The sequence below is a fragment of the Agromyces ramosus genome, assembly GCF_004216665.1.
Taxonomy (GTDB): domain Bacteria; phylum Actinomycetota; class Actinomycetes; order Actinomycetales; family Microbacteriaceae; genus Agromyces; species Agromyces ramosus.
Genome location: NZ_SGWY01000004.1, coordinates 1 through 111820, shown reverse-complemented (window position 1 = coordinate 111820; position 111820 = coordinate 1). Strand labels below are relative to the sequence as shown.

Here is a 111820-nt window from a genome sequence, read left to right as displayed (position 1 = left end):
CAGGGAGTGCTGCTCGACGCGTTCGCCGAGGCGTGCGCCGACGTGGATGCATGCCTCGAGTTCGCAGGAGCCGCGCCGTTCGGTCACGAGGACTTCCTCGCCGAGCTGAAGGGGAGGGCGGTCGAGCTCGGTGTGGCAGATCGGGTCATCTTCCACGGTCACGTCGCCGACGTCGATACCCTCATCGAGGAGTGGGATATCGCGGTCCAGGCGTCTACGCGTCCCGAGCCGCTCGGCCAGAACGTGCTCCAGTACCTTGCGGCCGGTCGCGCCGTGGTCGTCGCAGATGAGGGCGGTCCCACGGAGTGGGTGCATGACGAAGTGAACGGGCTCCTGTTCCCGGCTCGAGATGCGCGAGGACTCGCCGAGGTACTTCGACGCCTGGCCGCGAGCCCGGAACTCCGCGAGCGCTTGGGCTCGGCCGCCGCGGCGACGCCGGGGCTGCTCGACGATGCCGAGGTGGCCGAGGCCCACGCGACCTTCTACCACGAGGTGATCGAGGCCGTCCGCCGCCGAGTGACGAGGGGACGACGGACACGTGAGACCGTGTACGACGAGGTCGCGCGGCGCATCGCGACGGTGACCAACGCCCCGGGACGCGCGTGACGGCGGAGACGCCCGGTGGGACACGTTCGAGGTCGGGGGCCGGAGGGGAAGACGTGACGACCGCCGACCGCTTCAACGTGCTCGTCGTTTGCACTGGCAACGTCAATCGCTCGGCACTCGGCGCCGTACTGCTCGACACCTGGTCGGGCTGGTACCTGCCTGATGAGACGGCGGCACAGGTCGACGTGACGAGCGCAGGACTCCGAGCTCCCGAGGGCTCGTCGATGGGTTCGCGGGCGCGCGTGATCGCGGAGGCGCTGGGCGCGGATGGGTCGGCGCACCGAGCTCGGCAGATCTCCGAAGAGGCGATCCGGGCCGCAGATCTGGTGCTCGTGTCATCCGCTCGCCAACGAGACAGCGTGCTCGGGCTCGTGCCCGCGGCCCTTCGGTCGACCTTCACCATTCGCGAAGCGGGTCGGATCGCCGAGCAGCTCGGCCTGCAGACGATGCCCGGGTCGGCCGAGGAGATGCGCGCGCGCGTTGCGATGCTGGCGCAGCACCGCTTCACCCCGGGCACCGCTGTCGACGATGACATCCTCGATCCGCAAGGCAAGGACGACGACGCCTACCGCCTCATGGTCCGCATGGAGATCCCGCCGTTGGCCGCGCTCGCGGGCCTCCTCTTCGGAATGCCGGAGGCGGAGATCCTCGCCTACGGCGAAGCGGCGGAGACGGCGGCCTTCCCCTTCGGCGCGGACGACGCGACGAACGAGGTCCCCACCCGAGCCAAGGGGCGACGTGAGGCCTGACGCGGCGCCCGGCGTCCCGATCGCCGACCCCGAGGTGGCCGCGGAGCACACGAGGTTCGCTGCGGAAGTGCCGGACGCCGCCCCCGGATGAGACGGCGCCAGCCATGACTCAGGCGCCGTCGTCCAGCAGCTGGCCGGGATCCCAGCTGGGCCACCGCATCGGATCGGGGACCACCACGCGCTCGGCAGGCCCGGATGTCCCGCTCAGGTCACTGGCCTCACCGCTGACATAGGTCGACCATCGTGCGGCACGCTCGCCGTCGGTGAGCATCGCCCACTCCCGCCAGTGGGTTGCGATCGATTCATCCATACCCGCCTCGTGAAGCGCCGCGACGCCATCGAGCGCCTTGCGGGAATACTGATCGAGCGAGCGGCATGAGAAGTGCAGCAGGTCCAGTGCCCGTTGCGGTCGAGAGCCTCGGCTCCGAAGGTCGTGGTTGCCTTCACCCACCCAGACCCAGCGTCTCGCGCGGAACGCGATCTTCATCCAGGCCGTCGGCCGGCGGTCGACCTGGACTGGCCGCCCTGATGCCAGGTCGAGCATCCCGTCCTCGGCGAGCGGATAGGCGTTCCAGAGATGTGCCCACACCCGGTCGGTATCGGGCAGACGTGCAAGCAGGGCTGCGACCGTCGTGCCGGGTGCGTACCAGAACTCATCGGCGTCGAACGGCACCACCCAGTCGGCGCCCGCGCGCCAGGCGAGGTGCGCGAGGTACGAGGTCTTCATGCCTTGGAAGAAGCCCGGCTCCGCGTCGACGCCGGCGTGCACACGTGCGTCTTCGAGGGCCAAGCCCGCGAGCAGGGAGCCTGTGCGGTCGGTCGACCCGTTGTCGACCACGATGACGCCGTCGACGCCCTGATCGAGCATGTGCCGTGTCGAGTGGACGATGATGTCCTCCTCGTTCTTCGCGAGGCAGACGGCCCACACCGATCCGACGCGACGTCGTCGCCGCGGCAGCCCGTCGACCACGATGCGGCGGTTGATGCGACGCTGCAGGCGACCGTGCCGTTCTACCTGGAGGAGCACACCGCGCTTCACCTCGCGAAGGGGTCGAACGACGGGGTCGGGCAACGCGCTGACGACCGCCCGCTTCAGCCACCCGCTCACCAGCTGACGATCCGATCATCGGTGGACGACGCGTCATCCCGCATGCGGTCGCGCGCCTCGGGCGGGACGACGATCACGGCCTCCGGCTCCGCCTCCTCGATCAGCTGGATCGCTGCTTCCTGATTCCGTGGCCGCTCGGAGCGGGCCGGGTCGTCGCCCCACAGGCCGATGATGATGCGGTCGGACGACACGGACCATTGGCCGGTGAGGGCGAGGAGCCATTGGTTCGACAACCGCGGTGCCGTGGAGCCGTCGAGCCGAGCGGGCACCCAGAAATGGGGGGCGTCTCCGGTCACCGCCCGGGCTGCCAGGAGAATCTCGTCGGCGCTGGCGTCGGTCCGGACATCGGCCTCGGTGCGCCGGTCCGGTGATCCGAGGATGCGGAGCCAGGCCGCTCTCGCCTCCAACCCCGGCGGCCGTCGAATGGCGAGCGCCTCGGATGTCACATTGACCACGCCCGATGACGTGGCGAGCAGTGCGGCGACGGCGACGCCTGCAGCGGCGAGGACCGCCCGGCGTCGAGAACCCGTGCGCGCCAGGGGGACGAGCACGCCGATCAGGGCAGCCACCAGCACCACGGACGTCAACTGGACGCCGGCGGCGAGCTTGTAGAAGTAGTACCCCAGGCCGTCGGTCTGGGTGAGGTGGAGCACCGCCACCCAGACGAGCAGCATCAATCCCGTGATGGGTACGAGCCCCTGGGCCGAAGCTCTCACGACGAACCCTCGCCGGTGCTCGGCGCGTCGGACGGCCACCCAGGCCAGGGTCACGCTTCCGACGATCGCGATGATCGGTGGGAGCAGGATCTCGCTGAGCGAGCCGCCGACGAACCCACCGTCGACCAGGAGCCTCCCACCGAGTGCCTCATCGACGCCGCTTCCAGTCAGCATCGACCATGCCGCGACGCCACCGACCAGCGTCGCGCCGACGACGCCGCCGAGGCGGATCCAGCCGGCGGTCGACGCGGGCCACCGATGCCGGCGCAGCGGAAGGAGGATCGGTACGATGCCCGCGAACGCGATGGCGAGCAGCAGCGCCCAGTTGTGGGCGACGCCGACGAGGATTCCGGAGAGCGCGAGCAGCGGCGCCACCGGCCCTATCCGGCTCATCGGAATGACGACGAGGGGAACGCACGCCAGCTGCGCCGTCGCGAGCAGGAAGTTCGGGAATCCGAAGTGGAGGAGGTCTCCCCCTCCTGGCCCGCAGGTCAGTGCCAGGGTCACGAGGGCGACGAGCAACCCCGCGAGGAGTGGGCGCCGGCGGAGCTGCGGAAGCGACACGAGGCCGGCGGTCACCACCGTCACGGCGGCGATGGCGACCAGTGCCGTGGCATGGACGAACCCGACCAGCTCGGCGCCATGCGTGGAGATCGCCGGACCCACTAGCGCATCCATGACGGATGCCGCGACCGCATGGAATCCCTTGGGGTAATCGGAGAACGCCCAGGTGCCGAAGGGTCCGGGCGACGCCAGTTCCACCAACGAGCCCGTGCGCCGGATCATCTCGGTCATGTTGAAGTGCGCGGCATAGTCCCACCCCAGTCGGAGCACACGCAACCCCGCCTCACCGTTCACGACGGCGAACAGCGGCGCGACCATCCAAGCGGTGAATGCTCCGGCCGCGATGACGAGCGCGTCGGCAAGCCGGAACCGTGGAACCAGGGTGCGGAGATCGATGCGTCGCGCGACCGTCATCGTGACGAGCACCGCAAGGGTCGCGGCCACCACGACGCCGAGCCGCGACACTCCGGGTACCGGGAGCGGCAGCCACCACACGAGCGTTGCCCACCCGAGCGCGATGCAGCCGACGTAGAAGACGCGGCGGCTCACCTCTCGCGACGAAGGGACGGCGAGTGCGGCGAGCACGCCCAGCGTGATCAGCGGCCACCCCGACAGCACCCCCGCGAGTTGCGCGCCGATGACCAGCGAGAATACGACGATGCCGAGCGCGATGCCGAGTGCCAGCGCCCCTCGGCGACGGCGGGGATCGACAGATGGTGACTCCCCGTCGCTGGTCATGTCCATAGACTACGGGCGATGCGTAGACGGTGTGGTTCGAGGCGCGTCGCCTTGACAGCAGCGCTGCCTCCGCTCCTCACGCACGTTCCTCACGCCCGCTCCGCCTCGCCCTGCGGCGGCAGCGCCGCCACGACCGGGTGATCGAAGCTGAGCGCCCCGACCTTGGCCGCGCCGCCGGGCGAGCCGACCTCGTCGAAGAACTCGACGTTGGCCGTGTAGTAGTCGGCCCACTCCTCGGGGAGGTCGTCCTCGTAGTAGATCGCCTCGACCGGGCAGACGGGCTCGCACGCGCCGCAGTCGACGCACTCGTCGGGGTGGATGTAGAGCGAGCGTTCACCCTCGTAGATGCAGTCGACGGGGCATTCGTCGATGCAGGCGCGGTCCTTGACGTCGACGCACGGCAGCGCGATGACGTACGTCACGACCCGACCAGGGCGCCGGCGCGGGAGATCTCCACCTGCTCGTCGCGGGGCACGACCTTCACACGCTCGCGCACGATGTCGGCGTGCGCCGCATCCACCGGCTCCCACGCCTCGCCGAGGCCGCGCTCGTGCGCATCGAGCTCGAGCCATCCGGCCCAGGTCGTGAAGCGGATGCCGCGGGCCTCGAGCAGCTCGAGCACCTCGTCGCCGTCGGGCCCCGCCGAGACGACCGGTGCGGGCAGCGCGCCGGCGGAGGCATCCGCGAGCAGGTTCGTGATGGTCTCGAGCGCGTCGCCCTTGGTGTGGCCGATGAGGCCGACGGGGCCGCGCTTGATCCAGCCGGTGGCGTACACGCCGGGAAGCGGGGCGCCCGTGGCATCCGTGACCCGGCCGCCGCCGTTCGGGATCACGGCCGCGCGCTCGTCGAACGGCACGCCGGGCAGGGGCGAGCTCGCGTACCCGACCGCGCGGTAGACCGCCTGTACGGGCACGTCGACGAACTCGCCCGTGCCCACGACGGAGCCGTCGCCCACCGGACGCGTGCGCTCGAACCGCACGCCCTCGACGCGCCCGTCGCCGAGCACCTCGACCGGTGCGTGCAGGAAGTGCAGGTGCAGGCGGCGCGACGCCGTCGGCTCCCAGTCGGCGGGCTTGCGCCAGCCGTTCAGCGTGCGGGTCATGACCTTCACCTGGTTGTTCGACGCGAGCAGCTGGTCGGCGTGCGGGTCGCCGGCCGCGCGCTCGAAGTCGTCGTCGTACACGATCACGTCGACGTCGGGCACCTCGCCGAGCTCGCGCAGCTCGATGGGGGTGAACTTCACGTGGGTGGGGCCGCGGCGGCCGAACACGTGCACGTCGGTCACGGGCGACGCCTCGAGGCCGGCCACGACGTTCGCCGGGATGTCGGTGGAGAGCAGGTCCTTCGGGTGCTTGGCGAGCACGCGGGCGACGTCGAGCGCGACGTTGCCGTTGCCGATGACGGCGATCTGCTCCGCCTCGAGCGGCCACTCGCGGGGGACGTCGGGGTGCCCGTCGTACCAGGCCACGAGGTCGGCGGCGCCGTAGGACCCCGCGAGGTCGATGCCGGGGATGTCGAGGGGGGCGTCGCGCAGGGCGCCGGTGGCGAAGACCACGGCGTCGTAGCGCTCGCGCAGCTCGTCGACCGTCACGTCGCGGCCGACCTCGACGTTGCCGATCAGCCGGATGGTGCCCGCGTCGAGCATCTCGTGCAGCGAGTTGACGATGCCCTTGATGCGCGGGTGGTCGGGTGCCACGCCGTACCTGATCAGGCCGTAGGGCGCCGGGAGCGACTCGAACAGGTCGATCGCGACCTCGCCGCCGGCCTCGGTCAGCTGGCGGTTGAGGATGTTGCCGGCGTAGATGCCGGCGGGGCCGGCGCCGACGATCGCGACGCGGAGGGGACGGGTCATTGCTGCGGGGCCTTTCGGTGGGTGGACCGGGGGACTCGGGTTCAGAGGGCGTGCCGGGGCGCTTCGGCGTGCCCGCCGATCGCCTCGGGGGCATAGGGGCTGAGGGCCACCACGTCGCCGACGACGACGACCGCGGGCGAGCGGATGCCGCGTCGCGCCGCCTGCAGTGCGATCGTGTCGAGCGTGCCGACGGTGACGCGCTGGCGTGGCCCGTAGCCGTCCTCGATGATCGCCACGGGGCATTCGCCGCCGCGCTCGCCGCGGGCGAGGGTGATCGCGGAGTTCGCGAGCGTGCCGATGCCCATCAGCAGCACGACGGTGTGGTCGCGCCCGCCGCCGAGGGACTGGATCTGGTCGTGGCCGGTGACGACGGTGAACGTGGTGGCGAGCCCGCGGTGCGTGAGCGGGATCCCCGCGATCGCCGGCACCGAGATGGCGCTCGTGATCCCCGGGACGACCTCGACCTCGACGCCGGCATCGCGGCAGAACGCGACCTCCTCACCGCCGCGGCCGAAGATGAACGGATCGCCGCCCTTGAGGCGCACGACGCGCCGGCCGTCACGGGCGAGGGAGACGAGCAGCTCGTTGATCGCATCCTGCGGCACGACGTGGTGGCCGGGCAGTTTGCCGACGTCGACGACCTCGGCGCGCAGCACCACGCCCTCGGCGGCGAGCCCGTCGAGCACGCCGCGCGCCCCGAGCCGGTCGGCGACGATCACGTCGGCCGCCTCCAGTGCGCGGAGCCCGCGAAGCGTGAGGAGGCCGGGGTCGCCGGGTCCGGCGCCGACGAGGGTGACGTGTCCGGCGCCTCGGCTGTTCGTCGGCGCGGTCATCGCGTGCCTCCCTGGAGCAGGCCGCGGCGGCGCAGCATCCGGCGCTCAAGGGGGGCGAAGAAGGCGAGCTCGATCAGGATGCCGATGACGAGGATCACCAGCACGGTCGCGAGCACGCCGCCGATGTCGGCGAGCTCCCGGCTCTGCTGCAGCATCGACCCGAGTCCGAAGCCGATCGTGCCGCCCATGGCGATGATCTCCGCCGCCATCAGCGACCGCCACGAGAACGCCCAGCCCTGCTTGAGGCCGGCGACGTAGCCGGGCAGCGCGGCGGGGAGCACGATGAGGGTTGCGAGCCGCGTGCGGTTGGCTCCGAGCACGGTGCCCACCCGGCGCAGTTGCGGCGGCACCTGCTCGACGCCGGAGATGAGGCCGTTCACGATCGAGGGCACCGCGCCCATGAGCACGACGAAGTACACCGTGGCATCCGTCAGCCCGAACCAGAGGATCGCAGCGGGAACCCACGCCACCGACGGCAGCACCTGCAGGCCCGAGATGATCGGACCGACGGCGCGGCGCAGCGGCTTCACCTCGGCGAGCAGCAGCCCGAGGGGCGTGCCCACGATCACCGCGATGAGGAAGCCGACGACGCCCCGCTCGAGGCTGGTGATGACGGCCAACTGCAACCGGCCCGACTCCCAGCCGAGCACGATCGCGTTGAACACGTCGACGGGGCCGGGCACGATGTCGGGACGCGGCTGTGCGATGACCACGTAGAGCTGCCACGCGGCGATGAGCGCGACCACGAAGAGGATCGGCGGCAGGACGCTCGTGGTGAAGCGGCGCCACGCGCTCGGTGCGCGGTCGGGCGAGGTCTGCAGGCGGTCGAGGCCGGCCTCGAGGCTGCGCAGGTCGTCGTGGCCGTGGTCGGCGGTGCGCGCGGATGCCTCGGGCGTGCGTGCGAGGTCGGCGGCCGCCGCGCGGGCGGCCGCGTCGCGCTCGTCGAGGAGGGTGGCGTCATGCGGCATTTCGGCGGATCTCCTTCCGAAGCTGCTCGGTGATCTCGATCGAGAGCGCCGCGACCTCGGGCGACTCGATGCGGCGCCGCTCGGTCGTGTCGATGCGCCACTCCCCGGCGACCCGTCCGGGCCGGCTCGACAGCAGCACGACGCGCTGGCCGAGGCGGGCGGCCTCGCGCACGTTGTGGGTGACGAAGACGATCGTGCGGCCGGTGCGGCGCCAGACGCGCTCGAGCTCCTCGTGCAGCAGGTCGCGCGTGATGGCGTCCAGCGCGGCGAACGGCTCGTCCATCAGCAGCACGGGACGGTCCTGCGCGAGGGCGCGTGCGAGGGCGACGCGCTGGCGCATGCCGCCCGAGAGCTCGTGCGGGCGCTTCTCCGCGGCATCCGCGAGGTTGACGACGTCGAGGAGCTCGAGCGCCTCGGTGCGACGGGCCGTTCGGGCGACGCCCCGGAGGCGCAGCGCGAGCTCGACGTTCTGCCGAGCGGTGAGCCATGGCATGAGCGCCGATTCCTGGAACATCACGGCCGCGCCCTCGGCGGGCACGTCGATCGAGCCGGTCGTCGGCCGGTCGAGACCGGCGATGAGGTTGAGGAGGGTCGACTTGCCGCAGCCGGAGGCGCCGAGCAGGCAGACGAACTCACCCGTCTCGATCGACAGGTTCACGTCGTCGAGCACCAGCGGACCCGCGCCGAAGCGCTTGCCGAGCCGGTCGATGCGGATGGCCGTCTGCCCGCTCATGGTGGCTCCTACTCCTCGCCGAGGCCGCCGGCCGAGACCGGCTCGCCGTCGTCGGCCTCGAGCAGCGTGTTCAGCAGTCGCAGGTCGAACAGCCCGTCGATCGAGCCGTCCTTCTGCGTGCCCGCCTCGAGGCCGTTCTCGACGAGGGTCTCGAACGTCTCGGCGTGCGGGTCGACCGAGAAGGTGACGTGCTCGAGGGCGCGCGTGATGACCTCGTCGGCGAGCGGCTTGCCCGTGTCCTTCTCGATGACCGAGTTGATGACCGTCGAGGCCTCGTCGGCGTGCTCGTCGAGCCAGGCGACGGATGCCACGTGGCCCTCGAGCAGCGCCTCGACCGTCTCGGGGTGCTCGGCGAGGAACTCGGCGCGCACGAGCAGCACCGTCGTCGGGAACGCGCCGTCCTCCCAGAGGTCGGCCTCGTCGACGAGCACGTGCGCACCGCGACCGCCGTCGGCGAGGAGTCGGGACACCCACGGCTCGGGCAGCCAGGCGCCGTCGAGGCCGCCCTGCTGGAAGAGCGTGAGGGTCTGGGCGTTCTCGGTGGGCGTGATGTGCACGTCGCCGCCGCCGGTGGTGTCGGTCTCGTAGCCCTCGTCGGCGAGCCACGATCGCAGGGCGACGTCCTGCGTGTTGCCGAGCTGCGGCGTCGCGAGGGTGGTGCCCGCGAGGTCCTTCGCCGAGTCGATGCCCTCGCGCACGACGAGCGCCGCGCCGCCGGTGGCCGCCCCCGCGACGATGTGCGCCGACTGCCCGCCCGACTGGATGAACGTGTTGATCGACGGGTTCGGCCCGATGTAGGTGGCGTCGATCGCTCCGGCCGTGAGTGCCTCGATGGCCGCCGGCCCGGCGTTGAAGACCTGCGTCGTCAGCTCGGTGTCGCCGAGCGCGTCGGCGAAGAGGCCCTCCTCCAGGCCCACGAGGGCCGGCGCGTGGGTGACGTTCGCGAAGTAGCCGAGGCGCAATTCGGCCGCGGGCTCGGTCGTGGCCGCGGCATCCGCTGCTGCCGTCTGGCCCGCCGCCGACTGCGGCGCGCAGCCGCTGAGCGCGAGCACCGCGGTGGTGACGATGGCCGCCGCGAGCATCATGCCCGCGACCAGGCCGAGGCGGGAACGGACGCGTGATGTTGCGGTCATGCTGCTACTCCTTCGGTGTCGGTGGTCGTGCGGGTGGTGCTGATGCTGCCGGCGTCGCCGGTGGCGGGCGTCACCGGTGCGGTGACGATCCCGGCAGCGAGCGTGGCGCCCGACTGCGGGTCGATGACGAGGAAGGCGCCGGCGCGGCGGTGCGCGGCGTACTCCTCGACGGGAAGGTCGGCCGCGAGGCGCACGCGCACCTGGCCGATGTCGTTGATCTCGAGGCCGTCGGCGGGCCCGAGGGCGAGCGAGTCGAGATCGCGGCGGCCGACGACCTCGGCAACGAGCGCCTGCACCGTCGTGGTGCCCGACTTCACGAGCACGCGGGCGCCGGGACGCAGCGGCTGGTTGCCGAGCCAGAAGAGCGCGGCATCCAGTTCGCGGCGGGGCTCGGGCAGCGCGCCCGCCGCGACGACGACCGCGCCACGGGCCGCATCGAGCTGGTCGGCCAGGCGCAGCGACACCGACTGCGGCGCGGAGGCCGCGTCGAGCTCGCGCGGCCCGGCGTCGATGCCGGCGACCGTCGTGGTCGCTCCGCCGGGGAAGACCTGCACGCGGTCGCCGACGCGGACCGTGCCCGAGGCGATGCGACCCGCGAAGGCGCGGTAGTCGCGGAACCGCTCCGCGTCGTCGACGTCGTGCGCGAGCGAGCCCTGCGGCCGGATGACGAGCTGCACCGGCATCCGGAGCGCCTCGAGCTCGGTCTCGAGCTCATCGAGCGACGGCAGCGTCTCGAGGAGCTCGAGGAGGCTCGGGCCGGCGTACCAGGGCGTGTTCGCCGAGCGCTCGACCACGTTGTCGCCCGCGAGGGCGGAGACCGGGATGACGTGCGCGTCGTGCAGCCCGAGCTCGCCTGCGAGTGTCGTGACCTCGTCGGCCACCGACGTGAACGCCGCCTCGGAGTACCCGAGCAGGTCGATCTTGTTCACCGCGACGATGACGTGCGGCACGCGCAGCAGCTGCACCACGGCGAGGTGGCGGCGGGTCTGCTCGAGCACGCCGTTGCGCGCGTCGACGAGCACGACGACCGCGTCGGCCGTGGTCGCGCCGGTGACCATGTTGCGCGTGTACTGCACGTGGCCGGGGCAGTCGGCGAGGATGAACGACCGGCGCCCGGTCGAGAAGTAGCGGTAGGCGACGTCGATGGTGATGCCCTGCTCGCGCTCGGCACGCAGTCCGTCGGTGAGCAGTGCGAAGTCGATCGCACCCGGCTCGCCGCCGAAGCCGCGCTCGGCTGACGTGCGGGCGACCGACTCGAGCTGGTCGGCGAGGATCGCCTTCGAGTCGTGCAGCAGGCGGCCCACGAGGGTCGACTTGCCGTCGTCGACGGAGCCGGCGGTCGCGAAGCGGAAGAGTGCGTCGCTCATCAGAAGTACCCGTCCTTCTTGCGGTCCTCCATGGCGGCCTCGGAGATGCGGTCGTCGGCTCGGGTCGCGCCGCGCTCGGTGAGCGTCGAGGTCGCGACCTCGCGCACCACGTCGGCCACGGATGCCGCGTCCGACTCGACGGCCCCGGTGCAGCTCATGTCGCCGACGGTGCGGTACCGCACGGTGCGGCGCTCGACGGCCTCGCCGGCGCGGGCGGGCGACACCTCGGAGACCGCGCGCCACATGCCGTCGCGGCGGAACACCTCGCGCTCGTGCGCGTAGTACAGCGGCGGGAGCTCGATGCCCTCGCGCTCGATGTAGCGCCACACGTCGAGCTCGGTCCAGTTCGAGATCGGGAACGCGCGCACGTGCTGGCCGACGGTGTGGCGCCCGTTGTAGAGGTCCCAGAGCTCGGGGCGCTGGTTGCGCGGGTCCCACTGCCCGAACTCGTCGCGGAGCGACAGGATGCGCTCCTTCGCGCGGGCCTTGTCCTCGTCGCGACGGGCGCCGCCGAAGACCGCGTCATGGCGGCCGGCGGCGATCGCGTCGAGCAGGGGCTGCGTCTGCAGCGGGTTGCGCGTGCCGTCGGCGCGCTCCTGCAGGCGGCCGTCGTCGAGGTAGTCCTGCACGGCGGCGACCTCGAGGCGCAGGCCCAGGCGCTCGACCGTGCGATCGCGGAAGTCGATCACCTCGGGGAAGTTGTGCCCCGTGTCGACGTGCAGCACCGGGAACGGCACCTTCGCGGGCCAGAACGCCTTCGCGGCCAGGTGGAGCACGACCACCGAGTCCTTGCCGCCCGAGAACAGCAGCACGGGCCGCTCGAACTCGGCGACGACCTCGCGGATGACGTGGATCGACTCCGACTCGAGCGTGTCGAGGGTCGAGAGGCTCGCCCGGGACTCGACGGGCGTCGTGATCGTGGTCTCGCTCACAGGTGCAGCCCGCATTCCGTCTTGGCGAGGCCGGCCCAGCGGCCCGACCTCGGATCCTCCCCCGCCGCGACGGGCTTCGTGCACGGCTCGCAGCCGATCGAGGGGTAGCCGTGCGACATCAGGAGGTTCACGGGCACCTGGTGGGCCCCCGCGTGGTCGAGGAGGTCGTCGAAGGTCCAGGCCGCGAGGGGGTTCACCTTCACGAGCCCGTTGCGCTCGTCCCACTGCACGAGCGGCGTGTTGGTGCGAGTCGGCGCCTCCTCGCGGCGCACGCCCGTGAACCACACCTCGTAGCCGCCGAGCGCGCCCTGGAGGGGCGCCACCTTGCGTCGTGCGCAGCAGAGGCCGGGGTCGCGGGCGAAGAGCTGTACGCCGAACTCCGCGTCCTGCTGGGCCACGGTCTGCTCGGGCAGCACGTCGACGATGCGCACGTCGAGGGCGCGGGCGACCTCGTCGCGCGTCACGTAGGTCTCGGTGAAGTGGTACCCCGTGTCGAGGAACAGCACGTCGACGCCCGGGAGCTCGGCCGCGACGACGTGCGGCAGCACGGCATCGGCCATCGAGCAGGCGACCGCCGCGGCATCCGTCGAGAAGTTGCGGGCGACCCACGCGACGACCTCGGCGGCGGATGCCTCATGGTCGCTGAAGCTTCCGAGCTCGGCGTCGCCCGCCTCGGCGAGGGCGTGCAACTCTTCGTGCGACCGCAGGGTCGTCGCGCGGGGCGCGAGGGACACGCTCATCGGAGGGCCTCCTCGTCGGCACGGTGCGCCCACTGGGCGAACGTCTCGTCGGCGGCGACGTCGCGCTCGTCGAGGAATCGGGTGACGACCCGCTCGACGTAGTCGGCGATGCCGTCGGCGCTCACCTTGAGTCCGCGCACGGTGCGGCCGAGGCCGGCCTCGTCTCGGTCGAGCGAGGCCAGTCCGCCGCCGAGGTGCACCTGGTAGCCGGGCACCTGCTCGCCGTCGATGGTGACGAGTTGGCCCTTGAGCCCGATGTCGGCGGTCTGGATGCGCGCGCACGAGTTCGGGCAGCCGTTGACGTGCAGGCTGATCGGGTGCGGCAGGTCGAAGGCGGCGAGCCGCTCCTCGAGGTCGAGCACCGCGGCCGTCGCGTACGCCTTCGTCTCGACGATGGCGAGCTTGCAGAACTCGATGCCCGTGCACGCGATCGTGCCGCGGCGGATGAGGCTCGGCCGGGCCGACAGCCCGAGCTCGTCGAGGCCGGCGATGAGCGACTCGACGCGGTCCTCGGGGATGTCGAGGATGACGACCTTCTGGTGCGGCGTGGTGCGCAGTCGCGTCGATCCGTGGGACTCGACGAGGTCGGCGAGGCGCGTCAGGATCGGGCCGGAGACCCGCCCGACGATGGGCGTCGCGCCGACGTAGAACCGGCCGTCCTTCTGCCGGTGCACGCCGACGTGATCACCGGGCGTCGCCGGGGTCGGCGCCGCCGGCCCGTCGGGCAGCGCCTCGCCGAGGTACTCGGTCTCGAGCACCTCGCGGAACTTCGCCGTGCCCCAGTCGGCGAGCAGGAACTTCAGGCGGGCCTTGTTGCGCAGGCGCCGGTAGCCGTAGTCGCGGAAGATCTGCGCCACGCCGTGCCAGGCCTCGGCGACGCGCTCGGGCGCGACGAACACGCCGAGCCGCTCCGCGAGGCGCGGCGCCGTGGAGAGGCCGCCGCCGACCCAGAGGTCGTAGCCGATGCCCAGCTCGGGGTGCTCGACGGCGACGAACGCGACGTCGTTGATCTCGTGCACGACGTCCTGGCTGGGGTGGCCGGTGAGCGCCGACTTGAACTTGCGCGGCAGGTTCGCGAGCGACTCGTCGCCGATGAACCGGCTCGTGATCTCGTCGATCTGCGGCGTGGGGTCGATGAGCTCATCGGCGGCGATGCCCGCGACCGGCGAGCCGAGCACGACCCGGGGCACGTCGCCGCACGCCTCGGTCGTGCCGAGCCCGACCGCCTCGAGGCGACGCCAGATCTCGGGCACGTCCTCGACGCGGATCCAGTGCAGCTGGATGTTCTGCCGGTCGGTGAGGTCGGCGGTGTCGCGCCCGAACTCGGTGGAGATGCCGCCGATGACGCGGAGCTGCTCGGTGCTGAGCTGACCGCCGTCGATGCGGACGCGGAGCATGAAGTACTCGTCCTCGAGCTCGTGCGGTTCGAGCGTCGCGGTGCGCCCGCCGTCGATGCCGGGCTTGCGCTGGGTGTAGAGGCCCCACCAGCGGAAGCGGCCGTGCAGGTCGGTCGGGTCGATCGACGCGAAGCCGCCGTCGGCGTAGATGCGCTCGATGCGCTCGCGAACGGCGAGGCCGCCGTCCTCCTGCTTCCACTGCTCGTTGGCGTTCAGCGGCTCGGTGCCGTCCACCTTCCACTGCCCGTGCGGACGGGAGGCGGGACGGGCGGGGCGCTCCGCTGCGGCCGGGCGCTCCGCTGCGGCCGGGCGCTCGGGCCGGGCCCGGTGCTCGGCACCGGCGGGCCGCCCGGCGGGGGTCGATCGTGCGGGCGCGTCATCCGTCGTCGTCGGGGTGGTCACGGGCGTCCTCCTTCCTGGGCCGGCGCTGGTGCGCGATGCTCGTGTGCGGTCGAAGCTAGGCGAGGCTCGCGGCGGCGGCACGTTCGTGACGCCGCCGCCCGTCACGTGACGTCACGTCTCGTCGCAGTTCGCCGCATTGCGTCACAGCCTTGACAAACGCGGCGCCGCGCGACGGGGGCGCTCGCGACGCGAATCCTCCTCACGTTCGCTTGACCCTGTGGAAAGTAGTTGCCAAAATGGAAAGTGAAAGGAGGCCGCCATGAGCGAACCCACCGGATCGGACGCGGCGCGGTCCCTCGCCGACGCCGAGCGCATCGCGACCCTCGTCCGCGCACGCACGTCGCAGAACGTCGTCTCCTGGCTCGCCGGGACCGCGGTGGCCAGCGCCTTCTACCTCACGGGCGTCGGCGCGGCGGGGAGGGAATGGGACTGGATCGCCATGCTCTCCGGACTGCTCGGCACCGCGGTCGTGAGCGTGACCGCGCTGTTCTTCTCGACGGACGTCACAGGCGCCCGGGCGCAGCTGCGCCGGTGGTGGCGCGCGGTGCTCGTCTGGCTGCTCGTCCTCGGAGTCGCACTGGGCGTCGGACTCCCGCTCTTCCCCGGGCAGCTGTGGTTCTGGCTCCCGATCGCCGTCGTGAGCGCCGTGCCGCTCATGGTCGGCATCGCGCTCGAGGTCAGGGAGTGAGCACGGCGCCCGGCCCGGGTGCACGCGGCGACGGCGGCGAGCACCCGCGACATCGTCTCGAGCAGCCGCTGCTGCATGCCGTGCGGTTCTCGATCGTCGCGACGCTCTCGGCGAGCGAGATGGCCGAGTTCGCATTCGTGCGCGACACCGTCGAGGTGAGCGACTCGGTGCTGAGCAAGCAGGTCGCCGTGCTCGAGAACGCCGGGTACGTCTCGGTGCTGAAGGGGTACGCGGGCAAGCGTCCGCGCACCTGGCTGCGGCTGACGCCGGACGGCCGGGATGCGTTCGCCCGACACCTCGAGGCGTTGCGGGACATCGCGCGCCAGGGCGGGTGACGGCGGCGCCGGCGGCGGTTCAGCCGAAGCGGCCGGATGCCGCGTCGTATCGGTCGAGCACGACCTCGACGAGTTCCCGTGGCGCCGGCTCGTCGGGCACGAGCAGCGGGCGCGCCGTGACGTCGGCGCCCGCCGCGCGGGCGAGGTCGTCGAAGAAGCCGGGCGCGAGCAGGTAGTTCGCCACCACCACACGGCCGCCGTCGGCGGCGGCATCCGATCGGGCCGCATCGATCGCGGCGGGAAGGCGCGGCTCGGCCGCGGAGAGGAAGCCCAGCGACACGTCGCGATCAGCGGCCGCGGCGAGCCGGGCGGCCATGTGCCGGCAGTCTTCGACGGCACGGCGATCGCTCGATCCCGCTACCGCGAGCACGATGCGGTCGTCGTCGCGCAGGCCCGCCTCGCCGAGCCGTCGCAGCAGCACCGCCGCGAGCCGGTCGTCGGGTCCGAGGGCTCCGGCGAGCACCGTCGGGCGGGCCGCCTCGGCCTCGACGGCCTCCGTGAGGTCGACGTGCACGTGGTATCCGGCCGAGAGCAGCAGCGGCACCACGACCGCGGGCTCGCCCGGTGCGAGCGAGGCGAGCGTGGCGGGCACGTCGGGCTGCTCGACGTCGACGTGTCCGAGCCGCACCGACGGCGGGGCATGCGGATGCCGCTGCGACATCGCCGCGGCCACGGCGTCGTGCAGACCACGCACGGAACGACGGCCCTCCTCGGACGACGTGCCGTGCGAGATGCCCACGAGCGCCGGTGGATGCTGCGTCATCCCCCCATGCTCGCACCTGCCGGGCCGGCGTCGGCGAGCGCGGCGACATGACGCCCGCTCGCGCCGCCGCCCTCCGTCGACGTCGAGCGCCCCATCCGGCCCGCCGCGGCTGACTGGGCGTTTGCATAATGGTGGCAAGGGGTGATCGACATGTCGGAGACCACACGGGTGCTGCGGGTCTTCATCTCGTCGCCGGGCGACGTGGCAGAGGAGCGCCTCCTCGCGCGCAGCGCGATCGACCAACTGATGTACGACCCGTTCCTGCGTGGTCGCGTCTCGTTCGAGGTGATCGCGTGGGATGTCGGGCGGATCGCGGTCCCGATGCTCGCGACGCAGACGCCGCAGCTCTCCGTCAACGACGCCATCCCCCGCCCGAGCGAGTGCGACATCGTCATCGTGATCCTCTGGGGTCGCATGGGCACGCCGATACCCGCCAGCGCATTCGTCCGGGCCGATGGTTCGCCGTACGCGTCCGGGACGGAGTGGGAGTTCGAGGATGCCGTCGGAGCTTCGCGAGAGACAGGACGGCCCGCGGTGCTGGTCTATCGACGGCGGTCTCCCGTCGTCTACGACCTGGCGGCGCCGGATGCCACGGAACGAGCCGACCAGCTCGCGTCGGTCGAGGCGTTCTTCGGGCGGATGGTCGACGATTCGACCGGCTCGATCCTCTCCGGCGTCAACGAGTACTCCTCCCCGGACGCGTTTCGGAAGCTCCTCGAGGCCCACCTCCGCGAGCTCGTGTTCCGCCTGGTCGGTCCCGGCGGCGACGGCGCCGGCGACCACGTCGAGCCGCAGCTGTGGTCGGGATCTCCGTTTCCCGGTTTGAGGTCGTTCACATCGGTCGACGAACCGATCTTCTTCGGCCGCGGACAGCAGACCGATGAACTCGTGGACCGTATCGCCGGGGAGAGCTTCGTCGCCGTGGTGGGCGCGAGCGGCTCGGGCAAGTCCTCCCTCGTCGGGGCGGGACTGATCCCACGACTGGCCGCCGGTGCAGTCGAGGGAAGCGACCGGTGGTGGCTTCCGGCGTTCGAGCCGCGCCTGAACCAATGGACCGGCCTGTTCCTCACGCCCGCGGAAATGGGGCCGGATCCCTTCCTGGTGCTCGCCCAGCGACTCGCTCCCGGGACGAGCACCTCGGTGCGGAGGCTCGCAGAGCGTCTCAGGGCGGAACCAGATGCCGTCTCCCCACTCGTCGGGGCCCGGGCGACGGCGCTCGGTCGAGCTGCGTCGGCCCTGATGGTCGTGGATCAGTTCGAGGAACTGTTCACGTTGGTCGACGAGCGGTATCGGCAGCCGTTCATCGAAGCCCTTGCGGAGCTCAGCAGGACGGGCACCGCTCGCGTCGTGATCACGGTGCGCTCCGACTTCTACGCCGCCTGCCTGGACCTCCCCGGGCTCGCCCGGCTCTTGACGCAGGGTCACCTCCCACTCGCCGCTCCAACCGACGAACTCCTGGACATGATCGTCAGACCGGCCGCCCGTGCGGGTCTGGAATTCGACCCGGGGCTTCCCGCACGGATCCTCGCCGATGCCGGCCGCACCTCCGGGTCCCTGCCGCTGCTCGCCTACACCCTCGATGAGCTCTACCGGCTCCGCGATGACTCCGGTCGCCTGACGGCTCGGGCATACGAGGGTCTCGGCGGGGTGTCCGGTGCCATCGGCGCCCGCGCTCACGAAGCATTCTCGGCCCTGACGGCGGACGTGCGCGACACCTTCCGAGACGTCTTCGGCCGACTCGTCGACGTGGCTGAAGGGGGCAACTTCACGAGGCGAAGATGCGAGCTCGACCGCGCCGTCCAGTCCCCCGCCGAGCGTGCCCTGGTGGACGCTCTGACGGAGGCGCGGCTGCTCGAGGTGAGCGGGGGCGAGGACGGCCGCCCGGTCGTCTCGGTGGCGCACGAGGCGCTCTTCTCGCGCTGGCCCCTGCTGGCGGACTGGCTGGAGGGCATCCGCGCCGACCTCCAGCTGATCCGTCGTGTCAACATCGCCGCGGCGGAATGGCAGGCCAGCGGACGCGACGAGAGCTATCTGTGGCAGCAGGAGCGACTCGATGCCGTGGTCCGGGCGAGGGCAGTGCTCCACCCCGTCTTCGACGCCGTCGTCGAGGAATTCCTCCAGCCGGAGCACCTCCGGCTCCTCGCCCGGCTCGAGGATGAGTCGACGATGGCCCATGCCCGGCAGACCGTCGCGGATCGCCTGGTCGAACTGAGCCCGGCGTCCATCCCCGGCCTGGTCCGTTGCCTGAGCAGTCCGAGCCCCGAGGTGCGGGGTGTCGCTTCGTCCGCGCTCGCGCGCATCGGCACACCCGCCGCGAGCTCGGTCAAGCCGCTGCTGCGTCATGCGGACGCCGAGGTGCGCCTCGCAGCGGTCGGCGCCATCGGACGTTCGAAGCCCGTCGACTCATCGGCCCTCCTTCCCCTGCTCGCTGACACCGACAGCCGCGTTCGTTCGGTCGCGGCGGGCATCCTGGAGGGGACGGAAGGCCGGGACCGAGTCGAGGTCCTGCTCCAGCTGGCGGCGGGGGACGCCGATGAGCGTTGGCGCGCGGCCGGCAAGCTCGGAACGCTGGGGGTCGAGGGCGTCGGCCCGCTGATCGGACTGGCGGTGGACCCGAGCCGCCTCGTCCAGCGCTCGGCGAGGCTCGCCGTCCAGGCGCTCGGCCGTGTGGCGGTGCCACCCCTCATCGCAGAGTTCCGCGACGGCGAAGCGACCCGGCGAGGCGCCGCAGCCGACCTGCTCGCCGCGATCGGTCCGGACGCCATACCCGACCTGCTGGACGCAGCGGCGGATTCCTCGATACGCCAGGACATTCGATCCGCACTTTCGACCATGGGACCCGAGGCCGTGCCGGCGTTGCTGGAGGTGCTGTCGGGCCCGGCGCCTGCGCGGGACGTGGCCGTGGCCGCACTGCTCGACATCGGATCGATGGCTGCGGTCTTCGGCCTGGTCGAGCGGGGACTGCTCACGAGTGACGCGATCACGGTGTGAAGGGTAGGTCGACGAGCGGCGCAGCTAGGCGGTGACCCACAGGACGCGGAACGACGCGACGCCCGTTCCCGGGATCCGGGCCCAGGCCTCGAGCGTGATCCTCCCGGGCTGATCCCACAGCCCGTTGATCTCCTCGTCGCATTGCACGGCGAAGGCGTCCTCCGCTCGCTCACCGTCCAATGAACCGGCATGCCACATCAATCGCAGCAACCCATCGACGTCGTGCGCCAGCTCAGCCCATACGGCTCGATCGTCCGGCCGCTCGGCGAGCGCCCACCTGGTGCGCCGGGTCAGATTGCGGCCGAGGAATGCCATCACGCGCCGAGACGCCAGCTGACGCCACGGCGCGTCACTGCTCAAGGTCCTCGCGCTGTGGAGGACGACCCCGCTGTCGGGCGTGCCGACGAGGGCGTTCACCCCGATCGGGGTCAGTACCTCGAGTTCGATGGTTGTCGACTCGAACGCCACGCCTGCGACGCCCCGGATGGTTCGCTCGACCGGGGATTGCTCCGGCCCGACTCGGTGATCGAACCCCGCCATCAGGCCGGCCACGTGTCCGCTCGGCGGGATCGGTTCCGATCGTTGCGGCGCAGACGTATGCAGCCACGGCCACAGCATCGCCGCGTACGTCGAGTCGTATGCCGCGATATCCCTCCGCCAGGCCCGTACGACCTGCGGACCGAGACCGGGCGGACTGTCGAGAAGGGCCACCCGATCCCTCATCAGCTCGCAGTGAGCGATGGCTGCGGTCTGGCCGGCTCGAACCTCCGCCAGGTCGTCGCTTCCGTCATGGGATGCGGCGACGAGGTCGGGCAGCACCACCAGCGAGACGTCGTCGAGGGGCTCGAGCGAGCAGAGTCCGGTCCGGTCCCGGGGATCGCCGACCAGCGAGGACAACTGTCCGGGCCCAGGACGCCCGGGGAGCCGGACGACGAAGGCGGAACGCCCGCCGTTCTCGAAGAACCCCTTGACGGACTGGGCCATGAAGCCCCCTTCCACCTCTGGTCCGAAGACCTCCCCGAACTCCTTCCAGCCGGTGATGCGGGTGGGTTGCTGCTCGGGACCCCGACTCGCCCATCCGAGGAACGCGCTCGTTCCATGCTCCGCCTCCCACACCGAGCGCGCGTCGAACTGCGGTTCCGGCGGCGTCCGCCGGAACGTCGCTCGCGGCGGACCGACCGCGAACTCCTCGAGGTACACCCCTGGAGTCAGGTACGACGGCATGCCACCTCCTCACTCGGTGGCGCAACAGGATCCCACGCGACGCAGGAGTGCGTCGGAGCGAACCCCCGTCGTGCACGAATGGAACGCGGTCGCGATGTGCACCCACGCTATCGGGTAGGGCAGCGGGCCCGGTAGGAGGCTCAGGCGGAGGCCGCGGGCACCGGCTCGGCGAGTCCGGCGCGGTCGAGCGACGTGAGGCCACCGGTCGCGAACGCCGTCACCGCGTCGAGCGTCGCATCCGCGCCGAGCACGCGGGCGTGCCCCGCCCCGTCGGTGAGGAGCAGGCGCGAGCGCTCGCCGTGGGCGGCGTGCAGTCGCAGCGACTCGGATGCCGCGACCTCGCGGTCGGCGCGGTCGTGCACGACGAGCAGCGGCACGTCGGCGGGCAGCGGTCGGGCGACGGCGTCGACGCGCGCATACGGGTCGTCCACGTCGGGCAGGACGCGACGGGCGAACTCGTGCGCGAGCACATCGGCGGTCGCCGCGCCCACGCGGATGCGGTCGGCGAACGAGTCGACGAGGTAGCGGGCGTCGGCCATACCGGCGATCGCCGCCACCCCGCCCGTCGCGGTGCCCTCACGCACGGCGGTGAGCGCGGCCAGTGCGCCGAACGAGTGCCCGACCACCAGCCGGAACATGCCGTGGCGCTGCTGCATCGCCTCGATGGCGGCCAGGTAGTCGCGGATGTCGGTGCGGCGACCCGCGGAGTCGCCGTTCGCGGGCGCGTCGAAGCCGACGATGCGGAGTCCCTCGGCGCGGAGCTCCCGCACGATCGGGGCGAACTGCGAGGCGCGTCCACGCCAGCCGTGCACCACGAGCACGGTCTCGGGCCCATGACCCCAGGCGTAGGTGACGAGGTCGCGGCCGCGCACGGAGATCGTGCCGCGCTCGGCGTGCTCGTGCACCGCGCGGTCGGCGGGACGCACGGGCAGCGCCGGACGCACCTGCCGGAACAGCGGCAGGGCGAGCCGGCCCGCGAGGCCGGGCGAGACGCGATCGGCGGCGCGCACGGTGGCGACGAGGGCGGTGGTGGCGGGGTGCATGGCGGCCTCCGATGGTGATGTCCCGGCGCATCCGTTCTATGAATACGAACGGTCGTACGTACACTATACGAACGATCGTGCGTAAAATAAAGACCATGAACGAGATCGACGGCCGACGCGTGCGGGGCGACGCCTCGCGACGCATCGTGCTCACGAGCGCTGCCGACCTCGCCTCGGTCGAGGGGCTCGACGGCCTCTCGATCGGCCGCCTCGCGACGGCGGCCAACGTGAGCAAGAGCGGCGTCGCCACGCTGTTCGGCACCAAGGAGCGCCTGCAGCTCGCGACCGTCGAGGCCGCGGCGCAGCGGTTCCGCGAGGCCGTGATGCTGCCGGCACGCGTCGAGCCCCGCGGCATCCGTCGCATCGCCCTGCTCCTCGACCTGTGGATCGCGTACTCGCGCGACCGGGTGTTCCCGGGCGGCTGCTTCTTCGCTGCGGCGGCGGCCGACCTCGATGCCAAGCCGGGCCCCGTGCACGACGCCGTCGCCCGTGCGTTCGAGAGCTGGGGCGAGTACGTCAGCGTCTCGCTCGGGTACGCGATCGAGAACGGCGAGCTCGCCGCCGGCACCGACCCCGCCCAGCTGTCGTTCGAGGTCACGGCGCTGCTCGACGGCGCCAACACGCGTTCGGTCCTCGCCGGTTCGCGCGAGCCCTACGTGCGTGCGCGACGGGCGCTGGTCGCGCGACTCCTCGCGGCGGGCGCCGACCCCGAGGCCGTCCGCCAGCTCTCCGAGGGCGACGACCTGGCCTGACCGACGACCTCGCCGGCCCGGCCGCGAGAGTCGGGGTTCAGGCCTCGAGCACCAGCGCGAGCGAGGTGTCGCCGCACGGCACGACCGCCTCGCCGCCGGGCAGGCTCGTGGCATCCGTCACCGTGACGGCATCGCGCAGCGGGGTGAGCGCCTCGGCCAGTCCGTCGAGGCGCAGCAGCGCGCCCGTCGCCCGCCGGGCGTCGGTGGACGCGACGATGCGGCCCGACGCGTTCACGAGGGTGCACGGATGCCCCGACTCGCGGATCACCGGCAGCAGCACCTGCTCGAGGCGCGCCACGTACAGGTCGGTGCCCACGAGACCGGCCATCTCGCCGCCGACCCGCACCGGCGTGGTGATCGTCACGGTGTAGTCGTCGGTGCAGAGGTAATCGACATAGGGGCCGGTGAGGTGCCGGGTGCCCGTGCGTGCCGGGACCCGCCACCACTCGAGGGTCGTGTAGTCGCGGAACTGCTCGGAATCGGGATCGCTCACGGCCTCGAGGCGCCGCAGCCTGGGGTCGGGCCCGGCGCCGAACGTGTTCGAGCCGCTCAGCCACCACGCGAGATGCCACGGCGCGTCGACGAGGAACCCCGGCGCGGCGACGAAGCCGGCGCCCGTGATGAGCGTGCCGTCGCGCTCGAGCTCGGCGCTCACGAGCGCGGCCACGACGGGATCGAGGGTCGCGGCGGTCGGCTCGGTGCTGCCGGTCAGCGCGCCGGCGAGGGGGCCCGAGAGCTCGCGCTCGAGGACGTCGCGCCACCCGTCGATCATGGCGAAGACGGGGTCGATCGTGGAGGCGATGCGCCGGGCGATGTGCTCGGCGGTGACGTCGACGGTGACGCTCATGGCCTCCCTCCTTCCGGTGTTGCGGCCGCGGACGCCTCGTCGGACTCGATCGGCGACGCCTGCTCGAGGCGCACCTTCTCGTCGATGAGCCACTCAACGGCCGCGGCGATGTGCTCGGTGGTCGCGCGTCGTGCACGTTCGGGTTGCACGGTGCGGATCGCCTGGATGACCTCGAGGCGAGCCGTGCGGCTGCGGTCACGAGAATCCTGCTCCCTCAGGCACAGCCAGAGCAAGGGCCCCGCCTCAGCCTGGAGCCGCAGCTCTTCGTGCACGAGGCGCGGCGACTGGCTCACCGCGGCGATCTCGAGCTGGAACCGGCCGACCGCGCGCCGCGCGCCCCCCGGGGTGGCGAGGTCGGCGCGGGCGTCGAGCTCGACGAGGCCGGCGAGGTCGTCCTCGCTGGCACGATCGGCGGCGACCTCGGCCGCCATGCCCGCGATCGCGGCGTAGTGCAGCGAGAGGTCGCGGAGCTCGATGCGGCTGAGCGCTCGCACGCGCTCGTCGATCATGCGCATCGACGCGTCGCGGTCGTGCGTGACGAAGCTGCCGCCGTCGCGCCCGCGCTTCGTGTGCACGAGGCCCTTGTCGCGGAGCGCGACGAGCGCCTCGCGAGCCGTGACCACGGCGACGCCGAGGCTGCGGGCGAGCTCGGATTCGCTCGGCAGGCGCTCGCCGTCGCGCAGCACGCCGGCCACGATCGCGTCGGTGAGGCGCTGCTCGACGAGCTCGGCACGTCCCGCGCCCTCGAGCGGCGAGAAGACGACCGCGCGCGTCGCATCGGCGCGGCCGGTGGCCTGCGGCATCCGACCTCCCGGCATTCGATCTCGTCCGTCATCGGAACTGTGACAAGACCGTAACACGGGAGGCTGCATTAAGACATCTGGATCCATATGATTTAGACACGCACATCGAAGGAGACGTCATGACCGACCAGCAGCCGGCCATTCGGCTGACCGGACTCACGAAGGAGTTCGGCGCCGTCACCGCCGTCGACCACGTCGACCTCGAGATCGCGGCGGGCGAGTTCTTCTCGATGCTGGGGCCCTCGGGCTCGGGCAAGACGACCGTGCTGCGGCTCATCGCCGGCTTCGAGCAGCCCACCGACGGCACCATCGAGCTCTTCGGCCAGGACGTCACGAAGCGCGCCCCGTTCGACCGCGACGTCAACACGGTCTTCCAGGACTACGCCCTCTTCCCGCACATGAACGTGATCGACAACGTCGCCTACGGACTGCGGGTGCGGGGCATCGGCCGGAAGGAGCGCAACGAACGTGCGGCACGGGCGCTCGCCTCGGTGCGCCTCGAGCAGCTGGCCGGCCGCAAGCCGTCGCAGCTCTCGGGCGGCCAGCGCCAACGCGTCGCGCTCGCCCGCGCCACGGTGGTGGAGCCGAAGGTGCTCCTCCTCGACGAGCCGCTCGGCGCGCTCGACCTCAAGCTCCGCGAGCAGATGCAGGTCGAGCTCAAGGAGATCCAGCGCGACCTGGGCATCACCTTCATCTTCGTCACGCACGACCAGGAGGAGGCGCTCACGCTCTCCGATCGCATCGCGGTGTTCAACAACGGGCGCATCGAGCAGCTCGGCACGCCCGACGAGCTGTACGAGCGCCCGACCTCGCGCTTCGTGGCCGACTTCGTCGGCACGTCGAACCTCTTCGACCACGAGCGGTCGGTCGCCCTCCTCGGCCGCGCCGGCCATCACTCGGTGCGCCCCGAGAAGATGACCGTCACGCACGACGGCCTCGATGGGGACGGCGTCGTCAACGTGCACGGCACGGTGGTCGAGGCGATCTACCTCGGCAGCGGCGTGCGGCTCGTCGTCGACCTCGACGACGGCACCCGCGTGACGGTGCTCGAGCAGAACGTGCGCGGCCGTGCCCACGACGACGAGCGGGGCGACCGGGTCGTCGTCTCATGGCACGACGACGACGTCGTGCCCCTCGGCACCGAGGTCCTCCCGGGCATCTCGGGCTGAGGCATCCGATCGCGGCTTCGGCGGCGACACCGACCTGCACCACACTGCACCACACAGAGAAACAGGAGAGAACCATGAAGCGGAACCCGCGCACGGTACGCCGTGGCGCCACCGTCGGGCTCGCGATCGCCTCGGTCGCGCTGCTCACGGCGTGCGGCACGGCCCAGGGCGGCGGCTCGGACAGCGGCGAGGCCGCCACCGAGCTCGGTGAGATGGAGGGCCAGGTCTCGCTGCTCGCGTGGCCCGGCTACGTCGAGGACGGGTCGAACGACCCCGCGGTCGACTGGGTCACGCCCTTCGAGGAGGAGACCGGCTGCGAGGTCAGCACCAAGACCTTCGGCACGTCCGACGAGGCGCTCAACCTCATGAAGACCGGCGAGTACGACGTGGTCTCCGCGTCGGGTGACGCCTCGCTCCGACTCGTCGCCGCCGGCGACGTGGCTCCCGTGAACACCGACCTCATCCCGAACTACGAGAACATCTACCCCTTCCTCAAGGACCAGGCGTGGAACTCCGTCGACGGGGTGCCGTACGGCGTGCCCCACGGCTACGGTGCGAACCTCCTCATGTACAACACGGAGGTCTTCCCGACGGCGCCCACCTCGTGGGACGTCGTGTTCGACAAGTCGGGCGACTACGCCGGCAAGGTGACGGCGTACGACTCGCCGATCTACATCGCGGATGCCGCGGTCTACCTCATGGCCCACAGCCCCGAGCTCGGCATCGAGAACCCCTACGCCCTCGATGAGGAGCAGCTCGCCGCCGCCGTCGACCTGCTGAAGCAGCAGCGCGCGAACATCGGCGAGTACTGGTCGGACTACCTCAAGGAGATCCAGGCGTTCACGACCGGCGACACGGTCGTCGGCACGAGCTGGCAGGTCATCCAGAACGTGCTCGAGAGCGAGGGGGCGACCACCCAGGTCGTGCTCCCCGACGAGGGCACCACCGGATGGTCGGACACCTGGATGATCTCGTCCGAGTCGAAGAACCCGAACTGCGCCTACGCGTGGCTCGACTACATCGCGAGCCCCGAGGCGAACGCGGCGGCCACGTCGTACTTCGGCGAGGCGCCGTCGAGCGACGAGGCCTGCGACTACCGCGAGGACTGCGAGGCGTACCACGCCGGAGACGCCGACTACGCGTCGCAGATCTGGTACTGGTCGACGCCCATCGAGGAGTGCCTCGACGGACGCACCGACGTGCAGTGCACCGACTACGCCGCCTGGACCGAGGCGTGGCAGGAGATCAAGGGCTGACCCGGCCCTGACCCGGAGCGGCCCGGCCCGACGAGGCCGCCCCACCCCTGCGGGTCGAGGAGCCCGCGCACCCGACGCGGCTCCTCGGCCCGCAGAACCCCGTTCGACACGACAGGACCACGCATGACGACGCACGCCCCCGCACCGCCCGGAGCACCCGTGCCGGCGCCCGACCGCACGCACTCGCCCGTGCCGCGGCCCCGCCGCACGGCGGCGCGCGCGGCATCCGTCTTCCTCAGCACCCACCCGCGCACGCGGCTCGCGCTGCTGCTCGGCGCGCCGCTCTTCTGGCTGGGCGTCGTCTACATCGTCGCGCTCGTGCTGCTGCTCGTCACCGCGTTCTGGACCGTCGACAGCTTCACCGGCGAGATCAGCCAGGAGTGGACGCTCGACAACATCATCACCGTGCTCACCGGCTCGCTGTACCAGACGGTGACGCTGCGCACGCTGGGCGTCGCCCTGCTCGTGACCCTCATCGACGTGGTCCTCGCGCTGCCGATCGCCTTCTTCATGGCGAAGGTGGCGACGCCGCGGATGCAGCGCATCCTCGTGATCGCGGTGCTCACCCCGCTCTGGGCGAGCTACCTCGTGAAGGCCTACGCCTGGCGGTCGGTGCTCTCGCAGGACGGCATCCTCGAGTGGCTCGTCGCGCCGTTCGGCGGCAGCACGCCCGGCTACGGACTGCCGGCCACGATCATCACCCTGTCGTACCTCTGGCTGCCCTACGTGATCCTCCCGATCTACGCGGGACTCGAGCGCGTTCCCGACTCGCTGCTGGAGGCCTCGGCCGACCTCGGCGGTCGCACCTGGCCGACCATTCGCCTGGTCGTGTTCCCGCTCGTGCTGCCCGCGATCATCGCCGGCACGATCTTCAGCTTCTCGCTCTCGCTCGGCGACTACATCACCGTGAACATCGTCGGCGGCGCGAACCAGATGCTCGGAAACCTCGTCTACACGAACGTCGGCGCCGCGAACAACCTGCCCCTCGCCTCGGCGATCGCGCTCATCCCGATCGTGATCATCTTCGGCTACCTCTTCCTCGTGCGCCGCACCGGCGCCCTCGACAACCTCTAGGGGCGACGGATGCGACTCTCTCGACTCTCCCGCACGACGCTCGGCATCGTCACGGGCCTCATCCTCGTGATCGTCTACGTGCCGCTGTTCGTCGTGCTCGTGAACTCGTTCTCCACGTCGACGTCGCTCACGTGGCCGCCGCCCGGCTTCACGCTCGAGTGGTGGGGCCGCGCGTTCCAGAGCGCCGGTGCCATGGAGGCCGTGTGGACCAGCGTGCAGATCGCGGTGATCGCCACGATCATCTCGCTCGTGCTCGGCACGCTCATCTCGCTCGCGTTGCAGCGGTTCTCGTTCTTCGGCCGCGACGCGATCAGCCTGCTGATCATCCTGCCGATCGCACTGCCGGGCATCATCACCGGTATCGCGCTCAACAACTTCTTCCGCACGATCATGGGAGTCCCGCTCTCGATCTGGACGGTGGTGATCGCGCACGCCACGTTCTGCATCGTGACGGTCTTCAACAACGTGATCGCGCGCCTGCGGCGCCAGGGAACGAACCTCGAGGAGGCGTCGGCCGACCTCGGCGCCGGCGTGTGGACGACCTTCCGCCTCATCACCTTCCCGCAGCTGCGATCGGCGCTCCTCGCCGGCGGCCTGCTCGCGTTCGCCCTCTCGTTCGACGAGATCATCGTCACGACCTTCACCGCCGGCTCGGGGGTGACGACGCTGCCGATCTTCATCCTGAACAACATGTTCCGGCCCAACCAGGCGCCGATCGTCTCGGTGATCGCCGTGGTGCTGGTCGTGGTGTCGATCATCCCCATCTACATCGCCCAGCGTCTGTCGGGGTCCGAGCAGCAGCGGCGGTAGGGCGGATGCACCGGGCGTCGCTCGCGGCTCGACGACGGATGCCGCGCGGCCCGCGCCCGTGCTCACATGTGGGATCCCGGCTACCGCTCGTGCACATTCGAGCGCGTTCACCGGAACTTCGCCGGGGTGCCCTTCCGCCGCATCCGATGGCTCGCATAGTCTGACCGCGATCCGGGGATCCGAACGGCACCCGGGCGCGAAGCAGGGAGCCGCCATGCACCGGTCCGTCCGCCGCCTCACCGTCACCGTCGTCACGGCGGCGCTCGCCACCGCCGGCTTGGCGACGGCCCCCTCTGCCGCGGTGGCGGCCGCGCCCACCGAGCTGCTCATCTCCGAGTACATCGAGGGCAGCTCGTTCAACAAGGCGCTGGAGATCGCGAATCCGACATCCGGGTCGGTCGATCTCACGGCGGGCGCGTATTCGGTGCGCATGTCGTTCAACGGCGGCACGAGCGTCGCGAACATCCCCCTCACCGGCACGGTCGCCGCGGGGGGCGTGCACGTGCTCGCCCAGTCGACGGCGGGCCCCAACGTCCTCGCTGCGGCCGACCAGACGAGCACGACGAGCTTCTTCAACGGCGATGACGCGATCATGCTCCTGCGCGGCGACACCGTCGTCGATTCGATCGGTCAGCTCGGTGTGGACCCGGGCACCGAGTGGGGCACCGGGCTCACCTCGACCGCTGACAACACCCTGCGTCGTGTGGCGACGGTATGCGCGGGTGACTCGAATCCCTCCGACTCGTTCGACCCGGCTGCGGAATGGATCGGATTCGCCCAGGACGCCTTCGACGGGCTCGGTGCCCACACCTCGGACTGCGACGGTACCGTCCCCGATCCCCCGACCCCGATCATCAACGAGTTCTCGGCGGACACGGTCGACCCCGACGTCGAGTACCTCGAACTGCTCGAGGACGCCGGCGCCGACCTGTCGGGCTCCGTGGTGCTCGAGGTGGAGGGCGATGCCGGTTCGGCCATCGGCACCGTCGACGAGGTGATCGCGCTCGGAACCGCCGACGCCGACGGACGGTACCTCGTGGAGCTGGCAGCCGGCACCCTCGAGGACGGGAGCATCTCGTTGCTCGTCGTGAACGGCTTCACCGGAGCCGTCGGCGACGACCTCGACGTTGAGGACGACGGTGTGCTCGACCCGGGCCACGCGTTCGACGTCGTCGACGCCGTCGCGGTCTGGGACGGCGCTCCGAGCGATGTGACCTACGGCGGCACCGTGCTCGACGCGGGCGACGGCACGTTCGGCGACCACGCTCCCGGTGGCGCGTCTCGCATCCCCGATGGCACCGACACCGGCTCGCCGGCCGACTGGGTGCGCAACGACTTCGACCTCGCCGGACTCCCCGACCTCACCGGCACGCCGGTGCTCGGCGAGGCTCTCAACACCCCGGGTGCGGCGAACGCGCTCGTCGAGGTCGTCGAGGACCTGTGCGAGGCGGAGGTCGTGACGATCGGGTCGGTGCAGGGATCCGGCCCGGCCTCGACGGTCGCCGGGTCGACCGTCGACGTCGAGGGTGTGGTGACCGGCGACTTCCAGGGTGGGGGTGCCCTGAACGGCTATTACGTGCAGGACGGCGGGGATGGCGACTCCGCCACGTCCGACGGCATCTTCGTCTACTCGCCCGACGGCCTCGACGTGTCCGCCGGCGATGTGGTGCACGTCCGCGGGGCGGTGAGCGAGTTCAACGGGCTGACCGAGATCACCGTCGGCGACGCCGACGTGTGCGCCTCCGGCGCCGCGCTGCCGCAGCCGGTCGCCCTGCAGATGCCCGCCACCGACGAGCTCCGCGAGTCGCTCGAGGGCACGCGCGTGGTCCTCCCGCAGTCGCTCGCGGTCCTCGACCTGTTCACGTACCCCCGGTTCGGCGAGCTGTCGCTCGGCCTCGGCCGCCAGTTCCAGCCGACCGCGGTCGTCGAGCCCGGCTCGCCCGAGCGCACGGCGCTCATCGCGAAGCAGCTCGAGGAGCGGATCTGGCTCGACGACGGACGGGGCGTCCAGAATCCGGATCCCCTCCGCCACCCGAACGGCGGGGCGTTCACCCGGGACAACAGCGTGCGCAGCGGCGACCTCGTGACGAACGCGACCGGCATCCTCGACTGGAGGTTCGACGTCTGGCGCATCCAGCCCACGCAGGGCGCCGACGTCTCCGCCAACCCGCGTCCCGCGGTGCCCGAGGTCGGCGGCACGACGACGGTCGCGAGCTTCAACGTGCTGAACTACTTCACGACGCTCGACCAGCCGAACGTCCCCGGCGACCAGCGCGGCGCGAACGACCAGGAGGAGTTCGACCGCCAGGAGGCGAAGATCGTCGCGGCCCTCGCCGCGATCGACGCCGACGTCTTCGGGCTCATCGAGATCGAGAACAACGCCGGCGTCGCCCTCGACGCACTCGTCGGGGCCCTCAACGCGGCGACCACGCCCGGGAGGTATGCGGCGCTCCACACGCCGAAGCTCGGCACGGATGCCATCACGACGGCACTGATCTACCAGCCGGCCGAGGTGGCCCCCGTCGGGCCCTTCGCGGTGCTCGACTCGACCGTCGACCCCGACTTCGCGGCGAACAACCGGCCGGCCCTCGCGCAGACGTTCACCGACCTCGAGGTCGGCGGCGAGGTGACCGTCGTCGTCAACCACCTGAAGTCGAAGGGCTCGGACTGCGACGCGCTCGGAGACCCCGATACCGGCGACGGCCAGGGCAACTGCAACCTGACCCGCGTCGCCGCCGCCGAGGCACTGGCCGAGTGGCTCCAGGGCGACCCGACCCGCCAGGGCACCGTCGGCCGCGAGCTGATCATCGGCGACCTGAACTCGTACGACCACGAGGACCCGATCGATGCGCTGCGGACCGCAGGCTACACCGACCTCGAGCTCCGTGAGCACGGCGAGCACGCCTACTCGTACAACTTCGACGGCGAACTCGGGTACCTCGACTACGCGATGGCGGGCACCGACCTGGCCGACGACGTGACCGGGGCCGGGGCGTGGACGATCAACTCCGACGAGTCGGCGCTGTACGACTACAACCGCGAGTTCAAGTCGGCGTCGCAGTTCGCCCTCTGGGCGCCCGACCCCTACCGCTCGAGCGACCACGACCCGGTGGTCGTGGGACTCGACCTCACGCCGCCCGACACGACGGCTCCCGAGCTCGCGCTCTCCGCGTCGCCCGACGCGATCTTCCCGCCCAACAAGAAGCTGCGCGCCGTGTCGGTGGAGGTCGTCGCCACCGATGACTCCGGCGGCCCGGTGTCGGTCGACCTGGTCTCGGCGACGGCGGCCGCCGGCCTCGGCGAGGTCCAGATCGTCTCCGACACCGAGTTCCGGATGCGGGCCATCCTCGGCGCCGTGTACACGCTCGTGTACTCGGCGACCGACGAGGCCGGCAACGTCACCACCGCGTCGGTCGTGGTCAGGGTGATCCGCTAGGAATCCGAGCACGGATGCCGCGCAGCGAGGGCCGCGCGGCATCCGTGGTCTCACGCGGCATCCGTCTCACGCGATGCACGTCGCTCGCGAGGGGCGACCGGGGCGACGGGATCTCAGAAGCTCGTGACGAGGTCCCCGAGCACGTCGCCGACCTTGGTCGGGTCGGTCGCGTCGTAGTAGTGGGCGCCGGTCGCGCTCGAGATCGACTGGAGCGTCGCCACGTCGGCGTCGGCACCGTAGGCGAGCGTGAAGACGAGCACCGGGTTGTGGTCGTGGTGGCCCTTGAGGTTCCCGATCATCTGATCGGCGGTGATCGTGGGCGTCAGCGTCTCGTTCTTGCCGTCGCTCAGCAGCACGATCGCATTGATGCGGTCGGCCTGCCAGTCGTTGGAGCGTTCCTGCACGAAGGTGTCGACGGCCGAGTAGAGCGGCGTGAACTCGATGGGCTTCAGGGCTCCGAGCGCCTTCAGGAAGCCGGCGCGCTCGGTGCCGATGTCGGCCACGGGACTCACGAGGCCCGGGGTGATCGGGCCGTCGTCGACGGCCGAGAATGCGGCGAGTCCGACGTTGTCGCCCGGCGTGAAGTGACCCAGTGCCTGCGTGATCGCGTCCTTCGCGGCGGCGAGCTTGGTCTTGCCGCCTGTGATCGGCTCCTCCATCGAACCCGAGACGTCGACGAGGAACAGTACCTCGGCGCGCTTGCGCACCTCGGGGAACGCCTCGTGGGACGCGCGGATGACCCGGGCGCTCGGGAAGGGCAGCGCGCCCGTCTGGTCCGTCGAGAGCGCCCCGACCTCCGCCACGAGCGGGTCGAGCTCGCCGTTGAGGTCGCGGTACCCCGATTCACGGACGATCTGCTGGCCCTGCTTGGTGGCCGTGTAGCGCAGGAAGTCCTGGCCGGCCGCGGCCTCGTCGTCGTCGACCCAGGTGCCGGTCATGACCACCGCGGGATTGTCGGCCTCGTAGTAGCCGTCGCTCGGGTAGATCGGCACGAGCTGCTCCTCGGGAGGATCGCTCTGCACCCGCGTGACGCCGTCGCGGCTCGTGATGCCGCGGTTGTAGTCCCACACCGACTTCTCGTCGACGATGACGGCGGAGAGGAAGTCCGACACCGACCCGGCGTCCTCCGACTGGCGGGCGTGCCAGAGGAAGTGCTCGGGGGTCGCCATGTAGTGGCTCGTCGAGAGCTCGTGCTGCCGGACCTCGTCGGTGACCTCGGCGTCCTCGATCTGGTCGGCCGTGAGGTCGGCCAGCGAGCCCGCGGCGGAACCGTACGAGGCGAGCAGCGCCGCCTCACCGGAGCTGGCGATGAGCGGGCTGGTCTTGCCCAGCTTGAACGTGCCCCACTCGGGGTGACCGAGGTCGGTCCAGGCGTTCTCGTCCTCGGATGCCGCGAAGACCTCGTCCCACGTGGGGGACTCCTGGTCCCAGCCGATCGCCGTCGCGAGCCCCTTGGGCATGGCGAGCACGATGTCGGACGACCCCACGCTCGCGCTCTCGGCGGGCACGCTGGCCCCGCCGCCGGTGTTGCGGGCGATCCCGATCCACGAGCTCGCGTCGGGGATCCACACGGTCGGACGCTGGTCCTCGGGGAGCGCCTGGAAGTTGGCGGCCGCGTCCTCGGCGGCGAGTCCGGACTTGTCCTTCGTCGCGACGACGCTCACGCACTTGCCGTCGACGTCGCGCGGCTGGCCGTTGTAGCCGTCGACGAGCCGGGAGACCATCTCGGAGTTCTCGAGCGATGAGAGCACGGTCACGGTCGTGCAGGGGGCGGCGCCGGCCGCTGCGGCCGGCTCGTCCTCGGCGAACACCACCGGCTCGGCGGCCACGGGCGTCTCGGTGGCGCCGCCGGCGTCATCGGACGAGTCCTGGCTGGTGAGCATCAGTGCCGTCGCCGTGCCGCCCGCGAGGAGCACGAGCACGAGTGCGCCCGCGATCACGATCCATCGTGTGCGCGAACGACGGCGGCGCTGCTCGCGCTCCCGACGCTGTGCGCGCCGCGGTGCGGGACCCCCGGCGCTCACGCGCTCGCTCCCGTGCGGAGGCCGCGGACCGAGGGGTCACCGAGCACCGCATGCGGCGAGCCGGTCGCGCGACAAACGGATGCGATGGGCAACGTTCGGTCCTCGGATGGGGGGTAGGGACGAAGGCGAGCATATATCGAGGACCTGAGCAGACCCAAGGGTCCACCTTGGCGAATGCCGTGAGGATGCCGTGCGCGACCTGACCGTACGCACCCTCGTCGCCGTCGCGCCGCGATCACGATGTCGCGTTCACCATGCCGATGATCACGGCGGTCCACCATGCGATCTGGGAGATGATCGCGCTCCCGATGAATCGTGCGCGGGCGCGTTTCGGCAGGGCCTTGAACCGCATCTTGCGCGGGAACCCGGCGAAGTACATCGTCCAGCGGGTGAGTGCGACGCCGTTGAGCGAGAGCACGAGCACGGCGCCCAGCTTGACGAGTGTCGCCGGCGACGACAGGTCGGGGTGGAGCAGGGCGCCGCTGGCGAGCAGGCCGATCAGTCCGGCCCAGATCGGCAGCTTCAGTGTGAGGTCGACCTGGCGCAGGTCGCGCACCGAGCGCCACTCCGTCATCCAGAGGATGCCGTACCACTCGACCATCAGCACCGCGCCGAACCCGATGATGAGCGAGGCGAGGTGCACGAAGAGCGCGAGCGCGTGCAGCCACGGCGGCGCGACCAGGAGGGTGCTGAGCCAGATGGATGCCGCCCAGCCGGCGGCGATCGCGACGTAGGCCACTGCTCGCCGGCGTCGCCGGTGCCGCTGCTTGGCCTTGAGGGTCATCGTCACGGATTTAGCGCCGGCCTCTCGCTCGGTTGTCGCGTGCTCGCACGCCGTTTGTGGTCCGCCGTCAGATTACCGAACGCAGGGGAGGTCCAGGCGCGGCAGAATGGGTCGCATGGACGCAGCGCTCGCCTCCACGTTCACCGCTTCGCTGCCGCCGTGGCTGATCGAGGAGCTGCCGGCGCTCGCCGAGGGGCCACCGCCCGGGACCGCCGAGGAACGGATCCGGCTCGTGAACCGCCTGGCCGACCGCAACTGGCGGGCGGGCAACGGGGGTCCGTTCGCGGCGATCGTGGTCGACGCGGCATCCGGTGCCCTCGTCTCGGTGGGGGTCAACGTCGTGCTCGCGACCCGGCTGAGCTCGGTGCACGCCGAGGTGATGGCGCTCAGCCTCGCGCAGCGGGCGCTCGGTCGATGGGACCTGGGTGCCGACGACACCGAACTCGAGCTGGTGGTCAATTGGCGCCCGTGCGTGATGTGCTACGGCGCGACGATGTGGTCGGGGGTGCGGGCGTTGACCATCGCGGGCGAGGGCGCCGAGGTCGAGGAGCTCACCGGGTTCGACGAGGGGCCGATGCCCGAGGACTGGATCGGGGAGTTCGAGCGGCGCGGCATCCGCGTCTCGGTCGGCATCGGGCACGACGAGGCGATCGACGTGTTCCGCGCGTTCGGCGCATCCGACGCCGTCGTCTACAACGCCCGCGGCGCGAGCGAGGTGTAGGCCGGGCGGGCGCGGGGACGCATGCCGATCGACAACGACGTCTACGACCGGCTCGGAGCGAGCTGGTGGAACGAGGACAACCCGCTGAACATGCTCCACGGCAGCTGCACGCCGGGGCGCATGGCGTTCTTCCGCGAGGTCCTCGAGCGACGGGGCGTGGCCGGGGGCCGGGCGCTCGACATCGGATGCGGCGCCGGCTTCATCGCCGAGGAGCTCGCGGCACTGGGCTTCGGCGTGACCGGGATCGATCCCTCGCGGGTCGCGATCGAGGCGGCCCGTGCCCACGCGGCGCAGCGCGGCCTCGGCATCGCGTACCTGGTGGGCCCGGGCGAGGAGCTCCCGTTCGCGGATGCCGCCTTCGACCTCGCGACCTGCTGCGACGTGCTGGAGCACGTGCGCGACCTCGACCGCGTCGTCGCCGAGACGGCGCGGGTGCTCAGGCCCGGCGGGCTCTACCTCTTCGACACGATCAATCGCACGTGGCGGAGCCGGGTGATCGCCATCAAGGCCATGCAGGAGTGGCGCCTGACGCGCATCATGGACACCGCGATCCACGAGTGGTCGATGTTCATCCCGCCAGAGGAGCTCCGGACGACCCTCGCCCGGCACGGGCTGGACGTCGTGGAGCTGGCGGGGCTCGCGCCGCGCGCGAGCGTGCCCGCCATCCTCACCGCCTTGCGCCACGCCCGGCGCGGCCGGATCAGTTACGGGGAGCTGAGCCGCAGGCTCGATTTCGGCCGGGTCAGGTCGCTGGGCCTGTCGTACCTGGGATTCGCCGTCCGTCGTCCCTGAGCGGGGCGGGATCGCGGGTGAGACCGTCGGTCGACGGGCCGTGGTGCCGAGGGCCCGACGGCGTCGCCGAGCCGCCCGCGCGCGGCGGAGCCGGGAGCGACCGGGTCGAGCGCTCCCGGCTCCGGATCCGAGGCGTCAGGCCTCGGGGTGCGGCCGGCCGCGGTGACGACGGCCGCGGCCGTCGTGCCGGTCGTCATCGTGCAGGTGCACGTGGACGTGGACGTCCTGCCGGCCATGCTGCGGGCCGAAGCCCGGACGAGGCCCGAACCCGGCGTGCGGGTGGAAGCCGTGCGAGCCGAACGGCTGCGCGGCCTCGGCGCCCTCGAATCCGTGGCCGCGCCCGAATCCGTGGCGCATCCCGGCGCCGCGCCACTGGCCGAAGCCGTGGCGACGACCGCCGCGGCGGCCACGGGGCATCGGGTGCGACTCGTCCCAGCCGAGCTCGCGGGCGATCGCCTCGAGGCTTCGCAGCATCGTCGCGAAGTCCTCCGCTGGGACGGCGCCGGCGACGCGCTCGCGGAGCGCGCTCACCTGGCCTTCGAGGCGGTCGCGGGCCTCACGGCCGGCGTCGGTGAGCACGGGCGGCGCGCCCGTGATCCAGCCGCGCTCGGCGAGGCGGTGCAGGGAGTGGGGCTTCGCGCGGAGCCCTTCCGCGAGCCGCTCGTCGCGAGCTTCGCCCGCGAGGAGGTTGAGCATCCGCCAGTCGCGGCGGGTGATCCCGTCGGCGGCGAAGAGCGTCTCCATCTCCTCGGAGAGGCGACGGTCGACGAGCTTGAGCCAGAAGCCGAAGGGCCGGTCGGTGCCGGCGTATGCTCCGGGCCGTTCCTCGTCGGAGCGGTCGGGCTGGTCTGGGTCGGTCTGATCGGTGGTCATGGTGTGCCTTTCTCGGTGCGCCCCTCCGGGCGCCCGGCGCGCGTTGCGCGGTGTTCGAGTTGCATGTCAACTGACATGTATATGTACAATGACATGTATGACCCCGCCTCGTCAAGACGGTCCCGGCGAATCCTCAGGTTCCGACGACTCCGACGAGTCCGATCGCGACGACGAGCGGGCCGGCGATCCCATCGCCGCCGTCGAGGCGGCCCTCGGAGCGTTCCGCGGGCGCGGGCCGGGCGGGCCGTTCGGGCCGGGGCCGTTCGGCGCCGGGCCGGGTGCGTTCGGCCGCGGACCGGGTGGCTGGGGCGGACCGCCCGGGGGGCACGGCCTGCACGGCGGCCCGTTCGGCGACCAGGCCCACCGGGCCCACCACGAGCACGGCGGGCGCGGTCATCACGGCGGACACGGTGGCCCGGGCGGGCGGGGAGGCCACGCCGCGATGCGGCTGCTCGTCGTGCTCGCCAACCACGGGCCGAGCTCGGTGAGCGACCTTGCCGGCGCGATCGGCGTCGACCAGCCGCGCGCCAGCCGCCTCGTGCAGGCGGCCGTCGACGCGGGCCACGTGCGACGCGAGGTCGACCCCGCAGATGCCCGGCGCAGCATCCTCGCGATCACCGACGCGGGGCGGGCCGCGCTCTCGGCCGTGATCGACCACCGGCGCACCGCGGTCGAGCGTGCGCTCGCCGACTTCACCCCCGCCGAGCGCGCGGAGTTCGCGCGGCTGCTCACGCGGTTCGCGGAGGCCTGGGGCCGCGGCTGAGCCGTCTCAGCGCGCAGAGAGCTCGGGCGGAACGGGCAGGGGCTGCTCGCCGACGGCGCGCACGGCGGCGGGGTCGTGGCGCAGGCAGGCCACCGAGCGGCGGGGGTCGTCGCCGGGCACGTCAGGGAACACGAGCTCGGGGTTCACCTTCGAGCAGGCGTCGAACGCGAACGCGCACCGATCGCGGAAGGGACATCCGCCCCCGAGCTTCGACAGGTCGGGCGGCGAGCCCGGGATGCCGGTCAGCTCACGACGCGGCCCGCGCAGCGGCGGGAACGAGTGCAGCAGCGCCGACGAGTACGGATGCCGCGGGCGCTGGTAGACGTCGCGCGCGGCCGCATCCTCGACGATCTCGCCCGCGTACATGATCGCGATGCGATCGGCGATCTCGATGAGCAGCGACACGTCGTGCGTGATGAAGATCACCGAGAAGCCGAGCCGATCACGGAGGTCGGCGATCTGCTCGACGATCTGCCGCTGCATGACCACGTCGAGCGCGGTCGTGGGCTCGTCCATGATGAGCACCTGCGGGTCGAGCGCGAGCGCCATGGCGATCATCACGCGCTGCCGCATGCCCCCCGAGAGCTGGTGCGGGTAGGACCGCAGCCGATCGGGCGAGATGCCCACGAGCTCGAGCAGCTCGGCCGAACGTTCGAGTGCCTCCTTCTGCGACACCTCGGGCCGGTGCGCGCGGATGCCGTCGGCGATCTGCCGCCCGACGCGGAACACCGGGTTCAGCGAGTTCATCGCGCCCTGGAACACGATCGCGAGGTCCTGCCACCGCGAGGCGCGCAGCTGCGCGTCGTTCAGCCGCAGGATGTCGGTCGTCGTGCCGTCGCGGTCGGTGAAGAGCACCTCGCCGCCGGTGATGAGCCCGGGCGGCGGCAGCAGCCGGGTCGCCGCGTAGGCGAGGGTGGACTTGCCGCAGCCGGATTCGCCGGCGAGGCCGAGCACCTCGCCGCGCTCCAGGGTGAGCGACACCTGGCGCAGCACGTGCACCGGGTCGCCGTCGTAGCCGTAGTCGACCGAGAGGTTCCTGATCTCGAGCACCGGGTCGCTCACGGGCGTGAGCGCGGGCGTGCGCACGTCGGGCTGACCGAGCGGAAGCCCGAGCGGGTCTCCGAACGGCTGCCCGAACGGACTCGTGATGGTCATGCGCGGTCCTCCTTCGCCTCGTACACGACCGGCGTGAAGCCGATGCGGGGTCGGATGCCTCGCTTGCGCAGCGACTTCGCGTTGAGGCCGGTCGAGCGCAGGCGCGGGTTGACGAACTCGTCGATGCCGAAGTTGATGAGCGTCAGCGACATCCCGAGCAGGGCGATGCAGAGGCCGGCCGGCACGAACCACCACCAGGCGCCGCGCTGGAGCGCGAGCTGCGACTGCGCCTGGTAGAGCACGGTGCCCCAGTTCCACTCTCCCGTGTTGCCGATGCCGATGAACGACAGCGTGATGAGCGAGAGCACCGCGAACGCGACCGTGCCGACGAAGCCGGCGGCGATGATGGCCGTGAGGTTCGGCAGGATCTCGGCCGTGATGATGCGCCAGGTGCGCTCGCCGCTCGCACGAGCCGCCTCGACGAAGTCGCGTCGTCGCAGCGACAGCGTCTGGGCTCGCAGCACCCTGGCACCCCACGCCCAGCCGGTGATCGCGATCACGAGGGCGACGGTGACGCCGCCGACGGTGGGCAGCTGCCCGGCGATGAGGATGATCAGCGGCAGCTGGGGGATCACGAGGAACACGTTCGCGATCACGGAGAGGGTCTCATCGCCGAGCCCGCCGACGTAACCGGCCGTGACGCCGATGATCACGCCGATGGTGGTCGCGACGATGCCGGCGACGAAGCCGACGACGATGACGCCGCGCGTGCCGACGAGGATCTGCGAGAACACGTCCTGCCCGAGGTGCGTGGTGCCGAACCAGTGCTCCCACGACGGCGGCTGCAGGATGTCGTCGCTGCGGGCACTCGGGTCGTAGGGCGCGATCCACGGGCCGATGATGGCGATGAGGAAGAAGAATGCCAGGATCACCATGCCGGCGATCGCCTTCGAGTTGCGCAGGAAGAGGAACTTCCGCGGCTCGCGCGACGATCGGCGGGGCGCCGACGAGACGACGCCCGTTTCGGGCGCCTGCGACGGGCGGGCGAGCTCCTCGCCCTCCTCGACGATGCTGGTGTCGATCGTCATCTCAACCCTCCTGTCGGGTGCGCGGGTCGAGCACCCCGTAGACGAAGTCCGCCACGATGTTCGCGAACAGCACCGCGAGCGTGATGACGAGGAAGATGCCCTGCATCAGCGGGTAGTCCTTCGCGGCCACCGCCGTGAACAGGAAGTACCCGATGCCCTGGTACGAGAACACGATCTCCATGACGAGGGTGCCGCCCACGATGAACCCGAGCGACAGCGCGAAGCTCGACACCTGCGGCAGCACCGCGTTGCGGGCGGCGTAGCCGAACATGACGGCGCGCTCCGAGAGGCCCTTGGCCTGGGCGACGGTGACGTAGTCCTCGGACGAGACGGTGACCATCATGTTGCGCATCCCGAGGATCCAGCCCGCGATCGACGAGATGACGATGGTCATCGCTGGCAGGAAGCCGTAGTAGATCACCGACCCCACGAACTCCCACGACCACGTCGGGATGAGCGACCGGTCGTAGCTGCCGCTCGCCGGGAACCAGCCGAGCGTCACCGAGAACAGCGAGATGGCGATGAGGGCGAGCCAGAAGTAGGGCACCGACGAGAAGAACGTCGAGATCGGCAGGAGCGAGTCAGCCCAGGTGCCGCGGCGCCAGCCGATGCCGGTGCCGATGAGCGTGCCGATCGTGAAGCTGATGATCGTCGCGATGCCGACGAGCCCGATCGTCCACGGCAGCGCCTGCTGGATGACCTCGGTCACCGGGGTCGGGAAGTATGTGAACGAGATGCCGAGCTCGCCGTGCAGGATCAGCCCCCAGTAGTCGAGGTACTGCTGCCAGAGCGACACGTCCTGGTCGAGGCCGAAGAGCGCGCGGAGCGCCTCAGTCGCGTCGGGCGAGATGCGCCCCTGGTTCTTGGCGATCAGCGCGCTCACCGGGTCGCCGGGGAGGAGGCGCGGGATGAGGAAGTTGATCGTGACCGCAGCCCAGAAGGTGATCACGTAGAACATGAACCGGCGCAGGAAGAACCTCATTCGCGTTCCCCCTTCCTCGCGAAGGCCTCGACGGCGGAACCCAGCTCGGGACGGTCGGGTCGGTCCGAGTACCCCCAGCACGCCGCCTCGCGCCCCTCTCCCACCGGGATGAGCGGGGGCACCTCGATGCGGCACAGCTCGGTCGCGAACGGGCAGCGCGGGTTGAAGCGGCATCCGCTCGGGGGATTCACCAGGCTCGGCGCCTCGCCGCGCGCACCGTGCGCGCGCGCCTCGAGGTCGTCGGGGTCGGGTGCCGATCGCACGAGGAGCTGGGTGTACGGATGCTTCGGGTCCTGCGTCACCGACTCGGAGTCGCCGCTCTCGACGATGCGTCCGGCGTACATGACCATGGTGCGGTCGGCGAAGTACCGGGCCGACGCGATGTCGTGCGTGATGTAGAGGATCGCGAGCTGCAGGCGGTCGCGCAGGTCCTGCAGCAGGTTCAGGATGCCGAGGCGGATCGACACGTCGAGCATCGAGATCGGCTCGTCGGCCAGGAGCACCTCGGGATCGGCCGCCAGTGCCCGGGCGATGGCCACGCGTTGGCGCTGGCCGCCCGACAGCTCGTGCGGGAACTTGTCGATGTAACGCGCCGAGGGGGTGAGCTGCACGCGGTCGAGCAGCTCGTCGAGGGCCTCCTCGAGGACGGCGCCCCGGCGGCGCCCGCGGTGGATCCGGATGCTGCGCGTGAGCGTGTACCGCACGGTGTGCACCGGGTTCAGCGAGCCGAACGGGTCCTGGAAGATCATCTGCACCCGGCCCACGTAGCGGCGGAACGCGGTTCGGCCGCGGGCCGTGGCATCCTCGCCGTGCAGCAGGATGCGCCCGCCGGTGGCCGGCATGAGCTGGGCGAGCAGGCGCGCGATGGTCGACTTGCCCGAGCCCGACTCGCCGACGAGGGCGAGCACGCGGCCGCGGTGGAGCTCGAGGTCCACGTCGTCGACGGCGTGGACGACGCCGCGCGATCGGGAGCCGCGCAGCTTGAAGTGCTTCTGCAGGTCGACGGCCTGCAGCACGGGGGACTCGGGTCGGGTCATCGTCACGTCCTCGTGGGTGGGAGCCGGAGCGGTGCGGAGGAGCCGGTGCGGAGCCGGTGGGAAGCCGGTGCGCTGCGGAGCCGGTGCGGTGCGGCGGGTGCACCGCACCGGCTCAGGAGCGTACTCCTCGGTCGCCTCGGACTACTCGGTGGGCTTCAGCTTCGAGAGGATCAGCGCCGCCTGCGGGCCCGTGGGCTGCGGGTTGGCGTAGGGGTCCTCGGCGGTGGGGAAGCCGGTGTAGTTCACCGTGGAGTACTGCGCCACCGCCGGACGCGACCAGATGATGATGCCGGGCACGTCCTCGACGAACCGCTGCTCGACGACGTCGAGCGCGGCCTGGCGCTCCTCGTCGCTCGTGGCGGCCTTGTAGGTCGCGAGCGCCTGGGTAACCTCGTCGTTCCGGTAGCGGCCGAAGTTCCAGTTGGCCGTCTCGCCGAGCGGCACGTATGAGGCGCCGTCCATGATGTTCGAGTACATGTTCCACGGGGTGGAGCCGCCGTCGGTCCAGTGCAGCGACGCCTGGAAGTTGCCGAAGGGGATGGTGTCGTTGAACCACGTGTCCTGCACGATCGGCTCGACGGTCGCCTCGGCGCCGATCGAGGCCGCACCCTCGGCGATGATGCCGAGCGCGTCGAGGTAGTCGGTCCAGCCGCTCGGGTTCGTGAGCGTGAACGTCACCGGCTCGCCGTCGGGGTCGATCAGCTTCTCGCCCTGGTAGGTGTACCCGGCGTCCGTCAGCACCTTCTTGGCGCCGTCGACGTCGACCTCGAGCTCCTGGCCTTGGTAGGCGTCGGAGATGAACGCGTCGCCCGATGGCTGCGGGAGGCCGGTCACGCTCGTGATCTCGGGCCAGACGCCGTAGCCGGCGGTCTGCGAGATGTCGCCGCGGTCGACGACCATGTTCAGCGCGGTGCGGAACGCGACGTTGTCGAACGGCTTCGTCTCGTTGTTCAGGTAGAGCACGTCGACGCCGAACCCGCCGCCGGCGACCTGTGCGTAGTGCTCGGGGTTCTTGGCGATGAACGTCGACTCGTAGTCGGGGATGAAGGTCCAGCCCCACTGCGCGTCGCCGGTGGTGAGCGCCGTGGTCAGGCCGGCGTTGTCGTTGAACGCGTCGTAGCGCAGCTGCCCGACCGTGGGCTTGCCGCCCCAGTAGTCCACGTTGGGCACGAGGGTGACGGCCTGCGGCGTGAACGACTTCAGCGTGTACGGGCCGGTGCCGATCATCTCGTCGTCGGTCCAGTTCACCGGATCCTGGTCGGCCCAGAGGTGCTCGGGCACGATGAGGAGCTTGTAGAGCTTCACCTGGTTGACGTACTGCCCGGTCGTGAAGTCGACGGTGACCTGATTGCCGTCGACGGTGATGTCGCCGTACTGATCGGGGAAGTCGATGTTCAGCTCGGGGTTGTCCTTGCGGAGCTGGATGGAGAAGGCGATGTCCTCGGCGGTGAAGTCCTCGCCGTCCGACCACTTCACGCCGTCGCGGGCGGTGATGACCGCCTGCGTCGAGTCGGCGTTCCACTCGACGGACTCGGCGAGCCATGGCAGCGGGTCCTGGGTGGGGTCGATCTCGTTGACCTGCATGAGCGACTCGTACACGGCGTACGCGTAGCCCAGCGAGAGGGAGGCGGAGCCGGTTGCGAGCGGGTTGTGGTTCGGCTGCTGCGGGCCGTTCGGCATGCCGACGGTCAGGACCTTCGCGCTCGTGTCACCGCCCCCGCCGCTGCCTGCGCTGCACCCCGTGAAAGCCAAGCCGGCGGCGACCAGTAGGGCGCCTGTGGCGAGGATGCTCTTTCGCATTTCCATGCCTCCTTGCATTTCGTGTGTGTGGGTTGGTGCGTGGTTCCTGTGGTGCTCAGCCCGGGATCGTGTAGGCGGTCTCGAGGCGGAGGTCTCGTGATGAGCGGCCGACGTGCACGCGGTAGGCGCCATCGGGCAGGGTCCAGCCGGCGGCATCCGTCGACCAGGTCTCGAAGGATCGGCGTTCGAGCCGGATGTCGACCGTGGCGGTGTCGCCGGCGCACACGTCGACGACGGCGAAGCCGGCGAGCCAGCGGATGGGCCGCACGTCGTCATCGGCGGCGGAGAGGTACAGCTGCACGACCTCGCGGCCGTCGCGGGCGGCGACGTTCGCGATGGTGACGCGGGCGATGGCGAGGGGTGCGGCCCCGGCTTCGTCGCCGGATGCCCCGTCGACGAGCTCGAGCGAGCGGTACTCCCACTCGGCATACCCGAGCCCGAACCCGAACTCGCGCGCCGGCGTGCGCCCGAGGCGGTCCCAGCCGCGGTGGCCGACGTCGAGTCCCTCGACGTAGTCGATCACGCCGTCGACCGGGATGCCGTGCGGCACGGGCACGTCCTCCTCCCGGGCGGGCAGCGTCCAGGGGAGCCGCCCGCTCGGCTCGATCGCGCCGCTGAGGACGGCGGCGAGCGATCGGCCCGCCTCCTGCCCGGGCAGCCACCACCAGAGCACGGCGGCCACGTCCTCGAGCCACGGCAGCAGCACGGGCGCGCCGGCGTTGACGACGACGACGGTGCGGGGATTCGCCGCGGCCACCCGTCGCACCAGCTCGTCCTGCCGCGCGGGGAGTGCGAGGTTCGGTCGGTCCCAGCCCTCGGACTCGCTCTCGGGGTTGGTGCCGACGACGACCACGGCGACCTCGGATGCCGCGGCCGCCGCCACGGCCTCGTCGAGCTCCTCGTCGACCGAGGGTCCCGGCGCGCGGTACCGGAAGTGCAGCCGGACGAATCGGCCGTAGGACTCGCCGTCGATGACCTGCACCTCGGCGTCGACGCGCACGGCGCGCGCGGCCTCGACGTCGATCACCGTCTCGACGCTCGGCGGGTTGCTGTAGCTCGAGTTCAGCACGACCTCGACGCCGACCCGCTGCTCGGACTCCGAGCGGAGGACGCCGTCGACCACGATGCGGTGGGCCCCGACGGGACCGAGTTCGACGACGTGCCGGCCGGCGTGTTCGAGCGAGACGTCGGTCATCACGCGAGCGGATGCCACGGCGTCGTCGTGCACGGGGAACCAGAGGCTCGCGGCATCCGGGAGCTGCATCGACTCGACGGTCGTGCCGTGGGCGTCGAGGAGGTCGATGCGGATGCCCGGCTCGCCGTCGGGCGTGGTGAGCAGCTCCGCCACGGCGAGCGGCGCACCGACGGTGGTGACGCCGCCGCGGTGCAGCGAGACCTCGGCCCCGGGGAATGCGGCGCGCAGCGCGTCGAGCGGTGCGCTCACGTGCGGGGGCGTGACGAACGCGCTGCCGCCGCCCTGGGTGAACGGCTCCACCGCGTTGTTGCCGATGAGGGCGATGCGCCCGCGCGGGGCCGGGTGGATCGGCAGCAGTGCGTCCTCGTTGCGGAGCACGACGGTGGAGCGGGCGGCGGCCTCGGTGAGGAGGTCGACGACCTCGTCGCCGGCGGGGTCGTCGGTGGCGCCGCTCATGTCGTAGGGCAGCGTCTCGCCGGCGAGGCCGCTGAGCGCGCCGACGCGCCCGGCGAGCCGCATGATGCGGGCGACCTTGTCGTCGATGACCGCCTCGGGCACGCGGCCGTCGCGCACCGCGGCGAGGAGTCCCTCGGCCCACGGGCCGCCGGGGCCCGGCATCACGAGGTCGAGGCCGCCGAGCGCCGGCTCGACCGCGGTCTTCGTGGCCAGCCAGTCGCTCACCACGATGCCGTCGTAGCCCCACTCGCCCTTGAGGATCCCGTTCAGCAGCGGGCCGTGCGCCGTGGCGGTCTCGGCGACGCCGTCGCGGGTGAGGCCGTTGTAGGCGGCCATGATGGTCCACACCCCCGCCTCGACGACGGCCTCGAAGGGCGCCAGGTAGACCTCGCGGAGCGTGCGCTCGTCGATGCGCGAGAGGTACTCGGTGCGGTCGGTCTCGGTCTCGTTGCCGACGAAGTGCTTGACGCAGGCGGCGATGCCCTGCTCCTGGATGGCCCGGACGAAGGCGACCGCGAGGCGCGCGGTGAGGAACGGGTCCTCCGACAGGCACTCGAAGTGGCGACCGCCCACCGGGCTGCGCTGCAGATTGACCACGGGCGCGAGGATCACGTCGACGGCCTTGCGCCGGGCCTCGCTGGCCATCAGCGCACCGAGCCGGGCCTGCAGCTCGACGTCCCACGTGGCGGCGGTCGCCGACGGCGCGGGGAGCTGCGCCGACGGCCGGCCGTCGTCGCCGGTGCCGCGCACCCCGATCGGACCGTCGGACACCGTCATCGTGCGCAGGCCGATCTCGGGGATCGCGCGGAGCGTCCAGGTGGCGGCGCCGGTGAGCAGCGCGACCTTCTCGTCGAGGGGGAGCGAGGCGGCGACGGCGGCGGGGTCGAGGGGCGTCGACGGGGCGATCGTCTCGGTGCCGGCCAGTGACCCGTTCGAGTCGGGGGCGCCGGTGGCGGTCGTCGTTGGGCTCACGCCTATACTCCATTCACAGCTCGTCGTTGAGTGACGAGGGACATGCTGGCACACTTACTGACTTGTAAGTAAGTTGGAGAATGTCACGGTTCGGTAACGTCGTGTCCGGTCGCTGACGGGCCCATGACGCGAGTGCTGCACTCGACTCGCGAACGTCGTCGGCACATCCGGCAAACGCAGCGGATGCCGCGGCGGCGAGCCGCACAGAAAGGAACCCGTGGTGGAGACAGCGCGAGACGACACGCGCGGCAGGCCCGCCGCCGAACGCGTGCAGCGCCCCCAGGCCAGGACGACCGAGCGGCGCGAGGCGGTGCTGAAGGCGGCGATGAACGTCTTCGGCGCCCGCGGCTACAACAAGGGCGCGCTCGTCGAGGTGGCCGAGCAGGCCGGCATGACGCACGCGGGCGTGCTGCACCACTTCGGCAGCAAGGAGGGCCTGCTCGTCGCGATGCTGAAGTACCGCGACGGCGAGGAGGTCGCCGGCGTGCCCGCGCGTGCGCAGACCGAGGGCCCCGCCTTCCTGCAGCACCTCGTCGACACCGTCGAGGAGAACACCCACCGGCGCGGCGTCGTGCAGGCGTACTCGGTGCTCTCGGGCGAGTCGGTGACCGACGGGCACCCCGCCCACGACTACTTCCAGGGGCGGTTCCACGGCCTCAGGGCGAAGATCGCGGGCGTGCTGGCCGAGGTGTCGGGCAGCACCGACGAGCAGGAGCTCGCCGACGCGGCATCCGCCCTCATCGCCATGATGGACGGGCTGCAGGTGCAGTGGCTCCTCGAGCCCGACGCCATCGACATGCCGCGCATCCTCGGCCGCACGATCGACGAGCTCGTGGAGCGGCTGCGGAAGGGCTGATCCGATGCGGCGACCCCGCGCCTACCGTCGCACGGGCGCTGCCTTCACCGGGATGAGCAGCACGAGCCCCAGCGCGATCACCAGCACGATGCCGAGGATGCCGAAGTACGGGGCACCGCCGATCGTGACGAACAGCGCGAACGCCGTCGGAGCGAGGAAGCTCACCGCGCGACCAGTGGTGGCGTAGAGCCCGAACACCTCGCCTTCGCGACCCGGCGGGATGAGCCGCGCGAGGAACGTGCGGCTGGCCGACTGCGCCGGGCCCACGAACAGGCACAGCGCGAGGCCCGCGGTCCAGAACACGAGCTGCCCGCCGTCGTGCAGGAGGAAGATGACGAGGCCGCTGATCACGAGCCCGACGAGGGCGGTGATGATCACCGGCTTCGCCCCGAGCCGGTCGTCGAGCGCGCCGACCGCGATCGTCGAGATGCCCGCCACGACGTTCGCGGCGATGGCGAAGATGATGACCTCGCCGGCCGAGAACCCGAACACGGATGCCGCGAGCACGCCGCCGAAGGTGAAGACCCCCGCGAGCCCGTCGCGGAACACGGCGCTCGCGAGCAGGAACCACACCGTGTCGCGCTGCTCCTTCCAGAGCCGGGCGATGTCGCGGCCGAGCCGCGCGTAGGAGGCGAAGAAGCCGACCTTGCCGCGGTCGATCGCGGCGGGGTTGCGGTACTCGGGCACCGCCAGCAGCACGGGCAGCGCGAACAGGCCGAACCAGATCGCCGAGACGACCATGGTGACGCGCACGTCGAGGCCTTCGTCGCCCGTCACGCCGAACAGGCCGACCTCGGGCTGGATGAAGCCGAAGTACACGATGAGCAGCAGCACGATGCCGCCCACGTAGCCCATGCCCCAGCCGAAGCCCGACACCTTGCCGATCGAGCGCGGCGTCGACACCTGCACGAGCATCGCGTTGTAGTTCACGCCGGCGAACTCGAAGAACACGTTGCCCGCAGCCACGAGGAACAGGCCGAGCAGCAGGTACTCGGGCGCCGGCAGCACGAAGAACATCGCGAGGGTGAGGGCCACGACGATGTAGGTGTTCACCGCGAGCCAGAGCTTGCGCCGCCCGCTCGTGTCGGAGCGCTGGCCCGTGATCGGCGCGAGCACCGCGATGAGGAGCCCCGCGATCGCCAGCGCCCAGCCCAGCTGCGCCTCGACCGTGCCGGTCGGCCCGAACGACTCGCTCGTCAGGTACACCGTGAACACGAAGGTCGTGACGACGGCGTTGAAGGCCGCCGAGCCCCAGTCCCAGAGGCCCCACGCGAGGATCCGGCCCCTGCGGGCTCCCGCCTCCGAGACCGCCTCGACCTGCTCGGGCGCCACGCCGATGGTGGCAGCGGCGCCGTCGGCGGGCGTGAGGTGCGACGGCGGGAAGTTGCGCGGCGCGTCAGCCGGGGGCTCGGGGGGAAGGGTCATGGCGGAAGCCTCGTTCGCTCGGGTTGAACGGAAGATGACGTGCCGCGAGCGGCCCGACATCCCCGGTGGATCGGCGCTGATCTCGGCACACTGTAACGCCAGCGGATGCCGCGACGGTAGCGGCCCGCTCAGGCGAACGGGGGCTCGCGGCATCCGCCCGTCGCCTGCTTGACTCGACCATGGCCACCGACGACGACCTCACCGAGTTCCTGCGCGTCACCGACGTGGTGCGCATCGTCACCACGACCCGCGACGGCCGCACGATCGCCACCCCGATCTGGGCGGTCGACGTCGACGGCGCGAGCTTCATCCGCTCGGAGTACGGGCACGACGCGAAGTGGTTCCGCCGGGCCACGAGGAATCCCGGCGTCGGGTTCGAGACGCCCGCCGGCATCCGCGCCGTCGAGCTCCAGGTGATCGACGGGGCCGACCCGCTCGAGGCCGCCGTCGACGAGGCGCTGCGGGCGAAGTACGGGCACCGGCGAGCGTCGCTCGCCGCGATGCTCACCCCCCTCGCCCACGGCACGACGCAGCGCGTGGTGCCGCTCGGCCGCCCGCTCTAGCCCGATCGGGAGCCGAGGCGCACGTCGGCCACGACCGGGAAGTGGTCGGACGGGAAGCGCCCGCCCACCGGGGCGTCGACGGTGAACGCCGAGTCGACGACGACTCCTGCGCCCCGGCGCGCGAGCACGTGGTCGACGCGCCGGTCGATCTCCTTCGTCGCCTCGAGGGGCGCGAACGGCACCGCCGAGCTGAGCGTCACTGCGTCGGGGTCGCCACCGCCGAGGTCCCAGGTGTCGTCGGCCACGGCGGCCAGCGGCGCGAACTCCGGCTGGGTCGCGTCGCAGTTCAGGTCGGCGAGGAGGAACCGCGGCACCGTCGCGTCCTCCGCCATCAGCTCGGCCAGGCGCCGCGTCTGCGCGAGATGGTCGTCGGCGAACGCCGGCTCCCACTCGGTCGCCGCCACGATCACGTCGAACGGCGTCCCGGCATGCTCGATGCGCGCCTGGAGGGCGACCGGCGCCACCTGTCGATGGCTCACCGGCAGCACGTGCTCGGAGAGCGCCTCGATGGGGTGCCGGCTCACGAGGCCGACGCCCATGAGCACGCCCGCCTGATCGGGATGCTCGGGCGGTTCCGGCACGGGCGGCAACGAGGGGGCGACGAACCCCGCGTGCATCCCGAGGCGGTCGGCGATGACGTGCGCCTGCGAGCGGCCCGGCAGCCCCCAGCATTCCTGGATCCCCACGACGTCGGGCCGCAGCCGCTCGAGCGTCGCGAGGATGCCGCGCTCGCGCGCTCGCCAGTCGGGCTCGAATCGCCACAGCACGTTCCACGTCACCAACCGCACGCCCGGCAGCGTAGGTCGACTCCGTGGGATCCGGGAACCCCTTGCGGCGGAGCGCCGCGTCAGAACCCCACCTCTCCGACGAGCTCGCCGAACAACTCCTCGGCGTCGCACTCCAGCCGCTGCCGCGTGAACCAGTCGCACACGTTCACGCAATCGCGGTGCAGCAGGTCGAAGCCCTGCGGGTTCGACACGAGATCCACGACCTGCGGAAGGTCGATCGCCACCACCCGTCCGTGGTGCACGAGCAGGTTGTACGGCGAGAGGTCGCCGTGCGCGAGACCGCCCCGGGCGAGGAGCCGCATGAAGTCGGCCACCTGGTGGAAGAGGTCGCGGAGCTCCGCGGCATCCGCCCGCACCTGGGCGAGCCGCGGCGCGGCGACCCGGCCGTCGCCGATGAACTCCATGAGCACCTCGGTGCCGTGCACCTGCACGGGGTACGGCACGGATGCCCCGAGCTCGGTGAGCCGGGTCAGCGCGTCGAACTCGGCATTCGCCCACTGCACGCGGGCGACGGCGCGACCGAACGACGTGCCCTTCGCGACCGCGCGCACGTCGCGGGTGCGGCGCAGTCCGCGACCCTCGGTGTAGATCGCCGAGCGGTGGAAGTCCGAGTGCTCGCTCGTGCGGTACCGCTTGGCGGCGAGCAGCACGCGGTTGCCCGGCACGTCGGGCGGGACATCCGGGATCGCCCGCTCGATGAGGTGGAGGTTCGCCTCCTTGCCGGTCTTCACGACGCCGAGTTCGGTGTCGATCGCCGCGGCGGAGGTGACGAGCCAGTCGGGACGCGGCTCGGGGCCGCGCTCGGTCGGGATGGTCGCCGGCCAGGTCGACCAGCGCTGGCCCTCGCCGGGCTCCACGGCCTGGAAGACGAGGGCGGAGGGCGCGCCGAGGGGCGCGCCGGATGAATCGTCGAATGACGAGAGGAAGGTCACGGTGGTTCTCCGAGGTCGCGGAGGCCACCGAAGCACCGGCCTTGACGGCTACGGGCGGGCGGCCTCACAGGGAAGGGTGTCTGCGATGCGCACGACGATGACGGCGTTCATCGTTCTCTCCCTTCCCTCGGCGATCCGGTTGCCGCGTGGCGCGGTCCGGAGGCGAGCATACCCCCAGCCCGGCACCGTGTCCACGGTCGGGTTAGGGTCGTGCCATGGCGGGACCCACGGACGGCGCCGAGCGCACCGTCGTGCTCGTGGAGGGCGAGAGCGATCGACGCGCGCTCGCCGCGGCGGCGCGGCGGCTCGGCCACGACCTCGAGGCGGTGGGTACGCGCCTCGTGGTGCTCGACGGCATCACCAACCTGCGTCGGCACCTCGCCGAGCTCGACTCCGTGCCCGCGCCGCCGCGCGTGCTCGGCCTCTTCGACGTGGGCGAGGCCGCCACCGTGATGCGGATGCTCGCCGACTCGGGACGTCGGGGGGCGTCATCCCTCGCCGAACTCGAGGTCGCCGGGTTCTTCGCGTGCTCCCTCGACCTGGAGGACGAGCTGATCCGGGCGGCGGGCACCGTCGTGATCGAGGAGGTGCTGGCGAGCCACCGGGACCTCGACCGCTTCCGCCGGTTCCAGCGGCAGCCGGCCCAGCGCGATCGCCCGGTCGCCGCGCAGCTCCGGCGCTTCGCCGGCACCGCAGGCGGCGCAAGACCTGGTTCGCCGGCGACGTCGTCGAGGCGATGCCGCTCGACCGGCTGCCGGCTCCGCTCGTCGGCGTGCTCGACGTCGTCGGCAGCTGACGACCGCGGATCAGCGACCGTGGTCGGCGAGGATCTGGTCGACGTCGATCCGGCTGAGCAGGTGCCGCCAGTCGAGTTCGCGTGCCATGTCGGCGACGTCGGGATCGGCGAACACCTTCCCGTTGCGGTGCACGACCACGCCGGACGGAACCAGCTCGTTCAGCCTGGCGAGGATCGCATCGTCGACCGCCTCCGTGTCGAAGTCCCCGCCCACGTTGGCGTAGTAGTCCGCGGAGAGGGTGTACGAGACGAGTCCGACCTCGATCGGTTCAGGCATGCCAGCTCCTCCGTACGTGCGCGATGGCGTCCATTGTGCCATCGGAGGGCGAGTCCCGTGCGCCGGGCCGCTGGGCCGGGGTCTATCGCCGGGGCCCGCCCTGTGGTTGTGTTCAGTCATGAGTGGGGCTGACAGCGCACCGGGAACGCCGTTCAACTTCCGACTCGCGATGCTCCTCGCGATGGCGATGTTCGTGCTGGTCGTCGACACGTCGCTCATGAACGTGTCGATCTCGGCGGTCGTGGATGACCTCGACACCACGGTGAGCGGCGTGCAGGGGGCGATCGCGCTCGAGGCGCTCGTCTCGGCCGCGTTCATCCTCATCGGCGGGAAGACCGGCGATCTCATCGGGCGCAAGCTCGCCTACATCCTCGGCCTCCTCGGCTACGCCATCGGCGCGATCGCCATGGTGTTCGCGCAGGACCTCGCGGCGATCATCGTGTTCTGGGCCGTCATCGGCGGCATCGGCGCCTCGCTGCTGCTGCCCGCCATGCAGTCGCTCATCCACGGCAACTTCGAGGGTGCCCAGCAGAAGCGCGTGTACGCCCTCGTGGGCGCGTCCGCCGCGATCGCCGCCGCCGTCGGCCCGCTCCTCGGCGGCTTCATCACGACGTTCCTCTCCTGGCGGGTCGGCTTCGCGCTCGAGGCCGTGATCATCGCCGTCGTGCTGGCCGGCATCGGCCTCGTGAAGGACGTGCCATACCACGGCGACCGATCGATCGACCTCGTGGGGGCACTGCTGTCGATCGTCGGGATGGGCGGCGTCGTCACCGGCATCCTCGTGTGGCAGGAGGGTGGCGGCTACGTCGGCCTCATCATCGGCATCGGCCTGCTGGGGCTCGGCCTCCTCGTGTTCTGGCTGCGCAGCCGCAAGCGCCGCGGGAAGCCGACGCTGCTCGATCCCACGCTCTTCGAGTCGAAGATGTTCCGAGCCGGAGCGAGCGGACAGCTGCTGCAGCAGATCGCCCTCGGCGGGACGATGATCGTGCTCCCGATCTACCTGCAGATGGTGTTCGAGTACAACGCACTGCAGGCGGGCCTCTCGATCGCACCGCTCTCGCTGAGCATGTTCGTCGTCGCGCTGCTCGCGGGCCGCGGCCTCAAGCGGCGGCCGGCGAACATCATCCTGTGGGGCTTCGTGCTCGCCGTGGCGGGACTCGCCATCCTCGTGCCGATCGTGCCCATCGCCGACTCGGGCTGGTACCTCACGATCCCGCTCATCATCTCGGGCTGCGGCCTCGGCCTGCTCGTGTCGCAGCTGAACAACTACACGCTCTCCCCGATCTCCGACGAGCGGGTCAGCGAGGCGGCCGGCGTGAACTCGGCCGCGGGCTCCTTCGGCCTCTCCTTCGGCCTCGCCTTCGCCGGGGCGATCATGCTCGCCACCCTCGCCTACACGTTCACCGCGAGCGCCGACGCGAGCACGGTGCTCTCGCCCGAGGAGCAGCAGCAGGTCTCGGCGGTGCTCGAGGAGGACGCCGAGATCATGACGAACACCGGTCTCGAGGAGCTCCTCGTCGGCCAGCCGCCCGAGGTGCAGGAGGAGATCCTGCGCATCAACACCGACTCCCGGTTCATCGCGCTCCAAGTGGCGCTGCTCGTGCCGATCCTCGCGGGTCTCCTCGGCATCCTGAACGCGCTGCGGATGCGGCGCCTGCCCGATCCCAAGGCGTCACCGGCCGCCGAGGGCACGATGCTGGGCTAGACCGGGCCGGGCCGTGCGTCCGGCGAGGTCGCCTCCTGGTGGGCGCGACCCCAGGTCTGCCATCGATCCCAGGTCACGCCATCGACCCCCGTGGACCGGGAATGCTCCGGCGCACGGGGGTCGATGAGGATGATCGCCTACGGCAGCGTCCAGGTGGCCGGCGGCTTCGCCTGCTCGTACAGCCAGATCTGGAAGAAGGCGTCGAGGTTCTCGCCCGAGACCTCCTCGAAGACCGCCTGGAAGTCGTCGGCCGTACCGGTGGAGTCGTCGTAGCGCTCGAGCCAGAGTCGAGTGCCGGCGAAGAATTCCTCGTCGCCGAGCTCGAGCCTGAGGGCGTGGAGCGTGCCGGCACCCCGGTCGTAGACCGGGTCCTGGAACAGCCCCAGCGGGCCTGGGTCGCCGATCTGGAGGTTCCAGTACTCGCTGTCGGCCGCCTCGGAGGCGTACCAGTCGTTGTACGACTCCTGGACGGTCGCGCCTCCGTCCTCTTCGTCCCACATCCAGGACGCGTAGGTCGCCCAGCCCTCGTTGAGCCAGATGTCCTGCCAGCGCTCGGGGCTGACCGCATTGCCGAACCACTGGTGGGCGAGTTCGTGCGCCACGGTGCCCTCGCTCGCCTGACGCGAGTAGACCGGTCGCGTCTGGGTCTCGAGTGCGTAGCCGACGGTGTCGTCGTCGACGATCGAGCCGTACGCGACGAACGGGTAGTCGTCGAAGTACTGCTCGTAGAAGTCGATCATCTCGGCCTGGCGCGCGAGGCTGGCGTTCGTGGTCGCGAGGCGGGCGGGCGTCAGGTTGGCGTCGACCGCGTCGATGATCGGGACGCCGCGTTGCGAGAAGGTCGTGGGGCGAATGGCGAAATCGCCGACCGACGCCGTCGTCAGGTAGCTGGCCTGCGCGTCGGGCGCGTCCCAGTACCAGGTCGTGCGGCCGTTCTCGGTCACCGGCGCCTTCGACTGCACGCCGTTGGCGACGGCGACCTTGCCCTCGGGCACCGTGATCGCGAAGCTGTAGCTCGCCTTGTCGGTCTGGTGGTCGCTCACGGGGTACCAGGTCATCGAGCCCTCCGGCTCGCTCACGACCATGGCGCCGTCGGCCATGGTGACCCATCCGTAGAGCGCGCCCTCGATGTCCTCGGGCCGCGTCGTCGCGCCGCCGTACTCGACGACGACCTGCACGTGCTGCCCTGCCTTGACCTTCGGCCGCGGCTGCACGGTGAGCTCCCAGATCCGTTCCTCGTCGTCCTGCACGTGCCAGTAGGCGGCGCCCTCGACCTCGACACCGGCCGCCGGCGGTGCGACGGATGCCGCGGGCTTGCCGTTCACCGTCACGGACTCCACCTCCATGTCGCGGAGGTCGAGGTTGAAGCGGTCGAGGTCGCGGGTCGCGACGAGGTCGATCGTGGCCGTGCCGTCGAGCCGTCCGACGAGCGGCGCGCCCGCCGCCGGCGGCGTGTAGGTGACGTCGAGGTCGTAGTGCTGCACGTCGTACCCGCCGTTGCCGGCGTACGGGAAGTAGGCATCGCCCGCGCCGGGGGCGCCCGCCGTGTAGCGCGGCCCGGCCGCGGTCCCCGGGGCGGCGACCGCTCCGGTCGCTCCGAGCCCTCCGATCACCGCCAGCGCGACCGTCAGGCCGCCGACCAGCTTCATCCGTCTCCCGTTCACGACTGCTCCCCTCATCGTTCCGCGTAACGCACCTGGGCGAAACTCTAGGGGCGGTCGAACGCGCCCGATAGCCCCCGGATGCCCGCGCGCGCTCCGACGGCGCAGGAATACTGGGAACCCGCCGTGAGTTGAGTCAGGTACGCTCAAGTTTCGCGGCTCCGACTTGACACACTCATCGGGGCTTGCCACACTTGAGCCGTCGGGACTCAAGTTCCGGCGATTCGGACTTCGGTCGCGGGCCAGGACGGCCGGGCCGACCGCCGATGGGGCGTGCGCGGCATCCGCTCGTGAATGCTCCCGGCAGAAGGAGAAACACACATGTCACGAGCAGTAGGTATCGACCTCGGCACCACGAACTCCGTGGTGAGCGTCCTCGAGGGTGGCGAGCCCACCGTCATCGCGAACGCCGAGGGCTTCCGCACCACCCCGTCGGTGGTGGCCTTCACGAAGGACGGCGAGGTGCTCGTCGGCGAGACCGCCAAGCGCCAGGCCGTCACCAATGTCGACCGCACGATCGCGTCGGTCAAGCGCCACATGGGCACCGACTGGTCCAAGGAGATCGACGGCAAGAAGTACACGCCCCAGGAGATCTCGGCGCGCATCCTGCAGAAGCTGAAGCGCGACGCCGAGCAGTACCTCGGCGACACCGTCACCGACGCCGTCGTCACGGTGCCGGCGTACTTCAACGACGCCGAGCGCCAGGCCACGAAGGAGGCCGGCGAGATCGCGGGCCTCAATGTCCTGCGCATCATCAACGAGCCCACGGCGGCGGCGCTGGCCTACGGCCTCGACAAGGGCAAGGAGGACGAGCTCATCCTCGTCTTCGACCTCGGCGGCGGCACGTTCGACGTCTCGCTCCTCGAGGTCGGCAAGGACGACGACTTCTCCACCATCCAGGTGCGCGCGACCGCGGGCGACAACCGCCTCGGCGGCGACGACTGGGACCAGCGCATCGTCGAGTGGCTGATCAAGCGCTTCAAGGACTCCACGGGCGTCGACGTCTCGAAGGACAAGATCGCGCTGCAGCGCCTCAAGGAGGCCGCCGAGCAGGCGAAGAAGGAGCTCTCGAGCTCGATGTCCACGAGCATCCAGCTCCCCTACCTCTCGCTCACCGAGAACGGCCCGGCCAACCTCGACGAGACGCTCACGCGCGCCCAGTTCGAGAACATGACGAGCGACCTGCTCGACCGCACGAAGAAGCCCTTCGAAGACGTGATCCGCGAGGCCGGCATCAAGCTCTCCGACATCGCGCACGTCGTGCTCGTCGGCGGCTCGACCCGCATGCCGGCCGTCTCCGAGCTCGTGAAGCAGGAGACCGGCAAGGAGCCCAACAAGGGCGTGAACCCCGATGAGGTCGTCGCCGTCGGCGCCGCACTCCAGGCGGGCGTCCTCAAGGGCGAGCGCAAGGACGTGCTGCTCATCGACGTCACCCCCCTCAGCCTCGGCATCGAGACCAAGGGCGGCATCATGACGAGGCTCATCGAGCGCAACACGGCCATTCCCACCAAGCGCAGCGAGACCTTCACCACCGCCGACGACAACCAGCCGTCGGTCGCGATCCAGGTCTTCCAGGGCGAGCGCGAGTTCACCCGCGACAACAAGCCGCTGGGCACGTTCGAGCTCACCGGCATCGCACCGGCGCCGCGCGGCATCCCGCAGATCGAGGTCACCTTCGACATCGACGCGAACGGCATCGTGCACGTGGGCGCCAAGGACAAGGGCACCGGCAAGGAGCAGTCGATGACGATCTCCGGCGGCTCCGCGCTGCCGAAGGAGGACGTCGAGCGCATGGTGCGCGACGCCGAGGAGCACGCGGCCGAGGACAAGAAGCGCCGCGAATCCGCCGAGACGCGCAACTCCGCCGAGCAGCTCGCCTACTCGATCGAGAAGCTCATCAAGGACAACGACGACAAGCTCCCCGACGACGTGAAGTCCGAGGTGCAGGGCGACGTCGACGCGCTGAAGTCGGCGCTCGCGGGCGACGACGACGACGCGGTGAAGTCCGCGTTCGAGAAGCTCTCGCAGTCGCAGGGCAAGCTCGGCGAGGCCATCTACTCCTCGCAGCAGGCGGGCGCCTCGGCCAACCCCGGGGGCAACCCCGGTGAGGACGCCTCGGCGTCCGGCGCCGACGGCGGCACCGCGTCCGACGAGGACGTGGTCGACGCCGAGGTCATCGACGATGAGGACGAGAAGAAGTAATCATGTCGGACGAGAACCAGAACCACGACGAGCCGGTCATCCGCGACAAGCGGCGGATCGACCCCGAGACGGGTGAGGTTCGCCAGCCCGAGGGGGCACCCGCGGAGGGTGCCCCCGAGGCCGGCGGTGAGGCGACGGATGCCGCGGCACCCGTCCCCGCCGACACTGACCTCGACGACGACGTGCTCACGGTCGACGACATCCTGAACGCGGCCCAGGCCGAGGTGCAGGAGCCGAGCGACGAGCACCTCGCCGACCTCAAGCGCGTCACGGCCGAGTACGCGAACTACCGCAAGCGCACCGAGGCCAACCGCGAGGTCGAGCGCGAGCGCGCGGTCGGCGCGGCGGTGGCCGTGCTGCTGCCGGTGCTCGACGACCTCGACCGGGCCGAGAAGCACGGCGACCTCGAGGGCGACGCCCCGTTCGCGACGATCGCGGCGAAGCTCCGCGCGGCCGTCGAGAAGCTGGGGCTCACGCCGTTCGGCGAGGTCGGGGAGCCGTTCGACCCGCAGCGCCACGAGGCGATCTTCCAGCAGCCCTCCGACGAGGTGGAGGTCGACACCGTCGGCGACGTCGTCGAGACCGGCTACCTGCTCGGCGGCACGCTGCTCCGCGCGGCGAAGGTCGTCGTGAAGACCCCGCAGTAACCCCGTTCGGCCGGCCCGCGGCATCCGTCACCCGGATGTCGCGGACCGGCCGTCACAGATCTCGGGCAGACTCGAGAGAGGAGGTGCCGATGGCCAGTCAGGACTGGTTCGACAAGGACTTCTACCAGGTGCTCGGCGTCTCCAAGGACGTGAGCGACGCCGAGCTCAAGAAGACGTACCGCAAGCTCGCGCGCAAGTACCATCCCGACTCCAACCCGGGCGACGCCGCCGCCGAGGCGAAGTTCAAGGAGATCAGCGAGGCGCACTCGGTGCTGTCCGATCCCGAACAGCGCAAGGAGTACGACGCGATCCGCGCCATGGGCTCCGGTGCGCGCTTCACCGCGCCGGGCGGCGCCGGCGGCGCCGGCGGCTTCGAGGACGTGTTCGGCACGATGTTCGGCGGGCAGGGCGGCCGCAGCCAGTCCTACACGTTCCAGCAGGGCGGCGACTACGACGACCTGCTCGGCGGCCTCTTCGGCGGCGGACGGTTCGGCCAGCCGAGCGGCGGTTACCGCGGCTTCGGTGGCCCCTCCCGCGGGCGCGACGTCACCGCGTCGACGACGCTCGACTTCATCACCGCCACCAAGGGCGAGCAGATCACCCTCGAGACCTCCGACGGCAAGCCCATCACGGTCCGCATCCCGGCGGGCGTGGCCGACGGGCAGAAGATCAAGCTCCGGGGCAAGGGGCACCCGTCGCCCGACGGCGGCGAGTCGGGCGACCTCATCCTCACCGTCCACGTGCGCAAGCACCCGGTCTTCGAGCGCGACGGCCTCAACCTGCGGGTCACCGTGCCGGTGACCTTCGCCGAGGCGAGCCTGGGCGCCACGATCCAGGTGCCGACGCTCGGGGGCGACCCCGTCAAGCTGCGCGTCGCAGCCGGCACGCCGAGCGGCCGGGTGCTGCGCGTCAAGGGCCGCGGCGTCCAGACGCCGAAGGGCACGGGCGACCTGCTCGCCGTCGTCCAGGTGGCCGTTCCCTCGCACCTGTCGAAGGAGGCCGAGGAGAAGCTCTCGGAGTTCGACGCGCTGCTGCCCGACGAGGACCCGCGGGCCGAGCTGCTCGCGAAGGCCAGGGCCCAGCGATAGCCATGGACGAGACGAGCCCGCTGTTCGTCATCTCGGTGGCCGCCGAGCTCGCCGGGATGCATCCGCAGACCCTCCGGCAGTACGACCGGATGGGCCTCGTCTCGCCGACGCGCACCGCGGGCCGCTCGCGTCGCTACTCGATGCGCGACATCGTGCAGCTCCGCGAGGTCGCGCAGCTCTCGAGCGAGGGCGTGAGCCTCGAGGGCATCCGGCGGGTGCTCGGCCTCGAGGACGAGGTGGCGACCCTGCGCGGGCGCGTGCGCGAGCTCGAGGCGATGCTCGCCGATGAACTCCTCAACCGGCCCGGCCGCCGGGTGTTCGCCGCCGGATCGGCCGGCGACATCGTGTCGGTCAAGGCGGGCACGCGCGTTCGGCGCGAGAACGCGGTCGTCGTGTGGCGTCCGCTCGACCGCGGCCAGGGCGCCTAGGCCCAGCGCCCCGCCTCCGGCGGAGGGTCAGCGCCCCGAGGCGGAGGCTCAGCGCCCCCAGGCCGAGGCCGGTGCCTCGATCACCTCGTAGGGTCGGGAGCTCCAGTGGGTGCCGTAGCCGTAGTGGCTCGAGGCCCACGGCGAGGCCCAGATGGCCTGCGCGGTCGCATCCGCGGAGTCGCCCCGGGCGAGCGCGGCATCCACGGCGGGGTATCGCCCGGACTGCAGGTTCTGCGCGGCGTAGTAGGCCGCATCGAGCAGGGTCGCGTAGCTGCCGAGCCCGGATCCGCCGCCCGATCCCTGCCCGTTGTTGAGGGGGTTGTTGCGGTTCCACCAGTTGTCGGCGCCGTTCTCCTGCCGCATCCATCGCATCATGAACGTGATGTTCGCCTCCGTGACCGGCCAGTCGCCCTCGATGAGCACGAGCTTCGCCCAGTCGAGGTTGGTGCCCGACGCGACGAGCGTCTCGGGGCCGGTGGTCGAGACGTACGACTCGTGCGAGGTCGCCGGCGCGGTGACGTCGGCGGCCACGCGCAGGGCCTGGGTGTCGCCGCTGAACGTGTCGGACGCGGCCCTCGGGGCGGTGACCGCCTCGGGCTGCGGCGCGAGCGCGAAGGTCAGGCCGAGCGCGAGCACGGCCACCGAGGCGGCGAGCGGCGCGAGCCGGTGGGCCAGGCGAGCGGGCGACGGGCGGGCACCGCCGACGCGGCTCGCGGCCCCGTGTCGAGCCGCGCGCCGTTCCCCCTGAGGCCGCTGGTCTGATTCCCGCATGCGGGCACGAGGGTACCAAACGCACGTGTGAGCCGCTCTCGGAGTCGGCACGCCGCGTAGCCTTGGCGCATGCCCTTCGACCTCGGCGAGCTGCGCCGCCACCCCGACGTCGAGGGTCACGGGCTCGAAGCGTCGGATGCCGCGGACCGGCTGATCCTCGACGAGGCCGCCGCGCTCGCCGACGGCCCGGGGCCTGGCGAACTGGTCGTGATCGACGACGCGTACGGCGCCCTCGCGCTGGGGTCGGCGGCGGCGGGAGCCCGCGGCGTCCGGGTGCACCAGGACCTCATCACGGGTGAGCGCGCCCTCGCCGCCAACGCCGCGCGGGCGGGGTTCGCCGGCGAGGTGCGGTCGCTCCCGCTCGGCCGGGATCTGCTCGTCGGGGCCCGGCTCGTGCTGCTGCGGCTGCCGCGATCGCTCGACCGGCTCGACGAGGTGGCCGGGTGGATCGCCGGCCACGCCGCATCCGACGTCGTCCTGGTCGCGGGCGGGCGCGTCAAGCACATGTCGCTCGCCATGAACGAGGTGCTCGGTGCCTGGTTCGAGCGCGTCGACGTGTCGCACGCACGGCAGAAGTCACGGGTGCTCACGGCTCGCGCGCCCCGCGACGCACGACTGCCGCCGGCGCTCGGCTGGCCGCGGGGGGAGCGTCACGACGACCTCGGCGTCACGCTCGTGGGGCACGGCGGCGTCTTCGCCGGCACCGGAGTGGACATCGGCACGCGCTACCTCCTCGAGCAGCTCGGCGACGCAGTGCCGGATGCCGCGACCGCCGTCGACCTCGCGTGCGGTTCCGGCATCGTGGCCGCCCGACTCGCGCACACCCGCCCGGCGCTGCGGGTCACGGCCACCGACCGCTCGGCGGCGGCCGCGGCATCCGCTCGCGAGACCGCGGAGGTGAACGGCCTGGCCGACCGCATCCGCGTGACGCGGGCCGACGGCCTCGAGCTGCTCCCGGACGCGAGCGAGCCCCTGATCGTGCTGAACCCGCCGTTCCACTCGGACGCCGCGCTGCACACCGGCATCGCCGCGCACCTCTTCGAGGACGCCGCACGCGTGCTCGCCCCGGGCGGCGAGCTTTGGTGCGTGTGGAACACACACCTGCGGTACCGCCCGCTGCTCGAGCGGCTGGTGGGTGGCACCCGGCAGGTGGCGCGCAACCCGAAGTTCACGGTGACCGCATCGCGGCGGCCGGGGTGAGCCGTGGTGCGCGCGAGACCGCGCACGAGGCGGGCCTCCGAGGCCACCGAGCCCACCGGTCGTGTCGTCGGCCCGAGCGTCGGCGCGGGCGTCGGCCCGAGCGTCTGCCCGGGCACCCTCCTGACCGCGGGTGGGCAGTATACGCATCCGGCGACCCGCTGTCTGCCTTTTCGCACGATCGGGGGTCGCACGTCACAATGGGCCGGGCGCCGTCGTGGCGCCCGGGAGGGACGCCATGTCAGAGCAGGAGCGACTGGCGCGAGAGCTGGCCCTCGCCGCGGAGCGGGGCGAGATCATCGCGCAGTACCAGCCGCAGGTCGACCTGCGCGACGGGCTCCTCGTCGCCCTCGAGGCGTTGAGCCGCTGGCGCCACCCGAAGCGCGGGGTCGTCGCGCCCCGCGAGTTCATCCCGCTCGCGGAGGCGACCGGAGCGATGGTCGCCATCGGCGACGTCATGCTCGAGTCGGCCTGCCGGTACGGAGCCGCGCTCGTGCGCACGGGCCGGCGGATCGAGGTGGCGGTGAACGTGGCGGCCGCCCAGCTCGGCGAGGCGCGCTTCGCGGAGCGGGTCGCCCACCACCTCCAGGAATCCGGGATGCCCGCAGCGCTGCTGACCCTCGAGCTCACCGAGACGCGACCCGTGCCCGCCGAGGCCGCTGAAACCCTGACCGGGATCCACGCGATCGGGGTCGGCGTGTCCGTCGACGACGTGCGGACCGTCGAAGAGGCGGAGGCCCGCGTGCGGGCCCTGCCCATCACGGAGCTGAAGGTCGACCGTTCGGTGATCCGCCGGCTCCCCGACGACCGCGGTATCGCCGCGCAGCTCGTCGGGTTCGCCCGGGAGCACGGCTTCCGCTCGGTCGCCGAGGGGGTCGAGACGCGACCGCAGCTGGTCGCGGTGCGCGAACTCGGGTTCGACCGTGCGCAGGGGTACCTGTTCGGTCGACCCGTGCCGGCACGCCGGATGTCGGCCCGCCTCGCGGTCGGGTCGCCGACCGCCGGCCGGGTGGCTCAGAGCGCCTCGTAGGGGTCCTCGTAGGAGTCGTCGTTCTCGCCGCCGGCGGGTTCGCTCGGCTCGCCGCCGACGTCGATCAGCGACCAGGTCACCGGCATGCCGGGCGAGAAGAGGATGTCGATCCCCGGACCGCCGCGCAGAGGTGGGACGTTCACGTACCCCCCGCCGGCCTTGATCGCCGCCAGGATCTCGGCACGCAGTTCATCGACGGGATCGGGCAGGAAGTAGTCCCGACCGTCGACCGTCAAGCGGTGGATCTTCACACCGCACCTCCATTCTCTCGCCGGCGCGGATGTCGCACGTCGTTCACTCTGCCGCTCCCGCGGCCGCTTCGGGAATCGGATGCAGCCCGGCCGGACTGTTCGCACCGTCCATCATCAGCTCGAGCCAGGCGCGGTTGAGCTTCGGCGGCCGGTTGCCGTGGTACTTGAAGTGCACGGGGACGTACGGACTGATCCAGATCGAGCTGCGTCCGCTGCCGCGCTCCACGCCGTGGTTCCAGGTCAGCATGAACTGCTCGCCGCGCCGCAGCTTCGTGGCGACGACGAACTGCAGGTGCGCGAGCACGCGATCCTCGATCTCGAACTCCGAGACCCGCGCGCCGTAGATCAACAGGCCCATTGCTCTCCTCCTCGTCCTCTCGCGCCGCGACATCCGCTCACGAGGCGGCCTCCGGCTCCGGCACGGCCCGCAGTCCCGCGGCCGAGTTGGCCGACTTGGTGAGCAGCTCGAGCCAGCGCGTGTTGAGCTCGGTCGGCTCCGCCAGCTCGAACTGGAAGACCATCGGGATCGTGGGGCTGCACCACACCGACGTGCGCTGCGCCGGTGGCGCTTCGTCGCCGAAGGTGAAGGCGAAGTGCTCGCCCCTGCGCAGCTTCGACCAGATCACCACCTGCAGGTGGGTGAGCGTGCGGTCGTCGAACTCCGCGGTGATGGTGGAGTCGTACGTCAGAGTTCCCATGCCGCCTCCGGTCGATGGTCGTCGGGTGCTGTTCCGGATCCGTGGGCCCGGGTGTCGGCCGTCGCCATGGTGACGCGATCCCGCCCCGCGCCCTTCGACGCGTACATGGCCGCGTCCGCGGACCGCAGCAGCAGGTCGGCGGTCGGGGCGGGGCCCTGCGCCGGTTCCCACACCGCGACGCCGATGCTCGCCGCGATGGCGTATCGCGGCGGCACGCTGTCGAGCGGTCGCCGCACGGCGCGGCGGAAGCGCTCGGCGATGGTCGACGCGGCGTCCGGCGCGGCGTCCTCGCACACGATGACGAACTCGTCGCCGCCGTACCGCGCCACCGAGTCGCCCGCGCGGGCCACCGAGCGCAGGCGAGCGGCGACCTCCGCGAGCACGTCGTCGCCGATCCGGTGGCCGAGGCTGTCGTTGATCGCCTTGAAGCCGTCGAGGTCCACGAACACCACGGAGAGCGGCCGCCGGTTGCGGGAGGCCGCGGCGATGGCCGCGTCGAGCTGCTCCTCGAGCAGCTTGCGATTGGCGAGCCCCGTGAGCTCGTCGTGCATCGCGCGGTGCTCGAGCTCCTCCTGGAGGCGGACACGGCGCAGCACCTGGCCGGCCTGACGGGCGAGGGCGGCCTGGATCTCCCGGCTCTCGGCGTCGAACACCCGGTCGCGTCCGAAGAGCGACACGACGACGCCGCGCGTGCGCTCGTCGGTGCGCAGCGGGGCGATGCTGAGTGCGGTGAGCCGGTGGCGATGCAGGGCGTCATCGAACCCGGGGATGATCGCAGCGGCCTGGTCGAGGTTGGCGACGGTGACGATCTCGCCACTTCCGATCGCCTGCTCGGCGAGCGCGCCGAGTCCGGCGGCGAACAGCGCGAGCGTCGTCTCGTCGCCGGCGACCAGTTCGAGCGGACCCGACGCATCGCCGAGGAGCACGGCCGCACCCGAGGCGCGAAGCGCCGCGCCGGCGCTCGCGACGAGCGCCGCGGCCAGCTCATGCGCGGAGGTCGCGACGCCGAACGCGCTCGACGCATCCTGGAGCACTCGAACTCGGGCCTCGGATGCCTCGGCGTCGCGCCGCGCGAGCAGCAGCTGCCGCTCGTAGTCCTGGCGCTCGGTCGCATCGAAGACGACGGTGCGGATGCCGCCGGGCTCGCCGTCCGCGCCGGTCACCACGACCGCGTTGACGAGGATGGGCAGCTCGCCGTCGTCGGCACGGCTCACGGTCAGCGCGACCTCGCGCACCTCCCCCGAGAGGCTCAGCACCATGGCGTAGCGGGTCTCGTAGAAGAGCTGGCTCGACGAGGTCAGGAGGTCGACGAAGGCGGTGCCGAGCAGCGCCGTCCGGGCGTGACCCGTCCATCGCTCGAACGTGCGGTTGACCCGCGTGATGATGCCGTCGGGCGTGGTCTCCAGGTACCCGCAGGGTGCCTCCTCGAAGAGCTCGACGAAGGCGTCGTGGTCGTCGTGCGCGCGGCGCCGTCGTGCGTCGCGCCCTTCACGGTCGTGCCGTTCGCGGTGGCTCCGCCCACCGTCGAGGGCGTCGGGGATCGTCATCGGAGGAACGACCTGATCTCGTCGGCCAGTTCGTCGGGCGCCGACAGGTTCGGGCAGTGACCGGTCGCCGAGAGCTGCACGAAGCGGCTCGTCGTGATCTGCTCGTGGACGTACCGTCCGACGGAGACGGGCGCGATGACGTCGTCGGAGCACTGCAGCACGAGCGTGGGCGTGCGCACCGCGCTGAGGTCGCGCCGGTTGTCGGAGAGGAACGTCACGCGGGCGAAGTGCCGCGCGATCTCGGGGTCGACGCTGCAGAAGCTGTCCGTGAGCTGGCGGCCGAGGTCGGGCTTCTCGGCGTTGCCCATGATCACCGGCGCCATGGCCTGCGACCAGCCCAGGTAGTTGGCGTCGAGTGCATCGAGGAGGCCCTCGATGTCGGCTCGTTCGAAGCCGCCGCGGTACTCGCCGTCGTCGATGTAGCGCGGAGACGGGCCGACGAGGACGAGCGACCCGAACCGGGACGGGTCCCTGGTCTCGGCGAGGACGCCGATGGTCGCCGCGACGGAGTGCCCGACGTACGCCACATCGCGCAGGTCGAGCGCCTCGAGCACCTCGAGGACGTCGTCGGCGTAGCCGTGCAGCGAGTCGTACCTGACGGGATCGTATGCCGAGCGGTCGGAGCCGCCGGCTCCCACCAGGTCGAGCAGCACCACGCGGTGGTCGTCCTCGAAACGAGGCGCGACGGATCCCCACATCTCCTGGCTGCAGCCGAAGCCGTGCACGAAGACGATCGGCCGGCCGGCGGGATTCCCGGAGACGGTGACGTTGTTCCGGCGGAGGATGTCCGTGCCGGAGATGGGCGACGTGAAGGTCATGCGATTCCTGCCGGGGTCGGGGGTGTCCTGGCGGCGGTAGGTGTCCTGCCGGGCGTCGGGGGTGCCCGGCGCTGCCCGGCGTGGAGCCGGAGATCCTTCTCCGTCCCCACGACAGTACAGGCGGCCCCGGCGGAACGTACTTTCGGAACGGCAATGTCAAGGGGGCTTGACGTGGAGCCATCCGTCGACTAATCGATCGGTGCCGGACCGCTCCGAGACGGTTCGAACCGGCGTGCGTCGCGGGTTTCGTCGCACGCGAGGTCGTGTCAGGCTGGAGGCGTGAGCGCGACCCTCGAGCAGCACGACACCGAGACCACGACGAGCGTCGTGGCCGAGGAGCCGTGGCGCACGATCGTGTGGGACGACCCGGTCAACCTCATGACCTACGTGAGCTACGTGTTCCGCACCTACTTCGGCTACCCGCGCGAGGAGGCCGAGCGCCTCATGCTGCGCGTGCACAACGAGGGCCGGGCCGTCGTCGCCACCGGCAACCGCGAGGCGATGGAGCGGCACGTGCAGGCGATGCACGGCTACGGCCTGCAGGCCACCGTGTCGAGGGCGGAGTCGTGATCGTCGCCGGCCGCAGCGGCGGTGAGGGCGTGCGCATCGTGCTCGAGGCCGAGGAGGCGATGCTGCTCTCCGAACTCGCCGACCAGGTCGACTCGGTGCTCCTGCTCGGCGAGGCCGACGATCCGGCGCTCGGGCGACTGCTGCCGAACGCCTACCCCGACGACGCGTCGTCGTCGCGCGAGTTCGCCCGCTACACCCGCGACAGCCTCGTCGACGGCAAGCGCCAGGCCGCCCAGCGCGTGCGCGACGCCACCGCCGTCGAGGACGGCGACGACACCGTCGTGCAGATCGAGCTCGAGCAGTCCGAGGCGTGGGGGTGGCTCACCTTCCTCACCGACCTGCGGCTCATCCTCGCCGAGCGGGTGGGGATCATCGAGGAGGGCGAGGACGCGGCCGACGAGACACGAGACGACTACCTCCGCGCCGCCTACGAGTGGGCCGGCTTCGTGCAGGGCTCGATGCTCGAGGTGCTCGACCCCACCGACTCCTGAGTGCCCGGCGGATGCCGCGGGGCATCCGTCCGGCCGTCGCTCCCGTGCCGCGCGGCGTCGTGGACACGCGCAACGGCGGCTGGCATGCTGGGGCGACGCGACCGTCCCACAGGCGGCCGCACGAGCGAACGGGGTGCCTCGTGACCGAATCGTCGTCGATCTCCCGGGTGCTGCGGCATCCGGCCGCCAGCGCCGAGTCCCTCGAGTCGATCGCGCTGATCCTCGGGGCCGCGTTCTTCGCGGTCGGCTGGGCGGTCTCCCTCGTCGTCTTCTGGGGACGCGATCTCCCGATCGCCGGGCCGGGATCCCTGGGGGAGTACGTCGGCATCGGCGGAGCGGTCACGGCGCTCATCGCGTTCGTCCTCGGTCGCGTCCTGATCGCCAGGCACCGGCACCCGGCCGTGGTGCACGACGCGTCATCCGGGCTCGACGCGCCAGGTGCCCGACTGCACTGGTTCGACGTCGCCGCCCTCGCGATCGCGCACGCCGTCATCGCGCTGCTCGGGTGGATCGGCGTGGCCGACGTGCTCGAGCAGAGCTTCGTCGGCGCTGTCGTGTTCCCGCTGGCGGGTGCGATCCTCGCCGGCGTCGCCTTCGCCCTCACCGCCTACGTGACGTTCCTCTCGTCGGTGCACCTCACGCCGATGCTGCTCTCGCTCGTGCTCGCGGTCTTCCTCGTGGTCGGAGCGTTCGCCGCGATGCTGAGCGCGAGCGACCCGCAGTGGTGGAAGGAGAACCTCAGCGCCCTCGGCATGAGCGACGAGGCATCCGCGCTGGCCTTCAACATCACGCTCATCGTCGCGGGCGCGCTGGTCACGATCATCGCCCGGTACGCCACGGCGTCGCTGCCGACGACGACTCGTGAGGAGCTCCGCGGCCGCGCCGTCCTGCGGGTGGGGCTGGTCCTGATCGGCATCTTCCTCGCGTGCGTGGGCATCTTCCCGGTCGACGAGTTCTTCCTCGTGCACAACACGGTGGCGACGGGCATGGCGGTGATCTTCGCCGCGATCGTGGTCGGGCTGCGCTGGCTGGTGCCGGCCATGCCGCGGGTCTTCATCCTGCTCGGCTACGCGTACGTCGGCGTGATCGTGCTGCTCGGCGTCTTCTTCGCGATCGGCTACTACAACCTCACCGCGGTGGAGCTGGTGGCCGGGGTGCTCATCTTCAGCTGGATCATCGTGTTCCTCCGCAACACGGGCACGATGCGCCCGGCGGCGACGTCGGTGCCCGCATCGCCCGAAGCGGGCATGCGGACGGGGCCGGATGCCGCGGCATCCGACCCCGTCACGGTGTCGAGCTAGTGGCCTAGGCCGAGTGCGCGAGCGCCTTGGCCTTGAGCTGGTCGTACTCCTGCTGGCTGATGGTGCCGGCGTCGAGCAGGGCCTTGGCCTTCGCGATCTCGTCGGACGGGCTCGCGGCCGACCCGGCGGTCTGGCGGATGTACGCGTCGGTCGCCGCCTGGTACTGCTTCGCCTCCTTCTGGGACCGCTCGGCCATGCCGTTGCCGCGGGCGATCAGGTAGATGAGCGCGGTGAGGAACGGCACGAAGATCAGGAAGATGATCCACACGGCCTTCCACCATCCGCTCAGCTTGTGATCGCGGAACAGGTCTCCGATGATCGCGAACAGTGCCATGAGGTACGCGATGAACACGAATGCCCACAGGAACCACCAGATCACGTCCCAGAAGCTATTCCAGAAATTCATGTGCAGCCTTCCGATCGACTCGAGCGCCCCCCAGCGAGCGCCGCTGAGGCGAACCTATCGCGTGGCGAGACGAGACGTCCACTGGTCTCCGGCGCTACGCTCGACGCGGGGTGGTCGTGCGTGGCGGGGTGCTCATGGGCCGTCCGCGTGCCGGATCCGACGGGGAGGAGCCCACGATGAGCCTTGCGCGAACGCCGGCCGACGGCGGTGCCTCGCCGCGACGACTGCTGCTGCTCGCCATCCCGGCGATCGTGATCGGCGTCTTCGCGGCGTTGCTGCTGTGGCTCCTCGAGCAGCTGGCCGACCTGCTGGGAGGCGTGCTCTGGGAGACCGTCCCCGACGCGCTCGGGGTCGATCCGAGCGGTTGGTGGATCGTGCTGATCCTCACCCTCACCGGACTCGCGGTCGGCCTCTGCCTGCGGTACCTGCCCGGTCACGGCGGTCCCGACTCGGCGACCACCGAGCTCATCGGGCCGCCGCTCGCGCTCAAGGTCCTGCCCGGCCTCGCGATCGTGACCGTGCTCGGCCTGGCGGGCGGCGTCAGCCTCGGCCCCGAGAACCCGATCATCGCGATCAACTGCGCGATCGCGGTGGCACTGTTCGCGCGGCTGCTCCCGCAGGTCCCCGCCCAGATCTCGGTGCTCATCGCGGGGTCGGCGACGGTCGGCGCCCTGTTCGGCACCCCCGTGGCCGCGGCCCTCCTCTTCACGGGCATCGTGGCCGCCGCGAAGGGCGGCGGCTCCCTGTGGGACCGTCTCTTCCTGCCCGTGACCGCGGCCGGAGCGGGCGCCATCACGATGCACCTGCTCGGCGCCCCGCCGCTCTCCTTCGATCTCCCCGCCTACGGGAGCCCGCAGGCGATCGACCTGCTGCTCGGCGCCCTCGTCGCCTGCGGGGCGGTCGTCATCGGCCTCGCCGCGCTCGTCGCGTTCCCGATCGTCTACCGGGCGTTCCACGCGCTCCGGCACCCCATCCTGATCCCGCTCGCCGGCGGGTTCGTCCTCGGCGTCCTCGGCCTCATCGGCGGCCCCATCACGATGTTCAAGGGCCTCGTGCAGATCGGCGAGCTGCTGCAGGACCCGGGGGCGTACGACGCCGGCCAGCTGAGCGTCATCGCGGGCATCAAGACCCTGGCGCTCCTCGTCGCCGCAGGCGCCTTCTTCCGTGGCGGGCGGATCTTCCCGGCCACCTTCATCGGCGTGGCCCTCGGGATGCTCGGCCACGTGCTCATCCCCAGCCTCCCCCTCGGGCTGGCGGTGGCCTGCGGCGTGCTCGGGGTGGTCCTCGTCATCGGCCGCGACGGCTGGCTCGCGATCTTCCTCGGCGTCGCGATCCCGGCCGACATCACGCTGCTGCCGATGCTGTGCGTGATCGTGCTGCCGGCGTGGCTGCTCGTGTCGCGGGCGCCCGAGTTCCGGATCGTGCCGCCGGCACCCGCGGCCGGGCAGCAGCCCGCGCCGGCGCCCACGAAGCCCGACGACGCCGCCGCCGGCTAGGTCGTGCCCGAGCGGAGGGAGTCGCCGTGCAGCGACCGTTGACGGGGTTGACCCGACGCAACGTCGGCCGCGAGCTCCTGGCCGGCGTCACGCTGCTCGCCATCGCGATCCCGCTGAACATCGGCTACGCGCAGATCGCCGGACTCCCGCCGACCGCGGGCCTCTACGCCCTCGTCGTCCCGGCGGTGGTCTACGCCCTCACGGTGTCCTCGCGACAGCTGGTGGCCTCGCCGGATGCCGCGGCGGCCGCCCTCGTCGCGTCCTCGATCGGCGGGCTGGCGGTCGCGGGCAGCGCCGACTACGTCACGCTGGCGCTGGCGCAGGCGATCATCGGGGGCGTCATGTTCCTGCTCCTCGCGGTGTTCAAGCTCGGATTCCTCGCGAACTTCCTCTCGAAGCCGATCCTGGTGGGGTTCGTCGGCGGCTTGGCCCTCGACATCCTCGTCGCGCAGGTCGCGAAGATGCTCGGGGTGAGGATCGACTCCGGGGGCGAGTTCGTCGACAAGGTCGCCGGCCTGTTCACGGGCCTCGACACCCTGAACTGGTGGTCGGTGCTCATCTCCGTGGTGTCGCTGGCGATCCTCCTGCTCGGCCGGCGCTTCGCCCGTGCCGTGCCGTGGGCGCTGGTCGTGCTGGTGCTCGCCACCGTCGGCGTGGTGATCGCCGACCTCGACGACGCCGGCGTCGCGGTGCTCGGTCCGGTCGAGGCGGGGCCGCCCACCCTGACCTGGCCGGTGATCGACTGGACGACCTGGCTGGTGCTCATCCCGTCGGCGATGGCGCTCACGCTCGTGACGACGGCGGAGGGCCTGCTCGTGTCGCGGTCGTACGGCGAGCAGCGCGACTACGCGACGAGCCCCAACCGCGACCTCTTCGCCTTCGGCCTCGGCAACCTCGCCGCCGGGGCGACGGGCGGGTTCACGGTCGGCTCGTCGACGTCGCGCACCGCCGCCATGGACCAGGCGGGGTCCCGCACGCAGTTGCCGTCGCTGGTGACCGCGCTCGGAACCCTCGTGCTGCTGGTCTTCGGCACCGGTCTCCTCGAGGACATCCCGTCGCCGGCGATCGGCGCGATCGTGGCCGTCGCGATCGTGCCCCTGCTCGGCATCCGGGAGTTCGCCCGCCTCTGGCGTGCCGACCGCTTCGAATTCGCCATCGCCGCCGCCTGCTTCCTCGTCACCCTGTTCATCGGCTCGATCCCCGGCATCCTCGTCGCCTTCGTGCTCGCGCTCGTGAACCTCGCCAAGCGCGCGGCGAACCCGGCCATCGACGTGCTCGCGAGCACCGGCGAGCCCACCGAGTCGCTGCTCGACGAGGCTCCCGCGGGCAGCGTCACCGCCCCCGGCGTGATCGTCGTCCGCCTGGCCGCTCCCCTCTTCTTCGCGAACGGCGCGATCTTCGGCGATGCGGTGAAGCGCGCGGTGGAGGCCGCGCCCGAGGCATCCGTACGGCACGTCGTGATCGACATGGAGGCCGTGACCGATGTGGACGTCACGGGCGCCGAGAGCTTCGCGGCGCTGCAGGAGTGGCTCACCGCACGTGACATCGACCTCGGGTTCAGCCGCGTGCGGCCCGATGCGCGCGCTCGACTGGTCGACCTCGGCCTGCTCGGCGACAACGCGGTGTACGAGACCAACCGGGCCGCGATCGCCGCGCTCGAGAACTGAGAGAGAGGACCCGGCCATGGGACCCGTCATCGGCGACATCCTGCCCCTCGCGCTCGGCATCGCGATCAGCCCGATCCCGATCATCGCCGCGATCCTCATGCTCCTGTCGCCGAAGGCGAAGGGCACGAGCGTCGGGTTCCTGCTCGGGTGGGTGCTCGGCATCGTCGTGGCGGTGGTGGTGTTCACGCTGCTCGCCTCCGTCATCCCCGAGCAGGATCCGGATGCCGGGAAGCCGATCTCGGGCGTCATCAAGATCGTGCTCGGCGTGGCGCTGCTGTTCCTCGCCGCGCGCCAGTGGCGCAGCCGTCCGAAGCCCGGCGAGGCCGCCGCGCTGCCCAAGTGGATGGCCGCCATCGACGAGATGACCACCGGACGCGGCTTCGTGCTCGGGTTCCTGCTCTCGGCGGTCAACCCGAAGAACCTGCTCATGGCCGTGGGGGCCGGGGTGATCATCGGCACCGGCGGACTGAACGTGGGCGAGGCGGCGATCGTCATCCTCGTGTTCGTGCTGATCGCCGCGTGCTCCGTGGCGATCCCCGTGATCGCCTACCTCGTCGCCTCGAAGCGTATGGCTGCGCCGCTGGAGGCGCTGCGCGGCTGGCTCGTGCAGAACAACGCGACCGTCATGGCGGTGCTGCTGCTCGTGATCGGCGTCGTGGTGATCGGCAAGGGCATCGGGAGCTTCTGACCGTGGGCGACGACGCGAATCGTGCAGCGGACCCGGCGCGGCCCGCCGGCCTCGCACGCGGCACCCGGGTGCTCATCACGGTGGCCGCCGCGGTCGTCGTGTTCGTCGGCATCTGGTTCGCGCGAGAGCTCCTCGTGCCCGTGGCGGTCGCGGCCGTGGTCGTGATCATCGCGCACCCCGTGCGCCGCCCGCTCGAGCGCCGTGGCTGGCCGAGCTGGCTGGCCACCACGGTGGTGATCGCCGTCGGGTACGCGATCCTGGCGGTGCTCGGGCTGCTGCTCGTCGTGGCATCCGCCCAGTTCATCGCCATCCTGCCCGATTACGCCGACGAGCTGCAGTCGACGGCGCAGGGCGTGGTCGACTGGCTGCAGTCGCTCGGCTTCTCGAGCGAGGCGGCGGCCACGGCCGCAGGGGCGATCGACCCCGAGCAGCTGCTCTCGTTCGCCGCGGGGGTCGCCGACGCCGTGCTCGGCGCCGCGACCGCGTTCTTCTTCGTGCTCGCCTACGTGCTGTTCATGGCGGCGGATGCCTCGCGGTTCTCCCGCGGCACGAGCGTGTTCGGCGGCGCCCGCGCCGACGCGATCGGCTCGCGGTACTTCTCGGGCGTGCGCCGCTACTACGTGGTCAACGCATCGTTCGGCGCCATCGTCGCGGTGCTGGACGGACTGCTGCTGTGGGCGCTGGGCATCCCCGTGCCGATCACGTGGGCGATCCTCGCATTCGTCACGAACTTCATCCCGAACATCGGCTTCGTGATCGGGCTCATCCCGCCGGCGGTGCTCGCGCTGGTCATCGGCGGCTGGCCGCTGGCCCTCGCCGTGGTGCTCGCGTACTCGGCCATCAATGTGGTGCTGCAGGAGTTCGTGCAGCCCAAGTTCGTGAGCGACGCGGTGGGACTGAGCCTCACGCTGACGTTCTTCTCCGTGGTGTTCTGGACGCTCGTGCTCGGCCCCATGGGCGCCCTCCTCTGCATCCCGCTCACGCTCCTCGTGCGGGCCGTGCTGCTCGAGCCCGACCCGACGACGGGATCTCTCCGGCACCTCACCGGCGATCCCCGGGCGCCCTAGCGGGTGGCCTGGAACGCAGCGTGCGAAAGAACCGACGGCACGTGCGAGGGCGCCGCGGGGTGCCGCGGAGTGCGCGCACCCCGCCGAACCCGCATGTTCGCCGGGGATTCACACGCGACTCTGGCGCCGGTTCCGGGGCGGGGTCTAGTCTGCAAACACACGACGGAGGGGGAACTGATGGCGGAGTTCGAATACGGTCCGGTCGAGCTGTATCTCGTCGGATTCGAGGGGGATCGTCCCGACGACGGCACCCTGGATGCGATCCGGGAACTGGTCGAGGGCGGCGAGATCCGCCTGATCGACCTGCTCGTCATCTCGCGTGAGAACGACGGCTCGGTGCTGATCACCGACTACGACGAGGTCAGCGACGACTACGGGTTCGCCGACATCGAGCTCGCCGCCGTCGGCCTGGTCGCCGAGGAGGATGCGCAGGAGTTCGCGCAGGGGATCCCGCCCGGCACCTCGGGGGCGCTGCTCGCCATCGAACTCCTCTGGGCGAAGAAGCTCGCCTCGAAGTTCGCGGAATCCGGCGGCATCGTGCTGCAGACCGAGCGGATCCCCGCACCGGTCGTGAACGCCGTACTGGCCGAAGCCGAGGAGGAGTAGGACATGCTGAGGAGAATGGGACGACCCGGACTGATCGGGATGGCGGCCCGCACGGCCGTCGTCGCCGGCACGGCCACCGCGGTGAGCGGCAGCGTGCAGCGGCACCAGGCCGAGAAGCAGCAGTCGCAGTACGAGCAGCAGCAGTACGAGGCCCAGCAGCAGCAGGCGCAGATGGATGCCGCCGCCCAGCAGGCCGTGGCGCAGCAGCAGGCGGCGATGGGCGCCGGTGCCCAGCAGGCCGCTGCGGCTCCGGCGAGCGTCGACATCGTGGCGGAGCTGCAGAAGCTCGGCGCGCTGAAGGAGCAGGGCATCCTCAGCGACGACGAGTTCGCTGCGGCGAAGGCGAAGCTGCTCGGGTGACGGTCTCACTGCGCGCAGTCTCGACGGCGGTGCCGCCGACGGTGCTCGTGCAGGAGGAGGTGCGCGACGTGTTCGCCGGCCAGCCGGGGCTCAACCGGCTGGCCCAGCGGATCGTCGCGACCTCGTTCAACGTGTCGGGCATCGAGACCCGCTACACGGTGCTCGAGGAGCTGAGCCGCGACGCGCACCCCGACGAGCCGGTGTTCTTCGACATCGACTCCGGCGACCTGCTGTTCCCGGGCACCAAGGCGCGCAACGAGATCTACGCCGCAGAGGCGACGAAGCTCTACGTGCGGGCCGCGCAGGCGGCCATCGACGCGTGCCCGGGCATCGAGGCATCCGACATCACCCACGTGATCACGGTCTCGTGCACAGGGTTCTACGCGCCCGGCCCCGACTTCATGCTCGTGCGCGAGCTCGGGCTCGGTGCGGCCGTGCAGCGCTACCACCTGGGGTTCATGGGGTGCTACGCGGCGATGCCGGCCCTGCGCACGGCGAAGCAGTTCTGCGAAGCGGATGCCGCCGCGGTCGTGCTCGTCGTCTCCGCCGAGCTCTGCACGCTGCACCTGCGCACGTCGAACGATCCCGACACGATCGTGGCCTCCTCGCTCTTCGCCGACGGTGCGGCGGCCGGAATCGTGACCTCCCGGCCGCTCGCCGAGGGCGAGCGCGCGTTCGACCTCGATCGCTTCGAGACTCGCATCACGCCCAACGGCGAGGACGACATGGCGTGGAAGATCGGCGACCACGGATTCGAGATGGTGCTCTCCAACGCCATCCCCACGATCATCGACGATCACATCACGGGTGCGATCGAGCCGCTGCTCGACCACGACCCCGCCCTCGCCGAGGCACTGGCCGCGGATTCCGCGAGCGAGGCGATCGAGCACTGGGCCATCCACCCGGGCGGTCGCAGCATCCTCGACAAGGTGGAGTCGCGGCTGCAGCTCACCGAGGCGCAGCTCGTGCCCGCCCGCGAGACCCTTCGCGACTACGGCAACATGTCGAGCGCGACCGTGCTGTTCGTGCTGCGCAACATCCTCGAGTCGGATGCCGCCGCCGACGGCGATCGCGTGGTGGCCATGGCCTTCGGCCCCGGCCTCACGGTCGAGTCGGGGCTCATGACGGTGCGCGCCTGACGTGATGGCGTCGCCCGGGTTCCTCGATCGCGGATTCCTGCTGGAGCGCGACGAGACGGCGAGCGAGCTGATGGACGACCCCGGCGGCGACGTCGAGGCCCTGGAGCGCACCTACGCCCGCTTCCGGCTCGTCAACGCGGTGGTGTCGAACCAGCGCGCCGTGTACCGGCGGTGGGTGCGTCCGTGCCTCTCGCGCACGCGTACCCGTCGCGTGCTCGACATCGGCACGGGCGGCGCCGACCTGCCGCGGGCGCTCCTGCGCTGGGCGCACGCCGATGGGCTGCGCCTCGAGGTGACCGCGATCGACCCCGACCCGCGTGCCCTCGACTGGGCGCTGCGCCAGCCGGCCGAGCCGGGGCTGGTGTTGCGCCGGGTGTCGAGCTCCGAGCTCGCCGCGGCCGGGGAGCGCTTCGACGTGGTGACCTCGAACCACGTGCTGCACCACCTCGAGGGGCGGGCGTTCGGCGCGCTGCTGGCCGACTCCGAGCGGCTCGCGGGCGACGGCGGGGTGGCGGTGCACGGCGACATCGAGCGCACCCGGCTGGGGTACGCCGCCTTCGCGCTCGGGACGCTGCCGTTCGAACGCAACCTCCTCGCGGGCTCCTACATCCGCGCCGACGGCCTCACCTCGATCCGTCGCAGCCACACCGCCGCGGAGCTCGCCGCGGCCCTGCCCCCGGGCTGGCGGGTGCGCCGGGGCTTCCCGTCGCGGCTCGAGGTGATCTGGGGAGACGCGGATGCCTGAGGCCGACGCGGTGCCGCACGAGCCGCGCCACGACGTCGTCATCATCGGCGGCGGCGCGGTGGGGCTGCTGCTCGCGTGCCTGCTCGCCCGACGCGGGATCGACGCGGTCGTGCTCGAGCGCCGCACGTCGCGCCCGGCGCGGTCGCGCGCCATCGGCATCCACCCGCCGGGGGTTCGCGCACTCGCGCTCGCAGGCGTCGAACCCGAGGTGCGGGCCCGCGCTGTCGAGATCGTCGACGGACGCGTCACGTGCGGGGGCCGCGTGCTCGGCGCGATGTCGTTCGCCCGCGCCGGCACGGTGCTGTCGCTGCCGCAGCTCGAGACGGAGGAGGTGCTGGAGCGGCGGCTCGCGGAGCTGCGCCCGGGATCCCTGCGCCGAGGTGTCGAGGTGCGCGAGGTGCGCGACCGCGGCACGCACGTCGAGGTCGACGGCGTCGACGTGGCGGGCGGTGGCGAGCCGCTCACCGTGGGAGCGAGGTACGCGATCGCGGCCGACGGCGTGCGCAGCGGCATCCGGGACCAGCTCGGCATCGCCTGGCGGGCGCATCGCGGTCGCGCGTTCTATATCATGGGCGACACGCGCGACGACACCGGTGAGCGCGCGAGCGCGCTGCTGCACTTCGAGCCGGCGGGCGTCGTCGAGTCGTTCCCGATGCCGGGCGGACAGCGTCGCTGGGTGGCCCGGGTGCGACGCCCGCCCGCCCCGCCGACCGCCGAGCAGCTCGCGACGATCGTGCGCACGCGCACCGGCGGCGCCTTCGACGTGGAGGTCGCATCCGAGCCGAGCGCGTTCGAGGCGCGCCAGCACCTCGCGGAGCGGATGTCGCAGGGCCGCGTCGCGCTGGCCGGCGATGCCGCGCACGAGATCAGCCCGATCGGCGGCCAGGGCATGAACCTCGGCTGGCTCGACGCGATGCGGCTCGACCACGACCTCGCCGCGGCCCTCGCCGTCGGCGCACCATACGAGGCGTTCGACACCTACGACCGGGTGCGCCACGCGGCCGCGGCCCGAGCCATCCGCCAGGCGGCGTTCAACATGTTCATGGGGGCGCCGGCGTCGGGGATGCGGCTGCGGGTGCGCAACGGCGCGGTGCGGGTGCTCGGCCTCGCCCCGTTCCGCGCGCTGCTCGCGCGGGCGTTCACGATGCGCTGGCTCTGACCGCCCGCTGCCGGAATCGGCGGCGGCGGTCGCGCTCAGGTGACGATGCGGGTCAGCACGAACAGGGGGATCTCGCGATCGGCGCGCTGCTGGTAGCGCCCGTAGTCGGGCCAGACCTCGAGGGCGCGCTCCCACCACTCGGCCTTCTCGGCGCCCGTCGCCTCGCGGGCCTCGTAGTCGTGCTTCTCGGCGCCGTCCTGCAGTTCGACGTGCGGATGCTTCTTGAGGTTCCAGTACCAGACGGGGTGCTTCGGGGCGCCGCCCAACGAGGCCACCACCGCGTACTCGCCGTCGTGCTCGACCCGCATGAGGGCCGTCTTGCGCAGCTTGCCCGTCTTCGCCCCGACCGAGGTCAGGATGATGATCGGCCGGCCTCGCAGGGTGTTCGACTCCCGGCCGTTCGACGCCTCGTAGGCCTCGGCCTGCCGGCGCGCCCAGCCCGACGTGCTCGGCTCGTACTCGCCTTCGAGCGGCATCCGCCCTCCTCCTCGTCGTCGTCGATCTCAGGCTAGCCCCGTCGCGGGGCCCGGGGGCAGGCGTCCCCCGCGCGGCCGCCGGGGTCAGGCCGGGGCGATGACGAGCGAGAACTCCACGAAGCCGTCGGGCTCCACCGAGACGAAGCCGAGGTTCGGCGCCTCCACCCCGAAGTCCGCGAACGTGATCGGGATGCTGCCGGCCACCTGCCCGCTGTCCTCGTTGAGCACGGCCTGCAGTTCGACGGTCACCGATCGGGTGACGCCGGCGATCGTGAGCTCCCCCGTGGCCGTCAGGGTCTGCACCTCCCCGATGACGGGCGTGGCGGCTGCGCTCACCGGCTCGGTGAGCGTGAAGGTCGCCTCGGGGAACTGCGACGTACGCAGTGCAGTATCGCGGAAGTAGGCGTCGCGCGGTTCCTGGTCGGTCGCGATCGAGGCGACGTCGACGGTGAGATCGGCGGCGGTGAGGGTGAGGTCCTCGACCTCCAGGGAGCCGGTCACCTCCTCGGTGCGGCCGACCACCGTGACGTCCGTGCCGTTGAGCACCTCGTCCACGCGGTAGCCGGCGTACGACCCGTCGGTCACGACCCAGGGGCCCGAGAGCTCGGCCGGGTCGATCGAGGCGGAGCCGGCGGTCGCACTCGGAGCGGCCGTGACGGTCGGCGCCGACTCGGCCTCCCCGACGATCAGGTCGCGGTACACGATAGGCCCGGCGATGGCCGCGGTGCCGCCGAGCAGCACGGCTCCGGCGATGATCGAGACGATGATGATGGTGCGCTTCTGCATGGGGGTCCTGTCGGTCGGCGCGGCGTCGGTCGGCGGGGTGCGGTCCTGCTCCAAGCCTGCCGCCGCAAGCCATGAGGCGGCTGTGGGTCGCCTCATCGCGACGTGCACGTCGTCGCCGGGTGACAGGCGGCGGGCATCCGGTCTAGCGTGATGGACGGGGGAATTCTCGCGATGCAGCCGGAATACCCATCCTCCCGCCAAAGTTGAGCGTAGTAGACTCAAGTTTGAAGAAGGGAATCGAGACGTGGCCAACATGCAGGGCGCGCCGAACTCGCAGGATGAACCGCAGTCGGCACTCGAACAGTTCGGCGTCAACCTCACCGACCTCGCGAAGGCCGGCAAGCTCGATCCGGTGATCGGGCGCGACGCCGAGATCCGTCGCGTCAGCCAGGTGCTCACCCGACGCACGAAGAACAACCCGGTGCTCATCGGCGAGCCCGGCGTGGGCAAGACGGCCGTCGTCGAGGGGCTCGCGCAGCGCATCGTCGAGGGCGACGTCGCCGAGTCGCTCAAGGACAAGCAGCTCGTCTCGTTGGACATCTCCGCGCTGGTGGCCGGCGCGATGTATCGCGGCCAGTTCGAGGAGCGCCTGAAGGCGGTGCTCAAGGAGATCAACGAGGCCGAGGGCCGCATCATCACGTTCGTCGACGAGCTGCACCTGCTCATGGGGGCGGGCGGAGGCGAGGGATCGGTCGCCGCCTCGAACATGCTGAAGCCGATGCTCGCGCGCGGCGAGCTGCACCTCATCGGCGCCACGACCCTCAACGAGTATCGCGAGTACGTCGAGAAGGATGCCGCGCTCGAGCGCCGCTTCCAGCAGGTGTACGTGGGCGAGCCGAGCGTCGAGGACACCATCGCGATCCTCCGCGGCCTCAAGGGGCGCTACGAGGCGCACCACGGGGTGACGATCACGGATGCCGCGCTCGTCGCCGCGGCATCCCTCTCCCATCGCTACATCACGGCCCGGCAGCTGCCCGACAAGGCGATCGACCTCATCGACGAGGCGATGTCGCGGCTGAAGATGGAGATCGACTCGAGCCCGGTCGAGATCGACCAGCTGAAGCGCGAGGTCGACCGCATGAAGCTCGAGGAGCTCGCGCTCAAGCGCGAGAAGGACGACGCGTCGAAGGAGCGCCTCGCGAAGCTCCGCGAGAGCCTCGTCGAGAAGGAGCGCGAGCTCGCCGGACTCGAGGAACGGTGGGCGCGCGAGCGGCAGGGGCTCAACCGGGTCGGCGAGCTCAAGAAGCAGCTCGACGAGGCCATCACCGAGCGCGATCGCGCCATGCGCGAGGCCGATTACCAGCGGGCGTCGAAGCTCGAGTACGAGACCATCAAGCGCCTCGAGCGCGACCTCGCCGAGGCCGAGCAGGCCGAGGACGCGACCGACGAGCCGCGCATGGTCAACGAGCAGGTCACCGAGGAGGACATCGCCGCGGTCATCTCGGCGTGGACGGGCATCCCGGTGGGCAGGCTCATGCAGGGCGAGACCGAGAAGCTGATGCACCTCGAGAGCGAACTGGGCAGGCGCCTCATCGGCCAGAAGCCGGCCGTGGCGGCGGTGGCCGACGCGGTGCGGCGCTCGCGTGCGGGCCTCAGCGACCCGAACCGCCCGACCGGTTCGTTCCTGTTCCTCGGCCCGACCGGCGTCGGCAAGACCGAGCTCGCGAAGGCGCTCGCCGAGTTCCTCTTCGACGACGAGCGCGCGATGGTGCGCATCGACATGTCGGAGTACGGCGAGAAGTTCTCCGTGTCGCGGCTCGTCGGTGCCCCTCCCGGCTACATCGGCTACGAGCAGGGCGGCCAGCTCACCGAGGCCGTGCGGCGGCGCCCGTACTCGGTGATCCTCCTCGACGAGGTCGAGAAGGCGCATCCCGAGGTGTTCGACGTGCTGCTGCAGGTGCTCGACGACGGTCGGCTCACCGACGGCCAGGGTCGCACGGTCGACTTCCGCAACGTCATCCTCATCCTCACGTCGAACCTCGGCTCGCAGTACCTCATCGACCCGTCGCTGAGCTGGGACGAGAAGGAGCAGGCGGTGCTGCAGACGGTGCGGCAGGCGTTCAAGCCCGAGTTCGTGAATCGCCTCGACGACATCGTCGTGTTCTCCGCGCTCTCGGAGGAGGAGCTCGCCGAGATCGTCAACCTCTACATCGACCGGCTGTCCGCCCGCCTGCACGAGCGACGTCTCGAGCTGGGCGTCACCCCCGACGCCCGGGCCTGGCTCGCCGAGCGCGGCTACGACCCGCTCTACGGCGCGCGACCGCTGCGCCGGCTCATGCAGCACGAGATCGACGACCGCCTCGCGCGGGCCCTGCTGTCGGGCGACATCCGCGACGGCGACACCGTGGTGGTGTCCCTGGCTCCGGACGGCGAGTCGCTCACGGTGTCGCGGGCCGACGCGCCCGTGGCGGACGGAGTGCCGAGCGAGGTCGACGACGGGGTCATCGACGCCGAGATCATCGACGAGTGAGGCGTCGCGGCATCCGATGCCGCGCCCGGGACCTCAACTCGGCGGTGGCGCCTGACCCGCGTCGACCGGCTCGGGCACGCCGTTCGCCGTCGCCGGGATGCGGCGTTCGAGGATGAGGGCCAGCGCACCGATGCCGAGGCAGCCGACGACCATGATGGCGATGTACCACGCCCCGAGCCCCACGTCGAGCAGCAGCCCCGCGGCGATCGGCCCCGTGATGGCACCGCCTTGGAACGCCGCGGCGTTGATGGCGTTGTAGCGGCCCCGGTTGTGGTCGGAGGCGAGGTCGTTGTACACCGCCGGCACCGTCGGCTGCAGCAGCGTCTCACCGAACGCGAACACGCCCATGAACGACAGGACGCCGATCGCGGCCGCCAGCGAATCGGGCAGGAGGCCCGCGGCGCCCAGGATCATCCAGGAGAGTGCCCACACCAGCGCCATCACCACCATCACGCGGGTGCGGCGCCGACCCGTGATGCGCTTCAGCACGAGGAACTGCAGGAGCACGATCACCGCGGTGTTGACCGCGAACGAGAGGCCGATCACGCGCGTCGAGACCTCGGCCACTTGTCGCGCGTAGGCGGGGAAGCCGGCCTCCATCTGGCCGTAGCCGATGAACATCGCGAGGAACGTGAGCAGCGTGAGCCACAGGACCGCCGGCTGCCGGAGGATCTCGCGGTAGCCGGCGGTCGAGGGCGCGTCGTCGGACGGACCGGCCTGGGTGCGGACGTGACGCAGCGGCCCGAGCAGCAGCGCCATCGGGATGAGGCTCGTGGCCGCGTCGACGAGGAAGATCGCGGTGAACGTCTCTGGCGAGTCGACGTCGACGTAGAACCCGCCCAGGATGCCGCCGATGCCGATCCCGAGGTTGACGAGCGCGAAGTTGACCCCGAAGTACTGCTGTCGCAGGTCGCCGTGCACGACCGACGCGATGAGCGCGTTGAATCCCGGCCAGGAGACGCCGAAGTTCACGCCGATCAGCACCAGGGCGACGGCCGCGACCGCGGGGTGCGTCGCGAACGCGAGCAGCGTGCAGCCGGCGATCATCGCGGTCAGCCCGGCGAGCAGCACGGTGCGCGCCCCGTACTTGTCGATGAGGGTGCCGCCCGGGCCGGTCACGATCAGGCCGGTGACCGCGATCAGGCTCATCAACGCCCCGGAGAGGCCGAGATCGAAGCCGCGCACCTCGTACAGGTAGATGATGGTGAACGGCAGGGTCAGGCCGCGCCCGAGCGTCTGGATCGCGACGGTGGACAACAGCCAGCGGCCCTCGGTGGGGAGTGCGCCCCAGAAGCTCCCGATGCCGATCACTCCAGCATTCTGTCCGACCCCGCCGACATTGCACACCCGGGTTTCACGTTCGCGTTCTACGCTTCCGCCATGACCGTGCACGCGGAGACGTCACGCGATCTCCTGGTCGAGACCGATCGCGGGGCCGTGCGCGGCATCCGTCGTCGTGGCGTGCGGATGTGGCGGGGGATCCCGTATGCGGCGTCGACCGGCGGTGCACGGCGCTTCGGCGCACCCGAGCACGCGTCGCCATGGGACGGCGTGCGCGACGCCTCGACCTTCGGACCGGTCGCACCGCAGAACCGGAAGGGCCAGTTCATCGGGGCGCACCCGAGGCTCCCCCGGAGCGAGGACTGCCTCAGCATCAACGTGACCGCGCCCGACGAGCCCGCGGCCGGCCGGCCGGTGATGGTGTTCATCCACGGCGGCGCGTACAGCGTCGGCTCGGCGGGGGAGTACCCGCAGCAGGGCGAGCGGCTCGTGCGGCGATACGGCGTCGTGTACGTCAGCCTGAACTACCGGCTCGGTGCGCTCGGCTGGCTCGACTTCCGCGCGTACGCTTCACCCCGGCACCCGTTCGAGTGCAACCTCGGCCTGCGAGACCAGGTCGCCGCGCTCGAGTGGGTGCGCCGAAACATCCGCGCGTTCGGCGGCGACCCGGGCAACGTGACGCTGTTCGGCGAATCGTCCGGCGCGAACTCGGTCACGACCCTCATGACCGTGCCGGTCGCCGAGGGCCTCTTCGCGCGGGCGATCTCCCAGAGCTCACCAGCGTATGCGGTCTACGCCCCGGAGGTCGCCGCGAGGTGGGCGGCCGAGTTCGTGAGCACGCTCAGCCGCCTGGTCGACGACGACGACCTCGACAGCGAGTCCGTGGAGGATGCCGCCGCCATGCTCCACACCGCCGACCCGACCCTGCTCGCCGAGGCGACGACCCGACTCTCGCGGCGAACCCCCGACGAGAACCCGGGCACCATCAGCCTCGCGCCGGTCATCGACGGCGAATTCCTGCCGCAGCATCCGCTCGACGCCTTCCGCGACGGGACTGCGCACCGGGTCCCGCTCATCATCGGCACGAACGACCGCGAGGGGTCGCTCTTCGCCGGGCGCATCAGCATCCTGCCGACGACGAAGCCGCGCATCAGGGCGATCTTCGCGAACACGAGGAAGAAGTCGCGCAAGGCCATCAAACGCCAGTACCCCGGGCTGCCCGAGCGACGACCGGCCGCCGACTTCGCCGGCGACTTCACGTTCTGGTTCCCGTCGGTGAAGGTCGGCGAGCGGCACTCCCGGCACGCCCCGGTGTACTTCTATCGATTCGACTCGGCACCGCGGATGCCGCGCCTGCTCGGCCTCGACGCGACCCACGGCCTCGAGTTGTTCGCGCTCTTCGAGAAGTTCGACACGCCCACCGGGGCCGGGCTCACCCTGCTCGGGGGGCGGCGCCTGTACCGCGACGTCGGGCGGCGGATGCAGGCGCACTGGGCGTCGTTCGCGGCATCCGGTGCCCCACTGCCCTCGTGGCCGCGCTACGACGAGGAGGAGCGCCGCACCCTCATCTTCGACCGCGTCGATCGGGTCGAACTCGACCCGCGCCGGGAGAAGCGGCTCGCGTGGCAGGAGTTCGTGCCGCACGTGTAGCTGCGGACGACGGGTGCCGCGGCATCCGCTCGCTGGGACCGACGGATGCCACGGCGCGTGCGATCGGAACCCGACTCAGCCGAGGAACTCCATGATGTCGGCGCAGAAGTCGCGGTCCGGAGTCTCGAAGTGACCCGTGAGCTCGCCGGGCAGGAAGGAGACGAACTCGTCGTCCGACGGATCGCTCGGCGTCCCATTGGTGTCGATGACGACCGTGCCGGTCGCACGGCCGGCGTCCATGAGGACCCGGTTCCCGTCATCGTCGTAGTACGTCGTCGGGCCGGTGGACTGCACTTCGAGGGTGACCGTGCCGTCGCCGTTGTCGGTCACCAGCAGGTCCTTGTCGGCGCCGTGCCTGGTGGCGCTGTACGTCTTGCCGGTCTCGACGTTCGTCCACGAGAAGTTGCTCATGATCGAGCTCGCGCCGTAGTAGTTTCCGTCGCCGTGCTGCACGAAGCGGAACGTGCCGTGGGCATCCTCGGTGTACAGGACGTCGAACGGAACGTCCGGGCACCAACCGGGGTGCTCGACCTGCTCGATGTGCTCGATGTGCTCACTCCAGTGGTCGATGATCGGCGGGGCGGCGAACGCCGGCGCCGGGGCCAGCAGAGCAAGGGCGGATGCCGCGGCGATCCCCGCGGCGATGTGTATGCGGTTCATGGGGGTCTCCCGCCCGATCGGACGTCCACTCGGGTCGCGGGCGTACACCACGCACGCTACTCCGATACGCCAGAACATGAGGATCCCTCATTCAGGGGTGATGTCCGGCGGCAGCCGTTGAAAACCGCCGGTTCGCGGCGCGCGTAGGCTCGGAGGCATGCTTGCGACCCTCATCCACGCTCCCCGTGACATCCGTGTCGAGACCGTGCCCGACCCGGTGCTCTCCACCGGCGGCGACGCCATCGTGAAGGTGGTGGCGGCGTGCGTGTGCGGCTCCGACCTGTGGCCCTACCGCGGCGTCACGCCCACCCATGGAGCCCACCGTATCGGCCACGAGTTCGTCGGCGTCGTCGAGGCGGTCGGCGACGACGTGCGGATCATCGAGGTCGGCGACTTCGTGATCGCGCCGTTCTACGTGTGCGACAACACGTGCATCAATTGCCGCAACGGCGTCAGCACCTCATGCCTGCACGGCGGGTGGTGGGGTGGCGAGGACCACCTCGGCGGGTTCGCCGACGGCGGCCAGGGCGAGCGCGTGCGCGTGCCGCTCGCCGACGGCACGCTCGTGCCGGTGCGCGGGGAGATCCGCGACGACCAGGTGCCAGGACTGCTCACCCTCTCCGACGTGATGGGCACGGGGCACCACGCCGCGGTCTCGGCGGGCGTGCGTCCGGGCGACTCGGTGGCGGTGGTCGGCGACGGCGCCGTCGGGCTCTGCGCGATCATCGCGGCGCGACGGCTCGGGGCGACCACGATCATCGCGATGTCGCGGCATCCGGAGCGGCAGGAGCTGGCGCGCGTCTTCGGCGCCACCCACCTCGTCGCCGAGCGCGGCGACGTCGGCGTGACGGCCGTGCAGGAGCTCACGCACGGCATCGGCGCCGACCGGGTGCTCGAGTGCGTCGGCACGAAGGAGTCGATGGACCAGGCGATCCGCTCCACGCGACCGGGGGGCATGGTGGGCTACGTCGGCGCGCCGAACGGCGGCCCCGAGCTTCCCGTGCGTCCCCTCTTCAACCGCAACGTCGGGGTCAACGGCGGGATCGCGCCGGTGCGCGGCTACATCGAGGAGCTCCTGCCCGACGTGCTCTCGGGCGCGATCGAGCCCGGTCGCGTCTTCGACCTCGAGCTGCCGCTCGGGGAGGCGGCCGAGGCGTACGCCGCGATGGACGAGCGTCGCGCGATCAAGGTGCTGCTGCGGCCATGAGCGAGCTCCTGGAACGACTCGTCGCCGAGGAGGCGGAGCTGCGGTTCGCGAGCTTCACGCTCGAGGATGCGTGGGTGCTCGGCGGTCGGCTGCGCGCGGCCGCCGCCGCGGCGGGGCATCCGGTCGCGATCGCCATCTGGCTCGGCCCGCAGCGCGTGTTCCACACCGCCCTGCCCGGGTCGAGCGCCGACAACGACGGCTGGCTCGATCGCAAGCATCGCGTCGTCGAGCGGTTCGGTCGGGCCTCGATGCTGGTCGGCGAGGAGTTCCGCGCCAAGGGCGAGGACTTCGACACCCACGCCCGGCTCGACCCGCGCGAGTACGCGGCGCACGGCGGCGTCGTCCCCATTCGCCTCGATGCCGGCGCCGTCATCGGCGCGGTCGGGGTCTCGGGCCTGCCGCAGCAGGACGACCACGACCTGGTGGTCGCGCAGCTGCGCGCGTTCCTGGCCGGGCAGCGCTCGGGCGACTGACACGGAACGAGCGAGCGGATGCCGCAGGCCTGCTGCCGCGGCATCCGCTCGACGTGTGCGGGAGTCGGGCGAGGGGCTACTCGCCGACGAGCACGAGCTCCTCGAGCGGCTTGCGCAGGCGCGGTGCGACCTCGCGCTCGCGCAGCGGGTCGGGCAGCGTGTCGACGTCGCCCAGCACGCCGATGGCCGTGATCGAGACCACCTCGAGGTTGGCGTCGAGGCCGAACGCGTCGTGGATCCGGGCCGCGTCGAAGCCGCCCATCTGGTGGGTGTGCAGGCCCTCGTGCTGCGCCTGGACGGTGAGGTGCGCGACGGCCTGGCCGAGGTCGTAGCGGGCCCACGGCCTGGCGTTGCCCTCGGCGTCGACGGTCTCGGCGACGTTCACGATGAGCGCGGCGGCCGAGTCGGCCCAGGCCTGGTTGAAGCCCATGAGCGCGTCGTGCACGGTGGTGAAGGCGGCCGTGCCGCGCCGGGCCACGATGAAGCGCCACGGCTGCACGTTGTTCGCCGACGGGGCCCAGCGGGCCGCTTCGAGGATGGTGCGGAGGGCCTCGACGGAGACCTCGGCGGTGGGGTCGTAGGCGCGGGGGCTCCAGCGCTCGACGAGGGGGTTGATGAGCTGCGCGGTGGTGTCGGCGCGGCGGGAGGTGAGGTCGGTGACGAGCGTCATGGTGGAGCTGCTTTCGTGGGATGGACGGAGGCCGGGGCGCCGTCGTCCCAGTCCATTCCAACGCATGGAAGCTGTGGATATTCCGCAGGCGTCGACCGGGCGCATCCGTCGGTGGGGCGCGGGACCAGGGCGTCATCCGGCGGCGCGGCGCTGGACGCGCGGGACCTTCGCCTCCACGTGCGTCCGTGCAGCGGCCTAGCGTCGGATCAGGGTCGCGCAGGCGGCCACGGGAGGTGGGAACGGTGAAGGTGTTGGTCGCCTACGCCAGCAAGTACGGGGCCACGCAGGGCATCGCCGAGCGTATCGGCGACGTGCTCCGCCGCAGGGGCCTCGAGGTCGACGTCGTGCGGTGCAAGGACGTGGACGACGCGAGCGGGTACGACGCGTACGTAGTCGGGTCCGCTGCGTACATGTTCCGGTGGCGAAAGGATGCCCGCAAGTTCGTGCGCCGCAACGTGGACGTGCTCGCGGCGCGGCCCGTCTGGCTGTTCAGCAGCGGACCGGTCGGCACGGACAGGGTGGATGCCAAGGGCCACGACGTGCTCGAGGGGGCGGTGCCGAAGGAGTTCGCCGAGTTCGAGCAGGCGATCGGCCCGCGTGGCACGCAGGTCTTCTTCGGTGCCTTCCAGCTCGAGAAGCTCCGCGGCGTCGACCGGATGGCCAAGTGGGCTCCCGCCGACGCGATGCCGGTGGGCGACTTCCGCGACTGGGACGCGATCGAGGCCTGGGCGGGCGCGATCGCCGACGACGTGAGCGCGCAGGCCGATCGAGCCTGAACGCGTCGTCGCGGATCAGGCGGCGCGGTGCAGCTCCTCGCGGATGCCGGCCACGAACGCGTCGATGTCGTCCTCGCTCGTGTCGAACGAGCACATCCAGCGCACCTCGCCCTTGGCGGCATCCCAGTCGTAGAACCGGAAGCCGCCCTCGCGCAGCCGATCGGCGACGCCGTCCGGAAGCACCGCGAACACGCCGTTTGACTGCGTCGCCTGGCTGAACCCGAGCCCCGGCAGGTCGCCCGCCGCGATGCCGGCGTCGAGCGCGTCGCGAAGCCGTCGCGCCATGGCGTTGGCGTGCGACGCGCTCTGCAGCCACAGGTCGCCCTCGAGCAGCGCGATGAGCTGCGCCGACACGAACCGCATCTTCGAGGCGAGCTGCATGTTGAGCTTGCGGAGGTACTTCAGGCCCTCGGATGCCTCGGGGTTCAGGACCACGATCGCCTCGGCGCCGAGCGCCCCGTTCTTCGTGCCGCCGAAGCTCAGCAGGTCGACTCCGGCGTCGCGCGTGAAGGCCCGCAGCGGGAGGCCGAGGGAGGCGGCCGCGTTCGAGAGGCGTGCGCCGTCGAGGTGCAGCTTCATGCCGCGCTCGTGCACGTGATCGGCGATCGCGCGGATCTCGTCGACGGAGTACGCGGTGCCGAGCTCGGTGGTCTGCGTGATCGAGACGACGAGCGGCTGCGCCCGGTGCTCGTCACCCCAGCCCCAGGCCTCCCGGTCGATGAGCTCGGGCGTGAGCTTGCCGTCGGGCGTCGGAACGGTGAGCAGCTTGATGCCGCCGACGCGCTCGGGCGCGCCGCCCTCGTCGGAGTTGATGTGCGCGGTCGACGCGCTGATGACCGCGCCCCAGCGGGGGAGCATCGACTGCAGGCCGGTGACGTTGGCGCCCGTGCCGTTGAAGACCGGGAACACCTCGACGCCGTCGCCGAAGTGCCGCGCGAAGACCTCCTGGAGTCGCTCCGTGTAGACGTCCTCCCCGTAGGCGACCTGATGCCCGCCGTTCGCGGCGGCGATCGCGGCGAGCACCTCGGGGTGCACGCCGGAGTAGTTGTCGGAGGCGAAGCCGCGGACGGCGGTGTCGTGGAGCTGATCGGTCACCGGACCATCCTCCCATCCGGCGCGTCGGCCGCCGAACTCGCGAACGGGCGGCATGGGCCCGCATCCCGATCGGGAGGGACCCGGCGCCGGTAGGGCGGCGCCGGGCCCCCATCCGATCAACGGCGGAAGGAGAACCTCCTCGCACCCACCAGCACGAGCCCGCCGAGGATGGCGAGCGCCGCGATTCCGAGGTCCGCCATGGCGTCGGCGCCGGTCGACGCGAGCACCGCGGATGCCGCGACGACCTTCGACGAGCCGCCCGATGCGACCGTCGAGCCGCCGGAACCCCACGGGTCCGACGGGTTCGTCGGCCGGGTGGGATCGGTCGGGTCGACCGGGTCGACCGGATCGGTCGGATCGGTGGGATCGACGGGGTCGGTCGGATCGGTGTGATCGACCGGGTCGGTCGGGTCCGTGGGATCCGTCGGGTCGGTCGGAGCGACGATGGTCGTCGATCCGTCCGTCTCGCTGTCACCGATCACCGAGACGGCGTTGCCGCCGATCGTGATGGGCAGGGACAGGTCCGGAATGAGCTGTGTTCCCCCGAGCAGCCCATCGGATCCGTCCGTCGTCGCGGAACCGCCCCCGGTTCCCGGCACGACGATCGTCGTGGCATCCGTCGACGTGCTGTCGCCGATGCCCGAGATCGCGTTGCCCGCGATGGTGACCGGGAGGTCGAGGTCCGCGAGCAGCTGGGTGCCGCCGAGGATCGAGTCCTCACCCGAGGTCCATGCGTCGCCGCCGTCGCCTGCGTCGCCGGTGGCGACCCGGGTGTGGGCGTCGTCGCTCGACGAGTCGCCGATCACGGAGATCGCGTTGCCGCTGACCGTGATCGGGGCCGACAGGTCGATGAGGCCCTGCGTGCCGCCGAGGATCGAGTGGTCGCCGCTCGTCTGTGCCGAACCGGCGTCGGATGCCGCGGCGGGCTCGGCGGGTGCGACCACCGTCTCGGCGTCGCTCGACGAGCTGTCGCCGATGACCGAGATCGCGTTGCCGCCGATCGTCACCGGCGCCGAGACGTCGATGAGCGCCTGCGTGCCGGATCCGATGCCGTGGTCACCCGACGTGACCGCGCTCGGGTCGGCGTCGCCGCCGCCCGTCACGACCGTCGTCGAGGCATCCGACGACTGCGAATCCCCGATGAGGGAGATCGCGTTGCCGCCGACCGTGACCGGGAGTTCGATCGAGATCCCGACCTGGGAACCCGACAGGATGCCGTCGTCGCCGCTCGTCTCAGACGCGTGGGCGACACCGGCTCCGAGGAGCGTGAGCCCCCCGGCGAAGAGGGTCGCGTACAGCGCCCTCAAGGCCAATCTCTTCATGATCCAGTCCTCCTGACTGATGGGAAATATCGCTCCCGGGCAGGGAGCGATGACCGTGTCCGCCCTGCGTGCAGGCGGATCGGCCCCGTCAGTCAGGGGTGGTGTCGGTGTCGTACACCGGCGACGACGGGAGTTCGTCGTCGACCGAGTGCAGCACCAGCGACGCCAGGGCGTCGAGGCCGAGCGCGGCGAACGCCGCGTCGGAGGTTCCGGATGCCCCGGCGGGGCCGGAGCCGCTCGCACCCGTGCCGGCGCCACCGGACGGCGCGGCCGGGGTCGCTGGGGTCACGGGCGGGTCGCCGCCCGGCGGCGTGCCGCCGCCCGTGGGCGCGATCGTGCCGGAGGCGAGGTGCGCCGCGGACCCGAGCCCGGTCGGGCCCGTTCGATCTCGCGGAGCATCGGATCCGGGCGGGACGCCGACGGCGTCCGTCGGACTCGTGATGCCGCCCGGCAGGCCGGGGTCGGCGCCGGGAGCACTGGAGCCGACCGGCAGCAGCGGGATCGCGGGCAGCTGGGGCAGCAGGCCCGTGCCGTCGGTGGGCAGATCGCCCGTCGAGCCGACGACCGCACCGAGCGTGTCGTCGACGAGGCCGGCCACCGGGTCGACCACGCCGCCGACGGCTTCGTCGCCGAGCAGGTCGCCGACGATCGGCACGGAGCCGACCACGCCGTCGAGTAGCCCCGTGACCGGGGCCGTGACGGCGCCGACGGTGCTACCGCCGGCCACGTCGGAGAGTGTTCCGGTGAGTCCGTTCACGGCGGTGCCGACGAGGATGTTCGCGCCCGAGACCGTGGTGTCCGCGGCATCCGTCGCGGTGTCGGCCACCACGGGAACGGCCTCCTCGACCGGTGCGGGCGCGACCTCGACGACGGGCTGGAGCACCTCGCCGACCGGCGCGGCGACCGTGCCGACGACCTCGCCGAGCGTGTCGCCGACGGCGCCGGTGACCCCGGTGACGCCGCCCACGACCGACCCGACCGTGCCGAGCAGTCCGCCCGGCTCAGGCTCGTCGGCCGAGGCGCTCGACGACGTGGAGAAGAGGCTGATCGCGAGCCACAGCGCGGAGACGACGCCGGCGAGGAGCGCGTAGCGGAGCCAGGGCACCTGCCGTGCGGCATCCGCTGACGTCATCGCTCCACCCCCTGCCTGGTCTCGACCGTACTTGCCGCGGCATGTTCACGTCCAGCATCCTCGCCGATGGATTCCGGATCGCTCCCGGTCGCCGCGTGCCCATGCCCTCGCGAGCATCCGCGCGACGACGGCGTGCGCTCAGCCCTGCAGCGCCTCGCCCAGCCGCACGCGCGGGCCGGTCTTCAGCAGCGAGTTGCGGTAGATCCGCTCCCCGATCCACACCGCGATCGCCGCGGTCGCCAGGAGGATCGCCAGCGACGCGAAGGGCTCCCACCACTGCGCCTCGCCGAGGAACACCCGCATCGGCATGCCGACGGGCGCGGAGAACGGCACGTAGCTCATGACCGCGAGCACGGTCGGGTCGTCGTTGAAGAAGATGATGAGGAAGTAGGGGATCATCACGAGCATCGTGACCGGAGTCGTCACCGAGCCGATGTCCTCGGCGCGCGACACCATCGCGGCCGTCGCGGCGAACAGGGCCGCGAGCATCACGAAGCCGACCGCGAAGAACACGACGAACCAGATCACCGACGTGCCGAGGCCGCCGAGCAGCACCCGCTGCCCGGTGACGAGCAGCCCGATGATCGCGAGCACCGCGATCGCCACGATCTGCGCGAACGCCATCACGCTGTTGCCGATCACCTTGCCCGTGAGCAGCGCCCGCGCCGACACGGTCGAGAGCAGGATCTCGACGACCCGCGTCTGCTTCTCCTCGACGACCGACTGCGCGATCGTGCTGCCGAACGTGATCGCCGACATGAAGAACACCAGGCCGAAGCCGAACGCGACGAGGTAGGCGAGGGTCGGATCGGTGGCGGCCGGCTCGAGCAGCTCGACCGTGGGCTCGACGGCGAGCGCGGCGACCACCGACTCGGGGGGCGAGTCGAGCCCGATCACGGTGATGCCGAGGGGTTCGGATGCCGCGGGCGCCACGATCGCCTCGACCTCCCCGGCCCGCAGCATCTCCTCCGCCTCGTCCTGGTCGTACGCCGGGACGGGCTCGAGCGCGTCGTTGCCGTCGACGGCGACTGAGGCGCCCGCGACGACCGCCACCTTCGTGGTCGACTCCTGCGCGCCGAAGATGCTGCCGAGCACCACCGACGCGAGCACGGCGAGCATGAGCACGGCCGTCGACCACAGGAACGCCTTGCTGCGGAAACGCATCCGGATCTCGCGGCCCGCGATGAGGGCCACGCTGTCCACGAAGCGCGGGGCCGCGCGGTCGGCCCGGTCGGCAGGACGGGATCGGTCCGCCCGCGTCGGGGTCGGAGTGCTCATCGAACGACCTCCCGGAAGATCTGGGCGAGCGTCGTGTGCTCGCGGGTGAACGTGACGACCTCGCCGCGGGCCATGGCCTCGGCGAGCACGGCCCGCCGGGCGGCATCCGACTCGGCCTCGAAGAGGGCCCAGCCCCCGTCGAACTCGTCGACCCGGATGCCGGGCGCCTGCCGCAGCCACCCCGCGTCGCCCGTCATGAGCAGCTCCCACCGCTCGGTCGCGTGCTGCGTGCGGAGGGCCTCGCCGCTCCCCGACGCGCGGATGCGCCCATCGGCGATGATCACGAGGTCGTCGCAGAGGCGCTCGACGATGTCGAGCTGGTGCGACGAGAACAGCACGGGGGCACCGGATGCCGCGACATCCGCCAGCACGCCCTGCACGGTCTCGACGGCCATCGGGTCGAGCCCCGAGAACGGCTCGTCGAGCACGAGCACCTCGGGGCGGTGCACCAGGGCGGCGGCGATCTGGGCGCGCTGCTGGTTGCCGAGCGAGAGGCTCTCGATGGTGTCGTCGGCGCGCTCGGCGAGGCCGAGGCGTTCGAGCAGCTCGAGCGCGTTGCGGCGGGCCGTAGCCGGGCTCCAGCCGTGCAGGCGCGCGAGGTACACGGTCTGCTCGAGGAGGCGCATCTTCGGGTAGAGGCCGCGCTCCTCGGGCATATAGCCGAAGCGGCGGCGGTCGGCCTCGGTGAGCGCGGCGCCCCCGAGGGTCACCGAGCCCCCGTCGGCCGCGAGCACCCCGAGGATGATGCGCATCGTGGTGGTCTTGCCGGCGCCGTTGCCGCCGACGAATCCGGTGAGGCGGCCGTCGCCGACGGTGAAGGTCACCGCGTCGAGGGCGAGGCGCTCGCCGTAGCGCTTGGTGACGTCGTGGAGTTCGAGCATGAGGCAACGGTACGGATGCCGCGGGCCGCGCGGCATCCGTCGTGCGACGGGTTGGGGGGGTCCGCCGCGCGGGGGACCGGCTCGAGGGACAGGGGGTTCCGGATGTCGGAGGCGTTGGTTACCCTCATCGGGTGACCAGGGGGCTGGACGGATCCGAGGGCGCTGCTGCGTCCGAGACGAAACCGGCGGAGGCGCCGGCGCAGGCGTCGGCGCAGGGCGTGACGCCGCCGCCCGGTGGCATGCGCACCTTCGTGCAGGTGCTCGTCAACACCGCGATCGCGAATATCACCACGAGCTTCCTCTGGTTCGCGCTCACCTTCTGGGTGTACCTCGAGACGCGGTCGGTGCTCGCGACGGGCATCATCGGTGGCGCCTACATGCTGCTCATCGCGTTCTTCGCGATGCTGTTCGGCACCATCGTCGACCGCCATCGCAAGCTCCAGGTGATGGTCTTCTCGAGCCTCGTGACCCTCGGGTCGTTCGTGATCGCGGGCGTGCTGTACCTGGTGCAGCCCGAGTCGGCCCTGCTCGACCTCGGCGGGCCGTGGTTCTGGGCGTTCTCGGGCATCATCCTGTTCGGCTCCGTGGTCGAGCACATGCGCAACATCGCGCTCTCCACGACGGTCACGCTCCTCGTCCCCGAGGAGCGGCACGCCAATGCGAACGGCATGGTCGGCACGGTCCAGGGCGTGGCGTTCATCGTGACGAGCGTGTTCAGCGGCCTCGCGATCGGGCTCCTCGGCATGGGGTGGACGCTCGTGATCGCGATCACGCTCACCCTCGTGGCGCTCGTGCACCTGTTCTTCCTCCGTGTGCCTGAAGAGCGGCCGATCCCGGCCGAGGGCGAGCGCATGTCGACGATCGACTTCCGTGGGAGCGTCGCGGCCGTCCGGCGGGCGCCGGGCCTGTTCGCGCTCATCCTCTTCTCGACGCTGAACAACCTCATCGGCGGCGTCTACATGGCGCTCATGGACCCGTACGGCCTCACGATCTTCTCGGTCGAGGTGTGGGGGATCGTGCTCGGCGTCACCGCCACCGGCTTCATCATCGGTGGTCTCGTGATCGCGAAGTTCGGGCTCGGCAAGAACCCGATCCGCACCATGCTGCTGGTCGTGATCGGCATGGGCCTGCTCGGCTCGTTCTTCACCATCCGGGAGTGGTGGCCGCTGTACGCGCTCGGCATCTGGGCGTACATGACGCTCATCCCGGTGGTCGAGGCGTCGGAGCAGACCGTGATCCAGAAGGTCGTGCCGTTCCAGCGCCAGGGTCGCGTCTTCGGATTCGCCGCGGCGGTCGAATCGGCGGCGGCGCCCGTCACGGCATTCCTGATCGCGCCGATCGCGCAGTTCTGGATCATCCCGTACATGGAGTCCGAGGGTGGCCAGGCCACCTGGGGCTGGGTGCTCGGCGACGGCGACGCCCGTGGCATCGCGCTCGTGTTCTTCTTCGCCGGGCTCATCATGGTCGCCCTCGCGATCCTCGCGTTCAGGACTCGCTCGTACCGCCTGCTCTCGGCGGAGTACCAGGGCGGCCGAGGGGCGAATGACGAGGGCGAGACGGATGCCTCCCGGGCTGGGCCCGGCGACGAGCCGGGGCCTGCCGGCGAGACGCGGCCCGTCGACCAGACCGCGGCCGTCGACGACTCGACCGATGACCCGGCTCAGCGCACGCGGTAGGTCACGCCGACGTGCCCGGTGGGGTGCGACACGACGTGGTTGAGCGCGAGCCGGCGCTCTCCGAGGTCGGCCGGGGTGAACGGACGACCGGCGCCGATGAGCACGGGCACGATGCGCAGGCGCAACTCGTCGACGAGCCCGGCGCGGAAGAGCGAGTCGGCGAGGGTGAGGCTGCCCCACACGACGATCCCCTCGTATCGCTGCTTGAGCTCGTCGACGGATGCCGCGCCGTCGCCGTGCAGGATCTCGATCGCGCCGTCCCCCCACGGAGCCTCCGTGAGGCGGTTCGACACCACGAACTTCGGCAGTCGGTTGATCGGCTCCGCCACCCGCTCGACCTCGGGGTCGGCCGACGGCCAGTAGTCCGCGAACATCCGGTAGGTGTTCGCGCCGAGGAGGATCGCGTCGATGTGCTCGAGGAAGGCGAGCTGGTCGGCGTCGTTCGAGTCGACCTCGTCGACGGCTTCGAAGAATGCGATGCCGCCGTCGGCGTCGGCGGCGTAGCCGTCGACGCTCACGATCTGCTCGACGGTGAGCCTGCCCATCAGGCGGTTCCCGCCGCGAGCTGCTCTGCGAGGATGTCGAAGGCGGAGTCCCATCCGTCGTACACGTTGTCGTCGCCCGGCTGTCCTTCCGTTCCGACGAGGTGGAACCGCATCTCCGTGCGGTCGTCCGGCAGCTCCCGGAGCTCCACCGTGATGACGGGGGCGTCCTCGTCGCGGTCGCCGGGCGAACCCCACGTGAACACGAGCTTCTCGGGCGGCGCGACCTCGCGATAGACGCCGACCGTCGGGTACTCCTGTCCATCGGCCGGGTTGACCATGGTGTACGCGTAGCGGCCGCCGACGCGGACGTCGACCGCGACACTGCCCGGCTTGATCTCGATGCCGCGGGGGTGCCACCACTCCGCGGCGTCCGCCTCGGTCGTCCACGCCTGCCAGACGAGGTCGCGGGGCGCGTCGAAGATGCGGGTGATGGTGAACTGCTTGGTGCCGGTGGCGGTCTGCTCAGGCATCCGTCTGTCCTTTCAGCTCGCGGAGTCGCTCGTCGAGCAGGTCGAAGCGCTCGTTCCACTCGTCTCGGTGCCGGTCGACCCAGGCGGATGCCTCGTCGAGGGGCTCCGTGCGGAGGGTGCAGCGGCGCCACTGCGCGTCGGCGGTGCGTTCGATGAGGCCGGCGCGCTCGAGCACCTTGAGGTGCTGCGAGATCGCCGGGCGGCTCATCGCGAACGGCTCGGCGAGCTCCCCCACGGTCGTCGGCCCGCCACGGAGGCGCGAGATGATCGCGCGCCGTGTCGGATCGGCGAGCGCCTGGAACACGAGGCTGAGCTCGTCCGCCGCACCTGCCATGTAAGCGACTCCTTATTTAATGATGTGCTTAACCATAGGCTCGAGTCGATGCCGCGTCAACCCCCGGATCGAAATGCAGGAAGCTGCGTGCGGCACGCCGTCGAGGCCGCCGGAGACACGCCGCCGGCGCGGCGAAGTTCCTGCATTCGCTGGGCCGCCGCGGGTGGCATCCGCGATGATCGGAACATGGCAGATCCGGTACGCAACGTCCAGGACGCCCTCGACTCGTTCGCCGAGCACTGGCAGCCTCGGCGGCTCGCGCGCGTCAACGACTACGACGTCAAGGTCGTGAAGCTGCTCGGCGAGTTCACGTGGCACGCGCACCCCGAGACCGACGAGCTCTTCATGGTGCTCTCGGGTCGCCTCGTCATCCAGCTGCGAGACGGCGACGTCGACCTCGGCCCCGGCGACGTCTACGTGGTGCCCCGCGGGGTGGAGCACTGCCCGCGCGCCGACGGCGAGGTCTCGGCGATCCTCATCGAACCGCAGGGGACCGTCAACACGGGCGACACCCCGAGCGAGCGCACCACGGAGCTCCGCGAACTCGACTGAGGCGCGGGTCGCACTCCGCTGCGGGGAGCCCCGTCAGCGCACTCCGTTGCGCGGCCACCAGGCGCGAATGGCGATCGCGGCGAACGCGGCTTCGAGGATCACCGGAATGATCCAGAACGCAGTGACCGAGGAGCCGATGAGACGCAGGTTCACCATGAGCAGCACGCTGCAGCAGGCGAGGTTGAACAGCGAGCCGACACGCGAGAGCGGCCCGAAGCGCTCACGCCACGCGTCCTGGTGCCACCAGGGGTAACCCGCCGCGCCCGGCAGCGTGAAGTCCGTCTCCGACCATTCCTCGCCGTCCCACCAACGCAGGATGTCGGGCGCCTGCGGGTCGGGATACCATCCGGCTTCCGCCGTGCGGTGGTCGGCTGCGGGGGGCGGCGGCAACTCGGGCATGCAGGGAGTATGCCAGCTCGCCCCCCGACGATGCCGTCCAGGTCGGGCAGCCGCCCGCCTATGAGGCGGGTCGCACCACCCCGTGCTCGTACGCGTAGACCACGGCGTGCACGCGGTCTCGAAGGCCGAGCTTCATGAGCACCTTCGACACGTGCGTCTTCACGGTCGCCTCGCCCACCCACATGCGCTGCGCGATCTCGGCGTTCGAGATGCCCTCGGCGAGGAGCTCGAGCACTTCTCGCTCGCGGTCGGTGAGGCTCGCGAGCGCGGCGGGGGCGGGACGCTCGACCGTGGTCGGGGGCGCTTCGGGCTGCGCCGGCACGAGTAGTCGGCCGGCGGATGCCGCCACCGCCTCGATCACGCGCCGGGTGACATCCGGCGACAGCAGGGCGTCGCCGCGGGCCACGACCTGGACGGCCTCGATCAGCTGCTCGGGGCTCGAGTTCTTCAGCAGGAACCCGCTGGCCCCCGCCTCGAGCGCCGCGAACAGGTAGTCCTCGCGGTTGAACGTCGTGAGCACGAGCACGGCCGCACCGGATGCCGCATCCGCCGTGATGCGACGGGTGGCCTCGAGTCCGTCCATGCCGGGCATCTGCACGTCCATGCAGACCACGTCGGGCGCGAGCTCGGTGACAGCCGTCACGGCCGCCGCGCCATCGGCCGCCTCGCCGACGACCTCGATGCCGTCCTCCGAATCGAGGATCGTGCGGAACCCCGCGCGCACCAGCGCCTGGTCGTCGACCACGAGCACGCGGATCACGCGCGACCCTCCTCCCCGCGGCGCAGCGGGAAGCGTGCGCGCACGAGGTAGCCGCCTCGCGCCCGGGGTCCGAGCTCGAGCGTGCCTCCCGCCGCGGCCACGCGCTCCCGAATGCCGAGCTGACCGAGGCCGCCCGCCTCCGACGACCACTCGGCATCCGGCCCCGCGACCGCGGCGCGCGTCGCCCGGGCGACGCCCGTGTTCGTCACCTCGACCTCGACCGCGGCATCCGACCATCGCACGCGCACCTCGGCGGTGGCCGCCGCGCCCGCGTGCTTGCGCACGTTCGTGAGCGCCTCCTGCGCGATGCGGTACGCGCTGAGGCCGATCACCGGCGACACCGCGTGCTCCTCGCCCACGATCGAGAGCTCGGTCGGCAGGCCGGCGGCCACCGACTCCGCCACGAGCTCGTCGATGCGGTCGATGCCGCGCGTGCTCGTGCTCGTGACAGGGGGCTCGGCGGATTCCGCCGCGGCGGCGTCGACCGGTCCGGTGTCGCCGCGCAGCGTGCCCAGCAGCCCGTGCAGCTCGTCGACGGCGTCGCGCGCACTCGACTCGATCGCCGAGAGCGAGGCGGCCGCGGCATCCGGGTCCTTCGCGATGACGCGCCGTGCCGCTCCCGCCTGGACCCCGATGACCGAGACGTGGTGGGCGACCACGTCGTGCAGCTCGCGCGCGATCCGGAGCCGCTCGATCGCGACGGCCTGCGCCCGGGTGCGCTCGCGCTCGGCGGCGAGCTCGGCGGTGCGCTGCTCGAGCTCGGCCCGGGATCGCGCCGACCGGTACGCCGAGTCTCCGAAGTACCACGCCCCGCCGAAGTACAGCAGGTTCGTGAGCACGTTGATGAGTCCCAGCGCGAGGTACGGCGAGACGACGCCCTCACGGCTGAGGTCGGGCAGCTGCTCGGGCGTCATCGAGCCGACGATGAGCGCCCAGAACAGCCACACGAACATGCCGACGACGATGACGCCGCGCACGATGTCGGCCCGCAGGCGGTTCCGGCCCCACGCGCCCACCGTGTAGATCGCGATGAACAGGGCGATGTTCGAGAACAGCGCCTCGCCGACCTCGGCCATCGCGCCGACGACGAAGGCGGCGGATGCCACGAGCGCCACGATCTCGGGCCACCGCCGCCGCGCGGCGAGCGGCAGGTTCATCGCGGCGACCCAGAGGACCGACCCCCACCAGGGGGCGCCCTCCCCCCACCCGGTGATGCGGTAGAGCACGACGCTCGCGGCGGTGCCCGCTGCGAGCACGAGGGAGAGGACGAGGTCGTTGCGGTACGCGGACCGCGGCGGCCGCGGGCGCACCCACTCGACCCCCTCGACGGGAGCCGCGACGGACTCGGACATGCCCCCACGCTACCGAGCGCCCGCACGCGGGCGGATCCGTCGCGCGACGGAGTTCGGCGAGCGATCCACGCGTCGGCGTGGCCCGCCATCGTGGCGGCTGATCGATCGGAACTGATCGCTCCGACGACCGGGCCGATCGATTCCGATCACTCCGTTGACCGTTTCGATCAGGGGTTCCTAGCCTGACCCCGAGAGGCCCTCGTTCGAGGGTCGTCGCGATCGTCGAAGGAGACCTCGTGCCCCACCGGACCCATCGCCGGCGAACCACCATCGCGGTGGTCGTCGCCGGAACACTGCTGGGAGGCGGTCTCGCGGCCGTCTCCACGGCCGCACCCGCGCTCGCCGACGTGCCCGTCGGCGAGGCCTACGTCTCCGACCTGCCGTGGCTCAACGAGTCCAACGGGTGGGGGCCCATCGAACGCGATACGTCGAACGGCGAATCCGCCGCGGGCGACGGGAAGCCGATCACCATCGGCGGGTTCGTGTACGAGCGGGGCATCGGGATGCACGCCACCGGGGCGCTCTCGGTCGAGCTCGGCGCCAACTGCACGGCGTTCAGTGCGATGGTCGGGCTCGACGACGAGGTGACCTCGGGCGTGGGCACCGTGCAGTTCCAGGTGTTCGGCGACGGCACCCTCCTCGCCGAGACGGGCGTCGTCACGGGGAACGACGCGGCCGTCGAGCTGACGGCGGATGTCACGGGCGTCGACGTCCTGCGGCTGGTGGCGAACGAGTCCACCAACGGCAAGAACTTCGACCACGCCGACTGGGGCGACGCCACGGTCACCTGCGACGACGAGGTGCCGGAGGAGCCGGTGGTCGTCGAGCGGTGGGCGATCGACGGTCCGGAGGGGTCGCCGCTCGACGGCGTCCTGAAGCTCGACTCCGCCGGGCGCGTCGCACTCGACGTGGTCGACGGCCAGGCGACGGTGGTGCAGGCGACGCGCCTCGGCCTCACCGGCAGCGACGGCGACTTCCGCAGCGGACTGACGTTCGTGGGCCGCACCGACGGCATCGTCGCCGACGACTACGCCATGGTCACGGGCAAGCAGGAGGAGCGCTCGTACGTCTTCCAGGAGTCGGTCTTCGAGTTCGAGAACGCCGATGGTGGGCGGTTCTCGATCGCCGTGCGCCTCTCGGACGACGGCGCCGCCTACCGATACCTCGTGGCGGGCGACGGCGAGCACCGCGTCGACGACGAATCGGGAGCGTGGGAGCTCGCGGCCGACGGCACCGCCTGGATGCAGCGCTCGTACGCGGTGAACTACGAGGCCGAGTGGATGCAGACCACCGCCACCGCCTCGAACGGCACCGGGAGCGTCGGCTATCCGGCGCTCTTCCAGCAGGGCGAGGACTACGTGCTCCTCACCGAGGCCGACCTGCACGGCGACTACTCGGGCTCGCACCTCGCGCACGCCCCGGGCACCCTCCGATACGGCGTCGACCTGTTCCAGGGAGCGCCCGTGACGAGTGAGGGCGACCTCTCGACGCCATGGCGCGTCGCGATCGTCGGCGGGCTCGACACGGTGGTCGAGTCCACCCTCGTCGACGACCTGGCCACGCCGAACCGGCTCGCGGGCGAGGACACGTTGTGGATCCAGCCCGGCGTCTCGAGCTGGAGCTGGCTGACCGACTGGAACAGCCCGAAGGACGAGGCGCGCCAGCGCGACTTCATCGACCTCTCCGCCCGGAACGGCTGGGAGTACGTGCTCCTCGACGAGGGCTGGGACGCGAGCTGGGTGCCCCGCACCGTGCGCTACGCCGAGACGAAGGGCGTCGACGTCATCATCTGGTTCCACAGCCGCGACCTGCGCACGCAGGAGCAGCGCGACGAGTGGCTGCCGCGCATCGCATCGTGGGGCGTGAAGGGCATCAAGGTCGACTTCATGGACACCGACAGCCAGGCGATCCACCAGTGGTACGACCAGATCGCAGCCGACACCGCGGCCAATCACCTCATGATCAACTTCCACGGCGCGTCGCTTCCCACCGGGATGCAGCGCACCTGGCCGCACATCATGAGCTACGAGGCAGTGCGGGGCGCCGAGAACGGCATCAGCCCGGCCCGCAGCCTCATGGTGCCGTTCACGCGCAACGTCGTGGGCTCGATGGACTGGACGCCCGTGACCTTCTCCCGCGGCAACGGCAACTCCTCGAAGGCCCACGAGGTGGCGATGGGCATCGTCTACGAGTCGGGCTGGCAGCACCTCTCGGACAAGCCCGAGGCGTACGCCGCAGAGCCGAACGCGGAGCGGTTCCTGCAGGACCTGCCCGCGCACTGGGACGAGACGCAGCTGGTGAGCGGGACGCCGGCCTCCGACGTGGTGCTCGCGCGTCGCGCAGGCGACCGCTGGTACGTCGGCGGCATGCGGGCGGGATCCGGGGAGCCGCTCCAACTCCCGCTCGAGCAGTTCGGCGGCAGGCACCTCATCGTCGACCTCCTGTCCGACGACGGCGCCAACGGTTCGGCGACCGTGCTGACCACGACGCACACCACGAAGGACCAGGTGCTGTCGATCCCCACCGCGAACAACGGCGGATTCGCCGCCGTCGTCTGCCTCGACCGGCCGGGCCGCGAGAGCTGCCTCGACCCGGCCGAGCCATGGGACGCGGTCGACCTCACGGTCGAGCCGTCCGCGGCCGACGTGGCACCGGGATCCACGGTCGAGCTGTCCGCGTCGTTCGCGGTCGAGGCGGATGCCGCGAAGGTCGCGATGGCACCCGTCGTGCCCGAGGGCTGGGTCGTCGAGGGCGGCCCGGTCACGGCGCGGAAGCTCACCGCCGGCGACATCCTCGAGACGACGTGGACTGTGGAGGTGCCCGAGGACGGCGTGAGCGGCACGGTGGAGATCCCCGTGCAGGTCTCCTACCGGGTCGGCAGTGAGGAGCGGACCGCGGCGACCCAGGCCACCCTGTGGGTCACGCCGAAGCCGCTCGACGGCGTCAACCAGCTGTCGGACCTCGAATGGCTCGAGCAGTCGAACGGGTACGGCCCGGTCGAGCGCGACCAGTCGAACGGCCAGGCCGCCGCGAACGACGGCCGGCCGATCGAGATCGACGACGTCACCTACGCGAAGGGCATCGGCATGCACGCCACGGGAGCCGTCACGGCGTGGCTCGGCGGCACGTGCTCGACGTTCGACGCGATCGTCGGCATCGACGACGAGGTGCTCGAGACGCCCGGTGAGAGCGGCATCGGCTCGGTGCGGTTCCTCGTCTACGGCGACGGCGAGCTCCTCGCGGAGACGCCGGTGCTCACGAACGACTCGGGGGCCGTGCCCCTCACGGTCGGCGTGACCGGGGTGCAGCGACTGCGCCTCGTGGCCGACGAGGCCACGAACGGCAAGAACTTCGACCACGCCGACTGGGCGGACGCGAAGGTCACCTGCAGCGCCGGCTGAGCGCGGGCGGGGGTACCGGATGCCACGGCGCCGGTGCCCCCGCGCAACCGCGCCTAGGCTGGTGAGCGGCCGCCCACCGGCCGGCCGCACCTCACCGGGGAGGTCCCATGTTCACCGAGGAGCGACGCCAGGTCATCCTCTCCGCGCTCTCCGTGCACGGCTCGTCGTCGGTCGCCGACCTCTCGCGCATGGTGCGCTCATCGGAGATCACGATCCGCCGCGACCTGAAGGCCCTGGAGGAGGCCGGCCTCGTCGTGCGGCACCGTGGCGGGGCATCCGTCGGCCGATCGAGCATGGACGAGCCGAGCTACCGCGAGAAGGCGGTCGTCGCGGCGGAGGAGAAGCTCGCGATGGCTGCCCTCGCGGCCGAGCTCGTCGACGACGGCGACGTGATCATGCTCTGCGCCGGCACCACCACGCAGGCTCTCGCGCAGCGACTCACCCGTCGGCGCCTCATGGTCGCCACGACTTCGGTGCTCGTCGCCAACGCGCTGTTCGACGCGCCCGACGTCGAGGTGCTGCTGATCGGCGGCATCCTCCGGGGCAGCATCCGCGGCGTCATCGGCGGCGAGGCCGAGAAGGCGGTGTCGCGACTGCGGTTCCACAAGGTGTTCCTCTCGGGGAACGGCCTCACGGCGGCGAACGGCCTCAGCACCCCGAACATGCACGTCGCGAGCATCGACCGTGCCGCCGTCGAGTCCGCCAAGCGCGTGATGGTGCTCGCCGACCACACGAAGATCGGAATCGACTCGATGGTGCAGACGGTGCCGACCGATCGGATCGACACGCTCGTCACCGATCCGCGGGCCGACGCCGAGGAGCTCGAACGGCTCGGGAGCGCCGGGGTGCGGCTGCGCGTCGCGGTGCCCGCCGAGGCCTTCGGCGACGAGCGGCCGAGGGCGCTCGACGCACGCACGCGCTGAGCGTGGCGCCCGCGGCATCCGACCGCTACGCTCCAGCGCATGACCGCCTCGACGTCGACCGACGACGCCACACCGCACGCCGCCCCGCACGCCGCCGACACGGCATCCGCCGACCCGTGCCGCCCGCCGAACCTGCGCCTTCGCGACCGGCCGTTCGACTGGTTCTTCATCGTGGTCTTCTCGCTGTTCACGGTGACGAGCATGATCAGCGACATGTTGCCGACGCTCGGCATCGACTTCTCGCAGCCGTCGCCGAACTTCCTCGTGAACGCGAACTGGTGGTACGCCCACGACACCGACCCGCTGTTCATGGACCCGCCGGTGTGGATGCGGTTCGTCACGGGGCTTTCGGCGTTCGTGTACCCCGTGTTCTCCGTGCTGCTCGTGATCTCGCTCTTCCGCGGGTGGAACTGGATCCAGCTGCCGAGCGTCATCTACGCGACCATGATCGCGAGCATCACCGGCATCGTCGTCTTCGGCGTCGAGTTCTTCGGCGAGCCCGAGTGGGTCACTCCGAACCCCGTGAAGTTCCTCGCGTTCAACCTGCCGTACGTGCTCATCCCGATCCTGCTGCTCGTGCGGATGCGAAAGCCGCCGCCGTTCGCACGGCGCTTCTGACGCGGCGACGGCCCGCCCTTCGGGGGAGCGGGCCGCCGCCCTGCGGGTCGTGGCGTCGTCAGGTGGCGAGCGCCTTGGCCTTGATGGTGTCGAACTCGCCCTGGCTGATCGTGCCGGCGTCGAGCAGCGCCTTCGCCTTGGCGATCTCATCCGACGACGACGAGCCCGACCCGGCGACGCTGCGGATGTAGTCGTCCTGCGCGGAGCGGACCTCGGCCACCTCCCGGCTGGACCGCTGCGCCATGCCGCGGCCGCGGGCGATCATGTAGACGAGGATGGCGAGGAAGGGGAAGAAGACGAGGAAGACGATCCACAGCGCCTTGCCCCAGCCGTTCAGCGAGTGGTCGCGGAAGATGTCGACCACGATCGAGAACAGGATCATGAGCAACGCGACCCAGACGTAGATCCAGAAGAACCACCAGAACAGGTCCCAGAAACCGTCCACTGCACAGACCTCCGTGTTCGACGTGCGATGCCGGAGTCGCATCGGACCCCGGCCGGGATGTCGCGAGTGACGTCCCGGTGCGGCTCAAGCTACTCCGGCGGGGGCGGCTCGAGGGGATCCGCCGCGCGGGGCGACCGGGCTAGGCTCGCTCGCATGACCGACGAGACTCCCGCGATCGATCCCGACGTGCCACCATCGGGCGAGGGCTGCGCCGAGTGCCTGGCGGCCGACGGCTGGTGGCTGCACCTGCGCCGCTGCGCGCAATGCGGGCACGTCGGATGCTGCGACAGCTCGCCCGAACGGCACGCCTCGCGGCACGCGCGCGAGGAGGGGCATCCGATCGCCCAGTCGTTCGAGCCCGGCGAGGACTGGTTCTGGGACTACTCCGCCAACCGGGCCGTGCGCGGGCCCCGGCTCGCCGGACCCGACAGCCGCCCGGTGGAGCAGGGCTCCCCGGCCCCGCGCGGTCTCGTGCCGGCCGACTGGAAGTCGCGACTCCATCCGGTGAACGCCGAGTAGGCGACGCCGTCGCCGTCCGTCCGACCGAGGAGCACGTGCAATGAGCGTTCGCGATGGCGTCGGCCCCACAGCCGACCACGACCCGGCCGTCGGCGAGCTGCGGCGGATGCTGCGCGCCGATCAGGTGCTCACGGATGCCGTGTCGCTCGACGCCTACGCGCACGACGACGCCGAGTGGGCCGCCTTCGAGCCGCCGCTCGCCGTGGTGCTCGCCGAGCGCGAGCAGGACGTCTCGGCCGTGGTGCGCCTCGCGGCGGCATCCGGCCTGCGGGTCGTGCCCCGCGGTGCGGGCACCGGGCTCTCGGGCGGCGCCAACGCGATGGCGCGCAGCATCGTGGTCTCGCTCGAGCGGATGCCCCGCATCGTGGAGGTGAACGCCGCCGAGCGGTACGTGGTCGCCGAAGCGGGCGTCATCAACGACACGCTCCGCGAGGTCGTCGCCGGGCACGGACTCTGGTACCCGCCCGACCCCGCGAGCTACCGCATCTCCACCATCGGCGGCAACGTCGCGACCAATGCGGGCGGCATCTGCTGCGTGAAGTACGGCGTGACCCGCGACTACGTGCTGGGGCTGCGCGTCGTGCTCGCCGACGGCGACGCGGTGGCGCTCGGCCGTCGCACCGCCAAGGGCGTGACCGGCTACGACCTGACCGCGCTGATGGTGGGATCCGAGGGCACGCTCGGCATCGTCACCGAGGTCACCCTGCAGCTGCTGCCGCTCGGCGGCCGCGAGGAGCGCGCCGTCGTCGGCTCGTTCGCGTCGCTGCGCGCGGCCGGGGTGGCCGTGGCCGGGATCGCCGCGGCGGGCATCGTGCCGTCGGCCCTCGAGCTCATCGACCGCACGTGCGTCGACGCCGTCGACGCGTGGCAGGGACTCGGGCTGCCGCACGGCGTCGACACGATGCTGCTCGCCAAGGTCGACGAGGTCGGTGCGGTCGGTGCCGAGCTCGCGGCATCCGTGGCCCGCATCATGGCGGATGCCGGTGCGGTGTCGGTCGAGTCGGCGGTCGACGCCGACGAGGTCGACCGGCTCTTCCTCGCCCGCCGGCTCGCGTACCCGGCGCTCGAGCGGCTCGGACCGGTCCTGACCGAGGACATCTGCGTGCCGCGCGGCGCGGTGCCCGAGATGCTCACGCGCATCCAGGCGACCGCGCGCGAGCACGACGTCGTCATCGCGAACATCGCCCATGCCGGCGACGGCAACCTGCATCCGCTGATCATCGCGCCAGAGGGCGACGAGGCCGCGAAGGGGAGGGCGAAGCTCGCGTTCGACCGGATCGTCGACGAGTGCCGCGAGCTCGGCGGCACGGTGACCGGCGAGCACGGCGTCGGCCTGCTGAAGCTGCCGGGCGCGCGCGAGGAGCTCGGCCCCCGGGTCATCGACCTGCACGTCGCGGTGAAGCGGGCCCTCGACCCGCTCGGCACGCTGAACCCGGGCAAGGCATTCCCGGCGTAGCCGACGCGGGGCTAGGGTCGGTCCATGGGAGCCGAGCCGGTCCGTCCGGATGACGAGTCGCGTCCCGACGCTCGTGTCCCGTGGCTCGCCGACCGGTGGCGGAGCGTGTGCCGCGTCTTCCGGCGGGAGACGCTCGGCAAGGACGCCGTCGCGGGTGTCGTCGTCGGCGTGGAGAGCGTTCCCGACGGCCTCGCGATCGGCCTGCTCGCCGGCGTGAACCCGGTCGCCGGCATCTACGCGTTCCTCTTCGGGATGGCGGGCGCTGCGCTGTTCACCAGCAGCACCTTCATGGCGGTGCAGGCCACGAGCGCCATGGCGCTCATCGTCTCCGACTCCGACATCGCGAACTCGCCAGACCCCGACCGCGCGCTGTTCACGCTCGCGATGCTCACCGGCGCGATCATGATCGTCGCCGGCGTCCTCGCCGGCGGCCGCCTGCTGCGCTTCGTCCCGACCGCCGTGATGGTGGGCTTCGTGACGGCGGTCGGGATCAACATCGTGCTCGGTCAGCTGCCCAACCTCACGGGGTACACCGGCAGGGGACCGAACCGACTCGTCAGGGCGTTCGACACCCTCCTGAACGTCACGTCGTTCGACCTGCCCACGCTGGTCGTCGGACTCGTGACGATCGGGCTCATCGTCGTGCTGACCCGGACCAGGCTGCGGGCGCTCGGACTCGTCGTCGCGATCGCGGCGGCGTCGGCACTCGCCGCCCTCTTCACGTACGCGTTCGGCTGGGACGTGCTGACGGTCGACGACGTGGCCGAGGTTCCGACCGGGCTGCCCGCGCCGGTCCTCCCGAGCCTCGGCGACGTGCCGGAGCTCCTCCTGCCGGCGTTCTCGCTCGCGTTCGTCGGCCTCGTGCAGGGTGCCGCCGTGGCGGGGAGCGTTCCGAACGCCGACGGGAAGCCGGCGGACCCGTCGCGCAACTTCATCGGCCAGGGGGTCGGGAGCATCGTGGCCGGGGTGTTCCGGGGCATGCCGGTCGGCGGCTCGATGTCGGCGTCGGCGCTGATCGTCGCGGCGGGCGCGCGCACACGACTCGCCCTGTTCATCGCGGCGGCGGTCATGGCGCTGGTCATCCTCCTCGCGTCGGGCGTGGTCGCCATGGTCGCGATGCCGGCCCTCGCCGGACTGCTCACCGTCGTCGGGATCCAGGCCATCAAGCCCGTACGGATCCTGTCCGTCGCGAAGACCGGTGCACTGCAGACCACCGTCATGGCCGTCACCTTCGGCCTCACCCTCATCATCCCGCTGCAGTTCGCGGTGCTGCTCGGCGTGGGCCTCGCGATCATCCTGTTCGTGGCGCAGCAGTCGAATCGGCTCCGGGTCCGCCAGCTCGAGATCCACTCCGAGGGTCGCATGCGCGAGGTCGATCCGGTGCCCGTCGTGCCGCCGCACGAGGTCGTGGTGCTCCAGCCCTACGGCAACCTGGCCTACGCGACGGCCCCCGTGTTCGACGAGCAGCTGCCGAAGGTGGAGGCGACGTCGCGCGGGTCGGTCGTCATCTTCCGGCTCCGGGGCGTCGACGAACTGGGGCTGTCGCTCGTCGCGGTGCTGGAACGATACCTCCACGACCTCGAGCAGCACGGCTCCACCCTCTGGCTGGTCGTCGCGGGAGCGCGGATCCGCAACCAGCTCGCGGCCGGCGGCCTGCTCGACCGACTCGGACCCGATCGCGTGTACGAGAGCTCGGAGTGGATCGGCGAGGCGGTGCATCGGGCGCACCGCGACGCGTTGGACTGGGTGCAGGCTCGGCCGTGAGCCGCCCCGGCCCGCCCGCCCGCCGGCCCGCCGGCCCGCCGGCACCCGATGGCCCGAAGCGCGCGACCTCAGCGCTGCAGGAACCCGAGGAGCGCCTCGTTGAACCGCTGCGGCTGCTCGATGTTCGCCGCGTGGCCGTCGCGCTCGATCACCGTCGACGAGCCGTGCGGGTTCAAGGCCGCGGATGCCGCGGCGTGCTCGGCCGGCCAGAACTCGCTCTCGGCGCCCGCGATGAAGAAGACGGGGCGGTCCGCTTCGGCGAGCACGGGACGCCAGTCGCGCCGGGCGTGATCGTTGAGGAGCGCCAGCTCGGCCTGCGTGAAGGCCGGCCGGCCGCCCTTCGGCAGTTCCATCGCCTTCAGCACGCGCGAGATGCGCACGAGGCCCTTCGACTTCACGGGATGACGGCCGGGATCGGGGATGCCGGTCGCGAAGTACGTGTCGACGTTCGCCTCGTCGTAGTCGTAGAAGCCGTACGGCCAGTCGGCGGTGTTCAGCATCTTCGGCGTCTGGTCGACGATCACGACGTCGCGGATGCCGCCGGTGCCGAACTGGCGCACCAGCGCCCAGATCGCGTTGCCGCCCATCGACTGCCCGACGATCGTGGCGTCCTCGAGCTCCAAGCCGGTGAGCAGGTCGCGGAGGTCGGCGCCGTGCCGGTCCATCGTGTGCTCGCCCTCGCCGACCTCCGACGCGCCGTGACCGCGCCGGTCGAACGCGATGACGCGGTAGCCGGCCCGGGAAAGCGGCTTCAGCTGGTATCGCCAGCTGGTCGCCGGGGCCTTGAACCCGGCGACGAGCACGACGGGACGTGCCGTCGGATCACCCATCTCGAGGTAGTTGAGCCGCACGCCGTCGGAGCTGGTGATGGTGGGCAACGTCGCCTCGTTCCTCGCCGAGGCCCGGGGCATCCGGGCGCGTCCAGTCTCGTCGGGGGTGGTGGCCGCGGCAAGCGGATGCCGCCACCGGACGTCATCCGAGCGGATCGGCCTCGAGGTCGCGCACCGTGTAGAACTCCTGGTCCCACAGTGCGTAGACGAGCCACGTGGGCAGCAGGTACGCCTCCTGCAGGAAGTTCGCCTGCGACGCGTGGATCGTCCAGCCCTCGTGCTTGGCCTGCACCTCGGCGGGCATGGCGTACTCGGGCTCCGGCTGGTGCTCGACGACGAACTTCCCCGTCTCGCCGCCGAAGATCGAGAGCGCCGTCGAGGGGCTGATCGTGTACACGAGGTGCGACGGCCCGGCGTACGAGCCGCCGGCCTCTTCGAGCTGCGCGATCGCGAGCTCCGTGATCCGCCCCATCCGCATGTGGTCCTCGTGGCCCGTTGCGCCGCTCTCGGGCCAGAAGCCGACGACGACGTCGGGACGCACGCGCCGCATCTCGGCGGCGACCCGGTCGACCAGCTCCTGCTCGTCGACCCCCGGCACGCCGCCGTCGGGGTAGTCCCACACCACGTGGCGGTCGACGCCGAGGTTGAAGCTGTTCTTCAGCGCCTCGGCCCTGCGGATGTCGCCGAGGTCCTCGTCGCGCGCGACGACGGGCGTCTGGTGGCCGGCCTCGCCCTCGGTCGCGGTGATCATCGCGGTGTAGGCGCCGTCGCGCTGCTTGGCCCGGAGGAACAGCCCATTGACGCTCTGCTCGTCGTCGGGATGGGCGAAGACGCCGAGCACGCGGGTGCCGCCGATCTCGCCGACGACGGATTCGACGCCCGTGGCGGTGGGCTCGTGGAAGAGGTGGCGTCCCGCCCAGTAGACCCCGCCGACGAGGGCGAGGACGACGGCGGCGATGACGAGGAGCGCGACGGTGCGCTTGCGCATGGGGTGGGGCCTTCGGGTTCTGGTCGTGCGGGGGCGTCGAGCATGCTAACCCGACGCCGCGCGAACACCGAATCCCGCTCGGTACCCGCCGATCAGCGCTGCTGCTCGGCTGCGCGGTCCCTGAGGAGGAACCTGGCCGCGAGCCAGCCGAGCAACGCGGTCGTCAGCCAGACGACGACGGTCGCGAGGACCCACGCGGCGATCCCGTCGAAGCTGAGGCCGTCGGTGACCAGCGTCGCGACCCAGAGCGCGAGGAAGGTGGAGAGCAGGCCCGCGACGCCGGCGACGGTCGGCGCCGAACGGTGGAAGACCTTCGCGACCAGCCATTCGATCACGGCCTGCACGAGGGCGAACACGACGATCGCCAGGATGAAGCCCGTGGCGTGGACGTGGAACCCGGGGATGAGCAACGCCGCGAGGAGCAGTCCGAGCGCTGCCGTGCCGAGGAACACCGCGAGGCGGATCAGGAAGCGCACCATGTCCGGAGGCTATCGGCGGTGCCGTGCCGGGTCAACGCGGCGCGGGGCGACGGGTGGGCGGGTGGAGCCGGGATCGATCCCGCCGAGAATCGCGCGCCGACCCCACCCGGTCGTGGCCGCCGCCCGACGCAGCACCCGGCCCGGGTCGCTCACGTGTCGCGACCCG

The 111820-nt window shown here is 71.4% G+C and carries 106 protein-coding genes and 1 pseudogene (1 of these 107 cut by a window edge); 49 read left to right on the top strand and 58 right to left on the bottom strand.

The genetic code is table 11. The annotated features are described in order from the left end of the window. Positions 1–606, top strand: partial view of a glycosyltransferase family 4 protein gene (locus EV187_RS16715; protein WP_165391245.1) — the final stretch only. 627 nt of this gene lie to the left of the window's left edge; the window shows 606 of its 1233 coding nt (coding positions 628–1233); its start codon lies off the left edge, out of view; it ends in the stop codon at positions 604–606. A 53-nt stretch (positions 607–659) separates the two neighbouring features. Then, a complete protein-coding gene (locus tag EV187_RS16710) occupies positions 660–1355 on the top strand; it encodes an arsenate reductase/protein-tyrosine-phosphatase family protein (protein ID WP_165391244.1) in 696 nt (231 codons plus the stop codon). Between the two features lie 109 nt (positions 1356–1464). Here the strand turns inward: EV187_RS16710 and EV187_RS16705 are convergent, their stop codons facing one another. From EV187_RS16705 to EV187_RS16650, 12 genes are all read right to left on the bottom strand, one after another. Beyond that, the gene (locus tag EV187_RS16705; protein WP_130354221.1) at positions 1465–2325 is read right to left on the bottom strand and encodes a glycosyltransferase family 2 protein; all 861 of its coding nucleotides are present in this window, start codon (positions 2323–2325) and stop codon (positions 1465–1467) included. Positions 2326–2459: 134 nt separating this feature from the next. Next, positions 2460–4481 carry a hypothetical protein gene (locus tag EV187_RS16700; protein WP_130354220.1) on the bottom strand — a complete coding sequence of 674 codons (2022 nt, stop codon included), beginning with the start codon at positions 4479–4481 and terminating at the stop codon, positions 2460–2462. 89 nt (positions 4482–4570) lie between these two features. Beyond that, positions 4571–4903, bottom strand: a complete 333-nt coding sequence (gene fdxA / locus EV187_RS16695; RefSeq protein WP_130354219.1) for a ferredoxin — start codon at positions 4901–4903, stop codon at positions 4571–4573. Further along, positions 4900–6333 (bottom strand): FAD-dependent oxidoreductase, encoded by a 1434-nt coding sequence (locus EV187_RS16690; RefSeq protein ID WP_130354218.1) that lies wholly within the window; start codon positions 6331–6333, stop codon positions 4900–4902. The genes fdxA and EV187_RS16690 overlap by 4 nt, the downstream gene beginning before the upstream one ends. Before the next feature lie 41 nt (positions 6334–6374). Further along, positions 6375–7166, bottom strand: a complete 792-nt coding sequence (gene cobA, locus EV187_RS16685; RefSeq protein ID WP_130354217.1) for a uroporphyrinogen-III C-methyltransferase — start codon at positions 7164–7166, stop codon at positions 6375–6377. Then, a complete protein-coding gene (locus EV187_RS16680) occupies positions 7163–8134 on the bottom strand; it encodes an ABC transporter permease (RefSeq protein WP_130354216.1) in 972 nt (323 codons plus the stop codon). The genes cobA and EV187_RS16680 overlap by 4 nt, the downstream gene beginning before the upstream one ends. Beyond that, on the bottom strand, positions 8124–8867 hold the full coding sequence (locus EV187_RS16675) for an ABC transporter ATP-binding protein (RefSeq protein WP_130354215.1): 744 nt from the start codon (positions 8865–8867) through the stop codon (positions 8124–8126). Before EV187_RS16675 ends, EV187_RS16680 begins: the two co-directional genes overlap by 11 nt. Before the next feature lie 8 nt (positions 8868–8875). Further along, positions 8876–10000: an ABC transporter substrate-binding protein gene (locus EV187_RS16670; protein WP_165391243.1), complete on the bottom strand. Its 1125-nt coding sequence runs from the start codon at positions 9998–10000 to the stop codon at positions 8876–8878. Next, positions 9997–11367, bottom strand: a complete 1371-nt coding sequence (locus EV187_RS16665) for a sulfate adenylyltransferase subunit 1 (protein WP_130354214.1) — start codon at positions 11365–11367, stop codon at positions 9997–9999. The genes EV187_RS16670 and EV187_RS16665 overlap by 4 nt, the downstream gene beginning before the upstream one ends. Next, positions 11367–12314, bottom strand: a complete 948-nt coding sequence (cysD, locus tag EV187_RS16660; protein WP_130354213.1) for a sulfate adenylyltransferase subunit CysD — start codon at positions 12312–12314, stop codon at positions 11367–11369. Before cysD ends, EV187_RS16665 begins: the two co-directional genes overlap by 1 nt. Further along, entirely contained in the window at positions 12296–13039 is a 744-nt protein-coding gene (locus tag EV187_RS16655) for a phosphoadenylyl-sulfate reductase (protein WP_130354212.1), read from the bottom strand. Before EV187_RS16655 ends, cysD begins: the two co-directional genes overlap by 19 nt. Then, a complete protein-coding gene (locus EV187_RS16650; RefSeq protein ID WP_130354211.1) occupies positions 13036–14838 on the bottom strand; it encodes a nitrite/sulfite reductase in 1803 nt (600 codons plus the stop codon). Before EV187_RS16650 ends, EV187_RS16655 begins: the two co-directional genes overlap by 4 nt. A gap of 259 nt (positions 14839–15097) precedes the next feature. Here EV187_RS16650 and EV187_RS18830 point away from each other — a divergent pair, with 259 nt between their 5' ends. Together EV187_RS18830 and EV187_RS18825 are read left to right on the top strand one after the other, a co-directional pair. Then, entirely contained in the window at positions 15098–15526 is a 429-nt protein-coding gene (locus EV187_RS18830; protein ID WP_130354210.1) for a hypothetical protein, read from the top strand. Next, complete coding sequence (locus tag EV187_RS18825) at positions 15523–15861, top strand: winged helix-turn-helix domain-containing protein (RefSeq protein WP_130354209.1); 339 nt, start codon at positions 15523–15525, stop codon at positions 15859–15861. Before EV187_RS18830 ends, EV187_RS18825 begins: the two co-directional genes overlap by 4 nt. A 19-nt stretch (positions 15862–15880) precedes the next feature. Here EV187_RS18825 and EV187_RS16635 read toward each other — a convergent pair whose 3' ends face one another. Further along, positions 15881–16624: a sirohydrochlorin chelatase gene (locus EV187_RS16635; RefSeq protein WP_130354208.1), complete on the bottom strand. Its 744-nt coding sequence runs from the start codon at positions 16622–16624 to the stop codon at positions 15881–15883. A gap of 150 nt (positions 16625–16774) precedes the next feature. On the opposite strand from EV187_RS16635, the gene EV187_RS16630 reads away from it, so the two are divergent. After that, positions 16775–19615, top strand: a complete 2841-nt coding sequence (locus EV187_RS16630; protein ID WP_130354207.1) for an nSTAND1 domain-containing NTPase — start codon at positions 16775–16777, stop codon at positions 19613–19615. 24 nt (positions 19616–19639) lie between these two features. Here EV187_RS16630 and EV187_RS16625 read toward each other — a convergent pair whose 3' ends face one another. Then, positions 19640–20815, bottom strand: coding sequence for a phage tail sheath subtilisin-like domain-containing protein (locus EV187_RS16625; protein ID WP_165391242.1), 1176 nt, complete (start codon positions 20813–20815; stop codon positions 19640–19642). Between the two features lie 164 nt (positions 20816–20979). Continuing rightward, a complete protein-coding gene (locus tag EV187_RS16620; RefSeq protein ID WP_130354205.1) occupies positions 20980–21882 on the bottom strand; it encodes an alpha/beta hydrolase in 903 nt (300 codons plus the stop codon). A 95-nt stretch (positions 21883–21977) separates the two neighbouring features. On the opposite strand from EV187_RS16620, the gene EV187_RS16615 reads away from it, so the two are divergent. Beyond that, positions 21978–22634, top strand: a complete 657-nt coding sequence (locus tag EV187_RS16615; RefSeq protein WP_130354204.1) for a TetR/AcrR family transcriptional regulator — start codon at positions 21978–21980, stop codon at positions 22632–22634. A gap of 37 nt (positions 22635–22671) precedes the next feature. On the opposite strand, the gene EV187_RS16610 is transcribed toward EV187_RS16615, so the two are convergent. Next, positions 22672–23481, bottom strand: a complete 810-nt coding sequence (locus EV187_RS16610) for a PDC sensor domain-containing protein (protein ID WP_130354203.1) — start codon at positions 23479–23481, stop codon at positions 22672–22674. After that, complete coding sequence (locus EV187_RS16605) at positions 23478–24284, bottom strand: FadR/GntR family transcriptional regulator (protein WP_165391241.1); 807 nt, start codon at positions 24282–24284, stop codon at positions 23478–23480. The genes EV187_RS16610 and EV187_RS16605 overlap by 4 nt, the downstream gene beginning before the upstream one ends. A gap of 119 nt (positions 24285–24403) precedes the next feature. Between EV187_RS16605 and EV187_RS16600 the strand changes: the two genes are divergently transcribed. The 5 genes from EV187_RS16600 (at position 24404) to EV187_RS16580 (ending at position 32029) form a co-directional block, all read left to right on the top strand. Next, on the top strand, positions 24404–25453 hold the full coding sequence (locus EV187_RS16600; protein WP_130354201.1) for an ABC transporter ATP-binding protein: 1050 nt from the start codon (positions 24404–24406) through the stop codon (positions 25451–25453). A 74-nt stretch (positions 25454–25527) separates the two neighbouring features. Beyond that, positions 25528–26709 carry an ABC transporter substrate-binding protein gene (locus EV187_RS16595; RefSeq protein ID WP_130354200.1) on the top strand — a complete coding sequence of 394 codons (1182 nt, stop codon included), beginning with the start codon at positions 25528–25530 and terminating at the stop codon, positions 26707–26709. 123 nt (positions 26710–26832) lie between these two features. Beyond that, the gene (locus EV187_RS16590; protein ID WP_130354199.1) at positions 26833–27783 is read left to right on the top strand and encodes an ABC transporter permease; all 951 of its coding nucleotides are present in this window, start codon (positions 26833–26835) and stop codon (positions 27781–27783) included. 9 nt (positions 27784–27792) lie between these two features. Next, positions 27793–28593: an ABC transporter permease gene (locus EV187_RS16585; RefSeq protein ID WP_130354198.1), complete on the top strand. Its 801-nt coding sequence runs from the start codon at positions 27793–27795 to the stop codon at positions 28591–28593. Positions 28594–28807: 214 nt separating this feature from the next. Continuing rightward, positions 28808–32029, top strand: a complete 3222-nt coding sequence (locus tag EV187_RS16580; protein WP_130354197.1) for an ExeM/NucH family extracellular endonuclease — start codon at positions 28808–28810, stop codon at positions 32027–32029. Between the two features lie 113 nt (positions 32030–32142). Here EV187_RS16580 and EV187_RS16575 read toward each other — a convergent pair whose 3' ends face one another. Together EV187_RS16575 and EV187_RS16570 are read right to left on the bottom strand one after the other, a co-directional pair. Next, a complete protein-coding gene (locus tag EV187_RS16575; protein ID WP_242609670.1) occupies positions 32143–33969 on the bottom strand; it encodes a vWA domain-containing protein in 1827 nt (608 codons plus the stop codon). A 319-nt stretch (positions 33970–34288) separates the two neighbouring features. After that, positions 34289–34843 carry a hypothetical protein gene (locus EV187_RS16570; protein WP_130354195.1) on the bottom strand — a complete coding sequence of 185 codons (555 nt, stop codon included), beginning with the start codon at positions 34841–34843 and terminating at the stop codon, positions 34289–34291. Between the two features lie 109 nt (positions 34844–34952). Between EV187_RS16570 and EV187_RS16565 the strand changes: the two genes are divergently transcribed. Together EV187_RS16565 and ubiG are read left to right on the top strand one after the other, a co-directional pair. Continuing rightward, the gene (locus EV187_RS16565) at positions 34953–35558 is read left to right on the top strand and encodes a nucleoside deaminase (protein WP_130354194.1); all 606 of its coding nucleotides are present in this window, start codon (positions 34953–34955) and stop codon (positions 35556–35558) included. A 21-nt stretch (positions 35559–35579) separates the two neighbouring features. Then, positions 35580–36350: a bifunctional 2-polyprenyl-6-hydroxyphenol methylase/3-demethylubiquinol 3-O-methyltransferase UbiG gene (gene ubiG / locus EV187_RS16560; RefSeq protein ID WP_130354193.1), complete on the top strand. Its 771-nt coding sequence runs from the start codon at positions 35580–35582 to the stop codon at positions 36348–36350. 135 nt (positions 36351–36485) lie between these two features. Here ubiG and EV187_RS16555 read toward each other — a convergent pair whose 3' ends face one another. Continuing rightward, positions 36486–37223 (bottom strand): MarR family winged helix-turn-helix transcriptional regulator, encoded by a 738-nt coding sequence (locus tag EV187_RS16555; protein ID WP_130354192.1) that lies wholly within the window; start codon positions 37221–37223, stop codon positions 36486–36488. Between the two features lie 97 nt (positions 37224–37320). On the opposite strand from EV187_RS16555, the gene EV187_RS18820 reads away from it, so the two are divergent. Then, on the top strand, positions 37321–37986 hold the full coding sequence (locus tag EV187_RS18820) for a MarR family winged helix-turn-helix transcriptional regulator (RefSeq protein WP_242609669.1): 666 nt from the start codon (positions 37321–37323) through the stop codon (positions 37984–37986). A 6-nt stretch (positions 37987–37992) separates the two neighbouring features. Here EV187_RS18820 and EV187_RS16545 read toward each other — a convergent pair whose 3' ends face one another. From EV187_RS16545 to EV187_RS16520, 6 genes are all read right to left on the bottom strand, one after another. Beyond that, entirely contained in the window at positions 37993–39141 is a 1149-nt protein-coding gene (locus tag EV187_RS16545; protein ID WP_207221875.1) for an ABC transporter ATP-binding protein, read from the bottom strand. Beyond that, entirely contained in the window at positions 39138–40169 is a 1032-nt protein-coding gene (locus EV187_RS16540) for an ABC transporter permease (RefSeq protein WP_130354191.1), read from the bottom strand. Before EV187_RS16540 ends, EV187_RS16545 begins: the two co-directional genes overlap by 4 nt. A 1-nt stretch (position 40170) precedes the next feature. Next, positions 40171–41151, bottom strand: a complete 981-nt coding sequence (locus EV187_RS16535; protein WP_130354190.1) for an ABC transporter permease — start codon at positions 41149–41151, stop codon at positions 40171–40173. Continuing rightward, positions 41148–42188, bottom strand: a complete 1041-nt coding sequence (locus EV187_RS16530) for an ABC transporter ATP-binding protein (protein ID WP_130354189.1) — start codon at positions 42186–42188, stop codon at positions 41148–41150. Before EV187_RS16530 ends, EV187_RS16535 begins: the two co-directional genes overlap by 4 nt. Positions 42189–42329: 141 nt before the next feature. After that, positions 42330–43988: an ABC transporter substrate-binding protein gene (locus tag EV187_RS16525; RefSeq protein WP_242609668.1), complete on the bottom strand. Its 1659-nt coding sequence runs from the start codon at positions 43986–43988 to the stop codon at positions 42330–42332. Between the two features lie 55 nt (positions 43989–44043). Then, positions 44044–46611: a beta-glucosidase family protein gene (locus EV187_RS16520; RefSeq protein ID WP_242609667.1), complete on the bottom strand. Its 2568-nt coding sequence runs from the start codon at positions 46609–46611 to the stop codon at positions 44044–44046. 220 nt (positions 46612–46831) lie between these two features. On the opposite strand from EV187_RS16520, the gene EV187_RS16515 reads away from it, so the two are divergent. Beyond that, entirely contained in the window at positions 46832–47467 is a 636-nt protein-coding gene (locus tag EV187_RS16515; RefSeq protein WP_130354187.1) for a TetR/AcrR family transcriptional regulator, read from the top strand. 21 nt (positions 47468–47488) lie between these two features. Here the strand turns inward: EV187_RS16515 and EV187_RS16510 are convergent, their stop codons facing one another. Beyond that, positions 47489–48892, bottom strand: a complete 1404-nt coding sequence (locus EV187_RS16510; RefSeq protein ID WP_130354186.1) for an MFS transporter — start codon at positions 48890–48892, stop codon at positions 47489–47491. A gap of 179 nt (positions 48893–49071) precedes the next feature. Here EV187_RS16510 and EV187_RS16505 point away from each other — a divergent pair, with 179 nt between their 5' ends. Next, on the top strand, positions 49072–49455 hold the full coding sequence (locus EV187_RS16505; RefSeq protein ID WP_130354185.1) for a DUF2255 family protein: 384 nt from the start codon (positions 49072–49074) through the stop codon (positions 49453–49455). Here the strand turns inward: EV187_RS16505 and EV187_RS16500 are convergent. Further along, positions 49452–50243 carry an endonuclease/exonuclease/phosphatase family protein gene (locus EV187_RS16500; protein ID WP_165391240.1) on the bottom strand — a complete coding sequence of 264 codons (792 nt, stop codon included), beginning with the start codon at positions 50241–50243 and terminating at the stop codon, positions 49452–49454. The two genes, EV187_RS16505 and EV187_RS16500, sit on opposite strands and share 4 nt — an antisense overlap. A 59-nt stretch (positions 50244–50302) precedes the next feature. Next, complete coding sequence (locus tag EV187_RS16495) at positions 50303–51175, bottom strand: serine protein kinase RIO (RefSeq protein ID WP_130354183.1); 873 nt, start codon at positions 51173–51175, stop codon at positions 50303–50305. 215 nt (positions 51176–51390) lie between these two features. Here EV187_RS16495 and EV187_RS18965 point away from each other — a divergent pair. Continuing rightward, positions 51391–51552: pseudogene (locus EV187_RS18965) on the top strand (TOPRIM nucleotidyl transferase/hydrolase domain-containing protein); the annotation flags it as partial. A 429-nt stretch (positions 51553–51981) separates the two neighbouring features. On the opposite strand, the gene EV187_RS16490 reads toward EV187_RS18965, so the two are convergent. Then, positions 51982–52248 carry a hypothetical protein gene (locus tag EV187_RS16490; RefSeq protein ID WP_130354182.1) on the bottom strand — a complete coding sequence of 89 codons (267 nt, stop codon included), beginning with the start codon at positions 52246–52248 and terminating at the stop codon, positions 51982–51984. 118 nt (positions 52249–52366) lie between these two features. On the opposite strand from EV187_RS16490, the gene EV187_RS16485 reads away from it, so the two are divergent. Further along, positions 52367–53953, top strand: a complete 1587-nt coding sequence (locus EV187_RS16485; RefSeq protein ID WP_130354181.1) for an MFS transporter — start codon at positions 52367–52369, stop codon at positions 53951–53953. A gap of 137 nt (positions 53954–54090) precedes the next feature. On the opposite strand, the gene EV187_RS16480 is transcribed toward EV187_RS16485, so the two are convergent. After that, on the bottom strand, positions 54091–55602 hold the full coding sequence (locus tag EV187_RS16480; RefSeq protein WP_130354180.1) for a M1 family metallopeptidase: 1512 nt from the start codon (positions 55600–55602) through the stop codon (positions 54091–54093). A gap of 333 nt (positions 55603–55935) precedes the next feature. Here EV187_RS16480 and dnaK point away from each other — a divergent pair, with 333 nt between their 5' ends. The 4 genes from dnaK to EV187_RS16460 all read left to right on the top strand — a co-directional run bounded on the left by dnaK (position 55936) and on the right by EV187_RS16460 (position 59979). After that, positions 55936–57816 (top strand): molecular chaperone DnaK, encoded by a 1881-nt coding sequence (gene dnaK / locus EV187_RS16475; RefSeq protein WP_130354179.1) that lies wholly within the window; start codon positions 55936–55938, stop codon positions 57814–57816. Between the two features lie 2 nt (positions 57817–57818). After that, positions 57819–58463, top strand: a complete 645-nt coding sequence (locus EV187_RS16470) for a nucleotide exchange factor GrpE (protein WP_130354178.1) — start codon at positions 57819–57821, stop codon at positions 58461–58463. Positions 58464–58552: 89 nt separating this feature from the next. Beyond that, entirely contained in the window at positions 58553–59551 is a 999-nt protein-coding gene (locus tag EV187_RS16465) for a DnaJ C-terminal domain-containing protein (RefSeq protein WP_130354177.1), read from the top strand. A gap of 2 nt (positions 59552–59553) precedes the next feature. Further along, positions 59554–59979, top strand: coding sequence for a heat shock protein transcriptional repressor HspR (locus EV187_RS16460; RefSeq protein WP_130354176.1), 426 nt, complete (start codon positions 59554–59556; stop codon positions 59977–59979). Positions 59980–60027: 48 nt separating this feature from the next. On the opposite strand, the gene EV187_RS16455 is transcribed toward EV187_RS16460, so the two are convergent. Beyond that, on the bottom strand, positions 60028–60750 hold the full coding sequence (locus EV187_RS16455; protein WP_242609666.1) for a hypothetical protein: 723 nt from the start codon (positions 60748–60750) through the stop codon (positions 60028–60030). 69 nt (positions 60751–60819) lie between these two features. On the opposite strand from EV187_RS16455, the gene EV187_RS16450 reads away from it, so the two are divergent. Together EV187_RS16450 and EV187_RS16445 are read left to right on the top strand one after the other, a co-directional pair. Beyond that, positions 60820–61950, top strand: coding sequence for a class I SAM-dependent methyltransferase (locus EV187_RS16450; RefSeq protein WP_130354175.1), 1131 nt, complete (start codon positions 60820–60822; stop codon positions 61948–61950). 235 nt (positions 61951–62185) lie between these two features. Continuing rightward, a complete protein-coding gene (locus EV187_RS16445; protein WP_130354174.1) occupies positions 62186–62977 on the top strand; it encodes an EAL domain-containing protein in 792 nt (263 codons plus the stop codon). Here EV187_RS16445 and EV187_RS16440 read toward each other — a convergent pair. Genes EV187_RS16440 through EV187_RS16420 form a run of 5 tightly spaced genes read right to left on the bottom strand, consistent with a single transcriptional unit; the run spans position 62962 to position 66291 of the window. After that, positions 62962–63228, bottom strand: coding sequence for a hypothetical protein (locus EV187_RS16440; protein WP_130354173.1), 267 nt, complete (start codon positions 63226–63228; stop codon positions 62962–62964). The two genes, EV187_RS16445 and EV187_RS16440, sit on opposite strands and share 16 nt — an antisense overlap. Before the next feature lie 43 nt (positions 63229–63271). After that, positions 63272–63586 (bottom strand): DUF7882 family protein, encoded by a 315-nt coding sequence (locus tag EV187_RS16435; protein ID WP_130354172.1) that lies wholly within the window; start codon positions 63584–63586, stop codon positions 63272–63274. Between the two features lie 37 nt (positions 63587–63623). Further along, a complete protein-coding gene (locus EV187_RS16430) occupies positions 63624–63926 on the bottom strand; it encodes a DUF7882 family protein (RefSeq protein WP_130354171.1) in 303 nt (100 codons plus the stop codon). Next, positions 63914–65473 carry a sensor domain-containing protein gene (locus tag EV187_RS16425; protein ID WP_130354170.1) on the bottom strand — a complete coding sequence of 520 codons (1560 nt, stop codon included), beginning with the start codon at positions 65471–65473 and terminating at the stop codon, positions 63914–63916. The genes EV187_RS16430 and EV187_RS16425 overlap by 13 nt, the downstream gene beginning before the upstream one ends. Then, complete coding sequence (locus EV187_RS16420; protein ID WP_130354169.1) at positions 65470–66291, bottom strand: alpha/beta fold hydrolase; 822 nt, start codon at positions 66289–66291, stop codon at positions 65470–65472. Before EV187_RS16420 ends, EV187_RS16425 begins: the two co-directional genes overlap by 4 nt. A 279-nt stretch (positions 66292–66570) precedes the next feature. Between EV187_RS16420 and clpS the strand changes: the two genes are divergently transcribed. From clpS to EV187_RS16405, 3 genes are all read left to right on the top strand, one after another. After that, a complete protein-coding gene (clpS, locus tag EV187_RS16415) occupies positions 66571–66861 on the top strand; it encodes an ATP-dependent Clp protease adapter ClpS (protein ID WP_130354168.1) in 291 nt (96 codons plus the stop codon). After that, a complete protein-coding gene (locus EV187_RS16410) occupies positions 66858–67352 on the top strand; it encodes a DUF2017 family protein (RefSeq protein ID WP_130354167.1) in 495 nt (164 codons plus the stop codon). The genes clpS and EV187_RS16410 overlap by 4 nt, the downstream gene beginning before the upstream one ends. 140 nt (positions 67353–67492) lie before the next feature. After that, complete coding sequence (locus tag EV187_RS16405; protein ID WP_242609665.1) at positions 67493–68653, top strand: DUF998 domain-containing protein; 1161 nt, start codon at positions 67493–67495, stop codon at positions 68651–68653. Positions 68654–68657: 4 nt separating this feature from the next. Here EV187_RS16405 and EV187_RS16400 read toward each other — a convergent pair whose 3' ends face one another. After that, complete coding sequence (locus tag EV187_RS16400; RefSeq protein WP_130354165.1) at positions 68658–69059, bottom strand: SHOCT domain-containing protein; 402 nt, start codon at positions 69057–69059, stop codon at positions 68658–68660. A 176-nt stretch (positions 69060–69235) separates the two neighbouring features. On the opposite strand from EV187_RS16400, the gene EV187_RS16395 reads away from it, so the two are divergent. From EV187_RS16395 to EV187_RS16355, 9 genes are all read left to right on the top strand, one after another. Continuing rightward, the gene (locus EV187_RS16395) at positions 69236–70555 is read left to right on the top strand and encodes an ion channel protein (RefSeq protein ID WP_130354164.1); all 1320 of its coding nucleotides are present in this window, start codon (positions 69236–69238) and stop codon (positions 70553–70555) included. A gap of 26 nt (positions 70556–70581) precedes the next feature. Continuing rightward, positions 70582–72222, top strand: coding sequence for a SulP family inorganic anion transporter (locus EV187_RS16390; protein WP_130354163.1), 1641 nt, complete (start codon positions 70582–70584; stop codon positions 72220–72222). A 16-nt stretch (positions 72223–72238) separates the two neighbouring features. Further along, positions 72239–72910: a GAP family protein gene (locus EV187_RS16385; RefSeq protein ID WP_130354162.1), complete on the top strand. Its 672-nt coding sequence runs from the start codon at positions 72239–72241 to the stop codon at positions 72908–72910. A gap of 2 nt (positions 72911–72912) precedes the next feature. Beyond that, complete coding sequence (locus tag EV187_RS16380) at positions 72913–73977, top strand: AI-2E family transporter (protein WP_130354161.1); 1065 nt, start codon at positions 72913–72915, stop codon at positions 73975–73977. A gap of 177 nt (positions 73978–74154) precedes the next feature. Continuing rightward, on the top strand, positions 74155–74583 hold the full coding sequence (locus tag EV187_RS16375) for a DUF6325 family protein (RefSeq protein ID WP_130354160.1): 429 nt from the start codon (positions 74155–74157) through the stop codon (positions 74581–74583). A 15-nt stretch (positions 74584–74598) separates the two neighbouring features. Next, positions 74599–74943 carry an SHOCT domain-containing protein gene (locus EV187_RS16370; RefSeq protein ID WP_130354159.1) on the top strand — a complete coding sequence of 115 codons (345 nt, stop codon included), beginning with the start codon at positions 74599–74601 and terminating at the stop codon, positions 74941–74943. Then, the gene (locus tag EV187_RS16365; protein WP_130354158.1) at positions 74940–76082 is read left to right on the top strand and encodes a type III polyketide synthase; all 1143 of its coding nucleotides are present in this window, start codon (positions 74940–74942) and stop codon (positions 76080–76082) included. Before EV187_RS16370 ends, EV187_RS16365 begins: the two co-directional genes overlap by 4 nt. Before the next feature lie 4 nt (positions 76083–76086). Beyond that, positions 76087–76827 (top strand): methyltransferase domain-containing protein, encoded by a 741-nt coding sequence (locus EV187_RS16360; protein ID WP_130354157.1) that lies wholly within the window; start codon positions 76087–76089, stop codon positions 76825–76827. Further along, positions 76820–77986 (top strand): FAD-dependent oxidoreductase, encoded by a 1167-nt coding sequence (locus EV187_RS16355; protein ID WP_130354156.1) that lies wholly within the window; start codon positions 76820–76822, stop codon positions 77984–77986. The genes EV187_RS16360 and EV187_RS16355 overlap by 8 nt, the downstream gene beginning before the upstream one ends. Positions 77987–78021: 35 nt before the next feature. Here the strand turns inward: EV187_RS16355 and EV187_RS16350 are convergent, their stop codons facing one another. Continuing rightward, complete coding sequence (locus tag EV187_RS16350) at positions 78022–78462, bottom strand: nitroreductase family deazaflavin-dependent oxidoreductase (RefSeq protein WP_130354155.1); 441 nt, start codon at positions 78460–78462, stop codon at positions 78022–78024. Positions 78463–78546: 84 nt separating this feature from the next. Beyond that, positions 78547–79248, bottom strand: a complete 702-nt coding sequence (locus tag EV187_RS16345) for a YceI family protein (RefSeq protein WP_130354154.1) — start codon at positions 79246–79248, stop codon at positions 78547–78549. 253 nt (positions 79249–79501) lie between these two features. On the opposite strand from EV187_RS16345, the gene EV187_RS16340 reads away from it, so the two are divergent. Beyond that, on the top strand, positions 79502–81718 hold the full coding sequence (locus EV187_RS16340; RefSeq protein ID WP_130354451.1) for an ATP-dependent Clp protease ATP-binding subunit: 2217 nt from the start codon (positions 79502–79504) through the stop codon (positions 81716–81718). Positions 81719–81751: 33 nt separating this feature from the next. Here EV187_RS16340 and EV187_RS16335 read toward each other — a convergent pair whose 3' ends face one another. Continuing rightward, positions 81752–83029 (bottom strand): MFS transporter, encoded by a 1278-nt coding sequence (locus EV187_RS16335; protein ID WP_242609664.1) that lies wholly within the window; start codon positions 83027–83029, stop codon positions 81752–81754. A gap of 69 nt (positions 83030–83098) precedes the next feature. On the opposite strand from EV187_RS16335, the gene EV187_RS16330 reads away from it, so the two are divergent. Next, positions 83099–84649: a carboxylesterase/lipase family protein gene (locus EV187_RS16330; protein WP_130354152.1), complete on the top strand. Its 1551-nt coding sequence runs from the start codon at positions 83099–83101 to the stop codon at positions 84647–84649. A 75-nt stretch (positions 84650–84724) separates the two neighbouring features. Here the strand turns inward: EV187_RS16330 and EV187_RS16325 are convergent, their stop codons facing one another. Beyond that, positions 84725–85309: a hypothetical protein gene (locus tag EV187_RS16325; protein WP_130354151.1), complete on the bottom strand. Its 585-nt coding sequence runs from the start codon at positions 85307–85309 to the stop codon at positions 84725–84727. A gap of 157 nt (positions 85310–85466) precedes the next feature. Here EV187_RS16325 and EV187_RS16320 point away from each other — a divergent pair, with 157 nt between their 5' ends. Next, positions 85467–86516, top strand: coding sequence for a zinc-dependent alcohol dehydrogenase family protein (locus EV187_RS16320; protein ID WP_130354150.1), 1050 nt, complete (start codon positions 85467–85469; stop codon positions 86514–86516). After that, the gene (locus EV187_RS16315; RefSeq protein ID WP_130354149.1) at positions 86513–86989 is read left to right on the top strand and encodes a heme-degrading domain-containing protein; all 477 of its coding nucleotides are present in this window, start codon (positions 86513–86515) and stop codon (positions 86987–86989) included. Before EV187_RS16320 ends, EV187_RS16315 begins: the two co-directional genes overlap by 4 nt. A 76-nt stretch (positions 86990–87065) precedes the next feature. On the opposite strand, the gene EV187_RS16310 is transcribed toward EV187_RS16315, so the two are convergent. Next, positions 87066–87659: a nitroreductase family protein gene (locus EV187_RS16310; RefSeq protein ID WP_130354148.1), complete on the bottom strand. Its 594-nt coding sequence runs from the start codon at positions 87657–87659 to the stop codon at positions 87066–87068. Positions 87660–87901: 242 nt separating this feature from the next. Between EV187_RS16310 and EV187_RS16305 the strand changes: the two genes are divergently transcribed. Continuing rightward, a complete protein-coding gene (locus EV187_RS16305) occupies positions 87902–88435 on the top strand; it encodes a flavodoxin domain-containing protein (protein ID WP_130354147.1) in 534 nt (177 codons plus the stop codon). Positions 88436–88450: 15 nt separating this feature from the next. Here EV187_RS16305 and EV187_RS16300 read toward each other — a convergent pair whose 3' ends face one another. The 5 genes from EV187_RS16300 to EV187_RS16280 all read right to left on the bottom strand — a co-directional run bounded on the left by EV187_RS16300 (position 88451) and on the right by EV187_RS16280 (position 94143). Further along, positions 88451–89530: a threonine aldolase family protein gene (locus EV187_RS16300; RefSeq protein ID WP_242609663.1), complete on the bottom strand. Its 1080-nt coding sequence runs from the start codon at positions 89528–89530 to the stop codon at positions 88451–88453. A gap of 116 nt (positions 89531–89646) precedes the next feature. Further along, positions 89647–90852, bottom strand: coding sequence for a chaplin family protein (locus tag EV187_RS16295; protein ID WP_130354145.1), 1206 nt, complete (start codon positions 90850–90852; stop codon positions 89647–89649). An 88-nt stretch (positions 90853–90940) separates the two neighbouring features. Beyond that, positions 90941–91984, bottom strand: coding sequence for a hypothetical protein (locus EV187_RS18440; protein ID WP_165391239.1), 1044 nt, complete (start codon positions 91982–91984; stop codon positions 90941–90943). A 138-nt stretch (positions 91985–92122) separates the two neighbouring features. Continuing rightward, a complete protein-coding gene (locus tag EV187_RS16285; protein WP_130354144.1) occupies positions 92123–93262 on the bottom strand; it encodes an ABC transporter permease in 1140 nt (379 codons plus the stop codon). After that, positions 93259–94143 carry an ABC transporter ATP-binding protein gene (locus tag EV187_RS16280; protein ID WP_130354143.1) on the bottom strand — a complete coding sequence of 295 codons (885 nt, stop codon included), beginning with the start codon at positions 94141–94143 and terminating at the stop codon, positions 93259–93261. The genes EV187_RS16285 and EV187_RS16280 overlap by 4 nt, the downstream gene beginning before the upstream one ends. A gap of 239 nt (positions 94144–94382) precedes the next feature. On the opposite strand from EV187_RS16280, the gene EV187_RS16275 reads away from it, so the two are divergent. Continuing rightward, positions 94383–95819, top strand: coding sequence for an MFS transporter (locus EV187_RS16275; RefSeq protein ID WP_130354450.1), 1437 nt, complete (start codon positions 94383–94385; stop codon positions 95817–95819). Here EV187_RS16275 and EV187_RS16270 read toward each other — a convergent pair. Genes EV187_RS16270 through EV187_RS16260 form a run of 3 tightly spaced genes read right to left on the bottom strand, consistent with a single transcriptional unit; the run spans position 95804 to position 97168 of the window. Then, the gene (locus EV187_RS16270; RefSeq protein WP_165391238.1) at positions 95804–96364 is read right to left on the bottom strand and encodes a dihydrofolate reductase family protein; all 561 of its coding nucleotides are present in this window, start codon (positions 96362–96364) and stop codon (positions 95804–95806) included. The genes EV187_RS16275 and EV187_RS16270 overlap by 16 nt on opposite strands. Then, positions 96364–96834, bottom strand: coding sequence for an SRPBCC family protein (locus tag EV187_RS16265; RefSeq protein ID WP_130354141.1), 471 nt, complete (start codon positions 96832–96834; stop codon positions 96364–96366). Before EV187_RS16265 ends, EV187_RS16270 begins: the two co-directional genes overlap by 1 nt. Further along, entirely contained in the window at positions 96827–97168 is a 342-nt protein-coding gene (locus EV187_RS16260) for an ArsR/SmtB family transcription factor (RefSeq protein WP_130354140.1), read from the bottom strand. The genes EV187_RS16265 and EV187_RS16260 overlap by 8 nt, the downstream gene beginning before the upstream one ends. Positions 97169–97354: 186 nt before the next feature. On the opposite strand from EV187_RS16260, the gene EV187_RS16255 reads away from it, so the two are divergent. Further along, positions 97355–97720 carry a cupin domain-containing protein gene (locus tag EV187_RS16255; protein ID WP_130354139.1) on the top strand — a complete coding sequence of 122 codons (366 nt, stop codon included), beginning with the start codon at positions 97355–97357 and terminating at the stop codon, positions 97718–97720. Positions 97721–97753: 33 nt separating this feature from the next. Here EV187_RS16255 and EV187_RS16250 read toward each other — a convergent pair whose 3' ends face one another. Genes EV187_RS16250 through EV187_RS16240 form a run of 3 tightly spaced genes read right to left on the bottom strand, consistent with a single transcriptional unit; the run spans position 97754 to position 100231 of the window. Continuing rightward, positions 97754–98119 (bottom strand): DUF2510 domain-containing protein, encoded by a 366-nt coding sequence (locus EV187_RS16250; protein WP_130354138.1) that lies wholly within the window; start codon positions 98117–98119, stop codon positions 97754–97756. 58 nt (positions 98120–98177) lie between these two features. Then, positions 98178–98879, bottom strand: coding sequence for a response regulator (locus EV187_RS16245; RefSeq protein WP_130354137.1), 702 nt, complete (start codon positions 98877–98879; stop codon positions 98178–98180). Further along, positions 98876–100231, bottom strand: coding sequence for a sensor histidine kinase (locus EV187_RS16240; RefSeq protein ID WP_130354136.1), 1356 nt, complete (start codon positions 100229–100231; stop codon positions 98876–98878). Before EV187_RS16240 ends, EV187_RS16245 begins: the two co-directional genes overlap by 4 nt. A gap of 236 nt (positions 100232–100467) precedes the next feature. Here EV187_RS16240 and EV187_RS16235 point away from each other — a divergent pair, with 236 nt between their 5' ends. The 3 genes from EV187_RS16235 to EV187_RS16225 all read left to right on the top strand — a co-directional run bounded on the left by EV187_RS16235 (position 100468) and on the right by EV187_RS16225 (position 105173). Continuing rightward, entirely contained in the window at positions 100468–103632 is a 3165-nt protein-coding gene (locus EV187_RS16235) for an NPCBM/NEW2 domain-containing protein (RefSeq protein ID WP_242609662.1), read from the top strand. Between the two features lie 107 nt (positions 103633–103739). After that, entirely contained in the window at positions 103740–104555 is an 816-nt protein-coding gene (locus EV187_RS16230) for a DeoR/GlpR family DNA-binding transcription regulator (protein WP_130354135.1), read from the top strand. A gap of 39 nt (positions 104556–104594) precedes the next feature. Further along, entirely contained in the window at positions 104595–105173 is a 579-nt protein-coding gene (locus EV187_RS16225; RefSeq protein ID WP_207221874.1) for an EXPERA domain-containing protein, read from the top strand. 58 nt (positions 105174–105231) lie between these two features. Here EV187_RS16225 and EV187_RS16220 read toward each other — a convergent pair whose 3' ends face one another. Continuing rightward, on the bottom strand, positions 105232–105618 hold the full coding sequence (locus EV187_RS16220) for an SHOCT domain-containing protein (RefSeq protein ID WP_423190901.1): 387 nt from the start codon (positions 105616–105618) through the stop codon (positions 105232–105234). Positions 105619–105771: 153 nt separating this feature from the next. Between EV187_RS16220 and EV187_RS16215 the strand changes: the two genes are divergently transcribed. The 3 genes from EV187_RS16215 to EV187_RS16205 are packed head-to-tail and all read left to right on the top strand — an operon-like array spanning position 105772 to position 109357. Beyond that, complete coding sequence (locus EV187_RS16215; RefSeq protein ID WP_130354133.1) at positions 105772–106137, top strand: UBP-type zinc finger domain-containing protein; 366 nt, start codon at positions 105772–105774, stop codon at positions 106135–106137. A 40-nt stretch (positions 106138–106177) separates the two neighbouring features. Next, entirely contained in the window at positions 106178–107593 is a 1416-nt protein-coding gene (locus EV187_RS16210) for an FAD-binding oxidoreductase (protein WP_242609661.1), read from the top strand. 24 nt (positions 107594–107617) lie between these two features. Further along, positions 107618–109357: a SulP family inorganic anion transporter gene (locus EV187_RS16205; protein ID WP_130354132.1), complete on the top strand. Its 1740-nt coding sequence runs from the start codon at positions 107618–107620 to the stop codon at positions 109355–109357. A 68-nt stretch (positions 109358–109425) separates the two neighbouring features. On the opposite strand, the gene EV187_RS16200 is transcribed toward EV187_RS16205, so the two are convergent. From EV187_RS16200 to EV187_RS16190, 3 genes are all read right to left on the bottom strand, one after another. After that, positions 109426–110235, bottom strand: a complete 810-nt coding sequence (locus EV187_RS16200) for an alpha/beta fold hydrolase (RefSeq protein WP_130354131.1) — start codon at positions 110233–110235, stop codon at positions 109426–109428. A 94-nt stretch (positions 110236–110329) separates the two neighbouring features. Then, positions 110330–111175, bottom strand: a complete 846-nt coding sequence (locus EV187_RS16195) for a PIG-L deacetylase family protein (RefSeq protein ID WP_130354130.1) — start codon at positions 111173–111175, stop codon at positions 110330–110332. A gap of 92 nt (positions 111176–111267) precedes the next feature. Next, positions 111268–111654 (bottom strand): phage holin family protein, encoded by a 387-nt coding sequence (locus tag EV187_RS16190; protein ID WP_130354129.1) that lies wholly within the window; start codon positions 111652–111654, stop codon positions 111268–111270. Positions 111655–111820: the final 166 nt, after the last annotated feature.

Excerpts from the sequence above, each read along its gene's own strand:
- EV187_RS16700 (WP_130354220.1), bottom strand. The coding sequence starts at position 4,481 with ATGACCAGCGACGGGGAGTCACCATCTGTCGATCCCCGCCGTCGCCGA.
- EV187_RS16690 (WP_130354218.1), bottom strand. The coding sequence starts at position 6,333 with ATGACCCGTCCCCTCCGCGTCGCGATCGTCGGCGCCGGCCCCGCCGGC.
- cobA (WP_130354217.1), bottom strand. The coding sequence starts at position 7,166 with ATGACCGCGCCGACGAACAGCCGAGGCGCCGGACACGTCACCCTCGTC.
- EV187_RS16680 (WP_130354216.1), bottom strand. The coding sequence starts at position 8,134 with ATGCCGCATGACGCCACCCTCCTCGACGAGCGCGACGCGGCCGCCCGC.
- EV187_RS16675 (WP_130354215.1), bottom strand. The coding sequence starts at position 8,867 with ATGAGCGGGCAGACGGCCATCCGCATCGACCGGCTCGGCAAGCGCTTC.
- EV187_RS16670 (WP_165391243.1), bottom strand. The coding sequence starts at position 10,000 with ATGACCGCAACATCACGCGTCCGTTCCCGCCTCGGCCTGGTCGCGGGC.
- EV187_RS16665 (WP_130354214.1), bottom strand. The coding sequence starts at position 11,367 with ATGAGCGACGCACTCTTCCGCTTCGCGACCGCCGGCTCCGTCGACGAC.
- cysD (WP_130354213.1), bottom strand. The coding sequence starts at position 12,314 with ATGCGGGCTGCACCTGTGAGCGAGACCACGATCACGACGCCCGTCGAG.
- EV187_RS16655 (WP_130354212.1), bottom strand. The coding sequence starts at position 13,039 with ATGAGCGTGTCCCTCGCGCCCCGCGCGACGACCCTGCGGTCGCACGAA.
- EV187_RS18830 (WP_130354210.1), top strand. The coding sequence starts at position 15,098 with ATGAGCGAACCCACCGGATCGGACGCGGCGCGGTCCCTCGCCGACGCC.
- EV187_RS16635 (WP_130354208.1), bottom strand. The coding sequence starts at position 16,624 with ATGACGCAGCATCCACCGGCGCTCGTGGGCATCTCGCACGGCACGTCG.
- EV187_RS16630 (WP_130354207.1), top strand. The coding sequence starts at position 16,775 with ATGTCGGAGACCACACGGGTGCTGCGGGTCTTCATCTCGTCGCCGGGC.
- EV187_RS16620 (WP_130354205.1), bottom strand. The coding sequence starts at position 21,882 with ATGCACCCCGCCACCACCGCCCTCGTCGCCACCGTGCGCGCCGCCGAT.
- EV187_RS16615 (WP_130354204.1), top strand. The coding sequence starts at position 21,978 with ATGAACGAGATCGACGGCCGACGCGTGCGGGGCGACGCCTCGCGACGC.
- EV187_RS16610 (WP_130354203.1), bottom strand. The coding sequence starts at position 23,481 with ATGAGCGTCACCGTCGACGTCACCGCCGAGCACATCGCCCGGCGCATC.
- EV187_RS16605 (WP_165391241.1), bottom strand. The coding sequence starts at position 24,284 with ATGCCGCAGGCCACCGGCCGCGCCGATGCGACGCGCGCGGTCGTCTTC.
- EV187_RS16600 (WP_130354201.1), top strand. The coding sequence starts at position 24,404 with ATGACCGACCAGCAGCCGGCCATTCGGCTGACCGGACTCACGAAGGAG.
- EV187_RS16595 (WP_130354200.1), top strand. The coding sequence starts at position 25,528 with ATGAAGCGGAACCCGCGCACGGTACGCCGTGGCGCCACCGTCGGGCTC.
- EV187_RS16590 (WP_130354199.1), top strand. The coding sequence starts at position 26,833 with ATGACGACGCACGCCCCCGCACCGCCCGGAGCACCCGTGCCGGCGCCC.
- EV187_RS16585 (WP_130354198.1), top strand. The coding sequence starts at position 27,793 with ATGCGACTCTCTCGACTCTCCCGCACGACGCTCGGCATCGTCACGGGC.
- EV187_RS16580 (WP_130354197.1), top strand. The coding sequence starts at position 28,808 with ATGCACCGGTCCGTCCGCCGCCTCACCGTCACCGTCGTCACGGCGGCG.
- EV187_RS16565 (WP_130354194.1), top strand. The coding sequence starts at position 34,953 with ATGGACGCAGCGCTCGCCTCCACGTTCACCGCTTCGCTGCCGCCGTGG.
- ubiG (WP_130354193.1), top strand. The coding sequence starts at position 35,580 with ATGCCGATCGACAACGACGTCTACGACCGGCTCGGAGCGAGCTGGTGG.
- EV187_RS16555 (WP_130354192.1), bottom strand. The coding sequence starts at position 37,223 with ATGACCACCGATCAGACCGACCCAGACCAGCCCGACCGCTCCGACGAG.
- EV187_RS18820 (WP_242609669.1), top strand. The coding sequence starts at position 37,321 with ATGACCCCGCCTCGTCAAGACGGTCCCGGCGAATCCTCAGGTTCCGAC.
- EV187_RS16545 (WP_207221875.1), bottom strand. The coding sequence starts at position 39,141 with ATGACCATCACGAGTCCGTTCGGGCAGCCGTTCGGAGACCCGCTCGGG.
- EV187_RS16540 (WP_130354191.1), bottom strand. The coding sequence starts at position 40,169 with ATGACGATCGACACCAGCATCGTCGAGGAGGGCGAGGAGCTCGCCCGC.
- EV187_RS16535 (WP_130354190.1), bottom strand. The coding sequence starts at position 41,151 with ATGAGGTTCTTCCTGCGCCGGTTCATGTTCTACGTGATCACCTTCTGG.
- EV187_RS16530 (WP_130354189.1), bottom strand. The coding sequence starts at position 42,188 with ATGACCCGACCCGAGTCCCCCGTGCTGCAGGCCGTCGACCTGCAGAAG.
- EV187_RS16525 (WP_242609668.1), bottom strand. The coding sequence starts at position 43,988 with ATGCGAAAGAGCATCCTCGCCACAGGCGCCCTACTGGTCGCCGCCGGC.
- EV187_RS16510 (WP_130354186.1), bottom strand. The coding sequence starts at position 48,892 with ATGACCCTTCCCCCCGAGCCCCCGGCTGACGCGCCGCGCAACTTCCCG.
- EV187_RS16505 (WP_130354185.1), top strand. The coding sequence starts at position 49,072 with ATGGCCACCGACGACGACCTCACCGAGTTCCTGCGCGTCACCGACGTG.
- EV187_RS16490 (WP_130354182.1), bottom strand. The coding sequence starts at position 52,248 with ATGCCTGAACCGATCGAGGTCGGACTCGTCTCGTACACCCTCTCCGCG.
- EV187_RS16485 (WP_130354181.1), top strand. The coding sequence starts at position 52,367 with ATGAGTGGGGCTGACAGCGCACCGGGAACGCCGTTCAACTTCCGACTC.
- EV187_RS16480 (WP_130354180.1), bottom strand. The coding sequence starts at position 55,602 with ATGAAGCTGGTCGGCGGCCTGACGGTCGCGCTGGCGGTGATCGGAGGG.
- dnaK (WP_130354179.1), top strand. The coding sequence starts at position 55,936 with ATGTCACGAGCAGTAGGTATCGACCTCGGCACCACGAACTCCGTGGTG.
- EV187_RS16470 (WP_130354178.1), top strand. The coding sequence starts at position 57,819 with ATGTCGGACGAGAACCAGAACCACGACGAGCCGGTCATCCGCGACAAG.
- EV187_RS16465 (WP_130354177.1), top strand. The coding sequence starts at position 58,553 with ATGGCCAGTCAGGACTGGTTCGACAAGGACTTCTACCAGGTGCTCGGC.
- EV187_RS16460 (WP_130354176.1), top strand. The coding sequence starts at position 59,554 with ATGGACGAGACGAGCCCGCTGTTCGTCATCTCGGTGGCCGCCGAGCTC.
- EV187_RS16455 (WP_242609666.1), bottom strand. The coding sequence starts at position 60,750 with ATGCGGGAATCAGACCAGCGGCCTCAGGGGGAACGGCGCGCGGCTCGA.
- EV187_RS16450 (WP_130354175.1), top strand. The coding sequence starts at position 60,820 with ATGCCCTTCGACCTCGGCGAGCTGCGCCGCCACCCCGACGTCGAGGGT.
- EV187_RS16445 (WP_130354174.1), top strand. The coding sequence starts at position 62,186 with ATGTCAGAGCAGGAGCGACTGGCGCGAGAGCTGGCCCTCGCCGCGGAG.
- EV187_RS16435 (WP_130354172.1), bottom strand. The coding sequence starts at position 63,586 with ATGGGCCTGTTGATCTACGGCGCGCGGGTCTCGGAGTTCGAGATCGAG.
- EV187_RS16430 (WP_130354171.1), bottom strand. The coding sequence starts at position 63,926 with ATGGGAACTCTGACGTACGACTCCACCATCACCGCGGAGTTCGACGAC.
- EV187_RS16425 (WP_130354170.1), bottom strand. The coding sequence starts at position 65,473 with ATGACGATCCCCGACGCCCTCGACGGTGGGCGGAGCCACCGCGAACGG.
- EV187_RS16420 (WP_130354169.1), bottom strand. The coding sequence starts at position 66,291 with ATGACCTTCACGTCGCCCATCTCCGGCACGGACATCCTCCGCCGGAAC.
- EV187_RS16400 (WP_130354165.1), bottom strand. The coding sequence starts at position 69,059 with ATGAATTTCTGGAATAGCTTCTGGGACGTGATCTGGTGGTTCCTGTGG.
- EV187_RS16395 (WP_130354164.1), top strand. The coding sequence starts at position 69,236 with ATGAGCCTTGCGCGAACGCCGGCCGACGGCGGTGCCTCGCCGCGACGA.
- EV187_RS16385 (WP_130354162.1), top strand. The coding sequence starts at position 72,239 with ATGGGACCCGTCATCGGCGACATCCTGCCCCTCGCGCTCGGCATCGCG.
- EV187_RS16375 (WP_130354160.1), top strand. The coding sequence starts at position 74,155 with ATGGCGGAGTTCGAATACGGTCCGGTCGAGCTGTATCTCGTCGGATTC.
- EV187_RS16370 (WP_130354159.1), top strand. The coding sequence starts at position 74,599 with ATGGGACGACCCGGACTGATCGGGATGGCGGCCCGCACGGCCGTCGTC.
- EV187_RS16360 (WP_130354157.1), top strand. The coding sequence starts at position 76,087 with ATGGCGTCGCCCGGGTTCCTCGATCGCGGATTCCTGCTGGAGCGCGAC.
- EV187_RS16355 (WP_130354156.1), top strand. The coding sequence starts at position 76,820 with ATGCCTGAGGCCGACGCGGTGCCGCACGAGCCGCGCCACGACGTCGTC.
- EV187_RS16350 (WP_130354155.1), bottom strand. The coding sequence starts at position 78,462 with ATGCCGCTCGAAGGCGAGTACGAGCCGAGCACGTCGGGCTGGGCGCGC.
- EV187_RS16345 (WP_130354154.1), bottom strand. The coding sequence starts at position 79,248 with ATGCAGAAGCGCACCATCATCATCGTCTCGATCATCGCCGGAGCCGTG.
- EV187_RS16340 (WP_130354451.1), top strand. The coding sequence starts at position 79,502 with ATGCAGGGCGCGCCGAACTCGCAGGATGAACCGCAGTCGGCACTCGAA.
- EV187_RS16330 (WP_130354152.1), top strand. The coding sequence starts at position 83,099 with ATGACCGTGCACGCGGAGACGTCACGCGATCTCCTGGTCGAGACCGAT.
- EV187_RS16325 (WP_130354151.1), bottom strand. The coding sequence starts at position 85,309 with ATGAACCGCATACACATCGCCGCGGGGATCGCCGCGGCATCCGCCCTT.
- EV187_RS16320 (WP_130354150.1), top strand. The coding sequence starts at position 85,467 with ATGCTTGCGACCCTCATCCACGCTCCCCGTGACATCCGTGTCGAGACC.
- EV187_RS16315 (WP_130354149.1), top strand. The coding sequence starts at position 86,513 with ATGAGCGAGCTCCTGGAACGACTCGTCGCCGAGGAGGCGGAGCTGCGG.
- EV187_RS16310 (WP_130354148.1), bottom strand. The coding sequence starts at position 87,659 with ATGACGCTCGTCACCGACCTCACCTCCCGCCGCGCCGACACCACCGCG.
- EV187_RS16295 (WP_130354145.1), bottom strand. The coding sequence starts at position 90,852 with ATGAAGAGATTGGCCTTGAGGGCGCTGTACGCGACCCTCTTCGCCGGG.
- EV187_RS18440 (WP_165391239.1), bottom strand. The coding sequence starts at position 91,984 with ATGACGTCAGCGGATGCCGCACGGCAGGTGCCCTGGCTCCGCTACGCG.
- EV187_RS16285 (WP_130354144.1), bottom strand. The coding sequence starts at position 93,262 with ATGAGCACTCCGACCCCGACGCGGGCGGACCGATCCCGTCCTGCCGAC.
- EV187_RS16280 (WP_130354143.1), bottom strand. The coding sequence starts at position 94,143 with ATGCTCGAACTCCACGACGTCACCAAGCGCTACGGCGAGCGCCTCGCC.
- EV187_RS16275 (WP_130354450.1), top strand. The coding sequence starts at position 94,383 with ATGCGCACCTTCGTGCAGGTGCTCGTCAACACCGCGATCGCGAATATC.
- EV187_RS16270 (WP_165391238.1), bottom strand. The coding sequence starts at position 96,364 with ATGGGCAGGCTCACCGTCGAGCAGATCGTGAGCGTCGACGGCTACGCC.
- EV187_RS16265 (WP_130354141.1), bottom strand. The coding sequence starts at position 96,834 with ATGCCTGAGCAGACCGCCACCGGCACCAAGCAGTTCACCATCACCCGC.
- EV187_RS16260 (WP_130354140.1), bottom strand. The coding sequence starts at position 97,168 with ATGGCAGGTGCGGCGGACGAGCTCAGCCTCGTGTTCCAGGCGCTCGCC.
- EV187_RS16255 (WP_130354139.1), top strand. The coding sequence starts at position 97,355 with ATGGCAGATCCGGTACGCAACGTCCAGGACGCCCTCGACTCGTTCGCC.
- EV187_RS16250 (WP_130354138.1), bottom strand. The coding sequence starts at position 98,119 with ATGCCCGAGTTGCCGCCGCCCCCCGCAGCCGACCACCGCACGGCGGAA.
- EV187_RS16240 (WP_130354136.1), bottom strand. The coding sequence starts at position 100,231 with ATGTCCGAGTCCGTCGCGGCTCCCGTCGAGGGGGTCGAGTGGGTGCGC.
- EV187_RS16230 (WP_130354135.1), top strand. The coding sequence starts at position 103,740 with ATGTTCACCGAGGAGCGACGCCAGGTCATCCTCTCCGCGCTCTCCGTG.
- EV187_RS16225 (WP_207221874.1), top strand. The coding sequence starts at position 104,595 with ATGACCGCCTCGACGTCGACCGACGACGCCACACCGCACGCCGCCCCG.
- EV187_RS16215 (WP_130354133.1), top strand. The coding sequence starts at position 105,772 with ATGACCGACGAGACTCCCGCGATCGATCCCGACGTGCCACCATCGGGC.
- EV187_RS16210 (WP_242609661.1), top strand. The coding sequence starts at position 106,178 with ATGAGCGTTCGCGATGGCGTCGGCCCCACAGCCGACCACGACCCGGCC.
- EV187_RS16205 (WP_130354132.1), top strand. The coding sequence starts at position 107,618 with ATGGGAGCCGAGCCGGTCCGTCCGGATGACGAGTCGCGTCCCGACGCT.
- EV187_RS16195 (WP_130354130.1), bottom strand. The coding sequence starts at position 111,175 with ATGCGCAAGCGCACCGTCGCGCTCCTCGTCATCGCCGCCGTCGTCCTC.
- EV187_RS16190 (WP_130354129.1), bottom strand. The coding sequence starts at position 111,654 with ATGGTGCGCTTCCTGATCCGCCTCGCGGTGTTCCTCGGCACGGCAGCG.